The organism is Bradyrhizobium arachidis, assembly GCF_015291705.1.
GTDB classification, from domain to species: Bacteria; Pseudomonadota; Alphaproteobacteria; order Rhizobiales; family Xanthobacteraceae; genus Bradyrhizobium; species Bradyrhizobium arachidis.
This window is the reverse complement of sequence record NZ_CP030050.1, coordinates 4835830-4944284: the sequence shown is the minus strand read 5'-3', so window position 1 is coordinate 4944284 and position 108455 is coordinate 4835830. Positions and strand designations below refer to the sequence as shown.

134 protein-coding genes and 1 pseudogene (2 of these 135 only partly in view) are annotated in these 108455 nt (G+C 64.3%); 53 read left to right on the top strand and 82 right to left on the bottom strand.

Going from position 1 to position 108455, the window contains the following annotated elements; translation table 11 throughout:
• Window positions 1–305, bottom strand: the 5' end (the start) of a protein-coding gene (locus tag WN72_RS22985; RefSeq protein WP_092216362.1) for a methyltransferase domain-containing protein. The gene continues 484 nt to the left of window position 1, outside the view; the window shows 305 of its 789 coding nt (coding positions 1–305); its start codon is at window positions 303–305; the stop codon falls past the left edge of the window.
• 35 nt (window positions 306–340) lie between these two features.
• A complete protein-coding gene (locus WN72_RS22980) occupies window positions 341–1279 on the bottom strand; it encodes a GlxA family transcriptional regulator (protein ID WP_092216361.1) in 939 nt (312 codons plus the stop codon).
• Window positions 1280–1373: 94 nt separating this feature from the next.
• On the opposite strand from WN72_RS22980, the gene WN72_RS22975 reads away from it, so the two are divergent.
• Window positions 1374–2060, top strand: coding sequence for a DJ-1/PfpI family protein (locus WN72_RS22975; protein ID WP_092216193.1), 687 nt, complete (start codon window positions 1374–1376; stop codon window positions 2058–2060).
• A 157-nt stretch (window positions 2061–2217) separates the two neighbouring features.
• The gene (locus tag WN72_RS22970) at window positions 2218–2871 is read left to right on the top strand and encodes a glutathione S-transferase family protein (RefSeq protein ID WP_092216192.1); all 654 of its coding nucleotides are present in this window, start codon (window positions 2218–2220) and stop codon (window positions 2869–2871) included.
• Between the two features lie 364 nt (window positions 2872–3235).
• Here WN72_RS22970 and WN72_RS22965 read toward each other — a convergent pair whose 3' ends face one another.
• Window positions 3236–3643 (bottom strand): NADH:ubiquinone oxidoreductase subunit NDUFA12, encoded by a 408-nt coding sequence (locus WN72_RS22965; protein WP_027557785.1) that lies wholly within the window; start codon window positions 3641–3643, stop codon window positions 3236–3238.
• A 251-nt stretch (window positions 3644–3894) separates the two neighbouring features.
• On the opposite strand from WN72_RS22965, the gene WN72_RS22960 reads away from it, so the two are divergent.
• Window positions 3895–4542 (top strand): BA14K family protein, encoded by a 648-nt coding sequence (locus tag WN72_RS22960; RefSeq protein WP_092216191.1) that lies wholly within the window; start codon window positions 3895–3897, stop codon window positions 4540–4542.
• Window positions 4543–4648: 106 nt separating this feature from the next.
• On the opposite strand, the gene WN72_RS22955 is transcribed toward WN72_RS22960, so the two are convergent.
• Window positions 4649–5788 (bottom strand): helix-turn-helix transcriptional regulator, encoded by a 1140-nt coding sequence (locus WN72_RS22955; RefSeq protein ID WP_092216190.1) that lies wholly within the window; start codon window positions 5786–5788, stop codon window positions 4649–4651.
• A gap of 533 nt (window positions 5789–6321) precedes the next feature.
• Between WN72_RS22955 and WN72_RS22950 the strand changes: the two genes are divergently transcribed.
• Window positions 6322–6735, top strand: coding sequence for a response regulator (locus WN72_RS22950; RefSeq protein ID WP_027557782.1), 414 nt, complete (start codon window positions 6322–6324; stop codon window positions 6733–6735).
• Complete coding sequence (locus tag WN72_RS22945) at window positions 6732–8972, top strand: CHASE3 domain-containing protein (RefSeq protein ID WP_092216189.1); 2241 nt, start codon at window positions 6732–6734, stop codon at window positions 8970–8972. The genes WN72_RS22950 and WN72_RS22945 overlap by 4 nt, the downstream gene beginning before the upstream one ends.
• On the opposite strand, the gene WN72_RS22940 is transcribed toward WN72_RS22945, so the two are convergent.
• A complete protein-coding gene (locus WN72_RS22940) occupies window positions 8969–9865 on the bottom strand; it encodes a DMT family transporter (RefSeq protein ID WP_092216188.1) in 897 nt (298 codons plus the stop codon). The genes WN72_RS22945 and WN72_RS22940 overlap by 4 nt on opposite strands.
• Before the next feature lie 766 nt (window positions 9866–10631).
• On the opposite strand from WN72_RS22940, the gene WN72_RS22935 reads away from it, so the two are divergent.
• The 3 genes from WN72_RS22935 to WN72_RS22925 all read left to right on the top strand — a co-directional run bounded on the left by WN72_RS22935 (window position 10632) and on the right by WN72_RS22925 (window position 16724).
• Entirely contained in the window at window positions 10632–14399 is a 3768-nt protein-coding gene (locus WN72_RS22935) for a vitamin B12-dependent ribonucleotide reductase (RefSeq protein ID WP_092216187.1), read from the top strand.
• Between the two features lie 786 nt (window positions 14400–15185).
• Window positions 15186–15974, top strand: a complete 789-nt coding sequence (locus tag WN72_RS22930) for a transglycosylase SLT domain-containing protein (RefSeq protein WP_092216185.1) — start codon at window positions 15186–15188, stop codon at window positions 15972–15974.
• Between the two features lie 234 nt (window positions 15975–16208).
• Window positions 16209–16724 carry a ParB N-terminal domain-containing protein gene (locus tag WN72_RS22925; RefSeq protein WP_092216184.1) on the top strand — a complete coding sequence of 172 codons (516 nt, stop codon included), beginning with the start codon at window positions 16209–16211 and terminating at the stop codon, window positions 16722–16724.
• A gap of 118 nt (window positions 16725–16842) precedes the next feature.
• Here the strand turns inward: WN72_RS22925 and WN72_RS22920 are convergent, their stop codons facing one another.
• Entirely contained in the window at window positions 16843–17841 is a 999-nt protein-coding gene (locus WN72_RS22920; protein WP_092216183.1) for an acyl-CoA desaturase, read from the bottom strand.
• A gap of 193 nt (window positions 17842–18034) precedes the next feature.
• Between WN72_RS22920 and WN72_RS22915 the strand changes: the two genes are divergently transcribed.
• On the top strand, window positions 18035–18730 hold the full coding sequence (locus tag WN72_RS22915) for a phasin family protein (protein WP_092216182.1): 696 nt from the start codon (window positions 18035–18037) through the stop codon (window positions 18728–18730).
• Between the two features lie 374 nt (window positions 18731–19104).
• Window positions 19105–20193, top strand: a complete 1089-nt coding sequence (locus WN72_RS22910) for a hypothetical protein (RefSeq protein ID WP_092216181.1) — start codon at window positions 19105–19107, stop codon at window positions 20191–20193.
• A 254-nt stretch (window positions 20194–20447) separates the two neighbouring features.
• Here the strand turns inward: WN72_RS22910 and WN72_RS22905 are convergent, their stop codons facing one another.
• Window positions 20448–20729 (bottom strand): hypothetical protein, encoded by a 282-nt coding sequence (locus WN72_RS22905; protein ID WP_028146306.1) that lies wholly within the window; start codon window positions 20727–20729, stop codon window positions 20448–20450.
• Window positions 20730–20984: 255 nt separating this feature from the next.
• On the opposite strand from WN72_RS22905, the gene WN72_RS22900 reads away from it, so the two are divergent.
• Entirely contained in the window at window positions 20985–21242 is a 258-nt protein-coding gene (locus tag WN72_RS22900) for a hypothetical protein (protein ID WP_244553744.1), read from the top strand.
• Between the two features lie 28 nt (window positions 21243–21270).
• Here the strand turns inward: WN72_RS22900 and WN72_RS22895 are convergent, their stop codons facing one another.
• From WN72_RS22895 to WN72_RS22870, 6 genes are all read right to left on the bottom strand, one after another.
• Window positions 21271–21807: a helix-turn-helix domain-containing protein gene (locus WN72_RS22895; RefSeq protein WP_092216180.1), complete on the bottom strand. Its 537-nt coding sequence runs from the start codon at window positions 21805–21807 to the stop codon at window positions 21271–21273.
• 382 nt (window positions 21808–22189) lie between these two features.
• The gene (locus WN72_RS22890; protein ID WP_092216179.1) at window positions 22190–22855 is read right to left on the bottom strand and encodes a cell envelope biogenesis protein TolA; all 666 of its coding nucleotides are present in this window, start codon (window positions 22853–22855) and stop codon (window positions 22190–22192) included.
• Window positions 22856–23155: 300 nt separating this feature from the next.
• The gene (locus WN72_RS22885; RefSeq protein ID WP_051377908.1) at window positions 23156–23563 is read right to left on the bottom strand and encodes a VOC family protein; all 408 of its coding nucleotides are present in this window, start codon (window positions 23561–23563) and stop codon (window positions 23156–23158) included.
• A gap of 66 nt (window positions 23564–23629) precedes the next feature.
• Window positions 23630–25036, bottom strand: a complete 1407-nt coding sequence (locus WN72_RS22880) for an adenylate/guanylate cyclase domain-containing protein (protein WP_027557769.1) — start codon at window positions 25034–25036, stop codon at window positions 23630–23632.
• 132 nt (window positions 25037–25168) lie between these two features.
• Window positions 25169–26089, bottom strand: coding sequence for a DMT family transporter (locus WN72_RS22875; protein ID WP_092216178.1), 921 nt, complete (start codon window positions 26087–26089; stop codon window positions 25169–25171).
• Between the two features lie 74 nt (window positions 26090–26163).
• Window positions 26164–26580, bottom strand: a complete 417-nt coding sequence (locus tag WN72_RS22870; RefSeq protein ID WP_092216177.1) for a nuclear transport factor 2 family protein — start codon at window positions 26578–26580, stop codon at window positions 26164–26166.
• A gap of 108 nt (window positions 26581–26688) precedes the next feature.
• Between WN72_RS22870 and WN72_RS22865 the strand changes: the two genes are divergently transcribed.
• Complete coding sequence (locus WN72_RS22865) at window positions 26689–27270, top strand: bifunctional transcriptional activator/DNA repair enzyme AdaA (RefSeq protein WP_208617496.1); 582 nt, start codon at window positions 26689–26691, stop codon at window positions 27268–27270.
• 6 nt (window positions 27271–27276) lie between these two features.
• Here WN72_RS22865 and WN72_RS22860 read toward each other — a convergent pair whose 3' ends face one another.
• The 4 genes from WN72_RS22860 to WN72_RS22845 form a co-directional block, all read right to left on the bottom strand.
• Window positions 27277–27423, bottom strand: a complete 147-nt coding sequence (locus WN72_RS22860; RefSeq protein ID WP_167336511.1) for a hypothetical protein — start codon at window positions 27421–27423, stop codon at window positions 27277–27279.
• Between the two features lie 304 nt (window positions 27424–27727).
• On the bottom strand, window positions 27728–27982 hold the full coding sequence (locus tag WN72_RS22855; RefSeq protein ID WP_027557765.1) for a hypothetical protein: 255 nt from the start codon (window positions 27980–27982) through the stop codon (window positions 27728–27730).
• A gap of 148 nt (window positions 27983–28130) precedes the next feature.
• Complete coding sequence (locus WN72_RS22850; protein ID WP_027557764.1) at window positions 28131–28334, bottom strand: hypothetical protein; 204 nt, start codon at window positions 28332–28334, stop codon at window positions 28131–28133.
• A gap of 111 nt (window positions 28335–28445) precedes the next feature.
• On the bottom strand, window positions 28446–28616 hold the full coding sequence (locus WN72_RS22845; protein ID WP_084334171.1) for a Flp family type IVb pilin: 171 nt from the start codon (window positions 28614–28616) through the stop codon (window positions 28446–28448).
• A gap of 338 nt (window positions 28617–28954) precedes the next feature.
• Here WN72_RS22845 and WN72_RS22840 point away from each other — a divergent pair, with 338 nt between their 5' ends.
• Window positions 28955–30262, top strand: coding sequence for a hypothetical protein (locus WN72_RS22840; protein WP_027557762.1), 1308 nt, complete (start codon window positions 28955–28957; stop codon window positions 30260–30262).
• Window positions 30263–30266: 4 nt separating this feature from the next.
• Here WN72_RS22840 and pdxY read toward each other — a convergent pair whose 3' ends face one another.
• From pdxY to WN72_RS22825, 3 genes are all read right to left on the bottom strand, one after another.
• On the bottom strand, window positions 30267–31085 hold the full coding sequence (gene pdxY, locus WN72_RS22835; RefSeq protein WP_027557761.1) for a pyridoxal kinase: 819 nt from the start codon (window positions 31083–31085) through the stop codon (window positions 30267–30269).
• A 37-nt stretch (window positions 31086–31122) separates the two neighbouring features.
• Window positions 31123–31764, bottom strand: a complete 642-nt coding sequence (locus WN72_RS22830) for an FMN-binding negative transcriptional regulator (protein ID WP_092216176.1) — start codon at window positions 31762–31764, stop codon at window positions 31123–31125.
• 87 nt (window positions 31765–31851) lie between these two features.
• Window positions 31852–32496 carry a TetR/AcrR family transcriptional regulator gene (locus WN72_RS22825; RefSeq protein ID WP_092216175.1) on the bottom strand — a complete coding sequence of 215 codons (645 nt, stop codon included), beginning with the start codon at window positions 32494–32496 and terminating at the stop codon, window positions 31852–31854.
• A gap of 97 nt (window positions 32497–32593) precedes the next feature.
• Here WN72_RS22825 and WN72_RS22820 point away from each other — a divergent pair, with 97 nt between their 5' ends.
• The 3 genes from WN72_RS22820 (at window position 32594) to WN72_RS22810 (ending at window position 34361) form a co-directional block, all read left to right on the top strand.
• Complete coding sequence (locus WN72_RS22820) at window positions 32594–33259, top strand: O-methyltransferase (protein WP_092216174.1); 666 nt, start codon at window positions 32594–32596, stop codon at window positions 33257–33259.
• A gap of 188 nt (window positions 33260–33447) precedes the next feature.
• Window positions 33448–33792: a DMT family transporter gene (locus tag WN72_RS22815; RefSeq protein WP_092216173.1), complete on the top strand. Its 345-nt coding sequence runs from the start codon at window positions 33448–33450 to the stop codon at window positions 33790–33792.
• Window positions 33792–34361, top strand: a complete 570-nt coding sequence (locus tag WN72_RS22810; RefSeq protein WP_092216172.1) for a TetR/AcrR family transcriptional regulator — start codon at window positions 33792–33794, stop codon at window positions 34359–34361. Before WN72_RS22815 ends, WN72_RS22810 begins: the two co-directional genes overlap by 1 nt.
• Window positions 34362–34376: 15 nt before the next feature.
• On the opposite strand, the gene WN72_RS22805 is transcribed toward WN72_RS22810, so the two are convergent.
• Window positions 34377–34700, bottom strand: coding sequence for a hypothetical protein (locus WN72_RS22805; protein WP_027557755.1), 324 nt, complete (start codon window positions 34698–34700; stop codon window positions 34377–34379).
• A 75-nt stretch (window positions 34701–34775) separates the two neighbouring features.
• On the bottom strand, window positions 34776–34955 hold the full coding sequence (locus WN72_RS22800) for a hypothetical protein (protein ID WP_027557754.1): 180 nt from the start codon (window positions 34953–34955) through the stop codon (window positions 34776–34778).
• Window positions 34956–35095: 140 nt separating this feature from the next.
• Here WN72_RS22800 and WN72_RS22795 point away from each other — a divergent pair, with 140 nt between their 5' ends.
• A complete protein-coding gene (locus WN72_RS22795; protein WP_092216171.1) occupies window positions 35096–35389 on the top strand; it encodes a DUF3551 domain-containing protein in 294 nt (97 codons plus the stop codon).
• Window positions 35390–35404: 15 nt separating this feature from the next.
• Here the strand turns inward: WN72_RS22795 and WN72_RS22790 are convergent, their stop codons facing one another.
• The 3 genes from WN72_RS22790 to WN72_RS22780 form a co-directional block, all read right to left on the bottom strand.
• Window positions 35405–35683 (bottom strand): hypothetical protein, encoded by a 279-nt coding sequence (locus tag WN72_RS22790; protein WP_027557752.1) that lies wholly within the window; start codon window positions 35681–35683, stop codon window positions 35405–35407.
• Between the two features lie 169 nt (window positions 35684–35852).
• Complete coding sequence (locus WN72_RS22785; RefSeq protein WP_092216169.1) at window positions 35853–36869, bottom strand: SH3 domain-containing protein; 1017 nt, start codon at window positions 36867–36869, stop codon at window positions 35853–35855.
• A gap of 152 nt (window positions 36870–37021) precedes the next feature.
• On the bottom strand, window positions 37022–38947 hold the full coding sequence (locus WN72_RS22780) for an FAD-binding monooxygenase (RefSeq protein ID WP_167380819.1): 1926 nt from the start codon (window positions 38945–38947) through the stop codon (window positions 37022–37024).
• A gap of 103 nt (window positions 38948–39050) precedes the next feature.
• Between WN72_RS22780 and WN72_RS22775 the strand changes: the two genes are divergently transcribed.
• Together WN72_RS22775 and WN72_RS22770 are read left to right on the top strand one after the other, a co-directional pair.
• Entirely contained in the window at window positions 39051–39515 is a 465-nt protein-coding gene (locus WN72_RS22775) for a MarR family winged helix-turn-helix transcriptional regulator (RefSeq protein ID WP_092216167.1), read from the top strand.
• A gap of 132 nt (window positions 39516–39647) precedes the next feature.
• A complete protein-coding gene (locus tag WN72_RS22770; RefSeq protein ID WP_027557748.1) occupies window positions 39648–40079 on the top strand; it encodes a COG4315 family predicted lipoprotein in 432 nt (143 codons plus the stop codon).
• Window positions 40080–40097: 18 nt separating this feature from the next.
• Here WN72_RS22770 and WN72_RS22765 read toward each other — a convergent pair whose 3' ends face one another.
• Both WN72_RS22765 and WN72_RS22760 read right to left on the bottom strand, forming a co-directional pair.
• A complete protein-coding gene (locus tag WN72_RS22765; RefSeq protein ID WP_027557747.1) occupies window positions 40098–40295 on the bottom strand; it encodes a hypothetical protein in 198 nt (65 codons plus the stop codon).
• Between the two features lie 146 nt (window positions 40296–40441).
• The gene (locus WN72_RS22760) at window positions 40442–41038 is read right to left on the bottom strand and encodes a L,D-transpeptidase (protein ID WP_051395241.1); all 597 of its coding nucleotides are present in this window, start codon (window positions 41036–41038) and stop codon (window positions 40442–40444) included.
• 334 nt (window positions 41039–41372) lie between these two features.
• Here WN72_RS22760 and WN72_RS22755 point away from each other — a divergent pair, with 334 nt between their 5' ends.
• Window positions 41373–42386: a hypothetical protein gene (locus tag WN72_RS22755; protein WP_167380818.1), complete on the top strand. Its 1014-nt coding sequence runs from the start codon at window positions 41373–41375 to the stop codon at window positions 42384–42386.
• Between the two features lie 413 nt (window positions 42387–42799).
• On the top strand, window positions 42800–43030 hold the full coding sequence (locus tag WN72_RS22750; RefSeq protein WP_027557744.1) for a DUF6894 family protein: 231 nt from the start codon (window positions 42800–42802) through the stop codon (window positions 43028–43030).
• Here WN72_RS22750 and WN72_RS22745 read toward each other — a convergent pair.
• On the bottom strand, window positions 43027–43812 hold the full coding sequence (locus WN72_RS22745; RefSeq protein ID WP_027557743.1) for an SDR family NAD(P)-dependent oxidoreductase: 786 nt from the start codon (window positions 43810–43812) through the stop codon (window positions 43027–43029). The two genes, WN72_RS22750 and WN72_RS22745, sit on opposite strands and share 4 nt — an antisense overlap.
• Before the next feature lie 131 nt (window positions 43813–43943).
• Here WN72_RS22745 and WN72_RS22740 point away from each other — a divergent pair, with 131 nt between their 5' ends.
• From WN72_RS22740 to WN72_RS22725, 4 genes are all read left to right on the top strand, one after another.
• Window positions 43944–44336: a hypothetical protein gene (locus WN72_RS22740; RefSeq protein WP_027557742.1), complete on the top strand. Its 393-nt coding sequence runs from the start codon at window positions 43944–43946 to the stop codon at window positions 44334–44336.
• Window positions 44337–44422: 86 nt separating this feature from the next.
• A complete protein-coding gene (locus WN72_RS22735; protein WP_092216165.1) occupies window positions 44423–45553 on the top strand; it encodes a hypothetical protein in 1131 nt (376 codons plus the stop codon).
• Between the two features lie 97 nt (window positions 45554–45650).
• Entirely contained in the window at window positions 45651–45902 is a 252-nt protein-coding gene (locus tag WN72_RS22730) for a hypothetical protein (protein WP_092216359.1), read from the top strand.
• A 135-nt stretch (window positions 45903–46037) separates the two neighbouring features.
• A complete protein-coding gene (locus WN72_RS22725) occupies window positions 46038–48149 on the top strand; it encodes an ATP-binding protein (protein ID WP_092216164.1) in 2112 nt (703 codons plus the stop codon).
• On the opposite strand, the gene WN72_RS22720 is transcribed toward WN72_RS22725, so the two are convergent.
• The 4 genes from WN72_RS22720 to minC all read right to left on the bottom strand — a co-directional run bounded on the left by WN72_RS22720 (window position 48150) and on the right by minC (window position 50346).
• Entirely contained in the window at window positions 48150–48335 is a 186-nt protein-coding gene (locus tag WN72_RS22720; RefSeq protein WP_027557738.1) for a hypothetical protein, read from the bottom strand. It abuts the gene before it with no gap.
• 200 nt (window positions 48336–48535) lie between these two features.
• On the bottom strand, window positions 48536–48817 hold the full coding sequence (gene minE, locus WN72_RS22715) for a cell division topological specificity factor MinE (RefSeq protein WP_092216163.1): 282 nt from the start codon (window positions 48815–48817) through the stop codon (window positions 48536–48538).
• Complete coding sequence (minD, locus tag WN72_RS22710) at window positions 48814–49629, bottom strand: septum site-determining protein MinD (RefSeq protein ID WP_027557736.1); 816 nt, start codon at window positions 49627–49629, stop codon at window positions 48814–48816. The genes minE and minD overlap by 4 nt, the downstream gene beginning before the upstream one ends.
• Window positions 49630–49650: 21 nt before the next feature.
• Window positions 49651–50346 carry a septum site-determining protein MinC gene (minC, locus tag WN72_RS22705; RefSeq protein WP_027557735.1) on the bottom strand — a complete coding sequence of 232 codons (696 nt, stop codon included), beginning with the start codon at window positions 50344–50346 and terminating at the stop codon, window positions 49651–49653.
• 420 nt (window positions 50347–50766) lie between these two features.
• Between minC and panB the strand changes: the two are divergent.
• Window positions 50767–51587: pseudogene (gene panB, locus WN72_RS22700) on the top strand (3-methyl-2-oxobutanoate hydroxymethyltransferase).
• A gap of 31 nt (window positions 51588–51618) precedes the next feature.
• Here the strand turns inward: panB and WN72_RS22695 are convergent.
• Window positions 51619–52623: an ABC transporter substrate-binding protein gene (locus WN72_RS22695; RefSeq protein ID WP_167381172.1), complete on the bottom strand. Its 1005-nt coding sequence runs from the start codon at window positions 52621–52623 to the stop codon at window positions 51619–51621.
• Between the two features lie 100 nt (window positions 52624–52723).
• Between WN72_RS22695 and WN72_RS22690 the strand changes: the two genes are divergently transcribed.
• From WN72_RS22690 to WN72_RS22665, 6 genes are all read left to right on the top strand, one after another.
• Window positions 52724–53371, top strand: a complete 648-nt coding sequence (locus tag WN72_RS22690; RefSeq protein WP_092220303.1) for a TetR/AcrR family transcriptional regulator — start codon at window positions 52724–52726, stop codon at window positions 53369–53371.
• 84 nt (window positions 53372–53455) lie between these two features.
• On the top strand, window positions 53456–54226 hold the full coding sequence (locus WN72_RS22685; protein ID WP_027557731.1) for an ABC transporter permease: 771 nt from the start codon (window positions 53456–53458) through the stop codon (window positions 54224–54226).
• A 15-nt stretch (window positions 54227–54241) separates the two neighbouring features.
• The gene (locus tag WN72_RS22680; protein WP_092220300.1) at window positions 54242–55279 is read left to right on the top strand and encodes an NAD-dependent epimerase/dehydratase family protein; all 1038 of its coding nucleotides are present in this window, start codon (window positions 54242–54244) and stop codon (window positions 55277–55279) included.
• Window positions 55266–56087, top strand: coding sequence for a GNAT family N-acetyltransferase (locus WN72_RS22675; RefSeq protein WP_092220298.1), 822 nt, complete (start codon window positions 55266–55268; stop codon window positions 56085–56087). Before WN72_RS22680 ends, WN72_RS22675 begins: the two co-directional genes overlap by 14 nt.
• A 5-nt stretch (window positions 56088–56092) precedes the next feature.
• Window positions 56093–57148 (top strand): dihydrodipicolinate synthase family protein, encoded by a 1056-nt coding sequence (locus WN72_RS22670; protein ID WP_092220296.1) that lies wholly within the window; start codon window positions 56093–56095, stop codon window positions 57146–57148.
• Entirely contained in the window at window positions 57136–57915 is a 780-nt protein-coding gene (locus WN72_RS22665; RefSeq protein ID WP_092220294.1) for an ABC transporter ATP-binding protein, read from the top strand. The genes WN72_RS22670 and WN72_RS22665 overlap by 13 nt, the downstream gene beginning before the upstream one ends.
• 148 nt (window positions 57916–58063) lie before the next feature.
• Here the strand turns inward: WN72_RS22665 and WN72_RS22660 are convergent, their stop codons facing one another.
• Entirely contained in the window at window positions 58064–59155 is a 1092-nt protein-coding gene (locus WN72_RS22660) for a TRAP transporter substrate-binding protein (protein ID WP_092220292.1), read from the bottom strand.
• Between the two features lie 192 nt (window positions 59156–59347).
• Window positions 59348–59896 carry a MarR family winged helix-turn-helix transcriptional regulator gene (locus tag WN72_RS22655; protein WP_027557725.1) on the bottom strand — a complete coding sequence of 183 codons (549 nt, stop codon included), beginning with the start codon at window positions 59894–59896 and terminating at the stop codon, window positions 59348–59350.
• A gap of 433 nt (window positions 59897–60329) precedes the next feature.
• Between WN72_RS22655 and WN72_RS22650 the strand changes: the two genes are divergently transcribed.
• Entirely contained in the window at window positions 60330–62186 is a 1857-nt protein-coding gene (locus WN72_RS22650) for a tannase/feruloyl esterase family alpha/beta hydrolase (protein ID WP_167381171.1), read from the top strand.
• Window positions 62187–62313: 127 nt separating this feature from the next.
• On the opposite strand, the gene WN72_RS22645 is transcribed toward WN72_RS22650, so the two are convergent.
• Both WN72_RS22645 and WN72_RS22640 read right to left on the bottom strand, forming a co-directional pair.
• The gene (locus WN72_RS22645; protein WP_092220290.1) at window positions 62314–62571 is read right to left on the bottom strand and encodes a hypothetical protein; all 258 of its coding nucleotides are present in this window, start codon (window positions 62569–62571) and stop codon (window positions 62314–62316) included.
• A 64-nt stretch (window positions 62572–62635) separates the two neighbouring features.
• Window positions 62636–63586, bottom strand: coding sequence for a DUF2778 domain-containing protein (locus tag WN72_RS22640; protein WP_092220311.1), 951 nt, complete (start codon window positions 63584–63586; stop codon window positions 62636–62638).
• 309 nt (window positions 63587–63895) lie between these two features.
• On the opposite strand from WN72_RS22640, the gene WN72_RS22635 reads away from it, so the two are divergent.
• Window positions 63896–65308, top strand: coding sequence for a tyrosine-type recombinase/integrase (locus WN72_RS22635; protein WP_092220289.1), 1413 nt, complete (start codon window positions 63896–63898; stop codon window positions 65306–65308).
• 841 nt (window positions 65309–66149) lie between these two features.
• Here WN72_RS22635 and WN72_RS22630 read toward each other — a convergent pair.
• Window positions 66150–66593, bottom strand: coding sequence for a hypothetical protein (locus tag WN72_RS22630; protein ID WP_092220288.1), 444 nt, complete (start codon window positions 66591–66593; stop codon window positions 66150–66152).
• A gap of 319 nt (window positions 66594–66912) precedes the next feature.
• Between WN72_RS22630 and WN72_RS22625 the strand changes: the two genes are divergently transcribed.
• The 4 genes from WN72_RS22625 to WN72_RS22610 all read left to right on the top strand — a co-directional run bounded on the left by WN72_RS22625 (window position 66913) and on the right by WN72_RS22610 (window position 68741).
• Entirely contained in the window at window positions 66913–67308 is a 396-nt protein-coding gene (locus tag WN72_RS22625; RefSeq protein ID WP_092220286.1) for a helix-turn-helix domain-containing protein, read from the top strand.
• 102 nt (window positions 67309–67410) lie between these two features.
• Entirely contained in the window at window positions 67411–67659 is a 249-nt protein-coding gene (locus tag WN72_RS22620; RefSeq protein WP_092220285.1) for a hypothetical protein, read from the top strand.
• Window positions 67660–67669: 10 nt separating this feature from the next.
• Complete coding sequence (locus WN72_RS22615; RefSeq protein ID WP_092220283.1) at window positions 67670–67936, top strand: hypothetical protein; 267 nt, start codon at window positions 67670–67672, stop codon at window positions 67934–67936.
• Between the two features lie 28 nt (window positions 67937–67964).
• The gene (locus WN72_RS22610; protein ID WP_092220282.1) at window positions 67965–68741 is read left to right on the top strand and encodes a hypothetical protein; all 777 of its coding nucleotides are present in this window, start codon (window positions 67965–67967) and stop codon (window positions 68739–68741) included.
• Between the two features lie 535 nt (window positions 68742–69276).
• On the opposite strand, the gene WN72_RS22605 is transcribed toward WN72_RS22610, so the two are convergent.
• Window positions 69277–69627: a hypothetical protein gene (locus tag WN72_RS22605; protein WP_092220280.1), complete on the bottom strand. Its 351-nt coding sequence runs from the start codon at window positions 69625–69627 to the stop codon at window positions 69277–69279.
• On the opposite strand from WN72_RS22605, the gene WN72_RS47525 reads away from it, so the two are divergent.
• The 4 genes from WN72_RS47525 (at window position 69614) to WN72_RS22590 (ending at window position 71219) form a co-directional block, all read left to right on the top strand.
• Window positions 69614–69742 (top strand): hypothetical protein, encoded by a 129-nt coding sequence (locus WN72_RS47525; protein ID WP_283807169.1) that lies wholly within the window; start codon window positions 69614–69616, stop codon window positions 69740–69742. The two genes, WN72_RS22605 and WN72_RS47525, sit on opposite strands and share 14 nt — an antisense overlap.
• Before the next feature lie 189 nt (window positions 69743–69931).
• Entirely contained in the window at window positions 69932–70345 is a 414-nt protein-coding gene (locus tag WN72_RS22600; RefSeq protein WP_092220278.1) for a hypothetical protein, read from the top strand.
• Window positions 70346–70347: 2 nt separating this feature from the next.
• Window positions 70348–70626, top strand: a complete 279-nt coding sequence (locus tag WN72_RS22595) for a hypothetical protein (RefSeq protein ID WP_092220309.1) — start codon at window positions 70348–70350, stop codon at window positions 70624–70626.
• A gap of 356 nt (window positions 70627–70982) precedes the next feature.
• Window positions 70983–71219, top strand: coding sequence for a hypothetical protein (locus WN72_RS22590; RefSeq protein WP_143130844.1), 237 nt, complete (start codon window positions 70983–70985; stop codon window positions 71217–71219).
• Window positions 71220–71432: 213 nt separating this feature from the next.
• Here WN72_RS22590 and WN72_RS22585 read toward each other — a convergent pair whose 3' ends face one another.
• Complete coding sequence (locus WN72_RS22585; RefSeq protein ID WP_092220274.1) at window positions 71433–71612, bottom strand: hypothetical protein; 180 nt, start codon at window positions 71610–71612, stop codon at window positions 71433–71435.
• A gap of 499 nt (window positions 71613–72111) precedes the next feature.
• On the opposite strand from WN72_RS22585, the gene WN72_RS22580 reads away from it, so the two are divergent.
• Window positions 72112–72471 (top strand): hypothetical protein, encoded by a 360-nt coding sequence (locus tag WN72_RS22580; RefSeq protein ID WP_194483033.1) that lies wholly within the window; start codon window positions 72112–72114, stop codon window positions 72469–72471.
• Between the two features lie 75 nt (window positions 72472–72546).
• Here the strand turns inward: WN72_RS22580 and WN72_RS22575 are convergent, their stop codons facing one another.
• Window positions 72547–72828 (bottom strand): hypothetical protein, encoded by a 282-nt coding sequence (locus WN72_RS22575; RefSeq protein ID WP_167381170.1) that lies wholly within the window; start codon window positions 72826–72828, stop codon window positions 72547–72549.
• A 93-nt stretch (window positions 72829–72921) separates the two neighbouring features.
• On the opposite strand from WN72_RS22575, the gene WN72_RS22570 reads away from it, so the two are divergent.
• Window positions 72922–73530 (top strand): ATP-dependent DNA ligase, encoded by a 609-nt coding sequence (locus WN72_RS22570; RefSeq protein WP_347337502.1) that lies wholly within the window; start codon window positions 72922–72924, stop codon window positions 73528–73530.
• Between the two features lie 514 nt (window positions 73531–74044).
• Entirely contained in the window at window positions 74045–74719 is a 675-nt protein-coding gene (locus WN72_RS22565; protein WP_092220271.1) for a helix-turn-helix domain-containing protein, read from the top strand.
• Between the two features lie 103 nt (window positions 74720–74822).
• On the opposite strand, the gene WN72_RS22560 is transcribed toward WN72_RS22565, so the two are convergent.
• From WN72_RS22560 to WN72_RS22440, 26 genes are all read right to left on the bottom strand, one after another.
• Complete coding sequence (locus WN72_RS22560) at window positions 74823–74984, bottom strand: hypothetical protein (RefSeq protein ID WP_167381169.1); 162 nt, start codon at window positions 74982–74984, stop codon at window positions 74823–74825.
• Window positions 74985–75088: 104 nt separating this feature from the next.
• Window positions 75089–75496 carry a hypothetical protein gene (locus tag WN72_RS22555; RefSeq protein WP_092220267.1) on the bottom strand — a complete coding sequence of 136 codons (408 nt, stop codon included), beginning with the start codon at window positions 75494–75496 and terminating at the stop codon, window positions 75089–75091.
• A gap of 476 nt (window positions 75497–75972) precedes the next feature.
• Complete coding sequence (locus tag WN72_RS22550) at window positions 75973–76179, bottom strand: hypothetical protein (RefSeq protein WP_092220265.1); 207 nt, start codon at window positions 76177–76179, stop codon at window positions 75973–75975.
• Window positions 76179–77588 (bottom strand): hypothetical protein, encoded by a 1410-nt coding sequence (locus WN72_RS22545; RefSeq protein WP_092220263.1) that lies wholly within the window; start codon window positions 77586–77588, stop codon window positions 76179–76181. The genes WN72_RS22550 and WN72_RS22545 overlap by 1 nt, the downstream gene beginning before the upstream one ends.
• Window positions 77588–78478, bottom strand: coding sequence for a complement C1q domain-containing protein (locus WN72_RS22540; protein ID WP_092220261.1), 891 nt, complete (start codon window positions 78476–78478; stop codon window positions 77588–77590). Before WN72_RS22540 ends, WN72_RS22545 begins: the two co-directional genes overlap by 1 nt.
• The gene (locus tag WN72_RS22535; protein WP_092220259.1) at window positions 78475–78816 is read right to left on the bottom strand and encodes a hypothetical protein; all 342 of its coding nucleotides are present in this window, start codon (window positions 78814–78816) and stop codon (window positions 78475–78477) included. The genes WN72_RS22540 and WN72_RS22535 overlap by 4 nt, the downstream gene beginning before the upstream one ends.
• 6 nt (window positions 78817–78822) lie before the next feature.
• Window positions 78823–79797: a hypothetical protein gene (locus WN72_RS22530; RefSeq protein ID WP_092220257.1), complete on the bottom strand. Its 975-nt coding sequence runs from the start codon at window positions 79795–79797 to the stop codon at window positions 78823–78825.
• A gap of 62 nt (window positions 79798–79859) precedes the next feature.
• Entirely contained in the window at window positions 79860–81872 is a 2013-nt protein-coding gene (locus WN72_RS22525) for a hypothetical protein (RefSeq protein ID WP_092220255.1), read from the bottom strand.
• A complete protein-coding gene (locus WN72_RS22520) occupies window positions 81862–83031 on the bottom strand; it encodes a hypothetical protein (protein WP_143130842.1) in 1170 nt (389 codons plus the stop codon). The genes WN72_RS22525 and WN72_RS22520 overlap by 11 nt, the downstream gene beginning before the upstream one ends.
• Before the next feature lie 6 nt (window positions 83032–83037).
• Window positions 83038–83856, bottom strand: coding sequence for a hypothetical protein (locus tag WN72_RS22515; protein WP_092220251.1), 819 nt, complete (start codon window positions 83854–83856; stop codon window positions 83038–83040).
• 1 nt (window position 83857) lies between these two features.
• A complete protein-coding gene (locus WN72_RS22510) occupies window positions 83858–84100 on the bottom strand; it encodes a hypothetical protein (protein ID WP_092220249.1) in 243 nt (80 codons plus the stop codon).
• Window positions 84097–85515: a packaged DNA stabilization protein gene (locus tag WN72_RS22505; RefSeq protein WP_092220247.1), complete on the bottom strand. Its 1419-nt coding sequence runs from the start codon at window positions 85513–85515 to the stop codon at window positions 84097–84099. The genes WN72_RS22510 and WN72_RS22505 overlap by 4 nt, the downstream gene beginning before the upstream one ends.
• A complete protein-coding gene (locus tag WN72_RS22500) occupies window positions 85516–85857 on the bottom strand; it encodes a hypothetical protein (protein ID WP_092220245.1) in 342 nt (113 codons plus the stop codon). It lies immediately after the preceding gene.
• Window positions 85858–85961: 104 nt separating this feature from the next.
• Window positions 85962–86195, bottom strand: a complete 234-nt coding sequence (locus WN72_RS22495) for a hypothetical protein (RefSeq protein ID WP_092220243.1) — start codon at window positions 86193–86195, stop codon at window positions 85962–85964.
• 63 nt (window positions 86196–86258) lie between these two features.
• Window positions 86259–86678 (bottom strand): hypothetical protein, encoded by a 420-nt coding sequence (locus WN72_RS22490; protein WP_143130841.1) that lies wholly within the window; start codon window positions 86676–86678, stop codon window positions 86259–86261.
• Between the two features lie 87 nt (window positions 86679–86765).
• Window positions 86766–87959: a phage capsid family protein gene (locus tag WN72_RS22485; RefSeq protein WP_092220240.1), complete on the bottom strand. Its 1194-nt coding sequence runs from the start codon at window positions 87957–87959 to the stop codon at window positions 86766–86768.
• Window positions 87960–88014: 55 nt separating this feature from the next.
• Window positions 88015–88863 (bottom strand): hypothetical protein, encoded by an 849-nt coding sequence (locus WN72_RS22480; RefSeq protein ID WP_092220238.1) that lies wholly within the window; start codon window positions 88861–88863, stop codon window positions 88015–88017.
• Window positions 88864–89087: 224 nt separating this feature from the next.
• Window positions 89088–91193, bottom strand: a complete 2106-nt coding sequence (locus WN72_RS22475) for a portal protein (RefSeq protein ID WP_092220236.1) — start codon at window positions 91191–91193, stop codon at window positions 89088–89090.
• Complete coding sequence (gene terL / locus WN72_RS22470; RefSeq protein ID WP_167381168.1) at window positions 91190–92464, bottom strand: phage terminase large subunit; 1275 nt, start codon at window positions 92462–92464, stop codon at window positions 91190–91192. The genes WN72_RS22475 and terL overlap by 4 nt, the downstream gene beginning before the upstream one ends.
• 103 nt (window positions 92465–92567) lie before the next feature.
• Window positions 92568–92789, bottom strand: coding sequence for a hypothetical protein (locus tag WN72_RS22465; RefSeq protein WP_143130840.1), 222 nt, complete (start codon window positions 92787–92789; stop codon window positions 92568–92570).
• Window positions 92749–93852 (bottom strand): DUF7178 family protein, encoded by a 1104-nt coding sequence (locus tag WN72_RS47890; RefSeq protein ID WP_430644636.1) that lies wholly within the window; start codon window positions 93850–93852, stop codon window positions 92749–92751. The genes WN72_RS22465 and WN72_RS47890 overlap by 41 nt, the downstream gene beginning before the upstream one ends.
• Window positions 93853–94304: 452 nt before the next feature.
• Window positions 94305–94763 (bottom strand): SLOG family protein, encoded by a 459-nt coding sequence (locus WN72_RS22460; RefSeq protein ID WP_092220230.1) that lies wholly within the window; start codon window positions 94761–94763, stop codon window positions 94305–94307.
• 570 nt (window positions 94764–95333) lie between these two features.
• A complete protein-coding gene (locus WN72_RS22455) occupies window positions 95334–96398 on the bottom strand; it encodes an IS110 family RNA-guided transposase (protein ID WP_194482925.1) in 1065 nt (354 codons plus the stop codon).
• A 161-nt stretch (window positions 96399–96559) separates the two neighbouring features.
• Complete coding sequence (locus tag WN72_RS22450) at window positions 96560–97798, bottom strand: DUF418 domain-containing protein (RefSeq protein WP_194483031.1); 1239 nt, start codon at window positions 97796–97798, stop codon at window positions 96560–96562.
• 225 nt (window positions 97799–98023) lie between these two features.
• Window positions 98024–98335 (bottom strand): hypothetical protein, encoded by a 312-nt coding sequence (locus WN72_RS22445; protein WP_092219999.1) that lies wholly within the window; start codon window positions 98333–98335, stop codon window positions 98024–98026.
• Between the two features lie 69 nt (window positions 98336–98404).
• Entirely contained in the window at window positions 98405–98683 is a 279-nt protein-coding gene (locus WN72_RS22440; protein WP_092220001.1) for a hypothetical protein, read from the bottom strand.
• Between the two features lie 118 nt (window positions 98684–98801).
• On the opposite strand from WN72_RS22440, the gene WN72_RS22435 reads away from it, so the two are divergent.
• Together WN72_RS22435 and WN72_RS22430 are read left to right on the top strand one after the other, a co-directional pair.
• Window positions 98802–98981 carry a hypothetical protein gene (locus WN72_RS22435; protein WP_092220003.1) on the top strand — a complete coding sequence of 60 codons (180 nt, stop codon included), beginning with the start codon at window positions 98802–98804 and terminating at the stop codon, window positions 98979–98981.
• Between the two features lie 94 nt (window positions 98982–99075).
• Window positions 99076–99330: a hypothetical protein gene (locus WN72_RS22430; protein WP_092220005.1), complete on the top strand. Its 255-nt coding sequence runs from the start codon at window positions 99076–99078 to the stop codon at window positions 99328–99330.
• Window positions 99331–99369: 39 nt separating this feature from the next.
• On the opposite strand, the gene WN72_RS22425 is transcribed toward WN72_RS22430, so the two are convergent.
• Both WN72_RS22425 and WN72_RS22420 read right to left on the bottom strand, forming a co-directional pair.
• On the bottom strand, window positions 99370–99558 hold the full coding sequence (locus WN72_RS22425; protein WP_092220008.1) for a hypothetical protein: 189 nt from the start codon (window positions 99556–99558) through the stop codon (window positions 99370–99372).
• A 446-nt stretch (window positions 99559–100004) separates the two neighbouring features.
• Window positions 100005–100487, bottom strand: a complete 483-nt coding sequence (locus tag WN72_RS22420) for a hypothetical protein (RefSeq protein WP_092220010.1) — start codon at window positions 100485–100487, stop codon at window positions 100005–100007.
• Between the two features lie 517 nt (window positions 100488–101004).
• Between WN72_RS22420 and WN72_RS22415 the strand changes: the two genes are divergently transcribed.
• Genes WN72_RS22415 through WN72_RS22405 form a run of 4 tightly spaced genes read left to right on the top strand, consistent with a single transcriptional unit; the run spans window position 101005 to window position 102098 of the window.
• Window positions 101005–101565, top strand: a complete 561-nt coding sequence (locus tag WN72_RS22415; protein WP_347337499.1) for a recombinase family protein — start codon at window positions 101005–101007, stop codon at window positions 101563–101565.
• Window positions 101505–101672: a recombinase family protein gene (locus WN72_RS47630; RefSeq protein WP_347341972.1), complete on the top strand. Its 168-nt coding sequence runs from the start codon at window positions 101505–101507 to the stop codon at window positions 101670–101672. Before WN72_RS22415 ends, WN72_RS47630 begins: the two co-directional genes overlap by 61 nt.
• Complete coding sequence (locus tag WN72_RS22410; protein ID WP_092220012.1) at window positions 101653–101892, top strand: hypothetical protein; 240 nt, start codon at window positions 101653–101655, stop codon at window positions 101890–101892. Before WN72_RS47630 ends, WN72_RS22410 begins: the two co-directional genes overlap by 20 nt.
• On the top strand, window positions 101889–102098 hold the full coding sequence (locus tag WN72_RS22405) for a hypothetical protein (RefSeq protein WP_092220014.1): 210 nt from the start codon (window positions 101889–101891) through the stop codon (window positions 102096–102098). The genes WN72_RS22410 and WN72_RS22405 overlap by 4 nt, the downstream gene beginning before the upstream one ends.
• A 271-nt stretch (window positions 102099–102369) precedes the next feature.
• Here the strand turns inward: WN72_RS22405 and WN72_RS22400 are convergent, their stop codons facing one another.
• The 12 genes from WN72_RS22400 to WN72_RS22345 form a co-directional block, all read right to left on the bottom strand.
• Window positions 102370–102714, bottom strand: coding sequence for a nuclear transport factor 2 family protein (locus WN72_RS22400; protein WP_092220115.1), 345 nt, complete (start codon window positions 102712–102714; stop codon window positions 102370–102372).
• Window positions 102715–102801: 87 nt separating this feature from the next.
• Entirely contained in the window at window positions 102802–103314 is a 513-nt protein-coding gene (locus WN72_RS22395) for a hypothetical protein (protein WP_092220017.1), read from the bottom strand.
• A 172-nt stretch (window positions 103315–103486) separates the two neighbouring features.
• Window positions 103487–103840, bottom strand: coding sequence for a YdaU family protein (locus WN72_RS22390; protein WP_092220019.1), 354 nt, complete (start codon window positions 103838–103840; stop codon window positions 103487–103489).
• Window positions 103840–104085, bottom strand: coding sequence for a hypothetical protein (locus WN72_RS22385; RefSeq protein WP_143130826.1), 246 nt, complete (start codon window positions 104083–104085; stop codon window positions 103840–103842). The genes WN72_RS22390 and WN72_RS22385 overlap by 1 nt, the downstream gene beginning before the upstream one ends.
• A complete protein-coding gene (locus WN72_RS22380) occupies window positions 104057–104476 on the bottom strand; it encodes a hypothetical protein (RefSeq protein WP_092220023.1) in 420 nt (139 codons plus the stop codon). Before WN72_RS22380 ends, WN72_RS22385 begins: the two co-directional genes overlap by 29 nt.
• Window positions 104477–104496: 20 nt before the next feature.
• Window positions 104497–104967: a hypothetical protein gene (locus WN72_RS22375; RefSeq protein ID WP_092220025.1), complete on the bottom strand. Its 471-nt coding sequence runs from the start codon at window positions 104965–104967 to the stop codon at window positions 104497–104499.
• Window positions 104967–105272: a hypothetical protein gene (locus tag WN72_RS22370; protein ID WP_092220027.1), complete on the bottom strand. Its 306-nt coding sequence runs from the start codon at window positions 105270–105272 to the stop codon at window positions 104967–104969. Before WN72_RS22370 ends, WN72_RS22375 begins: the two co-directional genes overlap by 1 nt.
• A complete protein-coding gene (locus tag WN72_RS22365) occupies window positions 105265–105924 on the bottom strand; it encodes an RAD52 family DNA repair protein (protein WP_092220029.1) in 660 nt (219 codons plus the stop codon). The genes WN72_RS22370 and WN72_RS22365 overlap by 8 nt, the downstream gene beginning before the upstream one ends.
• On the bottom strand, window positions 105924–106424 hold the full coding sequence (locus WN72_RS22360; RefSeq protein WP_092220031.1) for a siphovirus Gp157 family protein: 501 nt from the start codon (window positions 106422–106424) through the stop codon (window positions 105924–105926). The genes WN72_RS22365 and WN72_RS22360 overlap by 1 nt, the downstream gene beginning before the upstream one ends.
• A complete protein-coding gene (locus WN72_RS22355) occupies window positions 106424–106609 on the bottom strand; it encodes a hypothetical protein (protein ID WP_092220033.1) in 186 nt (61 codons plus the stop codon). Before WN72_RS22355 ends, WN72_RS22360 begins: the two co-directional genes overlap by 1 nt.
• Window positions 106602–106961 (bottom strand): hypothetical protein, encoded by a 360-nt coding sequence (locus WN72_RS22350; protein ID WP_092220035.1) that lies wholly within the window; start codon window positions 106959–106961, stop codon window positions 106602–106604. The genes WN72_RS22355 and WN72_RS22350 overlap by 8 nt, the downstream gene beginning before the upstream one ends.
• Window positions 106962–106974: 13 nt before the next feature.
• On the bottom strand, window positions 106975–107187 hold the full coding sequence (locus WN72_RS22345) for a hypothetical protein (protein WP_092220037.1): 213 nt from the start codon (window positions 107185–107187) through the stop codon (window positions 106975–106977).
• A 258-nt stretch (window positions 107188–107445) separates the two neighbouring features.
• On the opposite strand from WN72_RS22345, the gene WN72_RS22340 reads away from it, so the two are divergent.
• Complete coding sequence (locus tag WN72_RS22340; RefSeq protein ID WP_143130827.1) at window positions 107446–107790, top strand: hypothetical protein; 345 nt, start codon at window positions 107446–107448, stop codon at window positions 107788–107790.
• On the opposite strand, the gene WN72_RS22335 is transcribed toward WN72_RS22340, so the two are convergent.
• Window positions 107787–107969 (bottom strand): hypothetical protein, encoded by a 183-nt coding sequence (locus WN72_RS22335; protein ID WP_092220042.1) that lies wholly within the window; start codon window positions 107967–107969, stop codon window positions 107787–107789. The two genes, WN72_RS22340 and WN72_RS22335, sit on opposite strands and share 4 nt — an antisense overlap.
• A gap of 241 nt (window positions 107970–108210) precedes the next feature.
• Here WN72_RS22335 and WN72_RS22330 point away from each other — a divergent pair, with 241 nt between their 5' ends.
• Window positions 108211–108455 carry the 5' portion of a hypothetical protein gene (locus WN72_RS22330; protein WP_092220044.1) on the top strand. It continues 121 nt past the right edge of the window, so only the first 245 of its 366 coding nucleotides appear in the window; the start codon lies at window positions 108211–108213; the stop codon falls past the right edge of the window.

Genomic DNA, 108455 nt, shown 5'->3' with positions numbered 1-108455 from the left:
TCGGCTTGATCCAATGCCGTCGCGTTGCCGATGGCATATGAGATCCAGGCGTACGCCTTCTGCCGGTTGCAGGCCGCGATCAGGTCGGTGGACACATCGATACCGACGACGGCACCATCAGCCCCGACGATCTGCGCCATGCTTTCGCAGAGATAGCCGGGACCGCATCCGATATCTAGAACGCGCTCGCCGGCAGTCAGAGCGAGCTGCCGCATCGTCTCCGCGCGCTGGGCGATCACATCACGCTTGAGATAGATTCTCTGCAGCCGTTTCGCATTTTCGTTGCTGTACTCCATCCCGCTCATCGTCGCCTCCACGCTCGAGTACCAGACGAAGTTCGCTACCCCGCCCGCGCCGCACGGCGCAGCGCCTGCGGCGGCTGGCCGAAGGCGCGGATGAAGGCGCGCCGCATGCGCTCGGGATCGCGGAAGCCGGTGACTTCCGCGACGAGCTCGATCGCCTCGCGCGAGGACTGCACGCGCTCGCGCGCGACCTCGAGCCGCAGCCGCTCGATCGCTTTCGACGGCGTCGTGCCGGTCTCGGCGGCAAAGGCGCGGGCGAAATGCCGCGCGCTCATGCCGGCGCGATCGGCGAGGTCTTCCACCGTCAGCGGCGCGTCGAGGTTTTCACGCGCCCAGGACAACAGCGCGCCGAAGCGGCCGTTCGGCGTCTTCAATTCCAGCAGCGATGAGAACTGCGACTGGCCGCCGCTGCGGCGATGGTAGAGCACGAGCTGGCGGGCGGCCTGTTGCGCGATCTCCTCGCCATGGTCCTCGGTGACCATCGCGAGCGCGAGGTCAATGCCGGCGCTGATGCCCGCTGAGGTCCAGACATCGCCGTCGCGGGTGAAGATCTGGTCGGGCTCGAACTTGATCTTCGGATAGCGCGCGACGAAATCGCGGGTGCGGCCCCAATGCGTGGTGGCGCGGCGGCCATCGAGCAGGCCGGCCTCCGCAAGCACATAGGCGCCGGAGCAGACACTGGCGATCCGCACGCCGCGCTTGGCCAGCCGCTGGATGAAGGCGAGCGTAACGGGACAGCGCGCCGGCGCCGACACGCCGGCGCCGCCCGCCACGACCAGCGTCGTGATCGCATTCGCCGATTTGAAATCGCGCGCCATCATCTCGACGCCCGACGAGCTGCGCACCGGCCCGGCATTCAGCGCCAGCACCCGAAGCGCGAGCGGCTTGCCGGTGGCACGTGCCGCGATCTCGAACACCGAGATCGGGCCGGCCGCATCGAGCAGTTGGAAGTCGGGGAAGATCAGGATGCCGATCATGGTCATGTCCGAAAGCGAGGGAAATATGCCATTTTGGACAGAAGGGCATCATGAGAGGCTGCCGCCGTCAAGCTCATCTTTGGAGGACCTGCCCATGTCGTCACCGCTCCAGATCGGTCTTTTGGTGTTTCCGCGCGTCACCCAGCTCGACTTCACCGGTCCGCTGCAGGTGTTTTCGTCCGTCCCCGGCGCGACCGTGCACCTGATCTGGAAGACGCTGGCCCCGGTGCCGAGCGATTCCGTGCTGATGCTGACGCCGACCATCACGTTCGCCGACTGCCCGCAACTGGACGTGATCTGCATTCCCGGCGGCTTCGGCACCGACGCGCTCCTCAATGATGAGGAGACTCTCGACTTCGTGCGCAAGCAGGCATCCGGCGCCCAATTCGTCACGTCGGTCTGCACGGGATCGCTGGTGCTGGGCGCGGCCGGGCTATTGAAGGGCTACAATGCCGCCACCCATTGGAGCGCGATGGAGATGCTGGCGCTGTTCGGTGCGACGCCCACCAAAACACGCGTCTGCATCGATCGCAATCGTGTGACCGGCGGCGGCGTTACCGCAGGAATCGATTTCGCCTTGAAGCTGGTGTCGCTGCTGGTGGATCGCACCACCGCGGAAGCCGTGCAGCTCCGCCTCGAATACAATCCCGCGCCGCCCTTCAACGCCGGCTCGCCGGATACTGCGCCGGCCGAGGTGCTCGCGCTGATGAAGGAGCGGGTCGCACCATCGCAGGCGCGGCGGCTCGAAGCCGCCAAGCGCGCAGCCGAAAGGGTGATGTAGCCCTTCCGTCCCAGACATGGTACGGCACGTTCCGGCGATGCGAAGCATCGCCCGGAGCGACGCTGCTGACACGACGCTGTCAGGAGCCTGTCGTGACACTCCGGCTCCGGCCGCCCCGTTGGCAGTTTCCGGTCGGTGCGCACAGGAGGACCTGACCATGGCGCGATACCGGCTGCACTGCGTCGGAGCTTCGGGCAATTCGTTCAAGGTCGCCCTCTTTCTCAACTGCGCCGGGCTCGACTGGGAACCGGTCGGCGTCGACTTTGCCGGCGGTGAAACCCGCAAGCCTGACTGGCGGGCCGCGACCAACGTCATGGGCGAGGTCCCCGTCCTCGAGGCTGATGGTCGGCTTCTGAGCCAGTCGGGCGCGATCCTGCTGTGGCTCGTCGAGACTCATGGCGTGTTCGCTCCGACACGCGAGGAAGCATTCGAGGCGATGCGCTGGCTGCTGTTCGACAACCACAAATTCACCTCGAGCTTTGCCCAACACCGGTTTCAGCGTTGTTTCATGCCGGAGCCTGCGCATCCCGCCGTGCTGGCGTACTTGCGGGCGCGGACCGAGAGCGCCTTCTCGATCGTCGAGCGACACCTCGCCGACCGTGACTTCATGCTGGGCGACCGGCCGACAATCGTGGATTTCTCGCTGCTCGGCTATTTGTACTATCCAACCGAGGAGACGGGCTTCGATCTTGCGGCGGCCTTCCCGGCCATCAACGCCTGGCGCCGGCGCATTGCCGAATTGCCCGGCTGGAAGCCGCCCTATGAGATGATGCCGGTCGGCAACTCACCCCCGCTCCATCTGCATCTTTGAGGGCTGGGACAAACCCAAAGCAGCGGATCAAAGAAAAAGGCCGCCCGGTTTCCCAGGCGGCCTTTCCTGTCTTACGGCGGCGCACATTCACATCGGGCGATTTCGGAACTTCCAGACCGGGGGCCTATCTCCCGATCGAGTCCTTACTCGGCGGCCGCTGCATCTCGGGACAGTCGCGAACTGTTGCCCGAACCGAACGCGATGGTTTCCCATCTCCGTAAGATGGGATCATTGAGCCGCATCGCTCGCGCCGGTGCAACGCCGGCGCTAGCGCCATCCCCGCTGTTCCCGTTGTCCACAGCGGCGTGAGGCGGATGCTCATGCATCCACCCTCGATGATGAGGATTCGCGCTTGGGCCGACGGTTAGCCGGGCGTCCAGGGCTGGTAGTCGCCGGTCGCCTTCGGCCGGCGGCCGCTGGCCAACGTCGAGCCCGAGGGCCGGTAGGCCTTGGCCGTGCCGGTGAGATTCGGCTGGTGCGGCTTTTCCCACTCGCGCGGCTGGTAGTTGGTCGCGGTCGGCGGGGTGTCGACGACGTGATGGATCCAGCCGTGCCAGGACGGCGGGATGCGGCTCGCCTCGGCATAGCCGTTATAGATCACCCAGCGCCGCTCGAAGCCCAGCGTCGGATCGATTGCTCCGCCGCGGGTGCGATAGTAGCGGTTGCCCTGCTCGTCCTCACCGACCAGTTCGCCGTACCGGCTGGTCCAGAGCTGGGTGCCAAAGGTCTGGCCATTCCACCAGGTGAAGAACTTCAGAAGGAATTGTTTCATGCGGCAAGGGCCCTGCTTCGTGGGGCCCTGATGCCATCCGGACGCCGAAATGTCCAGTTCGGCCCGCGGGGGCCGTCTCCTTCACAAATGCGGGTGCCGCGGACCGCCGGCGCCGCCGCAAATCGGTCGTGATCCGTTCGTGCCGGGTACAGCGGCGAGGTGAGAGGCTCGCTGCACACACGCAAACCAGCGTGATCCCTGGAACCAGCGCTGTTTCATCGGGTTGGCTTTTCCGGGAAAGGAGTTTGATCATGAACAGTCTGAAGGTTTTGAGTGCCGCTGCGGCAGTGGCGTTGATGCTTCCGTTGGCGAGCCCGGGCTTCGCGCAGAGCCGTCCCGCCGCTGGCGGCGGAGGAGCGCATGTCGGCGGTGGCGGCGGCGGCGCCCATTTTGGTGGCGGCGGCGGCGGTGCTCACTTCGGTGGTGGCGGTGGCCCCCGTATGGGCGGCGGCGGCTTTGCCGCTGGCCCGCGGCCAGGCGGCGGTGGCAGTTTCGCAAGTGGCGCAGCCATGCGCCCGAGCGCCGGCGTTGCCATGCGTCCGAGCGCAGGACCCACGTTTAGCGGCGGCCGTCCGGTCGCAGCGGCCGGCGGCAACTGGCAGGGCGGCGGCGGCAATTGGGGCGGTCACCGCTGGCATCACCGTGGCGGCGGCTTCTGGCCCGGCGTCGCGGCCGGCGCCGCGATCGGCGGCCTCGGCTCCTACGCCTATTACGGCGGCGGCTATTACGATGATCCCTACTACTACGGCGACGACTCCTATTACGATGAGCCGTCAGTCGCGGTCGTGCCGGACACCGGCGGCGACTCCTCCGCGTATTGCGCACAGCGCTACAAGTCTTACGACCCGGCCTCCGGCACGTATCTTGGCTATGATGGCCAGCGCCATCCCTGCCCGTAAGGCGGCCTGAACAACGCGATGAGTGGGCGGTGCCGGTAGACTACCGGCGCCGCTCACGGCTTTCCGAGCCGGTCGAACTCCGCAAGCTCATACGACGCCAAAGGCGTCACTGTCCCTGGTCCGCTTCCCCGATCCGCACGCTGCCGATTGCCGCGATCAAGCCGGCAAGCTCAGCCTGGCGGCCGGTCCCAGTCTTGGCGAAGACGCGGCGCAGATGCGTCTTGATGGTGTTGGGCGACAGCTTCAGCGATTGCGCGGTCTCCAGGACCGTATTCCCCGACGAGGCCGCAAGGGCCACCCGCGCCTCGGCATGCGTCAGGCCGTAGGCGTCCATGATCTGTCCGAGCGGGATCGATCGCCGGTTGGCGGGATCGATGATGAACAGCAGCACCGCAGCATCCTTCACACCGGCATCCGACAGCCGCCCGAGATCCTTGCTCCGGATCGCGGCGACCAGAACGGTCAGAAGCCGGCCGTCGCTATTGCGCGGCAGGCTCATGGCACCGCCAGCACCGCCCTGCAACGCGACGCGGATCAGCTCGCTCAGCCGCTGCGAATGTGCGGGCGAATACGTCCCGACTGATTGATGCAGCCGCAGCACGCCCTCCTCCGCCATGCGGCGGGCTGCGCCGTTGGCGAACAGCACCCGCGCCTTGCGGTCGAGCACGGCGACGCCGTCGGCAAGCCGGTCGAGGACATTGAAGGCAGCCTGCTGCATGGCGAGGTAGCCGTCGATCCGGAATCCGAGCGTCACCGACCGGCAGAGATGCGGAGCCAACCATTCCAACAGCTGCTGCTCGTCGGGATCGAACGGCCCCAGCCGCGCGCTGCGACACATGTTGAAGGCGGCACGAAAATCATCGCGCGCCGCGAGCGCCATCATTCCGTTGTGGCCGATCTCCTGCGGCCGCAGCACCTCGTCGTAGAACGCAGACGTTTGAAGCTCCCCCAGCGAGATCGCTTCGTCGGACAGCACCAGCCGGCCGACCGGCTGGTTCTCCATGTATTGCGACCAGGGATTCTGCATATGCCGCTGCTGATAGACGCGGTTGCACTCCTCGTTGAGACGGCCGTTGAAATCGAAATAGACCCGCTCCGCGGTGAGGGACTGACCGAACAGGATGCCGCCCTCGCTGCGCGTCAGATCGGCGATCGCCGTGAGCACATGTGGCCAAAGAACGTTCTCGGCCGCGGCGTCGTAAATGAGGTCGAGGACCTTCTCGATCTTATCACTGGAGAAATTCACCGTACTCCCCCGCCCGAGGGCCGCCGGACACCAATAACTGTTCGTGCAATCTAAGGAAGCAATATGATGATATGGCGACTCGCGGCAGGATGCCTCACCCAATGAGGTGAGAGGCGCTCGACGTCGGTCAAATCTCCGTTTTCAATCTAACATCGATGTCGCTGCCTACGATTCAGGCGAAGAGCTGCTCCATGGGTACAAGCCCAACCAAAGTTGCTTGCGCCTCCTCTGCAAATTCTCATCGCGAGCGGATCATTCGCCGACATTGAGCGCGGATGTCGCGCAGGCGGCGCCGGAGCGCGTATCGAGGCGGGCCTGGCCGTTTGCGCCCAGCGTGACAGCTCCCTACACCTTGCTTCAAGCTTTCGCGAACCTTGTCACAATTCGCGTGCCGAATTGCGCCCCGATGGAACCCGCATGCCCCTATGCACCACGCCGTGCATATCTACATCGCTCCAATCCAAAATTGACCCGACCCACGATTCGCGGATATCACAAATCCCGATGGGGACTTGGATTTGCTGGGAAGTGTCATGCCGCGTATCCTCGTGGTAGATGACGATCCGATGGTCGGCGCGACCATCGAGGTCCTCCTCCAACGTCAGGGCTTCGACGTCACGCTGGCCGACGGCGGCGAAACGGGACTGGCCGCGCTGGAAGCGCAGGCCTATGACGTGATGCTGGTCGACATCTTCATGCCGCATATGCGCGGCTTCGAGTCCATCCGCATCTTTCACGAGCGCGCGCCGTCCGTGCCGCTGATCGCGATGTCCGGCTACGCCTTCGCATCGTCCGCCTCGCCCTCGCCCGATTTCCTCCGCATGGCGCTCGAGCTCGGTGCGATGCGCTGCCTGCGCAAGCCGTTCACGCCCGATGCGCTGCTGACCACGATCCGGGAATGCCTCGGCGCGGCCGCCTTGCCGAAGGATCAGAAAGAAGCACCTTGATCCCAACGCAACGCGTCATTCTCGGTGCTGGACTCGCCATCCTCCTGATCATCACCGCCGCCTCGATCGCCCTCGACGTCAAGTCGCGGTCCGATACCACCTGGGTCAGCCACACCGTCCAGGTGCTGAAGAAGATCTCCGATCTGCGCGTGCTGCTGCGCCGCGCCGAGAGCGCCGCGCGCGGCTACGAAATCTACCGCAACCAGGCCTTCAGCGATGAATTCGAGGCCGCCCACGCCCAGATCGCGCCGGCGCTCGCGAGCCTCAAGCGCGACGTGCGCGACAATCCCGACCAGGTCGCGTTGCTGGAGGGCACCGAGCCGCTGGCGCTGCGCCGGATGGAGGTCGCCGCCGCGGCGATGCGCCTGCGCGCCGCAAACGACGACGCCGGCATTGCCGCGCTCCAGGGCAAGGCCGAGGGCCGCGGCCTCATGGACACGGTGATGGGCAATCTCGACCAGCTGAGCACGGAAGAGGAACGACTGCTGACCGCGCGCTCCCAGGATTCGCGCCGCACCGGCATCGTGCTGCTCGGCATCGACGTTGCCGGCGCGCTGGTGATCCTGCTGCTCGTGCTGATGGTGATGCGCGAGAGCCATCGCGCCCAGAGCGCGCTCAAGAGCACGCTCGAGGAAGCTACCGCCGCCAACGAACAGCTCGAGGCCGCGGTTGCCGAGCGCACCGAGCATCTGGTCACCGCGCATGACGAGCTGCGCCTGTCGGTCAACGTGCTCCAGAGCACCTTTCGCAGCATGGCGGAGGCGGTGCTGGTCATCGACATCGAGGGCAATGTCCTGTTGTCCAATCCGGCGGCCGAGCGCATGCTGCTGCACCGGGCCGGCATGAACCTGCGCAATCTGCGGGCGCTGTCGGATGTGTTTCACGGCGACGGCGTCACGCCGCTGAGGGCCGACGAGCTGCCGTCGACGCGCGTGCTGCGCGGCGAGCATTTCGAAGCCATCGAGATGATCGTCCGCCCGCACAGCGGCAATGACCCGCGCCACCTGATGATCAGCGGCCGGCCGATGCTGGACGGGCAAGGCGACATTTCCGGCGCGGTGCTGGTCTATCACGACGCGACCACCTCGCGCGACACCGAGCGGCAGTTGCACCAGTCGCAGAAGCTGGACGCCATCGGCAAGCTGACCGGCGGCGTCGCGCACGACTTCAACAACATGCTGACCGTGATCTCCGGCAACACCGAGACGCTGGTGGCGAGCCTGAAGCAGCAGCCCGAGCTGCAGCGCGTGGCGCGCCTGATCGACGATGCAGCCGAGCGCTGCGCCGAGCTGATCCAGCACCTGCTCGCCTTCGCGCGCAAGCAGCCGCTCCAGCCGCGCAACGTCGAGATCAACACGGCGATCACCGACATCGCAAAGCTCTTGCGCCCGACCCTCGGCGAGCAGATCCAGATCGAGACCGTGCTCGAACAGGGTCCGATGACGGCGCATATCGATCCGTCCCGGCTCACCAACGCCGTGCTCAACATGGCGATCAATGCCCGCGACGCCATGCCGAACGGCGGCAAGCTGCTGCTGGAGACCCACCGCGTCGCGCTCGACGAGGCCTATGCGCAGGCCAATGCCGAGGTGGTGCCAGGTCCCTACGTGATGCTCGCGGTCAGCGACACCGGCACCGGCATGTCGACCGACATCCAGCAGAAGGCGTTCGAGCCGTTCTTCACCACCAAGGAGGTCGGCAAGGGCTCGGGCCTCGGCCTCTCCATGGTCTACGGCTTCGTCAAGCAGTCCGGCGGCCATATCAAGATCTACAGCGAGCCAGGCCACGGCACCACGATCAAGCTCTATCTGCCGCCGGGCGAAGGCGCGAGCGACGCGGCCGCCGCCACGCCGCCGCAAGCCGAGGGCGGCGCCGAGACCATTTTCGTGGTCGAGGACGATCCGCTGGTGCGCAACTTCGTCACCGCGCAATTGCAGGGTCTCGGCTACAAGACCGTCGCCGCTGCGGACAGCAAGGCCGCGCTGGAATTGATCGAGGCCGGCCAGGCCTTCGACCTCCTCTTCACCGACGTCGTCATCCCCGGCGGCATGAGCGGGCGCGAGCTCGCCGACAAGGTGGCAGCGCTCCGCCCGGGGCTGAAGGTGCTCTACACCTCCGGCTACACCGACAACGCCATCGTCCATCACGGCAAGTTAGATGACGGCGTGCTGCTGCTGACAAAACCCTATCGGCGCAACCAGCTCGCCGAGATGATCCGGAAGGCGCTGGGCGACTAACGCGTCGCCAGCACCACGGCCGCCAGCGTGAACACCAGCGCCGCGATCTGGCCCGCTCCGAGCGGCTCGTGCAGCGCGATCGCGGACGCGACGACGCCGATCACCGGCACCGCCATCGTCCCGATCGCGGCCACCGACGCCGGCAATCGCGCCAGCGCGGCGAACCAGCTGACATAGGCGATGCAGAACTGCACGACGGTCGAATAGAGCAGCAGCCACCATCCGACCGGCGTCACCTTGTCCAGATGCGAGGTCTCGACCAGGAGGCCGACGATCGAGATCGGCAGGCAGCCGATCCCGATCTGCCAGGCCGCGGCCGTGATCGGCGGCAGATGGATCGGGTATTTCTTGGAGAAGACCGTGCCGACGGCAAAGCCGAGCGCCCCGGTGAGCGCCATGATGATCCCCGGCAGCTTCTCCGCGCTCGCGGCAATGCCGTTGCCGCCCATGATCGAGGCAAGCCCCGCAAAGGCCATCACCAGCCCGAGCGTGCGCAGCAATGTCGGCCGCTCGCCCAGTACCGGCCAGGCGATGATCGAGGCCCACACCGGCATGGTGTAGGCGATCAGTGCCGCTTCGCTCGCCGGCAGCCAGAGCAGCGCGAGCCCCATCAGCACCATCCAGCCGGTGACGTTGAGGACGGCGGCGGTGAGCAGGCGCGGCCAGATCGCAGGGTCCACCTTCAGGCTCTGCCGGCGGATGATCGCCAGCGCCGCCAGCAACAGCGCGCCGAGCACGCCGGTCACCCCGCGCAGGGTCAGCGGCGGCAGCTCGGCGAGGAGGAATTTCGTCACCGGCCAATTGAAACCCCAGCCGATCGAGGTGATCGCGAGGAACATCAGGCCGGCCGGGGCGATACGCGGACGCGTATCCCGGCGAGTCGAATCAAGCATGTGGGCAGTCCGGCAAAATCGAGGTCAGCTTGGCCCGGATTCGCCCCCTTCACCACCACCTCGGCGGGCATGCCTGCCCTCATCTTCCGTAAGGGTACGTGAGTCCTGCTGACGCAATCCCGGTCCCGAAAAATATACCTGCCCTGTGAACAGCGGGATGAAGGCTCCGTATCGTCACGGAAGACAAATTTTTTCGGTTGGGAATCCCTGAGGACTCACTGATACTTGGCTCAACAACAGGTGAGGGCTTGCCCCCTGTTATCCCCCGCAATCCACCATATTTAGTATTTGATTCAGGAACTCGCACTAGTTCTTGACGGGCGCAACGGAGAGTCCTAGCTTTCGGTCCGTTCGGCGCGAGTGAGTTTGCGTCCCGCCGGCACTCCCCCAAAGGGTCTCGCAAATCTTAGCTCCGCCAGCCGGCCAAAGGCTGCGGATGAGGGCTTGTCTGCCCTCAAGAAGCGGGCTTTTCGGGCGCCAGAACGGGCCGGCAAAAGGCTCGGATGGCATCGGTTGAAGAAGTGACGTTGTGGGGCGTTGAACGCATGTCGCGCACATCCCGTTGGGGCGGATGGGTGTGGACATGCCGGCGGGATGATCGATGCACGCATCGAGCCATCGCACCGGGAGAAACTGGGCCGGAATCCACCGGCTGAACTGCGAAGCCTTAAGGCTACGGCCCGGGAGGACTCGCGAAGCGAAATGACGACCCGGCCCGCTTCCAACGAGGAGCGGATCCGGTCAAAGATAAGGACGGGGCAAGACAATGCGGATTGAGCGGCGCCACACCACTTCGGGACAGTCACCTTACGCCGGGATCGAGTTCCGGCTGACCACGTCGGAGATTCGCAATCCCGACGGCTCGGTCGTGTTCAAGCTGGATAACGTCGAGGTCCCGACCGAGTGGTCGCAGGTCGCCTCCGACGTGCTTGCCCAGAAATATTTCCGCAAAGCCGGCGTCGCCGCGCGCCTGAAGAAGGTCGAGGAGGAATCCGTTCCCTCCTTCCTGTGGCGTTCCGTGCCCGACACCGAGGCGCTTAGCCAGCTCCCCGAGAAAGAGCGCTATGTCAGCGAGCTCAGCGCAAAACAGGTGTTCGACCGCCTCGCCGGCTGCTGGACCTATTGGGGCTGGAAGGGCGGCTACTTCACCAATGACGAAGACGCCCAGGCCTTCTATGACGAGCTCCGCTACATGCTCGCCATGCAGATGGTCGCGCCGAACTCGCCGCAATGGTTCAACACCGGTCTGCACTGGGCCTATGGCATCGACGGCCCCGGCCAGGGCCATTATTACGTCGACCCCTTCACCGGCAAGCTGACCAAGTCCAAGTCCGCCTACGAGCACCCGCAGCCGCACGCCTGCTTCATCCAGGGCGTCGGTGACGACCTCGTCAACGAGGGCGGCATCATGGACCTCTGGGTCCGCGAAGCCCGCCTGTTCAAGTACGGCTCCGGCACCGGCTCCAACTTCTCGCGCCTGCGCGGCGAAGGCGAGAAGCTGTCGGGTGGCGGCCGCTCGTCCGGCCTGATGAGCTTCCTCAAGATCGGCGACCGCGCCGCCGGCGCGATCAAGTCGGGCGGCACCACGCGCCGCGCGGCCAAGATGGTCGTCGTCGACGTCGATCACCCCGACATCGAGACCTACATCGACTGGAAGGTGAAGGAGGAGCAGAAGGTTGCTGCGCTGGTCACCGGCTCCAAGATCAACCAGAAGCACCTCAAGGCGGTGCTGAAGGCCTGCGTGAACTGCGAGGGCTCGGGCGACGATTGCTTCGACCCCGAGAAGAACCCGGCGCTCCGCCGCGAGATCAAGCTCGCCCGCCGCAGCCTCGTGCCTGACAACTACATCAAGCGCGTGATCCAGTTTGCGAAGCAAGGCTACAAGGACATCCAGTTCGACACCTACGACACCGACTGGGATAGCGAAGCCTACCTCACAGTCTCCGGCCAGAACTCCAACAACTCGGTCTCGCTGAAGGACGATTTTCTGCGCGCAGTCGAGACCGACGGCGACTGGAACCTGAACGCCCGCACCTCCAAGAAGGTGACGAAGACGCTGAAGGCGCGCGACCTCTGGGAGAAGATCGGCTACGCCGCCTGGGCGTCGGCCGACCCGGGCCTGCACTTCAACACCACGATGAACGACTGGCACACCTGCAAGGCGTCCGGCGACATCCGCGCGTCCAATCCGTGCTCGGAATACATGTTCCTGGACGACACCGCCTGTAACCTGGCGTCCGCGAACCTGCTCACCTTCTACAACACCACGACCAAGCAGTTCGACGTCGCCGGCTACGAGCACCTCTGCCAGCTCTGGACCATCGTGCTCGAAATCTCGGTGATGATGGCGCAGTTCCCCTCGCGCGCGATCGCCGAGCTCTCCTACGAGTTCCGCACACTCGGCCTCGGCTACGCCAATATCGGCGGCCTGTTGATGACCATGGGTCTGTCCTATGACTCCAAGGAAGGCCGTGCGCTCTGCGGCGCGCTGACCGCGGTGATGACCGGCATCACCTACAAGACCTCGGCCGAGATCGCGGCCGAGCTCGGCACGTTCCCCGGCTACAAGAAGAACGCCGCGCACATGCTGCGCGTCATCCGCAACCACCGCCGCGCCGCGCATGGCGAGGCCTCCGGCTACGAGGCGCTCAGCGTCAACCCGGTGCCGCTCGACCACGCCTCCTGCCCGCAGGCCGACATTGTCGAGCGTGCCAAGGCGGCCTGGGATGCGGCGCTCGAGCTCGGCGAGAAGCACGGCTATCGCAACGCCCAGACCACGGTGATCGCGCCGACCGGCACGATCGGCCTCGTCATGGATTGCGACACCACCGGCATCGAACCGGACTTCGCGCTGGTAAAATTCAAGAAACTCGCCGGCGGCGGCTACTTCAAGATCATCAACCGTGCGGTCCCCTCCGCGCTGCGCGCGCTCGGCTATCGCGAGAGCGAGATCGCGGAGATCGAGGCCTACGCCGTCGGCCACGGCTCGCTGTCCAACGCGCCCGGGATCAACGCCTCGACCCTCAAGGCAAAAGGCTTCACCGATGAAGCCATCGCCAAGGTCGAGAAGGCCCTGCCGACCGCCTTCGACATCAAGTTCGCCTTCAACAAGTGGACCTTTGGCGAGGATTTCATCCGCGACCAGCTCGGCATCGGTGCCGAGGCGATCGCGGCCCCCGGCTTCGACCTGCTCCAGGCCGTCGGCTTCACCAAGCGCGAGATCGAGGCGGCCAACGTCCACATCTGCGGCGCGATGACGGTGGAAGGTGCCCCGCACCTGAAGGCCGAGCATTATCCGGTGTTCGACTGCGCCAATCCCTGCGGCAAGATCGGCAAGCGCTATCTGTCGGTCGAGAGCCACATCCGCATGATGGCGGCGGCGCAGCCCTTCATCTCGGGTGCGATCTCCAAGACCATCAACATGCCGAACGACGCCACGGTGGAGGACTGCAAGTCCGCCTACATGCTGTCGTGGAAGCTCGCCTTGAAAGCCAACGCGCTCTATCGCGACGGCTCGAAGCTCAGCCAGCCGCTCAACTCGCAGCTCATCAGCGACGATGAGGACGAGGATGATGCGGTCGAGACGCTCTACGAGAAGCCGATGGCGGCGCGTGCCGCCCAGGTCTCGGAAAAGATCGTCGAGAAGCTGGTCGAGCGCATCATCGTGATGCGCGAGCGCGAGAAGATGCCTGACCGACGCAAGGGCTACACCCAGAAGGCGGTCGTCGGCGGCCACAAGGTCTATCTCCGGACCGGTGAGTATGACGACGGCCGTCTCGGCGAGATCTTCATCGACATGCACAAGGAAGGCGCCGCACTGCGCTCCTTCATCAACAATTTTGCGATCGCGGTCTCCCTCGGTCTGCAATACGGCGTGCCGCTGGACGAGTATGTCGACGCCTTCACCTTCACCCGCTTCGAGCCGGCGGGCCCCGTGCAGGGCAACGACAGCATCAAGTACGCGACCTCGATCCTCGACTACGTCTTCCGCGAGCTGGCGGTGAGCTACATGTCGCGCTTCGATCTCGCCCATGTTGATCCGACCGAGTCGAACTTCGACGCGCTCGGCAAGGGCGTCGAGGAAGGCAAGGAGCCGGACGAGACCCAGCACGCGACCAAGCTGGTCTCGCGCGGCCTCACCCGCTCCCGGACCGACAACCTCGTCGTGATGCGCGGCGGCAGCGCCGCGGTCGCCCAGGGCAACGACAGCGCGCCGACCGGCGGCAGCAAGGTCACCGCCCTCGCCGCGCACGGCGCAAGCGCCCGCGCCGGCGATGCCATCGAGGGCGCCGTTGCCCTGAAGCAGGAAGCCAGCCACGACCTCTCGCCAACCGAGAAGCTCGAGGCGCTCCAGTGGAGCAAGGCCGGCAGCGCCGCAACGGTCGCGGCTCCCTCAAAGGCCGAGCGCCGCGCGGAAGCCAAGGCCAAGGGCTACGAGGGCGAGATGTGCTCGGAGTGCGGCAACTTCACGCTGGTGCGGAATGGCACCTGCATGAAGTGCGACACTTGCGGGTCCACGACGGGGTGTTCGTGAGGCCGTAGAACGTCTCGAGGATCGTTAGATCCGGACATATGCAAAGGGCGGCCGAAAGGCCGCCCTTTTTATTTCAGCAACTTTATCCGCTTAATGCGTCGGGCCACCAGCTCCTCACCGCTCATCATTCGCCACCGCATTTCGACGTGCCCGTCTCGCAGCTCGCCTCGCCGCTTTCCTCGCGACCCAGCGCGCGCGAAACTGCTTCGCGGCACGAAAGGTGCGTGGTGCCACGACCTGGAATGCCATTGAGGCTATTCCGGCGACCACCCCTTTGACCACGTCGAAAGCGAAATCGGGTCCAAAATACTCCCACACGACCCTGCCTCCTTCTCGCGAAGGCTCCGCCGGGCGGAATGGGTAGCTTGCGAACATGAAAAAGCCCCGTCCGTCACCGGCGGGGCCTCGGGAAAATCTCTGTGCGCCTTGTTCAGCGCACACGAAATCTCTCGGTACACCCGCTCATGGTGGACTCGATGAACCAGCTGCAAAGCATGGCGGTGCGATGAAAAACGCCCATAGCGATCACCCAGAAATTTCGAAATGCGAAGGCGCCAGATGCGCAATGCCAAACGCGCGCACGAGAGGCCGGTTGGCGGCAGATAAACAGACTGAACGGCCGCCGTCTGTGGACCAATTCACAATTGCGGTATGACTTTTTTTGGGCGCACGGCGATTAGCCTGGCGCTGCGCCAACCAAACCCCGCACGGTCAGCCAGAATGTCCGCGTCCAGTCGTCTAAATTGTTGATCGCCAGCATCGTTCTCGCAGCCCCAATCGCCGACCATGCCCGGAACAAACCGAAACCTCCTCCCTCGCCTGCGCAGCGTTAGGCGGTGGGCACGAAAGACGTTCTCGCGCGCACCACGGATGGTTCGGATCGCGGCCGGCCTGGCTATCCTGCTCGCGTCTCTCGCCCTCCTGAGCATCGCCTACCACGTCATCCGCAAGCCCACCGAACTCTTCGTCTTCGTCGGCAATTCCCTCGACAAGGATCCATCCGAGACCTGGCGTCACTACGGCCCCCTCTTCCGCACCTACTCCACGGCAACGATCACGCCCGAATTGCTGGCCGCGCTGGCGCAAGTCGAGAGCTCCGGCAATCCGGTGGCGCGCACCTACTGGCGCTGGCGGTGGAGTTTCAATCCGCTGGCGATCTACCGGCCCGCCTCCAGCGCGGTCGGCCTCTTCCAGATGACCGATCCGGCCTACGCCGAGGTCTCGCGTTTCTGCATCCGCGGCAACGCGGTCACGGAGACGGGCTGTGGCTTCACGCGCCTCTACACCCGCGCGATCCCGAGCCACGCCATCGAGCTGGCGTCGGTGTATCTGGACCGCAATGTCGCGCTGGTTCTCGCCCTCGCGGGCGATGTGAAGGCAAGCGCCCAGCAGAAGCAGGATCTGGCCGCCTTCATTCATCTCTGCGGCGCAGGACCCGCCACGGCCTATGCGCGCCGCAAGTTTCAGATTCTGCCCGGCGAGCGGTGCGGCGATCACCTCGCCGCAAGCTATGTCGCCAGGGTCAGCGCGATGAAGCGGCAGTTTTTGCGGCTTGCGGCGGATGACGGCGGTTAGTGCCGTAGGATGGGTCGAGCGAAGCGAAACCCATCAGTCCACGGACGGCTATTGATGGGTTTCGCTGCGCTCTACCCATCCTACGTGCTTCGGCTAACTTTCACATGCGACCGTGATTAAGTGCGTGGCACAACCGTAATCCTCCGAATTGCCTTTGCGGTCGACCACTTCACCCCTAAACTCTTCGTCTCACCGATACGGTTCCGACGGGCCCGGTAGACGCGGAGTCAGATTATGCCCAAACCGGAAAGCTTCCCGATCGAGAAGATCTTCGTTCCCACGAAGCAGAAAAAAGCCATCAAGTCCGAGACCGTCGCGGAGATCGCGGAAAGTATTCTGGACATCGGACAACAGGAGCCCATTTCCGTTCGGCTCGACGGAGACCGCCTCGTTCTGGTCCAGGGACTGCATCGGCTCGAAGCCTGCAAGGCGCTCGGCGAGACGACCATACTCGGTGTCCTGGTCCCGGCCGAGCTTGCTCAATCCAAGCCGCAGCTCGCCGAACGACCTGAAGTCGAGGCAGAGCGCATCAAGATGGCGCGATTGAAGCAGTTGCGCCTGGAGAAGGAGGCCGCAGAGGCATCCACGGCTGCCTTGAGGGGCGTCAGCGCAACGGAATCTTCGCGCACCCGGTCGGCGAAAGGCGTCCGCGACAATCCGAAGGCATCACCGGGCAGGACTGCGAAAGCGGCGCCGAAAACATTGTCGGCCTGGATCACGCAGCAAAAGGGCAGCGGCGGCCGCTATTGATTGCCGGCTTAAGAATGACGGTGACCGGTCCGTAGGATGGGTTGAGCCCTTGCGAAACCCATCAGTCCAGGGACGGCTATCGATGGGTTTCGCTTCCGCTCTACCCATCCTACTTGCTTCAGACCGTCGCTTCCGTATCCGGTATCGAATTCTTTCCGCCGTCCGAACCTCGCGTCTTGCTGCCGGCCGAAAAAATATCCTGCACCAACCCAAGCTTCCCCAACCCCAAAATGATCAGCCCATTGATGTCCACCTCGTACCAGGCGTGCGACAGGTACGCGTCGCGCGGGAAGCGGTGGTGGTTGTTGTGCAGGCCTTCGCCGAAGGTGAGGATCGTGGTGACGAGCTCGTTGGTGGTGCCGTCATTGGTGTCGAAGCGGCGGTAGCCCCAGCGGCCGTCGCTGTGGCAGACCGAGTTGACCAGCGAGGTGGCCATGGTCATGACGTAGCTGCGGAACAGGCCGGAGAAGAGCACGCAGCCGATCATCGCATGCACGCCACTGAGCGCGTAGCCGAGGGCGGCGGGGATGATCAGCGCCGACAGCGCGTACCAGTACCAGCGCGTCCTGGTGAAGAACATCGCGATCGGGTCGGCCAGGATGTCCTTGGCGTAGTATTCGGCATCGGTGGTCTCCTTGTCCCACACCCAGCCGCCTTGCGCGTGGCCCATGCCCTTGGCGAAGCCCTCGATGCGGTTGCCGGAGCCGTCATAATAGGGGCTGTGGACATCGCCGGGCCGGTCGGAATGAAGATGGTGCCGGCGATGGTTGCTCACCCATTTCAGGATCGAGCCCTGCACCGCCATCGTGGCGATCGCAGCCAGGATCGTCCGCATCACCGGACCGCAGCGGTAGCTGCGGTGGACGAAGTAGCGATGCATGAAGCCGATGCCAACAGTGGTCAGCACGAACATGCCGGCGAAGACCGAGATCTCCGCCCAGCCGATGCCATATGTGAAGGCCCAGACCAGCGCCCCGATCGTGCCTCCGATCATCAGGGCGAACGAGATGTAGGAATCGCGAAATTTGGCGTCGACCACCGGGCCTTCGAACAGCACGCCCGGCGGCATTTTCGCCTCCGCGCCCTGCTCCGGCGCCACGCTCTCAACTACGGTCATTTCAGGCAGTCCATTTCCAAAACACTTCTGCAACGTAGGGTACAGACGCAGATTATTTCTAGCAACAACCCGATCGGCCGCGCGACTACGGAGCGAGCCTGTAGGGTGGGTTACGCCAAGCGGTCTGCGCTGCGCGCAGTCCGCAGGGCCAACCCACCCCACGCTCTACCAGCATCCGGCAAAATCTCATCACATGGCCGCCACGCAAGTGACAACCCACAATCGCGATTTCAGCGCAAACGGGACGGAGGCTTGCGGCTTCAGCGATATTCGGGAGCCATTTGCAATGTTGAGTTCGGTAGAAAATAAGCCAACGGGAAAATCCGGCCGGCGCGGCGGCAAGAAGAAGGCCGGGCAACGGACCGGGGCCGGCGAGCACCACGCAACTGCGGCGCATCAAGTGCCGGATGCCTCGGCGGAGATCAGCCAAGAGAACAGGCAGGAGAACAGCCAAGAAAACAGCCAAGAAAACAAGCAAGAGAACAGGCAAGAGACCGAGGTAGAGACGAGCCGACTGATCGGCGCGCAGGTTCCCTCGGCTGCAACCTTGCCGTCCGGGATAGAGATCGTTGCAACCGCGCCCGTCGCACCAAGGGAACCCTTCCAGGCCGGCGCGCAGGCGATTGCCGATGCCTATGGCGACTACATCAGGACGTCGCTCCAGCACGCCTGGACCTTCCTGGGACAGCTCGCGACGGCGCGCTCACCCGTCGAGGCCGTTGAGCTTCAGATGGCGTACGCGAAACAGGCGTGCGAATCCTTCGTCGCCAAATCCCAAGAGATCGCCGAGCTGCATGAACAAATGACCAGACAAAGGGTCATGCATTTTGAGGGGTTCGTGGCCAGGCTCACCCAGACGACGCTCGAAATCCGCGCAACACATCACTAAAGCGCGATGAGATTGGGATGAATCGTCCTCGCGCTTTAGGTTGTTGTTTGCGCATGATCTTTTCGGAAAACCGCTTCGCACTTTTCGGGATCATGCTTTAGCGGCGGCTGCGTATTCCGAGCCGCGTGGCCGGAAGCCCTTAGGGGTAGAACCCTTGCGAAGCCCATCATACGATCATCGACGTTGATGGGCTTCGCTCCGCTCGGCCCATCCTGCGAACTGCGCTTGAGCAGTCGCGGAGCCAATCCACCCTACGCTCACTCCGCCCAGCTCCCGGGCCCGCCATAATTTTACCTTTGCACACACGTTGTGTCGGACAGCGGCGAGACCTATCCTTCCAGCGATCGGACTGCCTCCCATTGACGCCCGACCGGATGGAGAGCGCATCGGTGCCTGAGACGAACGACCCCAAACCCGAGACCGACAGGCCTGATAACGCCAAGCCTGATGACACGAAGCCTGATGCCGCCAAGCTTGATGCCGCCAAGCCTGATGACACCAAGCCTGATGCCGCCAAGCCGGACGAGGCGCGCGTCGACGGCGGGCTGGCGCGGGCCTATGACCGGATCAAGAGCGCCGAGGAAGACCTTGCTCGGCTGGACCGGCTGGTTTCCGGAATGGAACGCACCAGCGAAAGCCCGCCCGTCTCGCACGCAAGCGCCGCTGCGACGGCGGCCGCTGGTCCCGCAAACAAGGCGCCGACGCCGGATGCCAGGGTTCCGAATGACAAGCCTCGCGATCAAGGCCTGAAGGGAGACCGAACCATGATGCGCGCCTTGGTCGGCCTCGTGCTGGCGATCGGCCTTCTCGGCGCGGCCTTCGCTTCGCAATATCGCGATGAGGCCAAGTTGATCAGCAAGTCGATCATGGCCCGATTGGGTCCGCCGGCCACGAGCACACAATCGCAAGCCTCCGCTGTGGAAAGTCCGGCGCAGCCGCAGGCCGTGCTGCTGGCTGCGGCGGATGAGGCGAGCCCGGTGCCCGCGCCGCCGGTCGCCAAGGACACCCAAGCAAAGGACACGCAAGCCAAGGACACGGAAAGCGCCCCAAAGCCTGGCGCCGCGGCGCCTGAGACGTCATCGTCCGATCTCGCGCAATCGCTCAAGGCCATCACGAGCGAGCTTGCGAGCATCAACGGCAAGCTCGAGCAACTGAAAAGCCGCAGCGAGCAGACCCTGCGCGAGCAGGCCGACACCATTCAACAGCTCAAGGCGGCGCAGGAGAAGGATGCGGCGGAGACCGCCCGCCTCGCCGCGCAGGTCCAGGCGCTGCAAACGCAGCCGACCGCGTCATCGACGCCCGCAGCCGCAAAGCCCGTCGTGCGCAGTGTGAACAACGAGGCGGCTGCGCGTGCCCGGCCGCACGTACCAGACGCTGCGCCCCGGCGGCCCCGGCCGCCGCCGCGAGGCCCCTGGATGCCTCCGCCCTACATGGATCCCTATTACGGCGATCCGGATTGGTGAGCTCGCAAGGCAGGTTCGCCCGTAGGATGGGTAGAGCGAAGCGAAACCCATCATTCCACGACGACGACTATTGATGGGTTTCGCTTCGCTCTACCCATCCTACGAACTCCGCACCGGGGAATATCCGTAGGGTGGGCAAAGGCGCACTTGCGCCGTGCCCACGAGCCAGTTCTACGGATGGGAATGGTGGGCGCGCCTTCGCTCTTCGAGCTACGGCGGACAAGTTGCTTTGCCCACCCGACGAGAGCGGGGCGCTACCACCAATACGGCCAGCGCCATCCCTCATAACGAACATATGACGGCACCAGCGGCGGGCCGTAGGGATCGACGCGGTCGTCTTCAGGCCGATAACGATAGCGCGGAACGACATTGTAATCCCACGGCGTCGGCCGGAGCACGGGCGCCGTCACGATAAGCCTCTCCTGTGGTGCGCGAACGACGACAGCCTTCCGCGTCCGGGCTTCAGCACCTGTCGTTGCCAGGCTGCACAGCGCCACGGCGGCTCCGAGCGCACAGGCGAGGGTCATTTTCTTCATGCGTTGATCTCCTTCGCGGGAAGAGTGCTCAAGGATGCAAGGCAAGGCAAGCCAATTCGCTGTCAACTTGCTTGAATGAACGCTGTCGGTTCTCGCTCGCCGCCCGCCCCGATCAGCTCTCCGGGCCGCAACCTCGTGGGGTCGGCGGTCCCACGTCCAGGCTCAACCGGCGCACCCCCTTGGATTGCAGTGGCCAATTGGACACGCTAGACGTTTGGTCATTATTCAAATCGATTCGTATCTTTTGGGGGATTGATGAACAAATTGATGACGGTTTTTGTCGTAACGGTCTTGTCGGTGGGCATCTCGGCGGCCGAGGCTGCTCCCCTTTACGAGTGCGGCGGCAACCCCGCCTGCCAGGCCAAGCGCGATCGCATGTCCCGCGAGACCTATGAGCGCAACATCAATCGCTGCCTCGCCGCTGCCGGCGCCACGCGCGAGCAGTGGCGCGCCCATGCCGTCCCACGCCCGCAGGCGGACAAGGTCCGCGCCTGCCTGGAGGCGCACGGCTGATTGACGAAGTGGTGCGGCGGGCGAAGCGCTACGCCGCGTCGGCGTCCTCGGGCGCAGGCCCTGCCACGAGCCCGTCGAGACTGACCATCAGCAAATCGGCGATGTGCATCAGCTGGTAGAGCGGAATGTCCGCCTCGCCGGTCTCGGCTAGTGCCACGAAGGCGGGCGTAACACCGATGCGCTCGGCGACCTGGGCTTCGGTGTAGCCGCGGCTCTCGCGCGCGGCTTTGACACGCGCGCCGATGCCGAGCCGGTGCCGGGACTGCTCGTCCGCGGTCATCATGGCGGCCTGCTCCTCCGGGCTCGCATAGCCGTCCGCGAATGCGGTGCCGATCAGCCGCTCCTTGCGCCAGGCGAGCCGGCAGGCTTTGCGCAGTCCGCTCGAGAAGATCACTGAAAACTGCTCCGGCACCCAGGCCGAGCTGTTGAGCTGCAGGCGCGCGCCGGTGCCGGAGACATCGCGGATCGTGCAGGGCACGCTGATGACGCTGCCGGCGCCGTTGTCGAACTCGACAATGCCGGTCCGCAGCGTGTGATGCCTGACGGCGGCGCGATGATCGCTCATGAAAGCTCCCGTACGCTCGCGGCAGCCGGACGAGGTATCCGACGCAGCCGCAAATTCCGGATGGGAAGCTAGCGCAGAGTTTTTCGCAAAACTCCTAATGTTCCACCGCCGCGTCCGCGACCGGCCGCCATGGTAAAGGATTTGCTCCCATCCGCGGCGGGGCGGTCGCATGTGGGCATTTCGCACGGCCTGAGCGAGCGCCTCGTCCTTCGAGACGACCGCTCCGCGGTCTCCTCAGGATGAGGCTAAGCAGCACTGCGCCGTTGAAACTGCTGCCGCACACTCCGTCGTCATCCTGAGGAGCCCGCCCAAGGCGGGCGTCTCGAAGGATGGCCGCAGGGAAGCCGCCTCCATACACGCCCCCCAAGCAACCCGCGCCCGCCTACTCCCGCGCGCGGCGCAGCGCGTCCTCCAGCTTCCGCCGTTGCTTGTCCCAGCGGGTCTGCTCGGCCTCAGCGCGTTCGTCGAGCGCGGCCCGCTCGGCCTCGATCGCCGCGGCGCGCGCCTCGCGCTCCCGCCTCGCCTCGTCCAGCGCGGCTTCGGCCGTGGCGACAGCCTTGTCCCGTCGCGCGCGCGCCTTGGCGCGGGCGTCCTCCTCCTTGCGGCGCTCGGCTTCGCGCCGCCGCTCCGCCTTCTCGAAAGCCGCGGCGGCCTTGCGCGCGGCCTGATCGTCGGCCTTGCGCGATGTCTTGGGTGCGGCCTTGACGGGACGCTTCTTCGCTTCCGCCCTGGGCTTGCGTTTGGGCCTGGACTTGGGACTGGCCTCGCCGTCGCCGAGATCGGTCGGCAACTGGGCGTTCTCGGTGAACGGATCGTTCGAGCCGACCGGGCGCCTCAGCACGACGCCGGGGCTTGCCATCGTCGCCGCGACGACATCAGGGTCCTCGGTCTCCTTCGCAACGCCCTGATGAAAGAGATTGGAGCTCGCGCCCCACGCCTCCAGCGCCGCCTTCATCGAGGGTGCGGCGACCGCCTGGTCGTAGAAGCCGAGCGAGGTCTGGTACGTCCTCAGTTTTCTCTGCGGTTTTTTCTTCGGCTTGCCTGGCATGTCGCTCCGCGGCCCCAGCGCGGCACAAGCTTCCGTCGCACCGGCGCCACCCTGGCATCATGCCCCTGTTTTGCCCGACGGGTCAAACGATATTTCGGTATCGCCGAAGTCGATCCGCGCTCACCGCCGCGACCCAGTCAATCGCATATGGCATCGGAGCTTTGGGCAGCCTGGCCCCCACGCCGTCATGGCCAAGCTCGTCCCGGCCATCCACGCCCTGCCCGGCGTTGAAATCCCGCTTGTTTTCTACTGTGCATGGGGTTGTTTTCGAACTTTTGCCGGACTCGCATCGCCACGACGCTACGCTTCCGCATCAAGCAGCGCGTCGTACCCCTTCGCGCTGAACGCCAAGAGACAAAACCCGTGCCCGAACGGATCGGCCAGCATCGCGATCCGCCCATAGGGCGCATCGCATGCGGGCACCTCAAGCACCGCGCCGGCGGCGAGCGCGCGCGCAACGGCGGCATCAACATCGTCAACGACGACGTCGATATGCAGCGGCGACCAATGCCGCTCGTAGCGACGGCGGTCACCGCCCGCGCCGATCGTGCCGGCCGCTTTGGTGAGCAGATACACCGGCGCCGGCCAGCCCAGCAGTTCGACGAAGTCGGAACCGAAGCGGCGTCCGACCGTCAGGCCGAACGCGGCGGTGTAGAAGGTCGTGGCAGCGGCGACATCAGGGACGTCGATGTTGAGGAGGATGCTCATGGCGGGCAGCGTAGCCCGGATAGCGCAACGCGCAATCCGGGATGGTGCCGCACCCGCAATTCGGACTTAGGGGATCTCGTACACCGACACCCGTTCCGCGATCCCGCTCAGCGCAACGCTGCGGCGGGTTGGAACGAGGCCGCCGGCCTCGAGCAGGTTGCGCGTCTCGGCATTCTCCACAACCTGCTCCGTCACCACGATCGAGCGCGAGGCGGCGAGGCCCTGGACGCGCGAGGCGATGTTGACGGTCTGGCCGAAATAGTCCTGCTGGCCATTGAGCGTGACCGCAAGGCACGATCCCTCGTGGATGCCCATCTTCAGCAGCAGCCCCTGCTGCTGGCGCTGCGCCCCGAGCTCGCTCATGGCCTCGCGCATACGGATCGCGGCGGCGATCGCCCGGTCCGGGGTCTCGAACGTCGCCATCACGGCATCGCCGATGGTCTTGACCACGGCGCCGCGCTCGGCGGCGATGATCTCCTGCAGCAGCCGGAAATGCTCGTTGACGAGATCGAAGGCGACGAGGTCGCCGACATGCTCGTAGAGGCCGGTGGAATCCTTCAGATCAGAGAACAGGAAGGTCAGGCTCAGGATCTTCAGGCGCTGGCCGATGGCGAGCGTCTCGGTGCGGTAGAGATCGCGGAAGGTCTGGTTGGTGAGCAGCCGCTTTGCGGTGAGGCTGGGCCTCCGCCGCGTCAGGACGGCATCGAGCCGCCCGTCCGCGACCCACACCGCCGGCAGCACGCGCGTATCGGTGCGGTTCTCCAGCGTGAGCCTGAGCGCGCCTGGCCGAAGCGTGACCGCATCGACCGGCACGTCGGCCTTGTTGAAGATCAGCGCCAGGTTCTGGCGCTCGCTGGTCTCCTCGCCCTTGACCTCGATGAACTGCGCCGTGTGCGTCACGGGATCGAACAGGATCAGCATGCCCGCTCGAATCTGAAGCGACAGGATCGCCCGCTCGCCCGGCGGCAGGTCGACGGCCTCGAGCGTGAGCTCGCGCATGAGCGCATCCACATCGGTGGGGAGGTCGATCGCCGAGCTCCAGAACACCTGGCGATAATATTCGGCGAGCGACAGCTCGTCGGCATTGTGGGCGGCGATCTTGCGCACGCGCGGGCTGACCGTGAAGGTCACCTCGACCAGATTGTCCAGCGTCGTCTCATAGCCCGCCGCGCAGAACGCGCAATGATACTGCGCGCTGTTGACGGTCTTCAGACTCTTGTTGGCGGAGAGCACGCCGGCGCAGCTCGGGCACATCACGCTCCAGGTCATCTCGAGGATGCCGAGCCCGACCGCGCGCAAGAGGGCGCCGATCACCTCTTCCTCATCGAGGCTGGCCTCGCCGGCCAGATGCAGCGGGTTGATCTTGGAGAGCGCATGGTCCGGCGCCTCCCGCACCATGCGCTCGATGAGGTCGACGACGTCCTCGTCGACCGACTGGCGCAGCACACCGAACAGCGTTTCGATCTCGCTCATGCAATGATTTTACCTGAAAGGGGGCGGCGCGGAAATCCGCGTCTCCCATAGCTATGCCGGCGACGGCGGGGCACAAGCACTAGCAGGCAATTGCCGCCTCACGATGACGGGAGGTTGATCGCTCGACGGGAATCAGCGCTGCCGCTGCGCCAGGTAAAATCCGCACAGCACCGTGCCAAGTCCCGCCAGCTGCAGCGTGGTCGGGGCCTCGCCGAGCAGCAGCCAGCCGACCAGCAGCGTCAGAGCCGGCACGATCGCCGGGAACACGGCGGCGCGGGCAACGCCGAGGCGCTGGACCGAGACGGCGTAGAGATAAAGCGCACCGGGACCTGCGAGCACGCCCTGCGCCAGCGCCTGGATGGCGTTCTCGCTGATGCCAATTGCTGCCAGTCGAGCGAGGCCGCCGGTGGCGAGGTAGACCGGCAATAGCAGCAGCGACAGCACGTTGATGACCAGCGCGGCCGAGACCGCGGAGACGCGCCAATGCCGCAGCAGCGCGCCGAAGCCGGCGAACATCAATCCGGTCAGCACGAAGATCAGGTCGCCCTGCACCCCGTCGGCCCCGATATGGCCGATCGATTCGGCACCGATCACGCCGAGCCCGCCGACGATGACCAAGGCGCCGATAAGACGCGAGGCTGAGATCTTCTCTTTCAGGAACACAGCCGCCAGCAGCAGTCCGCCGAGCGTGGCGCAAGAGGGCTGGATCACGCTGCCATGGCCGAGCGGCACGAACATGAAACCGGCATAGGAGATCAGCGCCATCACGGGGCCGCCGAGCACCATCAGCACGAGGCCCCTGCCCCAGCCGATGCCGCAGAGATCGGAGATGCCCGCGCGCAACACCAGCGGCAGGAACGCGATGCCCGACCAGACATAGCGATGCACGAGGAGATCGACCGGCGTGAAGCCGACCTTCAGCCCATGCCGCGTGCCGGCAAAGCCGAGCGCCCAGAACAGCGCCGCCGACAGGCCGCAGACGACGCCGAGCAGCGCCGGCGTCGCATCAGTCTTGTGAGTGAGAGCGTCAGCGCCGCTCGTCCGCTGATCCATGGGGAAGCCTTATGTCAGTGCGTGGTGAGGCTCAACCCACGCCGGTGCAGGGCTGGCACGCATCGCGAATGCCATCACCCCTCCTCGCCGAACACCATCCGCCATCCCTTGCGCGTATCCATGTATTCCCGGACCTCGCGGATCTTGTCGCCAGCCACCGTGAACACGAAGCAATAGTCGTTCTCGTAATGCCTGCCACTGGAGAGCGTCGCGCGCATCCGCTCCTCCACGATCACGATATCGCTGTCGGCATAGACGCCGCGAAAGGCGATATCGATCTCCGAGAACATCCTGTGCATCTCCTGCGCGATGAAGCGCGCGATCTGCTCCGCGCCGACCATGTGGTCGGTATGGTCGAGCGCAACCGCGGTGGCGTTGCCCTTCGGGGCGATCCATTCGGCGTCGTCGGTGAAGAGCGCGGCGATGCGATCCTTGTCGCGCGATGAAAAAGTCTTCCAGGCGTTGAGGACGACGTCTTTCGAACTGGTCACGATGCGATACCCCGGCTTGCGTTGAGGGCCGCGTTCTAAGCCGGTGCCCGCGCCGCGGCTCGCCACAATCGGACTCGGTCATCCCGCGGCTCTTCCCAGAGCGCCGGCATGCGCTATCATCGGGCCATGCTGAGTTTTGAAGACTGCAACACCGCGCGCCTGCGCCGGGATCCGCGCTATGACGGCCGCTTCTTTACGGCGGTGAAGACGACGGGCATCTATTGCCGCCCGGTGTGTCCGGCCAAGCAACCGCTGACGCGCAACGTCGTCTATTATCCGACGGCCGCCGCAGCCGAGGCCGCAGGCTTCCGGCCTTGCCTGCGCTGCCGTCCCGAGACCGCACCGTTCTGCCCGGCCTGGAACGGCACGCGCTCGACGGTGGCGCGCGCGGTGAAGCTGATCAATGAAGGTGCGCTGGACGAGAATTCGGTGGTGACGCTCGCAATGCGGCTCGGCATCTCCTCGCGGCATCTGGCGCGATTGTTCGAGCGCCATGTCGGCGCGACGCCGCAGCAGCTTGCGAAGACGCTACGCGTCCAGCGCGCCAAACGCCTGCTCGATGCCGGCGATCACACCATGACGGACATTGCGTTCCAGGCCGGCTTCGGCAGCCTGCGCCGCTTCAACGCCGCCTTCGCCGAGCTCTACGGGAGATCGCCATCGAGCCTGCGTTCATCGAAGAATGCGTAGCCGGCTTTAGAAAAATCCGGGGCTGAGATCGAGCCCGTAGGTCAGGCTCAGCACGAACACGAACAGCGCGGCGGCTGCGAACAAGGCGAGATGCTTGACGATGAATTCACGCGGCGAAGTACTTGCAACAACGGCTTTCTGCGCAACAGGCATGACGGCTCCGGTATGATTCCAGAATTGGCCGCTCAATATGCGGCGTGCGCATCAGGCGCCGCGATCTGCAAAACAAGTATTAAGAAGATCACACGCGTCTTGAACGGCCGTACACAATGACGGCATCGCACTTCCCTTTTCATCTCCGGATTCTCGATCCGCGCACGCAACACGAAAATTCGCTGTCGAGCGCCGCAAAGAAAAACCGCGCTCCAAATGGGAGCGCGGTTCCGGAGTGTCGCGCATCGAAGGCCGCGAATTCAACATCGCGACAGCGGCACGATGCGCGCGTGTCGCGTCAAGCTCAGCGCGCCGAGCCCGTGGTCACGGTCGCCGTCTTCACCTTGCGCGGGGTCAGGACGCTGACCTGGAGCGCCGTCACGCTGGTGGCGGGTGCCGTCACCTGCTGCTCGACATTCTTGGCGCCGAGCACGCGGACCTGCAGGGGCGAAGCCGGAATGCCATTGGCCTCGTAGGCCGGCAATTCGCCGGCGAAGGTGGCAGTCGAGCCCGCGATGGCGAGGGCGGCAACTGCGATCGACAAAGTCTTCTTGTTCATGGTGATGCTCCTGGAAGAAGTGCGGAGCACATGTAAGCCTGATTTGCTGCATTGCGATATGCATTGCTGCAACGCAATATCGCGCAACATGCATGGCGATATGCCTAACGCGCCCAATTCCCTAAGCGCGTTCCCTCCCAGCCCGAGGCTAACCACCCATCACGTTGCCCCAGCCGTCGAAAACATAGGCCTTCCAGACCACTGTTCCATCGCCCCGCAACCGGCTGGCCCGCCGGTAATCGTCGGCCTGATCGGCGGTCCAGGTGATAATCGTGCCCGAGACGCGATCATGCAGGATGGCGGGCTCGGAGGGATCGAAGGCGTCCATGGGACGAAGCGAGGAATGCGTCATGGCCGATCAACGCACACACGTCAGCAAGGTTGCCGCGACGTACCGGGCAAAACGCCGCGCTCCTCCACTCGTCATTGCGAACGCAATGACGAGAGAGCCTCGCGCAACGTTCTATTTCAACGCCGTTGCCAGCGCCTGCAGCTTTGCGACGAGATTGGTCCCGAGTGCGTAAATCACTTCGATGATGGCCAGCGCGATGCCCGCTGCGATCAAGCCGTATTCGATTGCGGTGGCGCCGGACTCATCGGCGGCGAAAGCGGCCAGCGTGGATTTCAATTTCACTATCGTGTCCTTCCCAACTCTACCGGACGTTGCCGGCACGGGAGAGATGCACCTGATCAATCCAAGATTGAGTAAATCCATCCGCTTCAATTTGTCGACAAAGAACCTTGAATTTGCGGGCCTTTTCCGGTGCTTCCCCACCCGAACTGCGATGGAACTCGCGTTGCTCTTGCGCAACACCCAGGCGAAAAGCCCAATGTAAGCCATTTGCGCCATTGCGCCGCCACATCGTCCCCCGAACAATCGACGCCGCTACATGCCTTTCCGTGCAAGACTGTTTGCATCAAGACTGTTCGGACAAGACGGGTTTTGAACAGAACCGTTTGGAGGCAGGGATCATGAACGATCGGCGGTCTCTTCTTGTGGCTGTCGCGTGCCCTTCGGCCGTGATGGCCGGCTGGCTGGCGCTCTCCCTCTCCGCCTACGCTCCAGCGCTCATCGAGAACAGCGGCGCCAATGCGGCCTCGGTGTCCCGTGCGAAAGATCTCATCCGTCTCGAGCTCGCCGATGTTCCGCACGCTGCGACCCTCGAGGACGGTATCGCGCTGACGGCCGACATCGCGGCGGCCGCTGCGGTCGCCCCACCAATCGCGGAACCAGCGGCGTCCGAGGAGCCCGCCCCGGCCGTCAAGCTCGCTTCGGCTGATCCGGCGCTGATCGTGCCGGCGGAACCGCCGCCCGCACCGCAGATTTCGCCGGAACCGGAGCCCGTCGTCAGCGAGGCTCCGCCTGCACCGGCGCCCGAGCCGGTCAAGATTGCCTCCGCCGATCCCACCGAGATCGTGACCACCGACGAACCGTCGCCCGCGGCAATTACGGGCGGACCCACCCCAGCCCCAAGCAAGGCATCGCCGCCGGCCGACACCGTCGCCGTGCTCGACGAATGCTTCGTCATCGACGCCTGCATCGACCGCTATCTCTGGGCGCTCTACCAGCGCACGCCCAAGGAAGACTCCATCAAGGTGCAGGAGCGCCGCGCCGTCTCCATCAAGCGCAGGGGCAAGACGGTCACCGTGATGCGCAGCTTCACCAAGCTGGTCGACGAGGATTTCGGCTGGAAGGACCCGAAGGCGGCCGAGCACGCCGGCATGTCGATGATGGACTATGTCATCGGCGGCATGGACAAGAGCTTTAAGCGAAAACTGTTCCGCACGCTGCTCGCCGCCGAAGCCGCCGGCCTTTCGCCCGGTATCACCAGCGCGTTCCGCGACGACTATCGCCAGTCAATCGCGAGCGGCCTGAAAGCCGCCTCCGATCGCTCCTATCACGGCGGCAGCACGCGCGGCGGCTACGGCCACGGCATGGCGGCCGACATCGTCAGCACCCAGGGCAACAATCGCGCGCAGCGCTGGGTCTCGACCGAAATCCTGTGGAAATGGGTCGACGCCAACGGCAAGGCGCTCGGCGTCGGCCGGCCCTATCTCGACCGCGATCCGCCGCATGTCGGCCCGATCGACGGCAAGGAATACATTTCGAAGCGCGGCGGCGCGAGCGACCGCAAGGAAGCCGCGAACACCAAGTCCAAGAAGGCGCGGGCTGTGGCCAGCACCAGGCCATCGAAGGCGAAGGCGCATGCTGCGCGCGAGCAGAAGAGCTCGGCCAAGCCGCAGAAGTCGGCGCAATCCGCCAGTAAGCGCGCGACCTGACTCGTTACGATTTGGGCTCCGGTATCGGCAGCGGCACGAGCCGCATCTCGGCGGTGCCGGCATCCTGTGTGCGTACCAGCACCGCAAAAATAGTGTCGACGGCGAGCCGTACTGCCGCGTCCATGGCCAAGCCCTTCGCCAGATGCGCCGCAATCAGGCCGGTGAGGAGATCGCCAGTGCCGTAGGGACGGATCGGCAGACGCGGCGTCGCAAAGCGCGACAACTGACCATCCGCGCAGAGGATCGTCTCCACCTGCCCGGCTGGCGTATCGGCGAGCGTGCAGCCGGTAGCGACGACATCGATGCGGCTGGTCCCCGCGAGAGCCGCGCACGCTGCGCGCAGACCCTGCGCGTCCCCAATCTTGATGCCCGACAGCAGCTCGAGCTCGAACTGGTTCGGCGTGGTGGTCTTCGCGGCCGGCAGCAGCCGGTGCCGCACCACGTCCAGAATGCCGTCGGCGACATAGACGCGGCCATCGTCGCCGATCACGGGGTCGCAGAGATAGACCAGCTTGGAATTGCGCGTGAGCGCCCGTTCGACGAAATCGGCGATCACGGCGGCGTTGCCGACCGAGCCGAGATAGCCGGTGACGAGCACGGCGGCCTCCTCGACGAGACCGCGCTCCTCGACACCCCTCAGCAGATCAGCGACGAGCTCGGTCTCCAGCACGCGTCCGCGCAGGGTTGGATAGCGCGGATGGTTTGACAGCAGCGTCGTCGGTACCGCCGCGACGTTCACGCCCTCCGCCTGCATGGCATAGGCGGCCGCGCTGTTGCCGACATGGCCGTGGACCACCTGGCTTTGAATGGAGATGACGAGCATGCGGAGGTCCGTACGGTCAAATGCTGAATGTGGCAAGCTATCGGAGCTCATACCCGAGCTCCGGCCGTAGCGCCTTCATCTTGCGTGCCAGCCGCCGGTGTCCGCTCTCCTGCGAGCGCGCCAGCTGGTTTGCCACGGCGACATGGTCCGCATCGGGCTTGTGCTGGTTGAGCTTGGCTTGCCCCTCGATCTGGTCCACCACGATATCGACGACGCAGATCGCAGCCAGCATGCTCTCGCGCTTGCCGCCCTCCATCTGCGCGAGATCCCAGGGCTGTTTCGGAAGCCGCGCCTCAGAGGCCGCCAGCAACGCATCGCCATGTCCGCGGTTCTGATCCAGCCCGCGCAGATGCGCCACGCCCGAAAGATGCACGGCCTCGTAAAGCCAGGTCGAGACGTTGTCGCGTGAGGAATACCAGTCGTTCGAAATGTAGGCATCATCGCCGGCGACGATCAGCAGGAAGCGCCTGTTGCCGTCCGCAAGCGACACAAGCGGATTCTTCGCAGTGAAATGGGCCTGCACGATCGCGCATCCGTCACGCTCGCACAGCACGAACGGCACGTGCGAGGCGCGCGGGCCGCGCTCATCCGCCGCCACGATCACGCCGAAGCCGCGCCTTGCGGCAAATTCCAGCGCGCGCTGCTCCTCGATGCGGAATTGGGGACGGAGGACATGCATGGCGGCGCTCGGGCTGGACGAAGGACGATGCGAGGCTAACCCAATATCCCCCCGAGTCCGAACGATATTGGGCCGCAAATGCGGATGTCAGGAATGATCGCGGCCTCGCGCGAGCTCCGCGAGATAGGCGCAGAACATGTCGGCCAGCCCGTCGGCATGACGCGCGATCTCGGTCTCGCTGCGCGGCGTCTCCGAGAACCGCTTGCCGACCTCGCTCAATGTCGTCGTGATCAGCTCGCCGGCGAGCTCGCGCGTCGCATCCGAGACCTTGGGCAATGCCTCCCGCATGAAGGCCGCGACAATGCCCTCGCCCGCGGCCCGCGCGTCCTGCGCCTCGGGCGCGTCGCGATAGAGCGGCTCGGCGTCGCTGAGCGCCGTGCGGATCGCCGCCTCCTCGCATTCGGAGCGGATGAAGGCATGGACCAGCGCGCGCAGCCGAGCCAGGGGCGGCGTCGCGCGGTCTTCGAGAATGCCGCGCAACATCTCACTCGTACGCCGCCACTCGTCGCTCTGGAGGCGAAACAGGATCGCGGCCTTGTTCGGAAAATATTGGTAGAGCGACCCGACGCTCACCCCGGCCCGCTCCGCCACCCGCGCCGTGGTGAAACGTTGCGCGCCCTCCTTCGCCAGGACCTGAACAGCGGCATCCAGAATGGCCGCCACCAGCTCGGTGGAGCGGGCCTGTTGCGGCTGTTTTCGTGAGGAAACTGAACGGCTTCGACGGTCGGCCATAGCACACCCTGGCAATGCGAATAGGAAATGCGACGAATTAGTCGTATTTCAGACTCCGCGCAAGCACGCGCTTTCCCACCGATCCCGGAGACCTCGAATGACCACCCCGACCATCACATCGCTTGCGCCGCTGCTGGACCGCCTGTTTCTCGAGGCCGAAGCCGCAAGCGATGCAACGCAAGCCGCCGTCGCCGACCTGTCCGATGCCGACCGGGCACGTATGATGCGGAGCAAGACCGATTATGCCGAGCTCTATGGCCGGCTGAAGGACGCACCGCTCGCGGTGTCGCGCGAGACCGGCATGCTGCTCTACATGCTGACGCGCAGCTCCCGCGCCGAGGCGATCGTCGAGTTCGGCACCTCGTTCGGGCTGTCGACCCTGCACCTTGCCGCGGGCCTGCGCGACAATGGCGGCGGCCGTCTCATCACCAGCGAGTTCGAGCCGTCCAAGGCCGTGCGGGCGCGGGAGAACCTGTCGGCCGGCGGCCTGATCGATCTCGTCGAAATCCGCGAGGGCGATGCGCTGAAGACGCTTCGCACGGATCTGCCCGAGACGATCGCTCTCGTGCTGCTCGACGGCGCCAAGGCGCTCTACCCGGAGATCCTGGATCTGGTCGAAGGCCATCTCAGGCCGGGCGCGATCGTCGTCGCCGACAATGCCGATTTCAGCCCCGACTACCTCGCACGCGTGCGCAGGCCCGGCAGCGGCTACATGTCCACGGCCTTTGCCGACGACGTCGAGCTCTCCGTGCGGATCAACTGACGCGCGCCGGAGCCGCTGCGACCATTCGAAGCCGCCGCACGATCATCGTGCGGCGGCTTCGTGCCGTGTTCCCCGCCTGTCGCAGGCGCGTCACTCACTCGTGATAGCTGGTCCAGCCAAAAGCCATGTTCCGCGTGCTAAACATACCTACCGCGCGGTATCTTTCGAGCAAAAACACCTGATTGACCATGACCTCCGCCTTCAACGCCTATGCTGCCCTTGCCCTCGCCATCGTGTTCGAGGTCACGGCGTCCGCCCTCCTCCAGCAGTCCGCGCAGTTCACGCGGCCGTGGCCGACGTTGGCCATGGTGCTGTTCTACGTCGCCTCGTTCTACGCGCTGTCGGTGGCGATCCGGGTCATTCCCCTGAGCATCGCCTATGCGATCTGGGGCGGCGTCGGCATCATCCTGACCGCCACCGTCTCCTTCGTGCTGTTCCGCCAGATGCTGGACGCCGCGGCCTTTGTCGGCATCGCGCTGATCGTATCGGGGGTCGTGGTCATCAACCTGTTCTCGGAGACCACGGTGCATTGATGGCGGAAAGCGCCTACACCCGCGCCAAGCAGCCCGAGCAGGTGCGGCGCGCCCTGCTCGATTGCGCCGCGGCGATCGCCATGGACCATGGCGTGTCGGGCGTCACAGTACAGGCGGTGGCGGCGGCCGCCGGCGTCACCAAGGGCGGGCTGTTTCATCATTTCGGCAGCAAGCAGGCGCTGATCGAGGGGCTGTTCGCCGACCTCCTTGCCCGCGTCGATGCCGAGATCGACGCCGCCATCGAGACTGATCCCAAGCCGCGCGGCAGCTTTACACGCGCCTATGTCAATGCGGTGTTCACCGGCAAGGCATTCGGATTCGCAACGCCCTGGGCGGCGCTGAGCATGGTCGTCGTCACCGATCCGTCATTGCGCCGGCTCTGGAACGACTGGATGAAGGCGCGCCTGAAGCGCCATCGCGCGACTGACGCAACGCCCGAGCTCCATGTCGTCCGCCTCGCCGCCGACGGCGCCTGGCTGTCCTATGTCACGACGGGACAAACACGGATGAACGCCGACCTTCGCGCCGTGCACGATCGCCTGATCGCGCAGACCTATCGGCGCACGTAGCGCATTCGATCCGGGCTACGGGCTCTGAACCGGCTTTGGCGGACGCGACGCCGACTTGGAAGGCTTTGCGCGAGGCTTCTTGCCCGCGGCGTTTGGCGGCGGTTCATCGACGGATTGCAAATAGGCAGCGAGCGCCTTGGCGGAGTCCGGGCTGGTCGCGTAATGGTCCTTCAGGAACCAGGCGAGAGTTACACTGAAGCGCCCTTTCGCCAATCCCCGCGGGCTGCGGTGACAGGTGGCGCAGCCGTCAGCGAAGAGTTTTGCGGGCGGTTTGCCGGCGTCGAGATTTTGCGCGGACGCGACCGTCGCCGTCAGTGCCGCAGCGGCTGCGAGAGTCATCAAGGGCGCGATTATCTCGCGCCCCGTTCGAAATACCGTCGTCAAATCCAGTCGTCCCCTAGCCGCGTTGCGCAGTCACGCCGCCAACAACTGATCGAATTCGGGCGGAGTATACGACTTGCCGTCCTGGTCGGTGATGACAACCTGCCATCCCTCGCTCGCCCACACCCTCGCCTTCGCCACAATCAGCAACCGGCTCTCGCGGGCAAAACTGCACTTCTCGTTGTCGCGTTCTGCGACCATCTTATAGGCCAATGCGCATCCCCTTGCGTTGCCCTGCCACCCGTCCCCGTCGTGGCAGCGGGCTTTGGCGGCAATTCGCCAGGAGCGTGGCAATTTGGTGCCATCCACGGCAGCATTGTGCCAGGATCCTGCCTGAACGAAGAAGGTTGATCATGTCACGCGTCAAAAACGCGATTCTGCTTGTCGTGAGCTTGCTTGTCGTAAGCCTGTTTGGCGCGGGCTTGCCCGGCTCCGTGCCGGCCGAGGCGCAGACCTACGATCCGCGTTATCCCGTCTGCATCGAGGTCTATACCCTCGACGGCAGCTCCATCGCTTGCAGTTTCATGTCGATGGCGCAATGCGCGGCGACCGCATCCGGGCAGTCCGCCCAGTGCTACGCCAATCCCTATGCTATGCAAAATCGCCAGCCGGGCCCGGGCCCATCGCCGCCGCGACGGAACCGCTAAGCGCCTGCAATCCGCTCAGTGCACGCGGATCACGTGAGGGCGGCCAAGATCGATCAGCCCCTGCACCGCCGAGAGGCGATCGTCCAGGGCTGCGATGGTGAGCAGCAGGTTGTTGCGGCGTTCGTCGAGCATTCCCATCTCGGCGCCAGTGAGCTTGGAGCTCGCCCGCTCCTTGTGAATCCCGTCGAGGGATTTGCGCAGTCCGGCGATCAGGCCGGCCAGCTGCTTGGCCTCCTTGGTCATCGAACGCTTCGCGACATTTTGGCGGCGCGTTTCCGCCTGACTCTGTCTCATCGTCATCCTCCCGTGCCCCGCTGCCCCGAGTGGATGCCGACATCTTTGGGTAGACATCTTACGATCGATGAAATCTGCCCGCGAAGAACCTTTTTAAATTGTACGCGCAGGGAACTCGCCCGCATCGAAACGGAAAGCCCGGCGCGAAGGCCGGGCTTTCGTCGCAACGTTAGTGCTTCTGATGACCGCCGCCGGGGCCGCCGGCCGGCGCGCCACCGCCATGCGGAGCAGGAGCAGCATTCATGTGCGGAGCACCGCCGCCGCCACCATGCGGCATCGCAGGCGCCGCCGCGCGCGGCGCCGGCATCTGCGCATGGGCGTTCATCGGCGCGCCATGGCTCACATTGGGCTGAGCGATGTGCGGCGCTGCGGGGCGCGCTGCAGGTGCGGCCGACACGCGCGGCGCTTCATGCGCACGCGCCATCGGCTGCGCACGCACCGCGGCGCGGCCCGCCGCCTGCTCATGCATCATGCGCGCTTGCGCATCGCGCGGATTGCGGCCCTGGACATTGGCCCGCTCCTGGACCCGCTCATGCGCGAAGCGCTCGCTTTGCCCGACGCGAGCCCGGTCCGTCGTCACCGCGGCGTTGCGTCTGCCAATGGCGGCGTCGTGGCGTGCAGTCGCGGCGTCGCGCCCGGAGACCGCAGCATCGCTCCTGACATTGCCATTCACATTGCCTCTGGCGTGCACACCCTCACGCCCCAACGCAACCGCGGCATCGCGCGTCGCCGCGCGGCCGATACGAGCGGCACGCGGATCGATCGTCATCTGTGTCGCGAGGCGCTGGTGCGAGGTCCAGTAATTATTCCAGTAGGTGTGGCGGCGATACCAAGGCCGCCCCTCATAATAGCTCGACCAGTACGAGGCCAGCGCGAAGGGAACGACAGGCACGTCGATCTCGTCGACATAATCGGGGAGATAGACGTAGTGGTTGCGATAGAGATATTCGAGATATTGCGATGACACCCAGCCGCGATCATCCGAGAAGCTCACGTCGCACCAGGCATTGCCGCGCAGGCAGCCGTGGATGTTGACGCGGGCGCCCTCGGGGATGCGATCGACCAGCGGAAAGCCCGAACCCGGACCGGCGCGCAGGCCGGTCGAGACGGTGACGATGCCCGGCGCGGCCAGCGCGGCCGTCGGGGCGAGCAGCAATGCTGCAACCAAAACGCTTTTCAGTCTCATGGCGTGTTCCTCCTCTCAAGGCCGAACGCGCCATTGAACCGAGCGTTCCGCGGGCGGTCGTCGCATCCGTCGAAAGATCAAGATGCGCGCCGCACGCGGTTCAATATTCATTCGCCGTTCATCGGCACAGCACTGGAAGCGCTGTTTTGCCCTCAGCTCGCTTGCAGCATGAAGCCGTCGAAGTACGACGCAAGCGCAGCAAAATCATCGAGCGGCAGCACCGTCGCGACATACTGGTCCGGCCGCACCACGACCATGCAGCCCGCCTTCCGGTCGATGCCGCGCATGGCGAACACGTCCTGGCCGCTCTTGAGGTCCGGACAGAACATCTTCTCGTAGTCGTACAAGCCGTAACGGCCTTTGCTCGGGAGCAACATCGGCGGCATCGCCTCGATGGCGAGTTCGCGATGATCCTGCTGAAACACCGCGCGCAGATCGATCACGCTGTCGATATCGCCGCTTCTAGGCGTATATCGCCGGATTGGAGATTTCTGGGATTCAGCGAGGAAATTGCACAGCGCGCGAATGGCCGAACCCGCGGCCGCCGGATCTCCCGCAGGCGAAAACGCGTAGATGCGGAAGCGGCCGTCCGCCTGCGCGGCATGGCCGAGATGCACCGGCTTGGCATCGCCGAGCCGGATCACCGGCGCGGAGTGAAAGCGCTTGCCGATGACGAGGCCTTCGGCGAGATGCTGATGCGACGCCGCGCCGGTGAGGATCGATGGCTTGTAGTGCGTTGCGGTGCCTGCGGTGTAGCGGCCGTGCCGGACAAAATAGTCCTGCGTCTTGGCCGCATCGGCGCCGCCGGCCTTGGCAGCGGACGCCAAGATCCCCGCCCATTCGCGGTCGAAATCGATCAGCTCCTTGGCGACCGCCTGCCGTTCCGCAGAATAGGAATGCAGCAGGCGTGGCGCACACTGCTTGCGCAGCACGGCCGCGAGCTTCCAGCCGAGATTGAAGGCGTCCTGCATTGAGACGTTCATGCCCTGCCCGGCCTTCGGGCTGTGGGTATGGCAGGCATCGCCGGCGATGAAGATACGCGGCAATTGCGCATTGATCTCGGCCTCCGGCACGTCGTCGAACTTGTCGGTGAGGCGCTGGCCGATCTCGTAGACCGACCACCAGGCGATCTCCTTCACATCGAGCGTATGCGGCTTCAGGATCCGCTGCGCTTTCGCGATCACGTCATCGGCGGTGATGTTGCGGTTGGCGACGCGTTCGCCGACGTCGAGCTTGGCGAGCTCGACATAGAGGCGGGCCATGTAGCCGCCCTCGCGCGGAATGATCAGCAGGCTGCCGTCCTTCGCCGACTGGATCAGCGCCTTGAAGCGGATGTCGGGAAAATCGGTCACCGCCAGCACATCCATCACGCCCCAGGCGTGGTTGGCGGAATCTCCGTGCAACTCGCGGCCGATCGACTTGCGCACCGTGCTGCGCGCGCCGTCGCAGCCGACGACGTAGCGCGCCTTGATGGTCTCGATCTTCCCTTCGTTTCCGACATCGACGCGCTCCAGTCGCACGGTCACGGCGTGATCGCTGAGCCCTGCGGCCGGATCGACCTCGAGATCCAGCAGGCGGCGGCTGTAATGCGGTTCGAGCTTGGCGGGCGACTTGCGCATGACGTCGAGAAAGCCGTCATGGATACGCGCCTGGTTCAAGATGACATGCGGGAATTCGGACAGGCCATCCTCGACATCCTGCACCCGGCCGCTGCGCACGATCTTTTCCGGCGCCTGCTCGTCGGGCTTCCAGAACGTGGTCTCGTTGACCCAATAGGCCTCCTTCAGCACGCGCTCGCTGAAGCCATAGGCGTGGAACATCTCCATGGTGCGGCAGGCGATGCCGTCGGCCTGCCCGACCAGCAACCGGCCCGGCTTCTGCTCGACGATGCAGGTCTTGATGTCAGGGAATTGCGCGAGCTGCGCGGCGAGCGTCAGGCCCGCCGGGCCGCAGCCGACGATGAGCACATCGACCTCGTCAGGCACGGCGCCGCCTGGCGCACGCAAAGCCTGAATGCGCTCGGCGGGATCGGCGATCTCGGGATCACCAGGCTGGAATCCATTGAGATGGAATTGCATGAGCACCTCTCCCGGAAACGTTCTGTTTGGATATTGATCAGTATGCTGACTATCAGTATACTTGTCAATAATCACGCCCCTCCCTGCTCTCAAGGAGAATTCGGTGAGCGATCCTAGCGACATGCCCGGGCATCTGGCGCGCCGGTTCCAGCAGATCGCGGTGGCGGTATTCCTGGCGGAGGTCGGCGATGCCGGCTTCGACCTCACGCCGGTGCAATACGCCGCGCTCGCGACCATCAAGGCCAATCCGGGGCTCGACCAGGTGACGCTCGCCGGCCTCATCGCCTATGACCGCACCACCATTACCGGCGTGATCGATCGCCTGGTCCAGAAGGGTCTTACCGAGCGCCGCGCCAGTCCGCGCGACCGCCGCGCCCGCGAGCTCCAGATCACCGACGAGGGGCGGCGCACGCTGCGCAAGATCACGCCGGCGGTCGAGTCCGCCCAGCGCATCATGCTGCGCGGCCTCACCGCGAAGGAAGGCGATGAGCTGATGCGGCTGCTGCGCAAGGCCATTGCCGCCGGCAACGAGCTCAGCCGCGCCCCGCTGCGCGAGGTGCAAGTGTAGTCCGGGATTTGGTCCCGCAGTTTTGTCCGTAATTGCCGCAGGCCTGCGAAACCTGGAACTAACCTTCGGCTGCTACCGTCGGAAACATTCGGCGCTTAACGCGCGATTAACTTTGCCGGTTTGGAGCTTGGAATGCGCAGATTGGTCATTTTTGCCGCGACGGTCGCGCTCTCGACCGTTCCTGCGCTCGCGAACGGCCATGGCGGCGATGCCCCTCCTCCGCCGAAGCCCGAGGCGACGAGCGCACCGGCGAAGGTGGTCCTGACCAAGCAGGGTCCCAAGCTGGTCGATCTCAAGGGCATGACGCTCTATTATTACGAGCGCGACACCACCGGGAAGACCTCGAACTGCAACGGCAAGTGCACCGAGAGCTGGGTGCCGCTGTCGGCGACGGCCGACGCCAAGGCCGTCGGCGACTTCACCGTGATCAGCCGCAACGACGGCAGCAAGATGTGGGCCTACCGCTACCGCCCGCTGTACACGTCACCCGCCGACAAGGCGCCGGGCGATGCCAATGGCAACGCCACGACGCTGCAATGGCGCATCGCGCGACCCGACGAATAAGGCACGGTGGCAGAGAGGTCAGCGTGCCCGCGTGCTGACGACTTTCGCGTGCGCGCTGGAATCGACCGAGGCGTAATTGACCTCCGCATTCCAATGCATCACCACATAGAGCGCCATGCCGGCCAGGAGCGATCCGTAAAAGCCGAGTGTCACGATCCGCCACTTGCGGACGACGCGGCGGTCAGTCTCATTCAATGGATAAAAAAATTTCTGCATGATGCCTCCAATGGCAACGAGCCATGGAGGCATAGCGCAACCGCAGCAAAACCGCTGTGAAGCATTTCACTCTCGACGAAGCGCCGATCGCGCCCGCCTTCACGCTTGAGTGAGCGCCGCGACCGCCACGCGCAGAATCCCGCGCCTTACCCGCGCCAGCTGGGCCCCGCCTGGACGCGCGCGTTCTGCCCGGGCGGCAGCACCACCACGGTCGAATTGAGCTTCACGCGGTCGTAGAGATCGATCACGTCCTCATTGCGCATCCGGATGCAGCCGGACGAGATCGCCTGCCCGATATATTCGGGCTGGTTGGTGCCGTGGATGCGATAGAGCGTGTCCTTGTTGCCGGCATAGAGATAGATGCCGCGCGCGCCCAGCGGATTGGCGGGCCCGCCGCGAACGCGCGCCGGATACGGCCCGAGGCGCGCCTGGATCTCTGCGGTCGGGACCCAGTCCGGCCATTCCGCCAGACGCCCGACGCGCGCGACGCCGGAGAAGGCCATGGCTTCCTCGCCGACCGCGACGCCGTAGCGGATCGCCTTGCCGTCGGGCAGCACGTAATAGAGATAGCGCGCGTCGGTATCGACCAGGATCGTGCCCGGCTGCTCCTTGCGCGGATAATCGACGACGTGACGCAGATATTGCTCAGGCACGCTCGCCTGGGCGTAAGGCGTATGTGCGAGCAACTGCCTGTCGCGCGGCGTCATGCTTGCGTCGGTCGACGGCGACAACGTTGCCTGCATGCAGCCGCCGAGCGGCAGCAAGGCAACCACAAACGGAATAATCAGAGATTTTGGCACCACCGGCCCCCCGATAGCAGATAGCAGCAGCGCCCCCAGCAACCCTAGATGCTGCCCAAATCGTGCTGAAAACAAGGCAGACCGGGAACAATTGCCCGTGTTCAATCGAGCGGGTTCCATCACCACAAACGGCGGAAGAGCGCCGCATGATCTCCACCCCCTCGCCTTGCTTTGGTCAAACCCGGCTGGACTCGTGCGTCATGGGACTTGGGAATGGGCTCACCTCAACGAATCGGCTCGCGCCAATGCGGACCAAGAGCGCTTCAAAGGAGCTGCGATGCTCGCGACGCTGAACAGCAAGCAAATCGTCGATGAGATCGTGAAGGACACGATCAAGGACAACGATCCGCACGACGCGGTTCAGATCTCGCCGGATATTCAGATCTCGCCGGATATGGTGCAGGCTTCGCGCCCCATCAGCGTTTCTCCGACGCTGGCGCCCGATATCGCGCTCCGCCCGGAGCCGAAGTTCGCGCCGGAGCAAAACATCAGCATCGTCTACGGCGCACAAGCCGCGGCTCCATCGGTCGACAGCGCGGTGCGCGTCGAGGCCAGCGATGGTCGCGGCCGGCGGAAGCGATCCGCGGTCAGCACGTGGCTGCGCGGCGCATCTGTCGCATTTCTGTTTGCGGGCGGCAGCGCGGCGGCCGCGATCGCCTGGGAGCAGCATGGCGACACCGCAAGACAGATGCTCGCGCAATGGACACCGGCATTGGCCTCGCTGACATCGCAGCTGCTGCCTGCGACACCGCAGACGGCGCCGGTCGCCGCTGCACAGGCCGCCCCGCCCGCGGCAGCTGAGGCCCCGCCTGCGGCGACCGATCAAATCGCCGATCAACCGGCCTCGCCACCTCAGCCTGCCACCGCCACCGCAGCAGCGCCGCCCGATGCCACCCAATCGATGGAGTCGATGACGCGCGACATGGCCGCGATGGCGCAGCAGATCGAGCAGCTCAAGACGACGATCGCCGAGCTGAAGGCCGGCCAGGAGCAGCTGGCCCGTGAGATGACCAAGCCGCCCGTGCCGAAGCCCGTAGCCGAGGCCAAGCCGGTCGATCCGCGCGCACGCGTGTCAGCGATTCAGCCGCGACCCGCACCGCCGCCAGTTCGCAAACCGAAGCCGGCCGTGTCACACACCTACATGCCGGCCTACTCGCCCGCGCCGCTCGCGCCACCGCCGCCGCCATCACAGGCAGCCGCAGCACCGCCGCCGGTCGCGCCCGTGACGACGACGCAGGCTGTTGCCGATGACGACGGACCTGTCGTGCGTCCGCCGATGCCGGTGCACTAGACGAACACCAGCGTCGCTACACGCTGTCCGAGTCGAGATGATGCGTTGAGTCCGGGTGATTACGGGAAGCGATGCTGACTCGTCTTCGCCAAGGAAGCTTTCGTGAAGCAAGTTTGCGCGACGAAAGCTTCAAGAGAAAAGGCCGTCGGGATCTATGCCGCCGGCCTTCTCTTGCAGCTGCCGGTTCCCGGAGCCCGGTTCTGCTGCAATTCCATGCCTCATGATCGCGTGGACATGTTTAATAAAATCTTAACGTCACCGTTCATTGCTCATCATTTCTGCGCCTTAGGCACAGAGATTGTGCGGCTTGTTCATCCGATAGATATCGACTCAGTGGTACGATCCAGCATGTTTTGAAGACTTCCGTCGAAGGCTTCGTTTGGGAATTTGGGTCGTCACACCGGAGAATTCGGATGCCATACTACTCCTTCGATCTCGTGGTTGGTGAAGAGTTCAAGAACCAGGGCGGAATCATCCTCGAAGACATCGAGGTCGCTTCGGATCGCGCCGTTCAGCTCGCATGCGAGCTGTCGCAGGTGAAGCCGGAGCTGCAGCAGAAGGGCTGCGCGGTGCGCGTCACCGATCGCGATCACAAAGAGGTCTATCGCACGCCGCTCGATCCTGTGCCGGCCTGGCAGCGCTAATCTTCAAGCACCGGCGCTTCGAACCAGTTCGTCAGCGACAATCCACCGTCGACGACGAACGCTGCGCCGGTGACATAAGCCGACAGCTTGTTCGACAGCACCGCGAGCGCCATCGGCACGAGGTCGTTTGCTTCGCCGAGGCGCCCGAGCGGAATGTGTTTCGCCAGCGAGGCATCGGCAACGAATCCACCTGCCGCGATCGCACCGGGCACCAGCGCGTTGACGCGGATATTGCGACGACCAAAGGTCTTCGCGAGCTCCTTCACCAGCATCGCCATCCCCGCCTTCGCCGTCGAATAATGCGGCAGGTTGCGCGGCGTGCCCGCATGCAGCGAGGTGAGGAACAGGAACGAGCCAGGCCGCTTCGCCGCGATCAGTCGTGTTGCGATTCCGCGCGCCAGATGAAAGCCGGCGTCGAGATTGACGGCATGCATCTCCTGCCAGGTCCTGCGGTCGACAGCGAGCGCGTGATCGGCCTCGCGCCGCGGCGGCGAGGCGCTGTGCACGAAATGCGTGACGTCGCCCAGCACCGCATGTGCCGAGGCCAGCAGCTCGTCGCAAGCCTCGAGCTTGGCGAGATCGCCGACCCACGGCACCGCCAGCTCAGGCGTCTTGCTCGCGCCGATCGCGGCAGTCACCCGCTCCGCGCTCACGTCGGCGAACATGGTCCGGACGCCCTCGCCGACCAGGCCCAGCGCGATCGCGCGGCCGATGCCGTTACCGGCGCCGGTGACGAGCGCGGTGTCGTGAGCGGGATCGAACGGCGTGCTGAACAGGCTCATGTCGCTCTCCGTGGCCGGGATATCCGCTACGATAGCGCACCGCATCGAGGCGCCACAATTGCGCCCCGGCACCATTGCGGAGCGGCGCGCCGGACGCTAGCCTCCCAAAAAAACGAGGAGGTACCCCAAGAATGCGCACCGGTTTTCTGATCGCAGGCCTGTTGTTGATCGCCGCGCCGGCCCAGGCGGGCGATGCGCCGGTCCGTTCGACCTATGTGACGATGGTCCTGCAGGCCTTCGCCGCCAAGGTCGAGTGCCCGGGCACGGATCTCGTCTACCAGGACCTCGTGCAGAAGGCGCAGCAAATGCAGCTGCCCGACGGCACCACCGAGAAGGTGCGCAAGGCGATCGCCTGGATGCACACCGGCGGCAAGATGGGCGAGAAGCAGGACGACGATCTGATGGCCGAGGTCGCGGTGGCGACGCAGGCAACCGACATGGATCAGCGCCGGCTCGGCATGCCCGGCTGGTGCGAGGCGCAAAAGACCAATCTCGCCGGCCTGATCCGCAGCAAGGGCGGCTAGCCGCCCTTGGCGGCCCGGCTTTGCCGGTGAACCTCGGCGCACCCCTCCGAGTCCAATGCTTCGAGCTGAGGACAATGCGAGGGGCCATGCCTGCCGATATGCTTTGGACGCGCCGGATGGCGGCGCTTGCGATGATCGTCGCCGCCAATTTGGCGCTGCCCGCTTTTGCCGCGACGGCGGACAATCCGGTCGCCGGCAAGCAAGTGCGCTTTCCGCAGGGGGTATGGAGCGCCCTGCCCCAGGTCGGCCCTGACGGCAAGGTGAGGCAATGCGTGCTGATTGCGCCGAGGCAACGCAGCAAGGCGGGCGGCAAGGTCGACACCGCCTTCGCCCTCAACATCAGCCGCGGCTCGGGCCTGTCCATCATGTTGATGGATGACGGCATGCCGAGCGAACACGTGCTGGACGACCAGGCCGAGATCGTCATCGACGGCCGCAGCTTCCCCGCGGTCGGCTTCCCGGTCGGCAACGCCTTCGCGCTGCATCCGGGCGATGCCGAGGGCATGCTTGCGGCGCTCGGCAAGGCGCGGAACGTCACGTTGCGCTCGGACGGTGCCGGCGTCGATTCCGGGCCGATCGCACTCGATCTGCCGGCGGATGCACTGAGCTGGCTGAAGCAATGCGGCAAGACCTTCGACATCGCGGTCGACAGGCCGACCGATCCCAACGCGCCGGAGATGCCGGCGCCGCGGCCGCGCTCGCCGAAGATCGCGGTGATGCAGCCGACGCCGGCTGGCCCGCCCGGGATCGAGGACAAGCAGAAGATCGAAGGCTGGGATGCATCCGAGCTACGCAACGGCGACGGGGCGATCGTCGCCTGCTTCATCCGCCGGCGCTATCTCATCGGCACGGACGCGCCCGCGCCGCAGCGCCGTCTCGCCATCTTCCTGATCGTCAGCCGCGCGAAGGGGCTGACCATGATGCTGAAGGATTCCAAGCTCAACCGGCCGGAAGGTCAGGCCATCGAGGCGACGCTGAGAATCGGCAATGTGCCGTTCGAGGCGTTCTCCGCGCAGGTCGAGGGCCCCGACGAAATCGGTCTGTTCCCGCAGCATGGGGCCGCGTTGGCCGAAGCGATCGAGACGGGTTCGGTCCTGGCGATGAAGGCCAAGACGATCGAGGACAATTACGAGTTCTCGGTGCAGCCGGGCGTGATCGGCTGGCTGCGCGCCTGCGCTCGGCGCAACGCGATTGCCATCGGACCCGCCGGGCGATGAAGGCGCCGTTAAGCATCGCGCGGCGGAACCGCCGCGCTGGCAAATAATCGTCACAATCATCGACAGCATGAGGCCTTGCTTCGAACAGGAGAACCCCATGCGGATTGTCTATCTCGTTTTCGCCGGAGCTCTCGTGGCCGGCTCCGTGCTGACTGCCCCGGCGCTGGCGAAGAATTCCGATGCCCAGAAAGGCGAGGACAAATCGGCCTCGTCGTCATCGTGCAGCGCCTATCAGCAGGCGCCGGATGGATCGTGGGAGCCGCTGCCCTGCAAGGAGACCGGCGAACGCGCCCAGCCGCAAACGCAACACAAGTCCGGCGCGCAAGGCGGCGATCAGGGCGAGCGCTGAGCTATCCGGCCCCCCGGGGAACTCACCGGTTCGGACTGCGTTGAGGCAGCGGCTTGCCGCGGTGCGTTCGCCCGCTAGCATACCGTAGGCAGAGTCAAGGAGCGGCTCCTGGAAACGCCAACCCCGCGCGCGCTCGTGGATGCGATCGAGTTGGAAGACCTTCGACGCCGTCTCAAGGCGATCGAGGAGGAAAACGTACGCCTGAAGGCGCTCGGGATGGCCGACCAGACCGGGCGCCGCGCAGCGGAATCGGCGCTGGCGGAAAGCGAGGAGCGTTACCGGACGCTGTTCAACTCGATCGACGAAGGCTTCTGCATCATCGAATTCTTCGACGGCCCGCACGGCCCGCTCAGCGATTACATCCACATCGAGGCCAATCCCGCCTACACCCAGCATGCCGGCATTCCCAACGTGGTCGGCCAGAAGGTCCGCGAGATGGTCCCTGATGAGGCCGACGGCTGGGTCGAGCTCTATGGCGGCGTGCTCGGGACCGGGCAGCCGATCCGCTTCGAGCGCGAGCTGGTCGCGACCGGCCGCCAACTCGAGCTCGCCGCCTTCCGTGTCGAGCCAGCCAGCCGCAAGCAGGTCGCCGTGCTGTTCCAAGACATCACGGCGCGCAAGCGGGCTGAGCGGGAGTTGCAGCAGCTCAACGAGACGCTGGAAGCGCGCGTGGTCGCCGCATTGGCCGAGCGCAAGCTGATGGCCGACCTCGTCGAAGGCACCGATGCCTTCGTGCAGGTCGTCGATCCCGGCTTCCGCTGGCTCGCCATCAACGGCGCCTCGGCTCGGGAATTCCATCGCATCTACGGCGTCTTGCCGAAGGTCGGTGACAACATGCTGGAGCTGCTTGACGATCAACCCGAGCATCGCGACGCCGTCCGCGCCGTCTGGTCGCGGGCGCTCGCCGGCGAAGCCTTCGTCGAGGTCGCCGAGTTCGGCGAGCCCGGGCGGGACCGCCGCTTCTACGAGATGCGCTTCAACTGCCTGCGCGAAAGCGAGGGCCGGCTGCTCGGTGCCTACCAGTTCTCCTACGACGTCACCGACCGGCTGAAGGAGCAGCAGCGGCTGCGCGTAGCCGAGGAGGCGCTGCGTCAGTCACAGAAGATGGAAGCTGTCGGGCAACTCACCGGCGGCATCGCGCACGACTTCAACAATCTGCTCACCGGGATCATCGGTTCGCTGGAGTTGTTGCAGACGCGGCTCGGCCAGGGCCGCGTCAATGAAATCGACCGTTACGTCACCGCGGCGCAAGGCGCCGCCAGGCGCGCCGCCGCCCTGACGCATCGGCTGCTCGCTTTCTCGCGGCGGCAGACGCTCGATCCCAAGCCGACCGACCTCAACCGCCTCGTCATGGGGATGGAGGAGCTGGTCCGCCGCACCGTCGGCCCGGAGATCGCGGTGGAAGTCGTCACCGCAGGCGGGCTGTGGCCGACGCTGATCGATGCGTCACAGCTCGAGAGCGCCCTGCTCAACCTCTGCATCAACGCCCGCGATGCGATGCCCGGCGGCGGACGGCTCACGATCGAGACCGCCAACCGCTGGCTCGACGAGCATGGCGCCGGCGAGCGCGATCTTGCGCCCGGCCAGTATGTGTCGCTCTGCGTCACCGACACCGGCACCGGCATGACACCCGACATCGTCGAGCGCGCGTTCGAGCCGTTCTTCACGACCAAGCCGATGGGCCAGGGCACCGGGCTCGGCCTCTCCATGGTCTACGGCTTCGTGCGCCAGTCCGGCGGCCAGGTCCGGATCTACTCCGAAGTCGGCCAGGGCACGACCATGTGCCTCTATTTGCCACGCCATTATGGCAACGAGGCTGACAGGCCGTCCACCTTGGCGGCCAAGAGTGCTGTGCGGCCGAAAGCTGGTCACACCATCCTGATTGTCGACGACGAGCCGTCGATCCGCATGCTGCTGGCCGATGCGCTGGAAGAGATCGGCTTCAGCGTCCTGGAGGCTCATGACGGCCCGAGCGGGCTGAAGATCCTGCAATCGGAGGCGACGATCGATTTGCTCGTAACCGATGTCGGCCTTCCCGGCGGCATGAACGGCCGCCAGCTTGCGGATGCTGCGCGCACAACCCGTCCGGCCCTCAAGGTGCTGTTCATCACGGGCTATGCGGAGAATGCCATCATCGGCAACGGCCAGCTCGCGCCCGACATGCAGGTGCTGACAAAGCCCTTCGTGGTCGAGACGCTGGCCAGCCGCGTCCTCGATATGATCAAGGATGGAACGGTGCGGAGCTGATCAGCTCTGGGCCGGACCGCGCATGATCTTCATGGCGTCCTCGATGTGACGCCATTCCTTGGCCTCTTCGGCTTCGCCGCGGCCCTCGCAGGCCTGGGCCTGTTCGGCGGCTTTCGCAATCGCAGCGAAACCATGTCGTTCCAGCATCTGCCGCGCGACGGTGTGGACCTGGACCTCGGACATCATGGGCGCTCTCCCGTTTGCAGAAGCCACGGGACATCGCTCGGCTGTCCCGCGGGGCCCATGACAACGATCGAGCCTCGGCCCTCGTTCCGCACCGGACCACGCCCACGCAACAACAAAGGCGGCCCGCCATGCCCGGCGGACCGCCTTCTCACCCACCCCAAGAAACCTACGCCAAGATTGGCAGCCTTCGGTCAGGCCCCCTACCCGACCGCGGCCCTCTTGCGCTCGACATCGTTGGGCACCTCGATATCGACCTCCAGGGTCGAGACCTCATCGCCGCGCTCGAGCCGGACGATGACCTTGGTCGGATCCAGCGTGACATGCCTGGACACGACGGCGAGGATCTCCTCACGCAGCACACCGAGCAGGTCGGGCTGGCCGCGCAATCCGCGTTCATGCGCAAGCAGGATCTGCAACCGTTCGCGGGCGACCGGTGCGGAGGCCTTGTTGCCGCGGAGAAGTCGAAGCAGTCCCATGCTCATGCAGCCCTCCGTCGCAGCAGGCGGTCCATCAGCCCCCTCCGCTCGGCGGGAACGTGCATCGTGATGCTTTCACCGCAGAGGCGCTTGGCCGCGTCCATGTAGGCCCGCGCCGGTGCTCCATCCGCGTTCGAGAGCGTCACCGGCGTGCCGACGTTGGAGGCCTTCAACACGTCCTGGCTCTCGGGGATGATGCCGAGCAAGGGCGTTGCGAGGATTTCCAGGATGTCGTCGATGGTCAGCATCTCGCCGCGCGCGGCGCGGGAGGGATCGTAGCGGGTGATGAGAATGTGCTTCTCGACGCGCTCGCCCTTCTCGGCCCGCACGGTCTTGGAATCGAGCATGCCGATGATGCGGTCGGAATCGCGCACCGAGGAGACTTCCGGGTTGGTCACGATGACGGCCTCGTCCGCAAAGCGCATCGCCATGGAGGCGCCGCGCTCGATGCCGGCCGGGCTGTCGCAGATCACCCAGTCGAAGCGGCTGCGCAGCTCGGCGATGACCTTGCCGACGCCCTCTTCGGTCAGCGCGTCCTTGTCGCGGGTTTGCGAGGCCGGCAGCAGCCAGAGGTTATCGAGCCGCTTGTCCTTGATCAGCGCCTGCGGCAGCTTTGCGACGCCCTGCACCACGTTGATGAGGTCGAACACCACGCGGCGTTCGGCGCCCATCACAAGGTCGAGGTTGCGCAGGCCGACGTCGAAATCGACGACGACGACCTTGTCGCCACGTTGCGCGAGCGCAGCCCCTAGCGCGGCGGTCGTCGTAGTCTTGCCGACCCCGCCCTTGCCTGACGTCACGACCAGTACCTTACTCATCTGAAATGTCTCCTTTGCTGGTCAGTTCAGTGCTGTAATTCGCATGGTATTCCCCTGCAGCCAGGCCTGCGCCGGCTTGCCGCGCAAGGCGGCGTCGATGTCGTCCGCAGTCTGGTAAAACCCATCAATTGCAAGCAGTTCGGCCTCGATCTTCTGACAATAAATCCGCGCGCTCTTGTGCCCGTTGACGCCCGCCATGGCGCGGCCGCGCAGCGCGCCATAGATGTGAATGGAGCCACCGGCCACGACTTCGGCACCGGAACCGACCGAGCCGAGAATGGTGATGTCGCCCTCGGGGAAGATCACGGTCTGGCCGGAGCGCACGGGCGTCTCGAGCAACAGCGAGGTCGGCTTGGCCTCGGCCTTCTCAGCCTTCTTCGGCGCGCTCGGCTCGACCACGCAGCTGCGCCCGCCCGACAGCAGCGGCGGCATTGCCGGCGTCAGCCGCGATTCGTCCACGCCCTCGATGCCGAGCACGCGAATGTTGCGGTCCTGGAGGCTGGTGAGCAGATGGCTGATGCCGGACTGGCTGAGATCGACCGAGGACAGGTCAACCACCACCGGCCGGCCGACGAAGAAGCCCGGCGAGCGGGCGATGGTGGCGTCGATTTCCTGGAGCCACTCCAGGATCGGAACCGTCGGCACGAACACGAAGGCCACATAGGACCGCCCGCGCAGGCGCACCATCTGACGTTGGACTTTTGCTGCAGCCTCCATGACGGCCGACTCGTTCCCCGTTATTGAATAGTTAACGATGCGGCGGATTTGGTTAACGGCCGGTTAATTCTTTCGTGGGGATGGGCGGGATAGGGCCGTAGGCTTCAAATCCTAACCCGTCATCCTGAGGTGCGAGGCATGGGACGCAATGCGTCCCATGGGGAGCCTCGAAGGATGCGCGGCCCCGATGCAGCCACGCGGAGAGAGCCGGGCCGTCGCCCTTCGAGGGCCGCCGAAGGAGCGGCTACCTCAGGGTGACGGTGAAGGATGAGTGCTCGCTGCTTCCCACATCGGCAATGACGACGTTGGGGCAGAAGGCCTCCCAGCCCCTCACCTCACGCCGTCCATTGTGATCGGAGGCCAGATTGACACCGTTGCATCATCTGGCTTCGATCCGCCTCCCCGCAGCCGGAGCTGATCATGTCAATCCAGTCGTCCACCAGACGCAAGACTGCGCCGGACATTCGGGCCCGCAAGCGCGGCGAGCCGATCGTCATGCTGACGTCCTACCACGCGCATACGGCAGCGCTGGTGGACCGGCATTGCGACGTCATTCTGGTCGGCGACTCCCTTGGCAACGTCATGCATGGCTTCGAGACCACGGTACCTGTTACGCTCGACATGATGATCCTCCAGGCGCAGCCGTGATGCGCGGGTCCAGGCAGGCGCTGGTCGTGGTCGATATGCCGTTCGGATCGTATGAGGCCTCCAAAGAGCAGGCGTTCAACGCCGCGGTCCGGATCATGAAGGAAACGCAGTGCGGCGCGGTGAAGCTCGAAGGCGGCGTCCGCATGGCCGAGACGATCGCATTCCTGTCCGGGCGCGGCATCCCGGTGATGGGTCATATCGGCTTGACCCCGCAATCCATCAACACCCTCGGCTCGTTTCGCGCCCAGGGCCGCAGCGAAACGGATTGGGGGCCGATCGAGGACGACGCGAAGGCGGTCGCCGATGCCGGTGCGTTCTCGGTCGTCGTCGAAGCCGTCGCCGAACCGCTGGCGCGCAAGATCACCGAGACAATCGCGATCCCGACTATCGGCATCGGCGCAAGCGCGGCGTGCGACGGCCAGGTGCTCGTGCTTGAGGACATGCTGGGACTATCACCGCGAACGCCGAAATTCGTCCGGCGCTACGGCAATCTGGGTCCGGCCATCGAAGCCGCGATCGAAGCGTATGCCGCCGATGTGCGGTCGCGCGCCTTTCCCGGGCCCGAACACGTCTACGACATGAAGAAGAGCTGACCAGGCCGTCAGGCGCCGCTCGCGGCGCACCCTACTTCTTCACCTTGCTCGCATCCATCTTGATGGCGGGATCCAGCATCTTGGTCGAGAACGCCGTGGTCACGTCGAACGGCTTCTCCATGCCGAGATACGTCTGGACCAGCTCGTAGTCCTTCTTCATCCGCTCACCGTCGATCCAGCCGAGACCCTTGGTGGTGGTGAACTCGTCGGTCATCAGGAACTTGATGCGCTCCCACTGGCGCTCCTGGTTCTCCTTGTCGAGGCCGGAGACCTGGTCGAGCAGCGCCTTCAGGCACGGTGCCACATCCGCAACGCAGGCCGCGAAGGCCTTCTGCGAGATGCGCACGAACTCTTCGACGAGCTTGGGATTCTTCTGAAGATAGGCGCCGTTCACGATGAGCGAATTGCCGTACGGGTTGAGCCCGATGTCCTTCCAGTTGACGTAGCCGAGGTCCTGTCCGAACTCGATCACCTTCAGATCGTGCTCGTTGTAGAAGTCGCTGATGATGTCGACGGTGTGGCTCTTGAGCCCCGCGATCTTCGCGGTCGGGCCGATGTTCACGAAGCTCACGGAGTCAGGCGCGATGCCCGCGGCCTTCGCGAACGCCGGCCACATCACGCGCGAGGCATCGCCGGGCGGATTGCCGATCTTGTGGTTCGGAAAGTCCTTCACACCGTTCACGCCGTAGCTCTTCAGCCAGTAGAAGGTCTGCCCGGTGTTGGCGTAGATGCTCATCAGCGCGACGTCGTCGGCGCCCTTGCTCTTGGCGACCAGCATGGTGGCGAGATCGGCGATGCCGAAGGGCGAGCCGCCGGAGCCGACCTTGGCGGCGGAGACGCCGGAGCCCTTGCCGACCTCGATGGTGAGGTCGATGCCGGCCTTCTCGTACCATCCCTGCGCCTTGGCGTAATAGAACGGCGAATGGTCGGCCGTCGGCGTCCAGTTCAGGATCAGATTGACCGCCTCGCCCGCGCTGGCCGGCGCCGCCGGCAGACCAAGCACCAGCGCCACAACAGCCGCCTGCAAACGCTTCATCGCATCTCTCCCTGTGCCGGCGACCCGGCTTGTCGCTCTCCCCATGTGAGGATACCAATGCAACAAGGCCGCCCTCAACTTGTCAACTGTTTGGTTGGAAATGCCCGCAAAACGTTCAGGCGACACCGTGCCGCAGCGGCGCGACCCCGTCGCCACCCGCAACAAGCTGCTCACGGCGGCGCGCCTGGAGTTCGCCAAGCACGGCTTTGCCGGCGCCCGCGTCGACGAGATCGCCGAGCGCGCCGGCGTCAACAAGCAGCTGGTCTACCACTATTTCGGCGACAAGGACGCGCTCTATCTCGCCGTGCTTGAATGGGTTTACGCTGATATCCGCGAGCAGGAGCGCCAGCTCAATCTCGAAGGCCTGCCGCCGGAAAAGGCGATCCGGAAGCTGATCGAGGCCTCGTTCGATTACCTCGCCACCAACCCTGATTTCATCGTGCTGCTGAACGACGAGAACCGCGGCGGCGCCCGCCACGTCCGCGGCTCGACCCGGCTGGAGGCGATGCATTCGCCCCTCGTCGTCAGCGTCTCCCATATCCTCAACGAAGGCGTCCGCGCCGGCATGTTCCGCAAGGGGATCGATCCTGTCCAGCTCTACATCTCGATCGCAGCACTAGGCTATTTCTACCTGTCCAACACGCCGACGCTCTCGGCGATCTTCGGCAAGGATCTTTCGACCCGGACGGCGCGGCGCAACCGCCGCCGGCATGTGGTCGACCTCGTGCTGCATTCGCTCCGGCCATAATCAACCAACTGGTTGAAACTTCCTGCAAGGCCGGTTAGGCTTGAGATCAGCGGCGTCGTCGCTGCTAGCAACAGGGAGCAAATGGTGGCAGGAGACGCAGCCCGCACCTCGCGCAGCTTTGCGGTCATCCTGATCGTGCACCTCGCCGTGCTCGTGCTGTGGCAGGTCGCGGTCGATGCCTTCCACGTGCCGAAATTCATCCTGCCCTCCCCGCTCGCGACGATTCAGACGCTGGGCACCGCGAGCTATTCCTGGGGCGCCAACACGCTGGTCACCGCGATCGAGATCCTCGGCGGCTTCGCGCTCGGCGCTTTCGTCGGCGTCGCGCTCGCGGTGATCTTCAGCTGGGCGCCGCTCGTCAGCCTCGTGCTGCTGCCGCTGTTTGTGACCTTGAACATGATCCCGAAGGTCGCGCTCGGGCCGCTCTTCATCGTCTGGTTCTCCTACGGCATCGTGCCGAACATCCTGATCGCCTTCAGCATCTGCTTCTTTCCGATCCTGCTCACCACGGCGCGCGGCCTGCGCGAGGTCGAGCCTGACCTGCTCGACCTCGTCAAATCGCTGCGCGGCTCGCGCTGGACGCTATTCCGCAAGATCCAGCTGCCGGGATCGCTGCCTTACGTGTTCTCCGGCATGAAGGTCGGCGCCATCCTCGCGGTCGCCGGCGCCATCGTCGGCGAGTTCATCGCCTCCGAGCGCGGGCTCGGCTACCTCATGATCCAGGTGCAGTCCTCGCTCGACACGCCCGCGATGGTGATGGCCGTCGTGCTGCTGACCCTGCTCGGCGTCGCTCTCTACGGCCTGGTGCTCGCCCTCGAACGCATGTTCGTGGTCAGCGATGCCAGGCAAGCCTAACTGAAGGACCGCCCCATGCTTCTCACCCGCGAGAACCTGCCGAAGACCATTCCCGATATCGCGGCGCTCGACGACCTCCTGTGCCGGCCGACGCAGGCGCTGATCGACGATCTCAGGAAGGTCGAGGGCGACATCATGGTCCTCGGCGTCGGCGGCAAGATGGGCCCGACGCTGGCGGGGCTCGCCAAGGCCGCGGCCCCGGATCGGCGCGTCATCGGCGTCGCCCGCTTCAGCGAAGCCGGTGTGAAGGAGTGGCTGCACGCGCGCGGCGTCGAGACCATCAATTGCGATCTGATGGACGAGAAGGCCATTCAGGCCCTCCCCAAGGCGCCCAACATCATCTTCATGGCCGGCCGCAAGTTCGGCGCCGAGGGCGACCTGTCGCTGACCTGGGCGATGAACGCGCATGTGCCGGCGCTGGTCGCGCAGGCCTTCCCGTCGTCGCGGATCGTCGCGTTCTCGACCGGCTGCATCTATCCTTTCGTCCCTGTCGAGGGCAAAGGCTCGACCGAGGACATGGCGCCGAACCCGCCCGGCGAATACGCCCAATCCTGCGTCGGCCGCGAGCGCATGTTCGAATATTTTTCGCGCAAGTTTTCGACGCCCGGCCGGCTGTTCCGCCTCAACTACGCGATCGACATGCGCTACGGCGTGCTGCACGACATCGCCACCAAGGTGCTCAACGGCACCCCGATCGACGTCAGCCTCGGCCATGTCAATTTCATCTGGCAGGGCGATGCCTCCGCGCAGGCGCTGCGATGCCTTGCGCATTGCACGGCCCCGACCTCGCCGATCAATGTCAGCGGCCACGAGATCCTTGCCGTGCGCGATCTCGCCCAAAAGTTCGGCGCGCGCTTCGGCCGCACGCCGGTGCTGACGGGCAAGGAGGAGCCGACGGCGTGGCTCACCGACACGTCCAGGGCGGTCGAGCTGTTCGGCCTGCCCGTCGTCGACACCGAGCAGCTGATCGCCTGGACCGCGGACTGGGTGTCGCGCGCCATGCCGAGCCTCGGCAAGCCCACCAAATACGAGGTGCGCGATGGACGCTACTGACGCTCCGCCCATCCTCATGCTCGGCGTCGCCGACGCGATCGCCGGGCTCGCGCTGTCGACGGAGGCGCACTGGAACCAGACCGAAGAGGACTGGCGCATCTTCCTGCGCGACGGCATCGTGTTCGGCATTCGCGACGGCATGCGGCTGATCGCAACAGCGGCACTGCTGCCCTACTCCGGCAACAATGCCTGGATCAGCATGGTGCTGGTGTCGGCCACGCATCGCCGCCGCGGTCTCGCAACGCGCCTCGTCGATGCCTGCCTCCAGACGGCGCGCAAGAACGGCCTGACCAGCTGGCTCGACGCCACCCCCGACGGCGCCGCCGTCTACGGCCCGCTCGGCTTCACCCCGACACTGCAATTGCGCCGGCTGAAGTTGGTGAAGCCGGCGCAGGCCTCCGCGCCGGCGCCGTCAGCCGCCACGCTCGAGGCGCTTCGCGCGCGCGACCAGCGGGCCACCGGGTTCGACCGGACCGCGCTCCTCACCGCCTTTGCCCGACGCTCCGGCTCGCGCATCGTCACAGCGAATGGATGCATCGCGCTGGTCCGCGATGGCCGGACCGCGCGCCACATCGGCCCATTATTCGCTGACAATGCCGCGGACGCGCTGGCCCTTGTCCACGCGATCGCCCGCTCCGAGCCCCGCCCCCTCCTGATCGACGCCGTCGCCTCGCAAGCTGCGTTCCTGGAAGGACTGGCCGCATCTAGCTGGACCATCGAACGGCCGTTCCAGCGCATGCGCTTCGGCCCTGCCACATCAGCGGGCGACGAAATGCCATTCGCCGTCGCCGGCCCAGAATTCGGATAGACATCATGCACCACAGCCAGATCAACGCAGACGTCCGCAAGCTGATCGCCGAGGGCACCGTGCTGCCGGCGCATCCGCTCGCGCTCACCGCCGAGCGCCAGCTCGACAAGCAGCATCAGCGCGCGCTGACTCGCTATTACATCGACGCCGGCTCCGGAGGCCTCGCGGTCGGCGTGCACACGACGCAATTCGCGATTCGCGATGTCGGCCTGTACCGGCCGGTGCTGGAGCTTGCCGCCGAGACTGCCGCCAGCTGGACCAAGCGCCCGCTGGCGATGGTCGCGGGCCTTGCCGGCCCGACCACGCAGGCCGTCACGGAGGCCCGCACCGCCCTCGACATCGGCTATCACGCCGGCCTGCTCAGCCTCGCCGCGATGAAGGGCGCTTCCGAGGACGAGATCATCGCGCACTGCACGACGGTCGCAGCGGAAATCCCGCTGGTCGGCTTCTACCTCCAGCCCGCCGTCGGCGGCGTCATCCTGTCGAGCCGGTTCTGGCAGCGCTTTGCCGCGATCGACAATGTCATTGCGATCAAGATCGCGCCGTTCAACCGCTATCGCACGCTCGACGTGCTGCGCGGCGTCGCCGCCGCCGGCGCGCTCGATCGCGTCGCGCTCTACACCGGCAATGACGACCACATCCTGCTCGACCTGATGCTGCCGTTCGACCTGCGCGACAACGGCGTCACCACGCGCACCTATTTCAAAGGCGGCCTGCTCGGCCATTGGTCGGTCTGGACCGCGAGCGCGATCAAACAGTTCGAGCGCTGCAAGGCGGCGCGGCACAAGGACAGCGTGCCGGCCGACCTGCTCGCGCTCGATGCCCGCGTCACCGACTGCAACAGCGCCTTCTTCGATGTCGCCAACAATTTTCACGGCTGCATCGCCGGCTGCCACGAGATCCTGCGGCGCCAGGGCCTGATGCGGGGATTGTGGTGCCTCGATCCGAACGAGGGTCTCAGCCCCGGCCAGAAGGAGGAGATCGACCGCGTCACGCGCGAACACGCCGACCTCAGCGACGATGCTTTCGTTGCGGCAAACTTGAGCAAATGGCTGGCATGAGCTCCGAGGCCTTCATCAGCCTGCAAGGCGTCCGGAAAGTCTATCGGACCGGCGGCTCCGAGTTTTTGGCCGTGTCGGACGTCACCATGGACGTGCAGGAAGGTGAGCTGGTCTCGCTGGTCGGCCCCTCCGGCTGCGGCAAGACCACGGTGATGAAGATTCTGGCGGGCCTGCACAGCGCCGACGGCGGCACGGTGAAGATCGGCAATGCCAAAAGCCCGTTCGATCCGACCTGCGACATCGGCATGGTGTTCCAGCAGGCGCTGCTCCTCAAATGGCGCACGATCCTGGACAACGTGCTCCTGCCGGCCGAGATCGTGGGACTGCCGATGAAGGCCGCGCGCGAGCGGGCGCGCGATCTGCTCAACCTCGTCGGTCTTGCCGGCTATGAAGACAAATATCCGCAGCAGCTCTCCGGCGGCATGCAGCAGCGCACCGCGATTGCACGCGCGTTCATCCACGATCCCAAGCTGATCCTGATGGACGAGCCGTTCGGCGCGCTGGATGCGCTGACGCGCGAGCAGATGAACCTGGAGATGCTACGGATCTGGCGCGAGAGCGGCAAGACCATCATCTTCGTCACGCACTCGATCCAGGAAGCGGTGTTCCTGTCCTCGCACTGTGCGGTGCTGACCGCGGGCCCGGCGAAGATGGCTGATTACTTCCCGATCGACCTGCCCTTCCCGCGCGACCTGCCGCTGAAGACCACGGACGCCTTCGGCGCCTATGCGCGGCGCATCTACGCGAAGCTGGGATTGGGGGCGTAAGACGCCACACGATCAGTCCCGTAGGGTGGGCAAAGCGGAGCGTGCCCACCATTGTCAATGAAGCGAAAGAACGTGGGCACGGCGCAGTCGCGCCTTTGCCCACCCTACGAGAGCCGGGCGCGGCGTAAACGCCGCGCCCTCCTCACCATCAGCTCTTGTTACGCATCTTGCTGAGCAGATAGTTGTCGTAAAAATTCTCGGCGATCTGCGTGTAGAACAAGAGCTCCTTCATATACGCGTCGTGGCTCTCCTTGGTGCGCTTGAACAGGTCGCTCTTGGCGGCGAGCTCGTTCAGGTGCTCCTGGGTCGCGTTGTAGCAGGCTTCCAGCACCGGCTGCGGGAACGCCTTCAGCTCGGCGCCGTTGGCGATCAGCCGCTTCAAGGCCGCCGGATTCACGCTGTCGTACTTTTCGAGCATCCAGGCGCCCGCCGCCGAGGCGGCCTGGTTGACGATCGCCTGATAGTGCTTCGGCAGGCTCGCCCATTTCTCGTCGTTGACGATCATGTGCAGCATGGCGCCGCCTTCCCACCAGCCGGGGAAGTAATAGTACTTCGCGACCTTCTGGAAGCCGAGCTTCTCGTCGTCATAGGGGCCGACGAATTCGGCCGCATCGATCGAGCCCTTCTCCAGCGCCGCATAGACGTCGCCGCCGGCGAGCTGCTGCGGCACGATGCCGAGCCGCGCCAGCACATGGCCACCCATGCCGGCGATGCGGAATTTGAGGCCCTTCAGGTCGTCGACGGTCTTGATCTCCTTACGGAACCAGCCGCCCATCTGGGTGCCGGAATTGCCGCAGAGGATGGCGTGAGCCTTGAAGGGCTTGAGCGCCTCGTTGGTGAGATCGGCGCCGCCGCCGAAATACCACCAGGACTCCTGGTGGCGATGGTTCATGCCGAACGGCGCACCGGTGGCATAAGCCAGCGCCGGCTCCTTGCCGATGTAGAAATAGAGCGGCGTCTGCGCCATCTCGACCGAGGCGACGCTGACGGCGTCGAGCGCCTGCAGGCCCGGAACGAGCTCGCCGGCCGCAAAGGTCTGGATCTGGAATTTGTTGTCGGTGGCGTCGGCCACGTATTTCGCAAAGGTCTGCGCTGTGCCGTAGATGGTGTCGAGCGACTTCGGGAAGCTCGAGGTCAGGCGCCATTTGATCTCGGGCGAGCTCTGCGCAATCGCAGGTGCAGCAACCAGCGTCGTCGCACCGGCGACCGCGCCGCCCTTGAGAAATGTACGGCGTTTCATGATGAGCACTCTCCCTGAATCAAGGTTTGAAATGGATTGCCCTGGTCAGCCCAGGGCTACGGTCTTGGCGGACCGTTTGCCTGTTCCTGAGGCAGAGTTCAAGCCGCGAGAACGCATGGCGCGGTGGCCATCGGCTGCCAAAACAGCGCACCGAACCAAGGGCTTGCCGAGAACACCTCTGGCGTCCCTGGATCAGGTCTCCTGGAGGAAGACCGATAGCGCTCGCTGCAGTTCCTTGAACGCGCGCGGCCCGATCTTGGCGGCAAGGGCCCTCTCGCTTTCGGCGATCGCAGGCCGCAGGCGGCCCAAAAGCGCGGTCCCGGCCTGCGTCAGATACAGCACGTAATAGCGGCGGTTGATCGCCGAGGCCGAACGCTGCACGAGGCCCCGCCGCTCCAGATGATCCACGAGACGCCCGAGCCCGGCCCGCTCGATCGACAGCGATTGCGCGATGGCGAGCTGATTGACGCCCGGATTGGCCTCGATCACCGACAGCACGGAGAACTGCGCCGCGCTGATGTCGAACGCGGCGAGCCGCCGGCTGACATCCTTGAATACCCAGAGTTGGGCCCGCCGGATGCGATAGCCGAGCGAACGGGACAGATCGTCGGAGGCGAGCAGCCTCTGCCGGGCAGGCTTTGCGGCCGCTCCGGCGCGCGGCGCGGATCGCTTCGCAACAGGCGCCGGGCGTGGCGCGGCCTTGGAGGATCGCTTTCTGATGCCCGCCTTCTTCGGCTCCATCGACAATGATCTTTCGCAAGCCGGCGCAGCGGCTATCCGGGATTCGCCCGCCGAGTCTATCGCAGCCGGGCCAGATCGAGAAGCCGAGCGGGATCGCACTGCGTGAGCACAGCTTCTACGACAGGTTGCGCTGCGCACTCGCGCGCCGCGTCATGTTGACACGGCAACATCGCACGCCCTAGGATCGAAAAAGCCCGCCGTGACACGAGCGGGACCAAGGGGGATGACGTCCGTGCTTCCATCAGAGATGGGCGGCGAGCCGCGTGCGATCACGCATAGCGGCGCGATCGGCGCGCGCCTGCGCGTTGCTTGCAAATGCCGCCGCGTCACCTCTGCTTTGGCAACGACATCGTCAACGACACTGCCTGAACGAACGCGCCCGCATGGGGCGCGTCCGCTCGACCATCATTGTTGAAAACTGGGAGGGATTGACATGAAACGACGACTTCTCGCATCGACCATCATGGCCGGCTGCGCGGCGCTCGGCACGCAGGCCATTGCGCACGGATTCCCGCCGAGCGGCGTTGCGCCGCGCGCGTCCTGCACCGCCCTCACCGGCCTCACTTTGCCGAACACGCAGATCCTGAGCGCGACCCAGAAGACGGGTTATTGCAACGTGATCGGCATCATCAACAAGCGCGTCTCGACGCAGGATCCTGACCATTTCACCTACGGCATCGGCTTCGCACTCAACCTGCCCAACACCTGGCACGGGCGTTTCGAGATGATGGGCGGCGGCGGCACCGACGGCAGCCTCAATGGCGACCCGCAAGGCGCCGCCGGCGTCGAGGTCGGCCAGGGCTGGGCCGTCGCGGCCAATGACGGCGGCCACGAAGACAACGCCAATAATCCGGTCGGCGGCCATCAGGACGACGATGCCAATGCCGGCGGCTCCGCGCATTTCGCCATCGACGCGCAGGCGCGCCGAGACTACGGCTACAACGGCATCGAGAAGACCGCGACGATCTCCAAGCAGATCATCTCCTATTTCTACGGCCTCGATACCGCCTACTCCTACATCATGGGCTGCTCGAACGGCGGCCGTGACGCCATGATGGCCTCGCAGCGCTTCCCGTGGCTGTTCGACGGCGTGATCTCGCAAAATCCCGGCTTCAACCTGCCGCAGGCGGGCCTTGCCGAAGCCTGGAACGAGCAGGTGCTCGGCACGCTTTCAACCAGCAAGGACGTCAACGGCCAGCCGTTTATTCCCGACACCTTTCCCGCGCAGGATCTCCAGGTCGCCTCGGCTGCGATCCTGAGCGCCTGCGACGCGCTCGACGGATTGGTCGACGGCATCATCGACAATTATCACGCCTGCACAGCGAAGAAGGTGTACCCGGCGCTCGCCAGCTACACCTGCGGCTCGGGCTCGCACGGCAGCACGCCACATGGCGGCACCTGCCTCACCGGCGCGCAGGTCGACGCGCTGAAGAGGATCTACGCCGGACCGGTCAACTCGAGAGGACAGCGGCTCTATTCGAACTGGTTCTGGGATGCCGGCATCTGGACGCCGCCCAGCGCGCCCGGCGCGGGCTGGCAGCTCTGGAACGTCGTCACCGCACCGGTGCCGAACGTCAACACGGCGATCAACCTGACGCTCGGCGCCGGCGCGATCCCGATGATCTTCCAGACCCCGCCGGTCGTCACGCCCGTGAACGGGCCGAACGGCCAGGAAGCCTTCGTGTTCAAGTTCAACTTCGACACCGACGCGCCGAAGATCTTCACCAAGACGGCGGCCTACCCCGAGAGCAGCATGGACTTCATGGCCGCGACCTCGACCGACCTGCGTCCGTTCAGGGCACGCGGCGGCAAGCTGATCATCTCCTCCTCCGTCAATGACGGCATCTTCTCGGGTGCTGCGATCGCGCGCTGGTACCGCAACATGGACCGGCACATGAGCGGCCGTGCGACCGATTTCGCCCGGCTGTTCATGGTGCCGAACATGGCCCATTGCGGCGGCGGCGCCGCCACCGCGAGCTTCGCCACGAACCAGCTCAAGGCCCTCACCGACTGGGTCGAGAAGGACATCACGCCGGACCGCATCGTGGCGACCAACACCAACGCCACCTCGCCCTATCCGGCGGGCGGACTGTTCGATCCGCGCGTTGCCACGAACTTTCCGACCGGCGGCACCAGGCCGCTCTGCGTCTACCCGAAGATTGCGTCCTACAAGGGCAGCGGCATGACCAACGACGCCGGCAATTTTGCCTGTATCGACCCCGGCTTCGGGCACGGCGGCGACCACGACTTCCACGATGACGACGACGGACGCGGCGACGAGCGGCATTGAGGCGCCGTCTGTCCCCTCGTCCCTGGACGCAGCGCAGCGCTTCTTCAGCGGTGCGCTGCAGAGCCGGGACACGAGAGGGACGAATGCCCTCAACTCCACACTCGCAATGACGAAAGAGACGACCTGCTCAGAGCAGCTTCGCGCTCACGAACAGCGCGCGCACGGCGTTGGTCGCCTGCACCGCGAGCATGGCGTTGTCCGCGGCACCTTCGAGCGCCGCGACCGCGTCCTCGTGCAGCGCGCGGAATTCCATCCACTCGACGGATTTGAAGTTGGTGAGGAACTGATAGGCCTGGCCGACGGTCGCGATCGCCAGCGGGTCACCGTTCAGGCGGATCTTGAACGTCGTGCGCAGCGGGGTTTCGGACTTGGATGGATCACTCATGGGCTGCTTCTGGACGATGACGGCTTAACGAAGGGAAAACGGCAGCCCCGCCGTCCGGCGAATATCAGGAATCGGTGCTGGCGCGTTGTGAAGCCGTCGCCGATCCGCCCAGGCTCGGCACTACGACGAGGCGGTTGAACTCGCCATTGTCCCAGGCCTTGAGGAAGCGGTCATAGTCCTTGATCGAGACGCAGCCGTTGGAATCGCCGCGCGGTCCGAGCATGTAGCTGTGGGTGAGCAGGCCGACGCGCCCGAGCGCGCTGGTGCCGTCCGTCGGCGTCAGGCGCAGCGCACGGATGCCGTGGAACAGTTTTTCGCGCGGCTTCAGATCGTAGGTCGCCGGCGGGGTCGCGCCCACCATGCGCTGGTCGACATGGTCGGGGTCGTCCATCAGCGCGCCCATGCCCGAATGCGCTTCCAGCGCGACGCCGCTCGGCAGGTAGAGCGCCTTGGCCTTGATGTCGTAGACCGCGGTGCGCGAATCGTAGCCGAGGGCGGCGAGATCAGGCCCCTTGGCGAACAGTCCGTCGCCGGGCGTCAGCGAGGCCAGCTTGATCTTGGCGGTGAATTTTTCGAAGAAGCTGCGGTTATCGACCTTGGGACTGGTGTCGGCATAGGCCTGGCTGGAGGCGACCTGGGAGGCGAAATCGGCCTGCACCGGACGCGAGCGCGGCATCGGGACGGCGTCGGCGCGCTGCGCGGATCTCGGCTCCTCGACCGCATGCCGGTCGTCATCGGTCAGTGTCGAGCGCCACTCGTCGCCCTGGAGCTTCTCCGCGAGCATCGCCTTGGCATCGCGGAGCTTGAGCTGGACTGCATTCAGGGCGGACCGCTCGATCGTCCGCAAGCCGAGGTCGCGCGCCTGCGGATTGCCCGAGAGCGATGCGAAGCGGTCGTCAAACGAAGGGGTGTTGGCGGGCGGCAAGGAGGCGGTGACCAGCGGGGTCGAGTCGCCGATATCCGCAACCCAGGCGGCGGCACCGAGCGCCAGCGCGACGGCGGCCAGAGACAGCAGTATCGTCTCGGTCCGCCCAATACGGCGGCGCGACGTCAACAGCCTCTCGGCGCGTACGCGGTCGGAAACCATCAGATCCCCAAATCGACCCCCGGGGGACCCACCCCCACCCGGAGATTCTCTATACCAGCTACCACATTGGGAGCCACGCGTATGATGAAATTGTGGCTCGGTAAAGAAAAGATGGAAGCCCTTATAAACAAAGGGGTTTTCGGAAATACTCCGGTCCACATTTTCACCGCCTAGCCCCTCATTTCCGGTCATCCGGTTAGCCGGGGCTTCGCTCCAGCTACCGAATCTGAGGGGCAGATGCCGTACATCACCGACCTCCACCTCAAGGCTTCCGAGACCCGCCAGAACATCAGCGACTGCGCCACCAGGGGTCAGAAGGGCTTCGTGCTCCGCACCACCCCTAATGGCGTTTTCAGCTTCTACTACCAGTACCTGAACAAGAAGCGCCTGCATCCAGAGACCGGCAAGCCGGTTCGCGAGTGGCACCTGATCGGTGAATATCCGGCGTGGACGATCCCGCGCGCCCGCGCCGAAGCCACTACCCTCGCCGGGCTGGTCGCCAGCGGCAAAAGCATCACCGCTGAGCGCAGGCAGGCCTCGGTGCTGGCCCGCGCCACCGGCCGCACCTTCCAGCAGATGCATGACGCCTATCTGGCCTATTGCGAGGAGCCGGTGCTGCGGCGCTGGGGGACGGTGCCGCGCAAGGAGAGCCACGACAACATCCGCTCGATGCTGAGCCGCCCGCTGGCATGGTGGGGTAACCGCGTCGCCAGCGAGATTACTGGTCAGGAGATCATGGAGCTGTACCGCAGCTACCTCAAGGAGCGGCACCCGGCCCAAGCCAATGGCGTCCTGCAAACCCTGCGCACCATGTTCATCTGGGCCATGCATCCCGACCGCGCCTATGTGACGGTCAGCCCGGTCCCGACCCTGAAGGGCGACGACCGGGCGACGGAGGTTGCTGAGATCGAGGACGGCCTCGTCCTCACCGCCGACCAATTGCGCCGGTTCTGGTTCGGTCTCGATGACCCCAAGTGCCCCGGCCAGCCGCTCACCAAGCTGGTGCTGAAGTTGTCGCTGGTGACCCTGCTGCGCACTGGCGAATGCTGTGCGATCCCGCGCACCGGGATCGGACCCGACACCGTGACGATCCCGCTGGCTGTCACCAAGGGGCGCCGCTCGCCCAAGGCGCGTGACCTCGTGCAGCCGCTGAACAGTCTGGCGCGCGAAATCCTCGGTCAGGCATTTTCGATTGGCGACCCGATGCGGGACTATGCGTTTCCGAAGGCGCTCGGCGGCCGGAAGTCGAAGAAGCCTGCCGTGGCCAGCAAGCGCTACATGCCGCAAAGATCGCTCAACATCATGACGCGCCGCGCAGACGACACGCGCACCCAGATGGGGATCAATCAGTATCTCGGCCTGCCCGCAGAATTGACACCGCACGATCTGCGCCGCACCGGGGCCTGCATCCTTGAGCAGTTGGGTTACACAGACGCCGAGATCGGCAGGGTGATGACGCACAAGACGAAGGACAAGGACGCCGCCCCCGTCACGCGCAAGCACTATCTCGTCCCGGTCAAGATCATTGAGCGCGAGATTGTCGATCCACGCGTCAAGGCGCTCGATGACCTCGACGACGCGCTGCGCGAAATCCTCGGTCTGCCGCGCGAGAAAATGCTGCCAGCGCCACTCAAGCAAGTTGCCGCCTGAAACGAAAGCGGCCCGACACCGAGCTGGACCTCAGCGCCGGTGACAACGCGATCCGCTACATGCAGGAGATCGAAGCGCAGAACTGACAAAGGGCCCGCTCACAAAGGCGGGCCCTGTTTTCATCTCGACGACGGCCCCGGCCAACGCAGGGACAATGCTGCTGAAGGAGGGTGCCGGGGCCGCGACGCGAGGTGCTTGGGTTGCAGCCAAGCAAGATCACGCTACTCCCAGATCGAAGAGCCGCTCTGTTCACTTGTGCACTGTCCCCCGAAGGAACGCGCGACGCGATTCACCTAGGTTAGAACCGGGACAGCAAAGCGTCGGGAGTTCGGTGCGGCCTTCGACATTGAAGTGCGCTCGCGTTCTCCCGCATCAGGCTTCATGCTGGACATCGCAAGGCACTGGAACGGCCCCGGCCGTGCTCGCGGTTGAGGGTTTGAGGCCAGGGCCGCCAACTTGGCCGCAATGCCGATGAGCCAAGTAGCTCGAAGCCTACTGGACCTGCGCGCCGTTCCTCTGTTCGGTTGAGCACCTTGTCGAAGGAAAATCACCAACCGAACCGCGACCACAAGCTCACGAACAGCACGAACAAGGCGAGCCAGAACAGGATGCCGACCGTGCGGCGGGCTCGGTAGGCGGCCCCGGCGGTTGGTGCACATGTTGCATGGCTGTCATGCGGCGTGCTGCATCCGAGCGGCGACGACTTCGCGGTGCTGCGTCTCGTCCTGCTGTCGCTGCTGCCGCAGCTCGGCGGCATCCTGCTGATGGTGAGCCGACGCTGATTGCATGGATGCGATCCATACAATCCCGAAACAGAAAGCCCGCCGGTTCGGCGGGCTTTTCATTTCGTCTTCGGCCTCCACTTCTTTAGTAGCTGCTGCCGCAACTCCTCGGGCAGCACCAGCTGCAGCGCTTCCGCCGCCACGAGGATCGCGCCCGGCACCTTGTCTGCGCTGTTGGGCGCAAGCTCGCGCAGCCAGTCCATATTCGCGGTGAAGCCGCCATCCTCGCTCTCCTTGATGGAGCCGAAGCTGACCAACTCTTGAACTGCGCGCCGCACGCTGGAGCGCGGCATATTGAGACGGCGCGAGAGGCCGATAAGCGTGGAGCGCTCGCCGTCCGCATCGTTGGTGCGGATCGCGGCTCCCACCAGAAACATGTTGGCAGATGCACCGAGATGCTTGCGGCCATAGACCTCTTGCATCGTGCAGAAGCAGTCCAGCAGCATGCGCGCGGCAATTTCGGAAACCTCGCGTCGCTGCTGCAGCGGCAGTGGCTGGATCATTTTCAACCAATCCTTTCAGTGTCTTTTCAGGCGCATTTATTTCTCCCTCCCCTGGCCGTTTTGGCCATGTCCGTTTTGGACATGGTCTTTGGTGCAACCTTCGGGTCATGCAGCGATTTTGTGCGCTTGCCTGTGCAACAGCAGCACACGTTCCACAATTCGGGCGTAATTTGTTCGCCTTCTTGCATCCGTAAAAACTACTCGCCGGACTAACGTAAGTTAAGAACGGCGAGCAATTTAAAAAACGGCAATCAACGAAACGTCAGCGCCCCGCGCTGCGCTCCGCGAGGGCCGGAAAGACTGCGCCTACAAGAAGAAAATGAAATTTGGAGTGATTGACGTGGCGAAGAAGACAATGAAGCGGCAAGCACGCGCCGCCAATGACATGGACGGCGAGATCGGTCGGCGCATTCGATTGATTCGGGTCCAGCGCAGCCTCTCCCAGGAAGCGCTCGGCGAGGTTCTCGGCGTCAGCTTCCAGCAGGTGCAGAAATACGAGAAGGGCGTGAACCGCGTCTCCGCGAGCCGCCTCGCCGACATCGCAGGCCGCCTCTCCACGTCGCCGCATCATTTGATGGGCTGGCAGGACAAGCAGAGCTTCGATGGGATCGACATCGACACCTACAAGCTCGCCAAAGAATTCCAGCAGCTGAGCTTTGCTCATGTCCGTGTGGTTCGCCACCTGATTGCCGGGCTGATTGCTGCCGGAAACTAGAGCAACCAGCTCCATCGTGAACAGCGTGCATAAGCCGAAACACCGCGCGACCTGCCGCTGTCGGTGCGCCACCCTCGTGCATCGTTACACTGGAGTGCCATCGTGCCTGACATCGATATCAAAGCGCTCGACAAGGCGATCATCGAGAGCCTGCTGCGCATGGGTATGAAACATTGCCATTTCACCGTCGTGATCGAGGATCACGACGGCCGCACCACCGCCATCGGCACCAACAACACGCAGCCGGGCGGCCCGGAAAACATGCTCGTGCATGCCCTGATCGTGATGGCGACGCACGACAGCATGCGCCCCGACATCGACGAGATCGGACCCGTCAAAGGATCAGCCTGAAGGAAAATCAATGAGCGATCACACCCTGGGCGATGCGCCCATCCAGCCCAAATATCGCGAGCAGATGAACCACCTCGCACGTCTGCTCGATGGTTACTTCAATGGCGACGCGAAGGGCCACGCCCGCGAGGTCGGGTTCGTCATGATGATTTTCGATTTCAATGAACAGGGGCGCTGCAACTACATCTCCAACGCCAACCGCGGCGACGTCGTCACGCTGCTGAAGGAGCAGCTCAAGCGGTTCGAAGGTCAGCCCGAGCAGCAGGGCAACTCATAAAAACAATCGACGGGACCGAGGAAACAACATGGCCTACCACAACGAGTTGACCGAGATCGCGCTGAACGAGCTGAAAGCGCACGGCATCAAGGGGCACTTACGCGATACCAACGGCGGCCACATCGAGATCACATGGCAGGTGGTGCCGGAAAAGCAGGTCCGAACCATCATCGTCGCCAAGACGACGAGCGACTGGCGCTCACGCATGAACACGCGCGCCGATGTGCGCAGGCTGCTCCGCGCCGACAACGTCACGCTGAAGATGCAGCATGAGAAGAAGCCGCAGAAAGTCCAGCAGTTCGACAAGGCGCTGGCGCTGCCGCAGCCGGAGACCCTGTCGGTCCCAGACCAACTCAAGGCTCTGCGCGCCGAGGTCGGCGACCTCACCGCGCTTGTGCTGCGGCTCACCAAGATTTCCGCCACCGTACGCGACACCGTCGCGGTTCACGTCCCCAGGCCGGAGGCGATAGTGCCGCCGCCGCCATCGTCGCGCAGCGTCAAGCTGGTGGAGTACCTGTCGGAGGATCGATGGGTGACGATAGACACACTGCCGCGCGACACCGGGCTGAAGCCGGAGCAGATCAAGCTCAAGCTGCAGTATCTAAAGCAACATGATCTGGTCGAGGTCTACCGTGGACAGGTGCGGTTGAAGCCGCCGAAGCCAAAGCCCGAGAAGAAGATCCATTGGAAGACCGCGCAAAAGGCCGCCAGGGTGGCTGCAGAGGAGGCCGCGGCCAAGAAGGACGCAGCACCACGCCGCCGCGGGCGGCCGCCCCTCGTGCGAAGCGCGAGCCAAGCGGCGTAGAGATTGCTCCGCGTCGTAATCGATGCGGAGTGATCGGCCGGGACCACGCCCCCCCAAGCCTCCCGTGGTCCCGGTTAGTCTACTAGCTTGAGAAACAATCAGCAGAGCGCAGTTGGCAGCAATCACGACCACCTTGGTGGCGCCGAGACAGGGCAGCGCCTGACACACCCAGAGCGAGCCGCGGTCTTAGCGGCAGCAACACGCAAACCGGGAAGCGAACATGCACACGAAGGATAAGCTGGCCAGCGCACTGCGCGAGCGACACAAGGCGGCGATTCGCAGTAGCTTGCCGCGTTCCGGCCTCTTCACTCTTGTTGTTCCACTCCGCTCTCTCGGACCAGACGAGCAACTCGGCGCGGGCCGTCCCACACCTCAACGGTAGGGTGGGCTTCTAAGAATTTCTCGCATCGAGCTTGGGCGTCTTTGTCCGTTGGGCAATCGATTTCATAGACTGCACGGACAACGTCTCCTGCATCGACCGCGTACGCAACATATCGCATCGCAGTTCTCAGATTAACGAGAACTGCTATACGATTCATTCGCCGCTTGATCGTTCCTGCGGCTGCGTCTGAGTGTGCTCGTCCTCGACGGCGCGAAGCAGAGCGGCAAGGCTGGAATATTCCACGCCATCGCGGGTGTAGCGGTTGACGCGCTCGACATAGCGGGCCGTTCCGGCCGGCCTGCCGCGCCAGCTGAACAGCAACACGGCGCTATTATGTTGGCGCAGAACGTGGCCGGCGCCATTACCGAAATACTTGCTCATGGCATGGCGCTTCATGGCCGCGCCTCCAGCTTCGCCTAACTCGTCCATTCCCGGATGAGCGTTCCAGAGGGGAACGTTGCTATTGTAGGCGAGGAGAAATCCGGCGAGGGTGAACAGCTTCACACTTCTCGGTTTTCAGGCAATCGGCTACTACCACGACTTCCTGTCGCCGCTCGATCCAAATATTTCGTTTGCCATTTGCCATATCGCCAGCGACCCGGCGCCGGATGCATGGTGAGCTTGGGCTGGTGGACGACGGCCTCAACTTAGCCTGCCAGCGAGTTGGGGCCGCCCTTTTGCCGGGCGCCGTGTCCATCATTCCTCGATCAAGAATTTCGACTTTGATGCGCTTCTTGGGCTCGCCAGGGGTCTCAAACCCAATAGCTAGTGGCTTGCCTCCGCGTCGTTCCGGCGGAATCAATCCGCCATGAGCACCAAGTCGCGCGAATACCTGTTCGGGACCACGATCCGCGTTCTGGCCGAACGCGCGCGCGACGCCCGCAAGGACGCCGACATCCTCGCCTGCCAGGCCTGGAATGCCCGCATGCTCGGTTTTCGCGGCCCTGCTCAGCCATCCCCGACGCTCGGTGATGCCCTCAACGCCGGCTATCGCTATCTTGAGGTGAAGTGCCTCGGCTGCGACACCCACCAAACGGTCGCGCTGGACATTGTCAGGCGCGCCAAGACCACCCCCATCCACGAGCTGGAGCGTTACATGCGTTGCCGGCAGTGCTCCGAGCGCCAAGGACGGCCGTTCAAGCGCAGCCATTTGGTGGCCTTGCGGACCACCAAAATCTCAGCCACTAACCCGCCATCTATCTGGTGGCCGGGGGAGCGCTGACGCTGAAACTGACCGATGAGCGTGCCTTCACCGACCCGGAAAGCGCGGCGCGCAAGCTGATCGAGATCGCTAGGGGTATCGAGGCCGTCCAGGACGGCCGCATCCACATTGAAAAGATCAATGCGCCGTTTCTCTACACACTAAAGGCTAGCGGGCCCGAGTTCGGCGCCGCCATCGAGTTCGCCATCGAAAAGGGCTGGCTCGAATTGCACGAGAGCGGAACCTATGTGCGCCTGAGGGTGGAGAGCCAAGATGATCTGCGCCTGCAAAGCAGCGACTGACCGATTAAGCTGCGAAACGGGTCGCCTACATGCTCATCGAAATAATGGCTATGAGGCCGGCGGCAGCCGAGCCCCACACAAGGGCATGCAACATCCATGGTCGCATTTCCGCCTCCCATCGGTACGGGAGAATGCGGACTGATGGCGTGCGCTGCTTGAGATAGATCAAAGGCTGAAGAGTAGCGCCGTTGAGACGACAACGGTGAATACCCCCGCGCCAATAGCAAGCACACGTATAAGTAGCTCATTGGTCATTCCTCAGATTACCACGACCGAATTAAACCGCATGTGCAGTCTGTGCCTGCGGCGCAAGTTCGACGCATGGAACCTATCCTAACCTATGTTAGTTATTGGGCATGGCCGATGCTCTCGATGCCGATGAAAAGCTGTTCGCCCGAGCTGCCGCAGCCATCGCCGCAGCTGAGCGGCTCTGCGCGCAAAATCTAGTGTGGCGAACCGAAATCAGCGTCCGATTGAAACGGATGCATGCCAGAGCATCGTTTCAGCCGAAGAGCCAGAAGCTTCTTTCGCCGCTGGATTTTCCTGAAAAGCCTCGGTCCTATCGCCCATTCCCGGGCAAGTACGACGATTAGATTCCATCCGAACCATCTGGACCGCCGCCTGGACCCTGGCGGCAGTGATCTTGGCTTCCAGCAGGCTTTTGCGCACTTGGGTCCTGGTCACCAAGTTCTCGTAAATGGCCCGCTCGGCCCGGCGAATTAGGGGATCTTCGTCCATGAGAAGCGGAACGCCGACGCTACGACTTCGTTCCTAGCCAAGACGTGGATGGGGCAAAGGCACGACTTCTAATCGCGTGTCGCTTCCATCGGAAATGGCTCTTGCGTCTTGCGGCCGAGAAACGTGTCCGGCATCGGCAGCTTGAGCACTTCAGCGGCGTCGGCCAGCAGTTCGCGCATACGGGCGTTCTGCTCTGCAATCTCGGAAGACAAATCGCGCGCGTGCGAAATGTTGGGATGTTGGGCCATGTTGGCGCTCCCTCGCTGTGCAGGCGGGAGCACTCTCGGTCTCTCAGCCACCGACGCCTACGGGCAGAGCCTCGGCCGGTGATGCAGGCCCTATAGCCGCCAGCGGATTTGGTTCCAATAACGAAACTAGAATGCGGGCGGCGGAATGGACAGCACCCCATCCGCATCATCACGGTTGGGGCCTCTTTCGTGATCGGCCGCAGGCGCTGCTCTGGTTCAGCTCCTGCGGCCGGTGCCGTGCCTTTCCGCACGATCGGCACGGCCCCCTTCCCTAGCACGAGACTCTTCGGGCGAGGAAATCAGCGCGAGGAACAGCGCATTTCAGGCGGAGTTGCAGTCGGCCGGCTCGCCGCCGAGCCGGCGGAGCGGCCCCGGCCATACCCCCCGTCCCTGCCGAGCCGGGGCCGTCTCTCTGCCCTTCCTCCAGTGCATGCGGGTCCGATTCGCCTTCTGCCAAGGCGGTGCCTATCTGAGACTCAGGTCTCTGGAGTTCTTGCGTATGGCCTCGCCGTCAATCTTCCCGAATGATCGACTCGACAAAGATTTCTATTTGGTCCTGGAGGAGTTCCGGGACGGCGCAGCGTTTCGCGAGACTGACGAAGGCGTCACCTACTCCACGTTGATCGGAGACATGCTCACCGGGCAATACGATCAGGTCCTTCGCATCGTCGCGTTCAATCCGGTCGAGGGGTGGTCGCGGGACGTTTCAGAGGATATTGCGCGCGAACTCAACCGCCGCATCGCCGCCGAAGGCCACGAGATCTCCGATGCCTTGAGAGACTTCGTCGAGAGCCAGCTCGGCCGCGGGATTGGCATCCAGTTGGCGCTCCCGCTGCGGATGGCGAGCTATGCCTCGTGAAGGCAAGCCGCAAGGCAGCTGGGGCCGCAACGCGAGAGCGATCACTTTATCCGCTGCATGATCTGCGGCGAGTTGTTAGACATGCGGGACCTTGGCGAGGTGTTTGAACATCTGCGTGGGCAGCCGGTCGAGGAAGCGCCGACACAGCATTGAAGGGAAGTCCGAGATGACTTGCGCGCGCTGCGACGGCACGCATTGGGTCTGCGAAAACCACCCCGAGCGCCCGTGGGAAGGGCCGAAGGCCTGCGGCTGCGGCGGTGCGGGTGCCCCCTGCCCCGTCTGCAACAGGGTCGGCCCCGACGAGATGCCATTGCTGCCAGACGGGTTCGAGACCAGCTTCACGACCACCGACGCCATACGTCCATTTCTTCGCAAGCCAACTAAACACTAGCCGCCTCTGAGCTATCGAGATCGATTTTTTTGACGATGCGTAAAACGTTTGAGTTTTGCTTGCCGACGGCCGCCAAAGCCGTCCCTGACGGCCCCGACTGGATTCACGAAGTCAAATACGACGGCTACCGCCTGATGGTGGTGCGGGAGAACGACCGCGTGCGCCTGCTCACCCGGAACGGTCACGACTGGACCAAACGCTACCCGCTGATCGTCGAGGCGGCGCTGAAGAACCGGCAAAAGCGTTTTGTGATCGACGGCGAAGCGGTGGTGCTGACCATGACCGGCATCCCCGACTGGGACGCGCTGCACTCGCGCAAGCACGATGACGAGGTTCAGCTCTACGCCTTCGATATTCTCGCCGGGGATGGCGACGACTATCGCCGCCTGCCGCTGAAATTGCGCAAGCCGCACCTCGCGCGGCTGCTGGCGCGCCGCCCCGAGGGCATCTTCGCTGCACCGTACGAGCAGGGCGAGATTGGCGCCGACCTGTTCCGGCATGCCTGCCTTCATGGATTGGAGGGCTTGGTGTCCAAGCACAGTGACCGCGTGTATCGCCGCGGTCGCTGCGACCATTGGATCAAGGTGAAGAACCGCAAGCACCCGGCCTTCGGTCGCGTGCTGGACACGTTCGGGGACACCAAAGAGTCGCGCTCCAAAAGCCGTTGACCGCAGTCCGTCTCTGTTCATCTTGCGTCGCGGCTTGTCGAGGAGACTCCGGTTGCTGCTCAGCATACTCCTTGGCGACGCGAAGAGCTTCCTCCGTGCGCCTTGTCTCCCGCTCTTCACCTTCTGATGTCGGAGACTTGACCATCCCCGAAATACCGACCAGGCAGGTCCCAGGGATCGACAACACAAGTTAATCTAGAGTGTCCGCATTTTGGTAACGAGAGGAGCAAGCTCAGGTCCGCGATGCCTGATCGTGCCCCATACGTGGGGGCGCATTGTCGTCGGAAGTATCCCCAACTCTCCGCATTGGCACAGAATGGCGACCTGGCAGCTGTGGTCAAAAGTGAGCACTTGCATCTTACGCCAACGGCTCTGGGGCGTGACAACCTGACACTGTCCATTGGTACAATGATCTCAATGACAGTCCTTGATTACCCTGCTTCTTCATCGATCGACCCGGGAATGGAGGTCTCATTCCGCGTACGGCTGTTCGATATCGACGGGAGCTTTACTCATGCTGGTGCGCATCTCGGATCGACGAAAGCCCAATACAATTGATGATTTCGGCTTCGGCAGCGCGTCGCATAAAACTATCAGCTTGATGGAATTTAGGTATCGCAAGGGCACCGAAATCTACGGCGAAAAGGAGCCTGCGGACCATGTCTACCAAGTAAAGCGTGGCGCGGTCCGAAGCTACAAGCTCCTCTCTGACGGCAGGCGACAAATCGGGGCTTTCCATCTAACGGGCGATATCTTCGGGCTCGAAACCGGCGACCAACATCGATTTACGGCAGAAGCTGTCGTGGAGACCACCGTCCACCTAATCAAACGAGAAAGCCTCCAAGTCATCGCCGCAACGGACGCGGTGGTCGCGCGCAACCTGCTCAGCATGACCACCAGAAACCTTGAGCACGCGGAAAATCACTTGGTGCTTTTGGGTCGCAAAACGGCAGTAGAACGGGTCGCCGCCTTCTTAGCCGAAATGGATAGACGAACCGAAGCGCACACGATGTCGCTTCCAATGTCTCGGCGCGACATTGCCGATTATCTCGGCCTAACCATAGAAACGGTTTCGCGAGCGGTATCGCGACTTCGTTGCGAAGGCGTTCTTAATTTCGTGGGCAACACGCAGCGAGAGATCGTTATTCTGGACAGGCAACTGCTCCAGAGCTTTGATCCGCAAAATTAGACCCGTTTCGCGCGGCGTCTCGTTCAGTCGCCCAGGACATGATCGTGCAGCGATGATGTCCCTGGTGATCATAAGCCAGCCACTGGATGCCGCGCGACACCAGTCAACGGCTTGCGCATTTCTCGACAAGGCTCATCATCACCTGATCGCGCCGCTGCGCCGAGGCGCTGATCTCGCGCAGCATCAGCATGAAGCCGGCGAGGAACAGCACGTTGAGGAGCACCAGCGCCAGCGGCAGCGGCTGCGCCTGCGAGCTGCCAATCATTGCCCGCGCCGTCCGCAGCATCAGAGCGGTCGCGTCCTCGACAGTTCGACGGCTCCGGCGCGGATGGCGCGTCGCGCGCGCCATCCGCACCGAAGAAATGAGCCTTAAGCCTTCAGGTCCGTGATCCGCATAATCGCAACCACACTCCCATCGTTGTACGCCTGTTCTTTCGTGTCCTTGTTGCAGGTCCAGACAAAATTCTTCTTGCCTGTAAACGTCTTTCCCTCCTGATCAAGCCGAAGCTCCCCCTCGGTGATATGGCAGACCATGGCATTCATCATCGGGGGGCCCATGGTCTTCGATCCCGGCTGCATAATGACATCGCGCATTGAGACGGTCTTGAAACCTGGGATCAGGGATGGTGTCTCGCCCTCATATTCACGCACCACGACACCTGGCCAAGGCGTCGTATCCTTGTAGGCTGTGGTTTGCGCGGAGGCTGGCTTAATCATGGCAGCCGAAGCCGCTGCCAACCCGATTCCCAGTGCAGACCTTCGATCGACCTTGCTCATCGCTTTTCTCCCGACATTACCGAACGAGCCGTTGCATAAGCAGCGCGCAAAGTTCGTGGTGAACGGTGGAGCGAAACCGAAAAAGGGACGGTCTCAAAGAGAGCGTGCCTGCCGATAGCACCAGTGCTACTCATTTATTACCCGGACGGTGATTTCGGCACGTCCCGCCGCAAGGGCAGTGACATTCTACGTCACCTAACGCATCCGGGGAACAGGCGGCGACGCACGAAGAGCGCTGCGCCCAAGAAAAGCTTGGGGCGCTTATGAGTACACGCCCCAGACCCCCGCGCCCGAAGGCACGGACGCGGTCGCAGTTCTTGGCGGCATCCTATCTCCAGAAGAACAGCAGGGCTACTATGATCATGGGAACAATCACAATGCAGGCAATCGCCAGCCGATAAGCGAGTTCGTTCATAGCGCCGTCTTAGCTGAACGGAAACGGGCGCGGCGGATCAAATGATCTTTGCTGGGGGCGCTCAATGTGACGTTTTCCTTCCCTCGTCCTTCGCGGCGCATCTCTCCGCAAGCCGCATCATGACCTCATCGCGCCGCTGCGCCGACGCACTGATCTCGCGCAGCATCAGCATGAAGCCCGCCAGGAACAGCACATTGAGGAGCACCAGCGCGAGCGCGAGCGGCTGCGCCTGCAGGCTGGCAACGATGGCGCGTGTTGTCCGCAGCATCAGGCATGTCTCCCGCGCCGGTCGATCCAGCCATAGGTGCCGAAGCCCCAATTCGCATTGATCGTTCCGCCCGCCGAGACCACCCGCAATTGCGCCGACGTATTGGTTCGGCACTGGACGAAATTCACCGCCTGGGAAAGCGACGCGCTGACGGTGCCATTCTGAATATAGGCTGACGCCGCTTGGCTGCTTTCATCCGGCGACGTGAGCAGGATGGATGTTGCGCCGCCAGTGTAGTCCATCCGCACATAGCCGAGAACGGATACCTGCACACCCGTGGGGACAGAAAATGCAAACAGCGCCGGGGTTGTCGAGCACACGACGTTGGTGAAATCAGTAACGCGCACGTCCCACAAAAACTCATCGCCGAGCTGGGAAAACTTGATCCACTGGAAGCTGCCATTGGTCTTCAGTGCGCCGATACGGCGGAACAGCGTGTAGCCGGACGGCAGTGTCGGCGCGGTCGCCGAGCGCGAGGTCAGCACTTCCACCACGTTGGTGTCGGTGCGCTTGATCAGATGGACGTGGTACCAATCTGCCGTCGCGCTTGGCGCGGCTCCGGTGCCATCGAACGAGCCTGCGCCGCTTCCCACCGCCCACGCTGCGGTCGTCTTGCTGATCGCTGCCGCGAGCGCCATCATGTTGGCGTTGGTGCTGTCGGTCGCAACGCCCGCCGCCACAGAGAACGTGATCGATGCGCCCGCCGTCGAGAGCGTCAGACCGGCGAGATAGGACCGCGCAACGCCGCCGCCGCCCGCATTGGCATCGACATATTGCTTCGTTGCGATGCCGAGCGCGGCGGTCGGGTTGCCTGCGACCTCCAAGAGCCCGGTGGCACGGGTGCCCTTGAGCGCCATCGTCCCGGCCCAGGCGCCCGTGTCGGTGTAGGGCAGCAGATAGAAATTCGAGCCTGTATTGCCGCCGCTCTCGGGATCGCCGCCGCCAAGCTGCAAGGCCCAGCGGGTAAGACCGGCGTTCTTTCCATTGATATTGCGCACGCCACCGGGCGGCGTATCGAGGTTGAACGACGGATTGATCTTGTTGATCGTGAGATCACCCGTCATCGCGTCGCCAGCCGCCGCAACCGCGCGCGCCCATGCACCCGTGCCCGCCGTGTTGGCCCGGCCATAGACCGCGCTGTCAGCGGGCGGTTCGGGAATGTTGGCACCGAGCAGCGAGATCGGGGCCTGCGCATATTTGCCGGTCGCGGGGTCGTAGATCAGCGCATAGGTGGCGGCGGGCGGCAGCGCGCCGATCACCGGGAAGTCGGTATAGTCGAGATCAAAGATGAAGTTGCCGCCATCCTTGGTCACGTCGATGCCGTTGCGGCCGATCACGTTGGCAGGAAAGCGCGGTAGTACCTTGAGCTTGATCGCGCGCGGCTTGACCGACAGAAACGGGACAGACATCACAAATCCCCTACGCGATAGCCCGTGAGGAACGTCTGCGTGACGGGACCGAGAATGCTCGTCACGCCGGTCGGCAGGAATGCCCAGCCCTCGATGTAGTCGGTCGTCCCGTTCATGGGGATCGAGCAGGCGAGGTTCGAATTGTTGTTGGAGCCCGTCGCGGAATAGTTGCCAGCCCGCGCCAGAGAGCCGTTCTTGTAGATCGCAGCTTGAACCGACGTGCCGCCCGAGCCGTTATTGCCGTTGACGCTCATCTGGAAAGCATAGTAGCCAGCGAGCTGCGGCGTGAAGCGCGCGGTCGCCGGGTCGTACCAACCGTTGGCATCCTTGGTCTCGTTGTTGAAGGTGATCTTGTTGTAGCTGTTGGCGGTCAGGCCGGTCTGATCGACGCCGTTGCGATCTGCGTAGAAGAAACCATTGTCAACGCCAATGTTCTGCCGCGCCTGCTTCTGCTGCGCGGTCGATAGCGCCTGCGCAGCGTCATATCGCACGGCCTTGGCGGCGATTGCGGTGTCGGCATCAGGGACGAGAGACCACGCGAGATTTTTCCGGCCGTACAGCTGGCCGTCGTTCGGCGCGTCGGTGATGTACGCACCGAGCGGCGTCCACGTCGCATTTCTGCGTCCGTACACTACGCTATCGACCGGCGCTTCGGGAATGCCACCGCCGCCGCCCAGCAACGTGATCGGTATTTGCAAATAGCTCTTGGTCGAAGGATCATAGATCAGCACATAGGTCGCGCCCGCAGGCATGCTGCCGATGACCGGAAAATCGCTGTAGTCGAGATCGAGGAGGAATTCGCCGTTCTGCTTGGTGACATCGACGCCAGCGCGCCCGGTCAGCTTCGCCGGAAATTGCGGGAGCACCTTGAGCTTGATCGCCTCACTCATTGCGCGTCGATGCCTTCCATGACGTTGACGTTGCCGATCAGCAATTGCACGACGCGGTCATTCTGCGAGATACGCACGCCCACGGCATAGGCGCCGGGGCAGAGTCCTGACATCTGCGTGGTGTCGAAATCCCATTGGAAGGTACCGACATCGGGCAGCGTGATTGTTCCGTCGTCGGTTGACGCCCGCAGCACAGGCGAACGGTTTTCGTTCCAAACCGTCAGGGTGATGCGGCATCCGCCGATATCGATGCTGTCGCCGCTGTCATTATCGACAAGCGTAATCGCTTCGCTCCAATTGGCGCGGTTCGATGCGGGCGCGAGATAGCCGGTATACATGCGGCCTCACAATTTGATGTAGAGCGTGCAGAGCTTGCGCGGTGACACAATCGAATGTGGCCCGTTTCCAAGGGCTGCGCTGCCGTCAGTGTTGCCGCTGAAAGAGTGCTGGTGCCGCGCGTTCGCGCCGCCCGTTACCGCGCCCACGACTGACGAATTGAAATAATTTGGTGTCGAGCCCGTGCCTGCACCTACTGCGGGCGAGTTATAACCATGCGCGTGATCGGGAAAATCCGTTCCGGTTGTCCCGCTGAAACCATGCGCATGCTGCGGAATTTCAGCCACAGTCAGCGTGTGATATTCCGAGCCTCCGCGCGATCCGAGCACGAGCGGATTTGCCCCGAAATAGGTTGCCGACAGCCGCCCGGCCGCGCTGTTGCCCATGTCGTCAAGGCCGCTGATCGCACAGCCACGAAAATCTGGCGTGCCAATCGTCTTGTTCGCCGCCCAATCGGCCGCCGACGAGGCGCCGCGCGATGGAGTAACCGGCAAGTTGCCGTCAGCATTCCAGAGGAAGTTGAACAGCGCCTGACAATCCGCATTTGCGCGCTCCGAGGCACCTGACGTGGCCGAGCCAATCGTGCGCCCGTTGAGCCGGACGAAGCCCGCGAGCACGCCAACGCCGTAGAATGGCACGATGGCGCCGGTCTGGATCAGCGTAGTCGGATCGACGCCGCCGCCTCCGCCGCCGCCCGCGCTGGGGCCGATCACCAGGACGCCGTCGCGCGCGAGCTGGGTGACGCCGAATTTGTCGTCGAGCCGCACCTTGATGTAGCCGTCGGCGAGGAAGAATTGCGGGATGCGCCCAGCGGCGTCGAGCTGGATCGGGTTCGGCATCGTGATGGTGAGCGCCGCGTCCTGATAAGGCTGCTGCGGCGTCGAGACGGTGCCCGCCTGTATGATGTAGAGCAGCGCACCCGACAGCGGTTTGCCGAACTCGTCGAACTGCTGCGTCAACGAAAGCGGGATGGTGCCTGCCATTGGGTGCCCCAAAACGACAAACCCGCCGAAGCGGGTTGGCGATCTCTGATTTGCGCGTGGATTTATCGGTTGGCGTGTTGGTCCCTGACCGCCTGCGCAAAGGCGTCAGGGTCCACCTGTGTGCCCGTTGCCTTGCTGACGGTATGACCCAGGTTGCGTGAGGCAATGTTGAACGCCGACACGGCAGCCGCCGAAGGCCGCCGGATCAGGTTCTCGTAAGCCATCGACCACCGCGCCATCGAGGCCGCGCTGCCCCTGTTGGTCAGCAGCGCAGCAATGGGGACCGCTACACCTCCAATCAGCAGTCCTTTCTGCGCCGTGTCGATGGGATCGTTGTAGGCCGCAGCCAAAGCGGTGACACCGCCCGCGCCGAGCAGGCCTGCCCGAGCGGTGTTCGAGCTGTTGGCGAAGCGTGAGGTGTCCCGCATGCGCTGCGACACCGCCGCGATGTCATCGATGTACCGGCGGGTCTGTGTTCCCGTCGCGCCGAACAGCATGTCCCGCGAGGCTTGTGTCATGTTCTGATATTTGTTGATGAAGAACGCTGGCGAGAAATCGCCAGCGTTGTTTAGCCCCATCCGCTGCACGACATTGGCTGCGACGCTATTCCATTCCTGCGGCTGCATCGAGCGCCGCAGCAGGTTCAGCCGGGCGATGTCACCGGAGCCCGCCTTGTTGGAAGCAAACGACATGATCCGGTCAACGATCCGCTCGTCGGAGCCCTGGCTGAGAAACCGCTGCAGCGTGCGGCCCTCGCCGGTCACGTTCGCCCAGGTCGCGTTGGCACGGTCCAGCGCCCTCACCGCGTCGTCGGCATTGCCGCGCGCGCTGGTCCTGACCGCCTCCTCCATCGCGTCCGACAGCGCGCCATAGGCTCGCTTGAGATCGGCCGCCATGAAGCCGCCGTTGCGCTCATCCCAGCTGATCGCCTTGCCCATCTCGGTGCGAGCGCGCTGCAGGCCGTTGAAGGACGCCCCACCAGGCCGCGTCAGCAGCTCCAGGGCGCTCTCTATTTTCTGGATCGGGATGCCGGTGTCACCGGCCGCCACGCGCTCGCGCACGATGTTCTCGAACGTGCCCAGCAGATCGTTCGAGAGCTGGACCGGCGCGTCGGCGTCGATGTGCCGAGTGCGGAGCTGGGCAAAGGCGTCGTTGGCCCGGTCGTAAATGCGCTCAATGCCCGCCTCTACTGCGGTGCGCGTCTGCGCGCCGACATCCGCCCGCGAGCCTCCAGGCACACCGAACCGGCCCGCGGCCTCCCCGACGACGTCCTCCAGCCCCTGATTGGCACCGGCAACGGCGCGCTCGGCCCGGCCGCCGATGATCGGCAGCTGCCGCGCCGCCTGCGTCGTCGCCTGGGTCGCCACACTGTCAGACAGCAAACCGCGGGGGACCGCAACCCCGAGCCGGTCGGCAGCTTCCGCGACCTCGCGCCCGGTCGTGGCCGGTGCCGGGCGCGCACCAAAGGCGCCGCCTAGAGTGCCGCCCAGGACGCCGCCAAGGCCCGCGCCAAAGGCCCCGCCGCGCAGGCGGCTCTCGGTGTCCTTGCCCGCGCCGACTCCTGAGAGGCCGCCGTAGCCCGCCCCAGCAGCCGCCCCGCGCAGAATGCGCTGGCCGGTGGTCGCGCCACGGAGCAGAGACCCGCCCGGCAGGACCGCACCGCCCACGACATTACCAGCGATGGATGCCGCCGGCTGGTCCTCGAACGCCTGCCGGGACAGCTCGCGCTCGCGCCTGACCGCCTCGTCGTAGCGCTTGCGTGCCTCCTCATCGCCCGAGAAGTATTTCACGACCCCCTTGAGCAGCGGATAGAGCGAACCGGCTTCCTTCTCGCCGACGCCGCCCGCCTCCATCAGGCCGCGCAGCTCGTCATAGAAATTGAGCGTGACACCCTCGGCCGCGCCGCGAGCGCCCGCCTCCACGGCGCTGGTGCGGGGCCGCTTCTCCTTGTTGAGCTGATCGAGCGTTTCCTGATCGGTGACGCGCGAATTGAGCTGGGCCAGGACCGCGGGATCGGTGACGGGTGCGTTGAGCTGGGCCAGCAGTGCGGGATCAGTGACGCAATCATTGGGCATTGGTCACAAACCAGTCTTTGCCGCGGCGGCCATAGGTCACACCGTTCAGCGTTCGGGTCTCCTCGAACGGCTGCTCCTGCTGGCCGGGCCTGGATGCGCTGAACCGCTGCTCGAAACCAGGCTTGAAATATTGCCCGCTGCGCAGCCCCTTGGTTCGCTCCATCTCGAACTCGACACGCTGCTGCGCCAGCTGCTTGGCGCGCCGGAAAATTTCATCGCGCACCGCGGGCGGCTGGTTCACCGAGCCTTGCAGATCGAGCAGCACCTTGCGCTCGCCTTCTGTCGGGTTGCCGCCGAAGATCGTGCGCAGCTGACCGAGGGCCGTTTGCGTGACCTCGTTGTTCAGGAGCTGCGTGGCGATGCCATACTTGCCCTGGTCGGAGCTCGGACCAAGGAGGCTCGTATATTCGGAGCGCTTCAGCGCGGTCGGCCCATAGTAGGCATCCTTCGACAAGGTGAGCGCGCGGTTCAGCGAGGCATCGACCATCTTGCCCGCGTTGATCTTCTCGTCGGCTGCCGCGATCAGTTCGCGGTCGCCACCCGTGGGCTCCTTCACCGGCACATAGCCGGGCGGCAGCTCGACGGGCTTCGTCTCGCCGGTCGGGCTCACCAAAAATTGGCCCTGCTCGCCGGTCGTCGGGTTCACACCCTGAATTAGCGTGGTGGTGTACGTCGTCGGCGCGTAGGTGCCGCCGGTGAAACTCGCCAGGAACTGCGTCCGCTTCTCCCCGGAGAGGCCGAGTTTGTCGGCCGCCGCCACGGCTTCGGCCAGTTTCTCGTCGGGCGTCATGTTGGCGCGCTTGCCAGCCTCGGCCGCGCGCGCGTCGGCATTGGTGGCGCGCGTGTCTGCATTCTTGTTCAGGCTGAACGTATCGCGCCACTGCTGGTCGGCGACGAGGTCGCGCGCCGCCTGCCGCGTCTCGCCGCGCAGCAGCGCCTGCTGCGCGATCCCGAGCCGCACCAGATCGCTGTTGCCCGACTGGACGAGCAGCGCTGCATTCTGCGCTGGGTCGCTGCCGAGGCTGGCCAGCGTCTGCTGCTCGCGCGCCTTATCCTGCGCCTGACGGTAGACGTTGCCGAGGTTCGCCAGCAACGACCAGTCGACGTCTCCAACGAAGGATCGCTGCGGTGTGGTCAGGATGGGTTGGATCGCCATCACACGCTCCTAAGCGACCGGGCCGTAGTAAGAACTCCCCCACCGACCGGCGTTGTTCTGTTGCCACTGGTTGCCCATCACGCTGCCGAACAAATTTGATCCAGCCGACGACAGTCCCGAGCCCAAACTGCTCAGACCCATGCCGCCCCCGGCACCACCGAACGCCAGGGACGCGAGCGACAGGCCCGCGCCGAGCAGGTTCTTCGCACCCTGTGCTTCGCCCGCGGCCTGCAAATTGTTTGCGTTGACGTCCTGGCCCAGGACGTTGCCGGACACGCCGACCTGATTGCCTGCAAGACGCTCTGCGAGCGATGCCAGCGAGCCGTAGCCGCCCGCCTGCCCGGCCGCGACCGTTCCTGACGTCGCGAGCCCGGTCTGGCCCGCGCTCTGCAAGCCCTGCAGCCAGGGCTGATATTGCGTGCCGTAGATGTTCTTGGTGACGTAGTCGATGGTGTCTTGATCGGCATTGCCGCTCGCGTACATGCCACCGATGGCGCGCCGCCGATCAATTGCCTCCATCGCGGCCTTGTTGATCAGATCGTAGCCAGTGTTCGATGTGAACGCGCCTTGAACACGAGCTGCCGCCTCGGGGCCATTGACGCCCATCGCATCGAGATGGAGGTCGCCCGCCTTGTTGTAGTTGTTGGCCAGCGAAGAGAGCGGATCATAGGCGGAGATCGCCTTGTTGTAGTTTTCGACGCCCGTGTTGTAGCCGGTCGTCAAGTAGCCCTGCGCATCAGTGCCGTATTGGGCCGCGAGTGCGCGGTTCTTCTCCGCAGCCTCGCGCTCGGCGCCGCCGCCGAACAGCGTGTCGAAAACTCCGGCCATGTCAGTTTGCTCCGGGCTTAAACTGCCCCTGCGTTGCGTCCCAGATCAGCACCTGATTGTTCGCAATCGCGGTGACGGCGGGCGGCGCAGCAGGCGGCGTCGTCGGCCTCTGGAAGTCGATGTAGCCAAACAGATTGATGAAGGCCTCGATGATCTTCAGCTTCTCGTACCAAGTCGGGTTGACCGTGCCGTCGGGCATCATCACCGGCACGTTGGCGGCGGGCAGCGTGAACTTCGTCCTCACCGCAGCACGTCCTGCTGCTGATCCGCGCCCATGAACGCGAAGTCGACGCCTGCGCTCTCCTCGAACCGCCAGCGCACGCCCTGCACTTCCGCTTGACCCCAGATCGAGGAGCGCACCCGGCCGTTGGTGATCGCCTGCCGCCCGATCTTGACGTTGCGCGGGTTGCTCCAGTTCTGGCCGCCATTGCGCGAGATCGAGATCGCGATCTCCGCGTTGGTCTCATCGGGATCGTGCCCGGTCGCATCGCTGGCGCCCTTGGTCAGGAACATCTCGATGGCGTTGATCCGCACCGCATTGGGGAACGAGCCGAACGGGCCGGTCTCGATCCGCATCCTGATCGGCTCACCCAGCTCCTTGCGCACATTGGCGCTGATCTCGCAGAGGTTGGCGGCGTCGCTGTCGCCGCACAGCCACTTGCCGAAGGCCTGCACCGGATAGAGGCCGCGCCAGTAGTTCTTCAGGTAGGAATTGCGCTCATGCCATGTTCTCAGCGTGGTGTCGAAAATGAAGCACCACGTCGTGCCCTGCACCACGACGAAGCCGTGACCGCGCGAGTTGAACACGCCGACGCGAATTTTGGTCTTGTCCGGCTCGCGCTCGATCAGCGTGTCGAGGTCGGAGTTGGAGATCGGCACGCACTCGTAGCCATCGAGGCGCGAGACGCGGAAATCGTCGCCGACCAGAAACGTCCCCTTGCCGAAGCCGTCCTCGGCCCCGGCAATCGCCGCCGGCCCGACGATGCCGCGCGCAATCGTCGCGATGTAGGAGAACGGATAGCCCGCGTCGTTCTGGCCACCCCAGACCTCAAGCGACGACGAGCCGCACAACAGCAACTGGCCGTTGCCGAGCGGGATCGGCCGATAGAGAGTGTCCGGCTTGCTCTCCGCGGTCGCCACGTTCAGCGTGTTGATGGTGGTGACGTTGATGTTCGAGGTGCGCGTGGTGCCGTTGCCGTAAGTGAAGACGAAGAAGCCTTTGTGGAACACCACGGCATTGGGCTGGCCGACATTGGCGTCGGGATAAGCAACGACCTGCCCTGAGCCGTTGATCCAGAATGCGCCGTTGCCCGGCGAGACGAACACGACATCAGGGTTGGCGGCGTTGTTGCGCACCGCGAACACGATCTCGCTGCCGGGGATCGGGCCCGGCTGCAGCGTGCCCACGCCGCCCGCCGACGTCCACGAATAGACCGAGGAGCCGAACACGCCGTAGAACAGATTGTTGACGAGCACGCCGCCACGGAAACGGCCGCTCGGTGTCGTGCCGAACGCCCCGAGCCCCGGCACCCTGAACCAGCCGTAAGGCTTGCCCGCGGTCGCGGGCAGCTTCTCGGGATAGCAGTTGAGCACGCGCCCGCCCGCGGTCTGCGGCTTCAGTCCCGGTGCTGTCAGGAGCGGAAACGGAACGTCGGTCATCTAGAAATGGTTCGTCGCCAGGATTTCGTAGGTCGGCGTCTGCGCCACGAGATAGCGCAGACGCATCTCATGCTGCTGCACGGCGGCGAGATCGAGCGGCTGGTTGGAGAATTCGGCCGCCGCATAGATCGCGACGAGACGCGCCACCGTCTCGAACACCACGTTCGGGATTTCGTCGCGGTCGCCGATGGCGACGATCTTGGCGATCTCGGCGAGCACGTCGTCGATGCACTTGTCGATGGTGGCGTGCTCGACATCGCCCAGCGCCTCGCCCGGCACATATTTGCCAAGGATCGCGGCGGCCTTGTTGATCAGCTCTTCGGCGGTGTGGGTCTCAGCCATCACGGCACCAGCTTGATCGGAATGGCAGCCTGGGTGAGTGCGCTGCCGCTAGCGAGCGTCACAGTGAGTGGCATGACGATCCCTCTAAAGAAAAAGGCCGCTGCTTAGGCGGCCTTCCCCTTGTGCTTGTCGTCGTGGGGCGGTTTCGGCGCATCCTGCTCCGGGTCGTAGTCGCTCACGCCGCTGACCTTGAAGTAGCGATTGCCCTGGAGGCGCGTCATGTTGGCGTCCTCGCACACGACCTCCTGCGACTGGCCGTCGTAGAAGGTATGGCCGAGCATTTCGACCATCTTGCTGTCGCCCTTGGGCGCGGTGTAGGTGACGGTTGCCTTCTTCATTTCGTTCTCCCGTAAGTGTACGTTCCACATGAAACAAGCGGGCGGCTTTCGCCGCCCGCTGCATCACTTCATGTAGCCTTCCATCAGGATCGTTGAGGTCGCACCGGCCGCCGGGAACGCCGTCGCCGCAGCCGCCGCCGTGAGCAGGATGTCGGTGTCATCCGTGAACTCATAGAGCAGACCGGTGGCCGCCAGCGCCGGGACCGCACCACCGGCCTGACCAATGGTCGAGGCCGAGAAGAAGCGGTTGTTCGAGCCAGCGTCGCCGAGCGAGAGCGTCAGCGTGGTGCCGGTGTCGAGGTCGCCGATGCTGCCCAGCAGGCCCGTTAGAATGAAGCCCCTGGGGACGCGCAGGACGGCCGTCTGTGCGTTCAGCACGACATCCGCGGCCTGATGGGTGATGGTGTTGCCGAACACCTTTTTGGTGCGCGCAAAACCCTGTCCGCCAACCTGCGGCTGGCGGTAACCAACACGAAGAGCCATGATCATGATCTCCGTTAGAGGAAAATCAGGGAGCCGGGTCCGGCTCCCTGTCGTCGTCGCGTCTTCAATCCGGGAGGGATTGAACCCTTAGGCCGCAGGCGGCGCGGCGACGAAGCCCGTCACCATGCCCCAATCGACCAGATCACCCGGGGTGGCACCCGCAACGCTCTGCGGGGCCTTGGCGATCTTGCCGACGCCGTACTGGGCTTCGATGCCGAGGCCAGTGACGAAGTCGTAGTCGCCGTCCTCCAGCTGGGTCGGACGCGGCAGCTGGCCGGTCGCATAGGCCAGCGCCGCCTGACCGCACAGGAAGAACGGCTCGACGTCCACCGAGCCGCCGCCTGCGCCCTTGAGGAGCAGGCGCTGCGTGATCTCGGGGATGTTCTTGTAGAGGATGCCGTCGTACTTCAGCGCACCACCCGTGAAGATCGGGTTGGTCGCGGTGGGGTTGCCCTCGCGGGCGCGCGCATCGCGGTTGGCCTGATACATCGGCGGGTCTTGCTGGAGTTGAGCGAACGCACGGTCGCCCAGGAAGCAGACGTACATCTCCTCGTCCAGCTCCTCGATCTCCCAAGGGGTGATCTTGGGGCGGCCATTGTAGACGCCGGGGTTGTTCGGATCGACACCAGACTGCTTTGCGAGCTGCTTGGCGAGCGAGCCGATGGCCGCCGTCATCTTGTCCTGCGCGCTGTCGACGTTGGCAATCGCGGTCGCGAAGGTCGAGGAGTAGTTCGAGAGCAGCGCGCCGAACAGCACGCGGTCCCAGTTTGCCGCCGTCCACGAATTCTTGTTCGCGGCGGTCGCAGCTGACCAGCGGATGCCGTTGACGCGGTTGCCCGGCTCCTGAAGACGGCCCGCCTGGATGGACGCGGTCGGGATCGAGAGCAGGCTGTCGACAATGTCGTCACGCACGATGCGCCGCGCCCAGCCGCGCAACAGGTCGCGCGCGGTGGAGCGGACATTGAACGATGACTCCTTGTTGGAGGCACGGTTGTTGGCGACCGCGTTGCGGCCCCAGTCGGCCCAGATGGGGAAGCCGTAGCTGTCCACCTGCTCCTCTTTGCCGCGCAGCGTACCAGCGCCGACGCCGTCACCCTGGAGCTGGTTGACGAGCGGGACGTTGATCTGCTTGCCGTCGCTTTCGAGGTCGGCGAGGCGCACGATGACGTTGGTTGAGCTGTCGCCCATGAAGGGGTCGAAGCGAGAGCGCCGGAGGAAGTCGGAGATCACCTGCCGACGAAACTTGATGACCTCGTTATTGACGTGGTTGGTCGTAAGCATAGCCGCTCACCTGATGATGAGGCGGCGCGTGGTTCGCTTCTTGCGATGTGTGGGGTTAGCGCCGCCGTGCTGAGGTGGCTTGGCGGAACAGGTCTGCGTCGGAGGGTTCGGCGATTTGCGCCTCACCACCCCCGGCACCGATGTTGCCAAGCGATGGACTGGAGGCGACCGTGACTGGGCGAGCGACAGAATTGCCGTTCGTTTGTGCCTGACCTTTCGCAGCGTCGATGACCCGCTTGCGGTAATCCGGGTCACTCAATGCTTCTTCGAGAATGCGCTTCTTGTAGCCGTCGAGATCACCGCCAATCGTGCGCAGCGTCTCGCCGTCATTGTGCCAACGAACGATCACCCCGTAGGGATCGTGAGACGACATTGCGCGATTATAGGTGGACCACGCCGCCGCATCGCCGCGCGCCATGCCCTGCTCCAGAGCCTGCCGCGCCGAACCGACCAACTGGTCGCCATGCCGCTGCAGGGCGAAGTCGAGGGACATCGCTTCACGCTGCATCTGCAGGTCGTTGCGCATCTGGTCCAGATACGGGCGCAGCTCCTGCTGCACGAACCCCGCGGGGTTGTCGAACAGGTCGATCTTCTGCGGGTCGTTGCTGCGCTGCTGCTGCGGCTGCTGCCGCGCCAGCAGGGCCATCTGCGCCCTGAGATCGTCGCGCTCGCGCTCGGCCCTGCGCCGCGCCTCACTCTCCTCGCGCAGACGTCCTGGCGGGATCGGCGGGTCGTTGGCTTCGGGCTTGGGTGGCTCGTTGGTCCCTGCCGGTGGCGTGGGCGCCGGTTTCGGCTCCGTCGCGACGGGCGGGTTCTCGAACTTGTCCAGCGTGTCGGAGGTCACCGCATCGTTGAACAAGGCATTCTCGTCAGGCGCGTCAGCGCCTTGCGTCACGTCAGTCATGTCATGGTCTCCCCGGAATGTCGTTTCCGGCGAACGTGGCCCGGCTGTCGCGACGGGCGGCGTGGCGAGACAGCCCTCTCGCAGGGCGATGCGATTTCGCTCGCATCGAGGCGTGTGCGTGATCTCGTTCACGCGGACGAATGGTTGCGGGCGCGCGGGTCAGGCGCGCCCGCCCGTCACCGGGCGCGGGGGACAGAGGACCGCGATGGGTCGGTGGCGGTTTTCTAGGGCTGTGGCCGGGGCCGGTTCGCGGCAGCGAAGCGCGCGACGCGCTCACGGCTGGCGCGGTCCTGGCCGCGGTGGAAATCATCCACGGCGCGATCCGCCATGCGGTGGAAAGTGTCGACGCTGCGATTGGCGAGCTGCTCGATGCTCGCGCCGAACCGATCCGCGTTGCGCTGGCTGTGATCGGCCAAGAGCTGCAGCGGCGTCACCAGGGCCTTGTGGTCGAGCGAGCGCGCGGAGGCGCGCTTGTGCTCGGCGGTGGCGTTGGTCTCGTTGATCTCGGCCACCTGCTGCGCGTAGTCGAGCGGCGTCCGCGGCTCGGGTCCGCCGTCGGGCATGCCTTCGGTGTGCGCCTTGGCGATGTTGAGGAGCCCGGCGGTCTGTGCCTTGCCTGCGTCGGCCTGCGCCTTGCCCGCCTGGGCGTTGGCGAGATTGGCCTCCGCAACGGTCTTCTGAATGATCGCCGCCTGCGCCTGCTGCTTCACCGGATCGGGCTGCGCCAGCATGCCCTGCAGCTTCTTCTTCTCGCTCATCGGCAGCGCCGAGGCCTCGATGATCAGCTGCGGCGGCACCGGCACGTTGTTCTGCGACAGGCCCATCAGGAGGTCGAAGACATCGCCCATCACCGTCTCGGTGTCGGGGCCCTCGTCGACCTTGATCTCGACGTCGATGTTGCCGAGCATGTTGACCAGCATCGGCAGGCCGTACTGGTCCAGCTCGACCGAGTTGATCGCCATGAACTGCGCGACGCCCGCATCGCCCGTCACGCGCAGGAACCGCTCGCCAGTCCAATAGCGCTGCGCCGCGCACCAGCAGGCACGGTAGCGCTCCAGCTTCCACATGCGGAAGTTTTTCAGGAACGGACCCAGCTCGGCGAGCCCGGCCTGCTGCAGCAGATTGGCGGCGCGGCCCGAGACGTTCTGGCCGAATTGCTGGATCAGCTGCTGGTTCGGCCCGAACGTGTCGATCTCGGCCTTGGCGTCCTGATAATACTGCGTCTGCTGCAGGAACTCGCTTTCGGGCTGGACGATCTCAAGGTTCTTGCTGTCGCCGCGATAGACCAGGGTGCCGTCCGGCCGCGCCGCCTCGCGCCGGGTCACCTCGATGTCGTCGACCGCGCCCTCCTGGATTTTGATCTGGCGCGTGTTCATGATGTGGATCGCCTTGGAGCGATGCTGGTTCATCGCGTCCTGGGGTCCACGCAGGCGGCGAATGAAGCCGTAGTGGTCGCCATCGATGTCGATCATGTTGGCGAAGGCGGAGTATTTCGAGATCGACATGCCGCGTTCGTTGAAGAACGGGCTGTCGCCGCTCATCAGCTCAACCGAGCCCGTGTGCAGGCACCAGCGCCACATCCCGCCCCGCTTGTACCAATGATCGACCAGCCGCACGCGATTGCGGCTGTCGACCCAGAGGTTCTCGCGGTCGGTGTCAAACGCGGTCCAGAAGCCGCCGTCGCTGTTGAGATGGTCGCGCACGAGGTCGGAACCGCCCTCGGCGATCATGTCCAGCTCGTCGATATCGGCCCATTTGTAGACGCCGTGGAAACGGGTGTCGGAGAAGTTGGTGCGCAGTGAGCGCGGGTCGTAGAAGAACGTGCGCGGGTCGACATAGGCGAAGCGCAGATCGGGATCGCCGTGGTCGCCCTGGGTGAGCATCAGCTCATCGACGCCGACGCCATGCACCAGCGCGTCGCGGCAGCACTCGACCTCCAAATCCTCCGCGAAGGACGCATCGTTGATGCTGCGGATGACCTGGGTGGCGACCTCCGCGCCCTGCTCGCCCCGCGGCGCGTTGGGATAAGCCTTCGGATCGGTGCGGAGCCGGCGGATCGTTCCCGACAGACTGTCGATCTTGCGCCCCGTCCTGTCGAACGTCATCGGCGGCTGCGACCGCCTGCGCAGGATCTTCAGTTGGTCGGCGGTCCACTGATCGACGTGGTAATAACGCCAGGACTGACGCTGCTCCTCGATCTCGCGCCCCTTGGCAGAACAGTAATCCTCGAACTCACGGCGCCGGACCAAGAGCTTCCTGTCGTCGGCATCCTCCGGTCCCATCACGCCTTGCGCATTGTAGTTGGCGTTGAGGGTGTCGAGGTTGATCATAGCGTCATGGGGTCCACGGACTTGATGCGAGAATGTGCGCGATAGCCGTCAAGCGGCTCCGCGACCGAGCGGCCAGGAGCCAGCCTGCCGACGACCATGCGGTCGAGCAGCTGGCCGACGAGGCCGAGAGCGTCGACTTGGTCGTCATGTTTCGACGCCGGAAAATTCATCAGCTCCGCGAACAGGTCCGCGGCCCAGGGTGCATTCCTGGCGTAGTAGATGCCGTCGAGCGCGAGGCGACCCTGGATCGCGCGCGCCCGCACCGCCTTGTCGCCGCGCGTCGGAAACTGCTCGCGGTTCACATAGACGCGGCGCTCGCGCATGCGTTTCTCGAGGAACGGCCCGACCGCAGACTTGATCTGGCCGGTCTCTTCCGCCCAGGCGAGCGGCCGATATTTCGCGACGAGGTCGCAGAACGCCTCGATCCAGACGTCCGAGGTCTTCTGCCCGCGCCAGACGTCGAGCAAATACAGATTGCCGATGTGGTCGACGCCGACGACGACATGCACCGCATAGTCGCCGCCGTCGGCGGTGACCGCGTAGTCGCTGCCGCCGTAGCAGCGCATCAGTTCGTGGACCGGCTGGATGTGCAGCGGCTTGAACCACTGCTCCTCGAAGTAGTCGCCCTCTTCAGGCGCGGGCGCCTGCTGATAAAGCGCGCTCCACACCCGCGGCGGCGTCGTCTCCTTCAGGTCGCGGAGCTGTTCGCCATAGCCGTATTCGCCATCGCTCCACAGAAACTCGCCGACGGCGCGCCCGAGCTGGTCGTACGCCTTGGCTTCGGCCGGGAGCGAAATCACTTCCCATGGCTGGTGATTGAGCGCGCGCCCGGCGAGGTCATCCTCGTGCCACCGCGTCTGGATCAGCAGCTGCCGCGCGCCGGGGATCAGGCGCGTGCGGAAATCGTACAGATACCATTCCCAGAGCCGGTCCCGGACGGTCTGGCTCTCGGCGTCCTCCCTGCTGCGCAGCGGATCGTCGATCACGCCAAACAGCGCGCGGAAGCCCGCGATGCCGATGCGCGCGCCGGCCGCGAGATATTCGCCGCCCTCCTTGATCGCCCAGCGCCCGGCCGCTTGGTTGTTGTCGTCGGGGTGGATGCCGAGGATCGAGGTCTGCTCGGCAATCAGGTTGCGAACCCGCCTGCCCCAGCGTTCGGCCAGCTCAGTGGTGTGCGAGGCGGCGAGAAACTGCGCCTTGGGGTGCTGCGCCATGCACCAGGGCGGAAACAGCACCGAGGCATAGGTGCTCTTGGCGCTGCCGGGCGGCATAAAAATTGCGAGCCGGGGAATGTCGCCCCGGCTCAGCGCCTCAAGTTTTTCGATCAGCAGAAGATGGTGACGGGCAGGCAGATAGCCTTGAGATTTGCACCACTCAGTGAGGTTTGAGCGGATCAGCTTGCGCCGGAGTATCTCCGACGCAGCCTTCTCTGCCGTTATCATGCTTCAGTGCGGCGTCGTACTCATTGAGCAGATCAATGATGTGCTGCTCCTCGGGCTCGATCACCTCTGGGGTCTCGCCCCACCAGTTGATCTGGACGTAGCGTTCGGCGAGCCTACCGATATGTTGATCCAAGTTGCGGAGCACGAGTGTCAATGCCGCCTCGTAGCCACTCAGGCGTACCAATTCCGCCCGCAACGTCGAAGATCGCTCGCCGTGCTTGATCGACTGAGAGTTCACCACGGTCCACCGCTTTCCAAATGTCATCGACAGCTGTCGCATTTTTAGCGGTTTTCCAGTCGGCTGGGAAGAGTTCACGGATCGGCTCCCAGGTCGCACTTTGTGCGGCGCGCGGGAGCATTCCGTACTCCTTAGCAAATTGTCGAGTCGCATCAGCCACTAAGCCGTAGGTGCCCTGGACGCCAGTCACGGCGCTCGACTTGGCGTTAACTGAGCCCGCAGGCCCGCCGGAGGCCAGATGCTGGATCACCGCCTCCGAGGAACCCGACAACGGGCGCATCTGGGCGGCGGCGACCTGATGGGTGTCGCCCGTGATGTCACCGAAGCGCGGATCGTTCGGCACCTCGATGTTGTTGTAAAAACTGCGCACCTTGTGCTTGGCGCCGAGCAACGGCGAAAGCGTGTCCATGTCGCCGCCCGACTGGATTGCGCGCACCGCCTTGTTGATGTCGGCGAAGGTGCCCCAGGCGACCTTGGCCGGATCGCCGCTCGCGGTCCTGACGAAGTCCCCATAGTCGCCTTCCGGCAGCACCGAGCGATAATTGCGCGGATTATGCGCCTCGTCATAGGCGCGCACGAACAGCGCAGCCTGATCGGGATCGACCTGATCGAGCCGCTTGCCCTCGATGGCGCGGATCGCCTCCATCGCCTTGGGGTCCGCAGCGAGCTTCGGGTTGGCTGCAGCCCACGCCGCCATGTCGGCGGTCGCGCGCGGGTTGCCGGTGACGATGTCGCCGACGCGCTCGCCGAGCGAGGCATTCATGAACCAGTCTTTCTGCGGCGACAGCGACGCCAGGGCGGCCGAGGCGCTCTGCCGGGGCACGCCCCAGCGCTGCGCCAGCGCATCCGAAATCCGGTTTGCGCCCTCGTACCAGAGCGGCGCGCGGCGCTGGAGGTCGGCGGGCGAGTTTTCGTACAGGAACCGTATGTTGCCTGCGGCCTGATTGATATAGGCCTTCGCCGCCTCCTCGGGCGACATGCCTTGGAGGTGTGCAAAGCCCGGATAACGCGCCAGGATCGCGGTGTTGTGCGCAAACTGCTCTGGGTCCATCCGCATCTCCTCGGTGCCGATGGACAGGTGCTGCGTCAGCGGATTTTCCGCACTCTTCACGCCGGTCGGGAAGCGCGTCGAGACGCGCGTGTCGCCCTTGGCAATCGCCTGTGGCAGCTCGGACAGCGGCCGGATCGCGCCCGCGCCGAGCACTGCCTCGCCTGCCCGCACCGGCACGCCAGCGATGGCGCCTGTGCCCATCGGCAGCGTCGCGGCCTCCAGCACGGGCGCCGGATCGTATTCGCCCGTTTGCGAATAGCGGTCCATCGCTTCGCGCAGGCGGATCGGCAGCGTGCCGAGACTGCCCGCGACGTCCATGACCATTTTCGCGGGCACCTTGGCCGCGGCGAGCGCCTTGTCGCCGAAGCTCAGCGGCGCGCTCAGCGTTCCGAGCGGCCGGAAGTCTCCATAGCGGTCGCGGATGCGGTCGGCTGCGCTCCTGCTGTCGTTATTTTCGGGGAGGCCGAGCTGGGCGCGGCTTGAGATAAAGCGCCCGTTCTCGTCGCGATCCGCCATTGCTCTGTTACTGCTATCCTGTTCCGCTCTTTCGAGAGATCGATGACGCGCACGCCCGCCTCGCGCGCCTGCTTCATCATGTCGGCGGTGCCGCTGCCGCCGGGGAACGCGATCACCAGCCCCGGCTTGGCCTCATCGAGCATCTGCCGATTGCGGATCGGCCCAGCTCCGTTGTGATGGAGCTTCCAGTGCGCGGGAAATCGCTCGATGGGGAGGCGATTTTTGGTGGCCCAGCGGTCGGCGCACCAGTCTGCGCCCTTTGCATCGCCATGGATCACCAGAGTGAAGCCGTGGACGGCGTGCAGCATGTCGAGGAAGCGCATCACTGCGTCGAGGTTGTTGAAGTTACGATTCCGCAGATGATGACGTGCATCAGCTTTTCCGGTTTTTCTCGTCGGCTTTCGGGGTCTAAGCAGAAAGTTTCTGCTCAATCAGAGCATTGCCGGTTTTGACCCGTATGTATGGTCCGGCCGTGGGGTGCAAGAAGATTTCGACGATCCGGTAGATGCGGTCTTGCATCAATGTATCCGGCCTCTGTTTGGAGCGCAGTGCTCCGGGCCATCATGGATATCAGCGCGCATGTGATCTGGTTAGCGGACAGGCCTCGACCGGGCCATTTGGGTCACCAGGGTTCACATGTGCCGGGAAGACCGATTCTCCATCGTCGTCTCATCCTCTCGCAGACCTCGGCGGGTAAGGGTTGTTACGTCATCGATAGCTCCTCACTTCGCGCTGTTCCTTCGTTCGTGCCTGGCGGCCGTTCCTTCGTCCCGGCCTGCGCGCGCAGACGCGCCGCGCGCAAGGGGCCGTCAAAGCCGGCCGTCGTGCTGTCCTGACGTCTTGCTCTCCTGCTGCCAGGCTGCGCCTTGACGGCCCCGCGCACGGCGCGAGGATCAAGCAGGTCGGGACACCGTCTCCTCCATCTTGACGCACGCGAAGGCGCGTCCCTTGTTGAGGACCGCCCAGGCGATCCGGGCGAGCTTGTTGGCGAGCGCAATCGCCAGCACGTTGTGGTGCAATCGCTTCTTGGCGGCTTCGATCCAAGAGTTGAGGCCATAGCGCTCCCAGCACTTGACCTTTACCAGAACAACCCACGCGGCTTGCACGAACAGCGCGCGCAGGTAGCGATTACCGCGCCTTGATATACTGCCGAGGATCGTGCGGTCGCCGGTCGATATCTGCTTCGGAACAAGTCCAAGCCAGGCGCCGAAGTCGCGGCCTTTCGAGAACACGTCTCCGGTGCCGATCGCAGCCACCATTGCGCTCGAGATGATTGGGCCAATGCCAGGCACCGTCATCAGTCGCTGGCAGGCCCTATCTTGACGGGCTAGTGTTTCGATCTCGCCAGATAGACCCTCGATACGCTCATCCAGCCGGCGCCAGTCTTCCGCCAGACCCTCGATGATGGGCAACATGCGAGGCGAGAGCACATCAGTGCGTGTTGCCAAGATACCTGGCAACTCGAACCGCAGGGAATGCGGGCCTTGCCGCACGGCGATGCCCCGTTCCAGCAGGAACGCACGGATCTGATTGATCGCGCCGGTACGCTGACCGACCAATCGATCGCGGACGCGGTGCAGTGCCTGAAGGTCGAGCTGATCGGCGGTCTTGGTCGCGACGAACTTCATGGTCGGGCGTTGGACAGCCTCGGCGATGGCTTCCGCATCTCGGAAGTCATTCTTCTGTCCCTTCGAATACGGGCGCACGTATTTCGCTGGCATCAGGCGGGCGTCGTGGCCAAGTACTTGGAGTTTGCGGCTGAGATGATGGGCGCCTACGCAGGCCTCCATACCGATCAAGCACGGCGGCAGGTTGGCGAGCCGCGTTTCCACCTGGCCGCGCGACCACTTCTGCCGCAGCACGATGGCACCGCGGTGATCCTGACCCACGATGTGGAACGAGTTTTTGCCGATGTCGATGCCGATCACGGCGATCGCCGCGTTGAGTTTCTGAGACATGGCGTGCTCCTTGTCTTGAGCGCCCCTTGCCAGCTTCTCGTGCTGGCAGGGCCGGAGCACGGCCGGACCATCCCATTAGCGGACATTTACAAATCCCATAATATGGACGGCACATCTTGCAATTTTCCGCAGGATGGGAGTCGCCGCCCGGCCTGAAGCGGTCATCCTAGATATCGCGTTCTGGAGCCTGAAACCTTACATCCCCGTCTCACAGCGGATGTAGATCCTTTCAAAGCCATCGGCTGCTGCGTGCCGTACATGAGCCTTCGCCACAACCATTCGACCGGGCCATATCGAAAATGCCTTAGCCACCAAGCGCTGAAGAATACCTGGCCGACGTACACGGCAATTCCGATTGCCAGCGCCTCGGCCGCGCCGAGGCGCCCGAATTGGCCCAGGCCATATCCGTAGAAAATCCAACCGAAGATCACGGACTGAGCGAGGTAGTTCGTGAATGCCATCCGGCCCAACGGCACAGCCCAACCCAGCAGCGTTTTTCCGCTCGTTAGTTCGGCTACGGCGACGATTGTTGCACCATAGCCGAGAGCGAGCAGGATCGTGCCGGCGGGTGTGGCCACCGCGTCCAGACTGCGGCTCGCTAAAACGCCGTTGACTTTCAGAAAGATCAAAGCTGCGCCCAGACCAACGCATGCGACCGCTGTTGAGAATAGGAGCGCCCGGTCTGGCTTTCGTACAACGTCACTCCGCCAGATGAACGCAGCAAGGAAGAACAGCCCTATGGTGCGTGGGAAGACGTAGATGTGCAGAGGAACGATCAGAGGGATTTCGCGAAGCCGGAATGTCATCACCTCCCAGAAGCTGCCGAACGCATAGACGAGATTGGCTTCCTGCACATCGCGTTGGATTGCAGCAAAACTCGGAAATAATCCAGGCGGTGACCACACCTGCAGCGCCAGATACAGTCCCAGGAACGTCGCCGCGCCGCTGGCCAAGAGCCAGCGGGGACCAAACAGGAATGGCAGAAAAATTAGGCCCGCGATTGCATATTCAGTGAGAATGTCACCGTTCCAAATGAGGCATAGGTGAATGAATCCGAGCGCCAACAACACGATCAGACGACGAAACAAGAGAAGTGCGCGATGCGGATTCGTCGAAAGATGCTCGAACTGAATTGCAAGGCCTAATCCGAACAGCAACGAGAAGAGCGCAAAAGCCTTCATGTCGACCGCCAGCATCAAGACGGTCTCGACAGCCCGGTCCAGCGGAGCTGCAGGCCGTGCAGCGGGCAGGAACTGCTCGAAAATGGAAACACGAAATTCGGTGACAAGATTGATAGCCAGGACGCCGAGCAACGCCACGCCACGAAGCGCATCGATGCTTCCGATTCTTTCGGATGGATTGACGGGACTGGAACGGCTCTCATCGATTGCAGCGGTCATGCGCCACGACTATAGATCGTGGAAGACCTTCAGTCACTTCAATTCCGCAAGTGGCCCCAAGCAGCGGTTGGAGGATGTCTGCTATTCCGCCGCTGTTGGGGGAGAAGCAGACATCGCGGATTTATGATGCCTCCGGTCGCCGGACATGGCGACCCGGCAGACGAGATCGCGCGGATGACCGCATGCGGTCGCGCGCGGGCACTCCTTGCGAACAGTGGAGTGTGTTCACCGCAGCCTCCGTCGCGCTTCGATGATGTTGAAATTTTGCGCGAGCAGCGCAAACACCATGGGGTGGCCATGGCGGATCACCAGATCGCGCCAATCGACCGGCAGACGCTCGCGCAGGAACGTCACCGCAGGCGGCGACAGCGCGTCATAGTCCTTGACGTTGCGAAGGTAGGTGCGGACGGCCTCGATGGTGTCGAACACGTCCTCCTTGTCGGAGGGATTGAGGCGGAAGACGATCTCTTCCAGGGACCGGATGCGGGTGAGAGCCCGATCCAGATCGGCGCGAAGTGAAGCCAGCGTTTCCGCCATGGAGCCGTCCCTCTCACATGGGTACCGAGTTGACCAGAAAGCTGCACTAAAACGCCCCTGACGTAAAGATTACGTGGTCAGGTTTGCGGAACTTTTTTTGAGACGCCGGTACCATGTGCGCCTGGAGACGCCGTCCGCCTTCCAGGGCTGGAGCGTGGCCTTCGAGGTCGGCGAGCAGCGCCGAACCCGCTTTTTCTTCGGCGGTGGCGGGGGTGGAGGTGGCGGCGGTTCACCGCGGGCGTTCAGCGCGATCAGCTGACGGGCGAGCAGCTGGACGGTGATGTCGGTGATGTCGCCCATGTTGGCGCGCCGGAGATCCCGCAGGCCCTTGATGTGGTCGCCAGACATCTCGCCGCGCGTCTCCTGTGACGTGGCTTGTCGGCCACACGTCCGACTAAACCGACACGGTTTGTCGGGATTCCGACAGACGCGTCAGCGCCAACTATTCAGGCTGTCAGCCATTGGAATGGTGTTGATCGGCGGATCAGCCGGTGGTTTTTCTCCAAAAGCCACCGGCTTTACCCCGGTCTGCCAGTGGCGAGGGCTGACGGCGCTGTCGGATAATGATCTTCATTTCAAAATTGCTGTCATAGCCCTTGGCGCGTTTTCGGCCGTCTTGGCGATCAGGCTGATATTTTCCTTCTGAGGCGTCAGAACGTGGAACGGCCTCGCAACTTTCTTGTTTTGTGGCCAGACGCTACGCCTTGATCCGCTGAATTGACTCTTCAGCGAGGACTGCAATGTTCAACTCGAACACGGTCGTGCACCTGATCGGCGACCCCTGCTTGAAGCTGCATCGGGCCAAAGGTAAAGGTTGTTGGTATTTCGAATTCAACGACTACCCGCTAACCGGTACTAAGATGGTGCAGGTGGCAACGCTCAACGACTGGCCGCTCGATAGATGGGTGAGTGAGGGTAGAAAATTCGCGGCCGAGATGCGGCTACGGGCGTCGGAAAACGGGCCCGGCGTGGAGGGGTCGAGCCTTGGACCTTAACACACTCATGCTGTTCGAAGAGGGCATCGGCGCACTGAGCTAGGACGGGCGAATATCCTGCGCTCCGGTGGTGCGCATCATGTCCACGAGATCGCCGAACGCAGCCTGCGCCTCATCGAGGCTCTCGAATGGCCCAATCGGCTCAGCAGGCACCCCCTCCACCGCCACATCGATCCAGAACTCATCATCCGCACCGCGAAGCGTGTAGACGACGAGTTGATCGACCATGTTGGTGCTCCCTTGCTGATAAACTAACAGCGATCTGCGTGATCACACCATAATGCCTGTTACGATCTACCACCGGTTCGTAGACAGGTTTTCAGCACAACGCACTATGGGGGACAGGGGGGAGCGCTGGAAAAGAATGCTTCCGCATCTCGCTGCGCTTGAGGCTCCAGCCGACCGACGAAGATTTGAAACTTGCCGGTGATGTCGAGGGGGCGACACCCCGAACTTCCTGAACTAGCCGCTAACGCCGAGGGGGAAGTCAGGAAAAGCATGCTTCCTGGCCTGAATTTTCCCACCCCCCGGTACCCCTGCCAGAGGGGTACAGGCCCACCCCACTGATGCGACTCAACAATTTCGATGCGAGCGCATTTGTTACGCCTGATGCGTACCGACATAGATGTTGTCGATCTCGCTCGCTGTCCCACGTTGACGTGCGTCAGCGTGTGTCAGTCCAGCTCGGTTTCCGAGCGTTCGATGATCTCGCCCTCGATCACCGTGCCATGTGCGCCGGCCTTCTGGCTCGCAATCGCGTAGAGCTGGGCGTCGGTGAGCTGTTCGGCCTTCAGGCTATGCTGATGGTCGACTGAGCGGACGTCGCGCCACTCCTCGGGATCGGCGTTCTTCAGCGCGAACACCGCGGCCGAGGTCTCGGCGCCCTTCCTGGCGCGCAGCAGCTTGGCCTCCAGCGCCGCGATCCGCGCAGCCCGCGCGCGAGACACCGCGTGGCTGAAGTCCGCGTGCGCCCTGATCCAATCATACACCGCGTCCTTGCTCTGCCTGATATGGCCCGCAAACGCCGTTAGGCTGTAGCCCTGTCCCATGAACTCAATCACCACCTCACAATATTCCGGCTTGTACTGGCTGGGCCGACCGAAGGTCTGACCGTTCCGGTAATGGGCCGGGATCGTGGTCTGCTTAAACGGGGCCATTGGTCCTCTGGTGCGATGATGGATGGCGTGTCGAGCAACGCTCCCCGCATCCACAGTGATCAACGACGAAGGCCGCAGCGAACTCAATCGCTGCGGCCTCTGTCATACCAAGAAAGACCCGGGTGAAAACGATCTACGTGAACTATGCGCCAGCCCCGGTTTGCCGAGTTTTCCCGATATTTGCAGTTCCGGCTATAACAAAGGTGAATCGGGCCACGGCGGTCCGGAATTCCTGCCGGGAACAGTGCTAAAGCGAACAGAGCGGCCCTTCGGCATGGGAGTAGCCTCGCACTCGCTTGGTCCGACCGACCAAGCACCTCCGGTCGCGGCCCCGGTCAACAGCTGCCCTCTGCATGGCCGGGGTCGTCGAGGGCGCGTGGCCGCGCGGTGCGGACCTGGATCGCTGAACAATAGTCGTTCGCCCCTGGTCCGCCTGACGATCAAGCACACAAGGTCCATCTGTTGACGTGTAGGTCTTAAAGGCCTATATGGTGGTTCGCCGCAAGGGGGGACCGCCATGACGAAGCAGATCATTTCCTACATCCGCGTGTCGCGTGAGAGCCAGGGCCGCTCCGGCCTCGGCTTGGAGGCTCAGCGCGCCGCCAACGAGCGGTTCGCCGCGGCCGAGGGCTACGAGATTGTCGCCGAATATCTGGAGGTCGAGACCGCCAAGGGGTTTGATGCCCTGGAGCGTCGGCCGCAGCTCGCCGCGGCGCTGAAGCAGGCGAAGAAGCTCAAGTGCGCCGTGCTGGTTGCCAAGCTCGACCGCTTGTCGCGCGATGTCGCTTTCATTTCCGCGCTAATGGCGCAGCGCGTGCCGTTCGTCGTCGCCGCCCTCGGCCCGAACGTCGACCCGTTCATGCTGCACATCTACGCCGCCATCGCCGAGAAGGAGCGCAACGACATCGCGCGCGCACCTCGGCCGCGCTCCAGGCCGCCAAGGCCCGCGGTCAGGTGCTGGGCAACGCCGCCCTGGCCAAAGCCAACGCCGATGCGGCGCAGGCCTTTGCCGAGAACCTGCGCGACATCGTCGAGCCGCTGCTCGGCCTGTCGTCGCGCAAAATCGCCGCCGAGCTGAACGCGCGCGGCATCAAGTCCGTCACCGGCGGCGAGTGGCGCAGCTCCACCGTCGTCCGCCTCGTCAATCGCCTCCAGGGAGAGGTCAATGTCGCCGAAGCCGCCTAAAGCCATGGACGGCGCGCAGCTCGATGCTGCCCTCAGCCAGCTCTACGACAACCCCGCCAGCGTGCGCGCCCGCTCGCTCGCCTTCTCCGAGACCATCGGCTGCGGCGACCGGCAGGTGCGTAAATGGATTTCAGGCGAGGCCGAGGTGCCGCGCCACATCGCCATGCTGGTCAATCTGATGCTCGACACCGGCACCAAGCCCGAGGAGCTGCGCCCATGAGCATGATCATCGCCACGGCCATCACCATCATGGTGCTGTTGATTGAATACTGGCCAGTCACGCTGTTTGCGCTTTGCTTTGCGGTCTATCTGTGGGTCGAGGCGCCTGACAGACGAGCTGCGCGCGAGGGGCACAAACGAAATCTGGAAGCATCAGCGCGGGTAAAGCGCGAAGAGGCCGAACACAGGGCGCGATTGAGCTGCTGAGCGGGCACTCAAATGTCAAACCCCCGGCGGGCGGCGCCGGGGGCTCTTCAATCCATCTGCCGAGCGGCCCGGAGCGCAAGGGAAACTTGAGCAGAGACGTACGGCGGATCGATAGCAGATTGATCGCGCAAAACGTCCCATCGGTCAACGCTTCAGCGTGTCAAAGAACGCCGCCAGCTCCCGCCCCTGCGCTCGCCAGATACTGTTCTTCGGGCTCCTCAGCCGCGAATGAAGCTCAATTGAGCAAGCGGAGCGCGCTAGGCCGGAGGTCTTAGCAGGAGCCGAACGAAGCCCGCTGTGTTGGACGGCAGCTCAGTGTCCTGATTTTACCGGCATCATTAAAGTCCAAGACCGCCTGCAGTATGTTTTCCCCGCTGACGTACGAGATCATTGCGACACCGTGCGAGAGCCGAAGATTGTCCAGTTCGGCAGCTGGGTGTTCCTGCAGATGGTTGGTCCAATAGACACGCAGGTTTTCTCTGCCGGAGATCGCCAATTGGTCACAATCGCAGTAGACCAGGGCATCTTTGGCGTACATTTCGAGTAGCGTTTCGATATCGCCCGCGCGGTAGGCATCGAGCCAGTCGAGGGCGGCGGCCATCGGGTCAAAAGACATACACACCTCCTGCGCCGCCGCCCTACGTCGAATTAAGAGGCGCATGTAGGATAGATAACGAAAAGATCGCGCAGATCGCCCCTTTGGTCAACCGCGCAGCGTCTCGAAAAACTTCGAAAGCCCCGCCCCCGCACTCGACAGATATTCCGCGGCGCGCTCCCTGGCGCGATAGGGCGACCTAAACCCCATCGACATCCCCGTCTCCTGCAGACCGCGGCCGAAGCACGCCACCTGATCGGCGACGAATGACGGGTTGAAGCCGATGGCCTGCTTGGCGGCGTAGTAGGTCCGCTTGTGATCGAGCTGCGCCTCGCTCCTGGCCAGCCCGGTCATGCTGCTGGGGTCGAAGGCGTAGATGCGATTGAGGTCGACACTCCCGAGTGGCCCCTGCAGCCCGCCAGCGACCCAGTGCAGCGCGTAACGGCGCAGCGCCGAGTATTCCTGGGCCGAGATGATCTGGCGCAGCCACGCCTTGCCCAGCGCGTCGTCGAGCATGGTCACCTTGCGGCTGGATCGCGCGCGCCCGGCGACGGTGAAAAATTGTCCGGCCTTGTGCAGGCGTTCGGGCGTTGGTCCTGCGTCGTCGAGCATCGTGTCCATCAGCGATCTCCGGCGAGAATGCGTGGCACGCTATATCCACAGTTTCCACACCGGCAAGCCCTTCGCGCGCGCAGCTACAGAGAAGGTAGTAGTTATTAAAAGTGTAGGTGTAGGTGGTTGAGCCGAGCTGCAGCAAAACGAAAGCCGGGCTATAGCCGGGCTGCAGCATTGCTTACTTTTTGAGGAGCCGGTTCATCGCGGACTTCGTTCCGCCCTTCGATCCGGCCAGGGAACGGCGCTGGGACGTCTCCTGAGCGCGCTGCCGCTCGTGCTCCAGGCGCGCGCTGCGCCAGCCCTCATTGCAGTCCTTGTGGAAGAAGCGCAACAGCGTCGCGCGGTTTGCGCGCCACTCGTCAGCCGTCATGCGCGTGATGTTGGCGAGCTGCTCGTCGTCATCGGCCAGCGCGCCGGTCTTCCACGAATGAAGCAACAGCAGCATGTAGGCGCCGTGCTGCGCGGGAGAGAGATGCCCAGTGTCGGCCAGATAGTCGCCAACATGGATTGGAAACCATGGAAGCTTCACCATCACTCGCCTGCACTGTTGTCGACCACGCGCACGAAGGTGTAGCGCGGAATCTTGCTTCTGCGTTTGCCCGGCTCAAATAGGCTCTTCTGGATCGTGATCGACTTGGCGTGCAGCCCCTTCACCACGGGCGCAGGGTCGCCGTCGAGCTGCATCAGCTCGACGTCGTGGTCGCTGCCGTATTCGCGGACCCAGATCGACCATCGCTTCTTCATGTCGTCACGCGCGCGGGGCTGGCGGCTTGTCATTGGTCGGCACCTTGAGGTGCCGCACGCTGACGCTATGCGGCGGCAGCACCAGCGTGTCGATCAGCTTGTTGTAGCGCGGCAGTATTTCGACGACCGCTTGGCGCAGCTCCGAAAGCTCGCGGCGCAAGGCGGCGACCTCGTCCCGCAGCGCCCCGATGACGGTGCCGCCGGGCGGCGTGTCGCCGCGCTCAAAGAACGTGCCGAACCGCTTGGTGCGAATGCTGGTGACGGACTGCACGCCGACCCCCAGCTTGGCTGCGACGGTGGCGTCGGTGTTGCCGTTGAGGTACTCGCACGTCTTCTCCCCGGTCCTCTTGAGGACAAGCTTCAGCTCCTCATAAATCTCGATGACCTGATCCTGCGTCGCTACCTGCTTCGTCTGCTTCGTCATGGGCCTGTCCTCCCGCTGGGTTATGCATTCTCGGCGATGCGCCACGCCTCGAATTGATTGTCGAGCCGGTGCCAGCGCTTGCGCTCTTCGGATCGGCCCGGCTTGCCGAGATCGCTGCGGCTGGCGATGCCGCAGTGATGACGCACGCAATCGGCGGCGTGCTGCTCGCACGTCACGTCCCTGTAGCGGTGCTCCTCCTCAAGGAAGCGCCAGAACACCGGCTCCTTGCAGCGGATGCCCGCCTGCTTTGTCGGGCCGAGCGCAGCCCATTTGTCGCGCTCCTGGGCGGTGTCGGCATCGCGGCTGCCGCCGAAGATGTCTTCCTGCTCCGGCTCCTGGCGCACGCCACGCTTGCGCGCCGTGATCTCGGCGCGCACCTCACTGGCCTTCCAGCCCGCGATCTCGTATTCGGTGCCTGCGATCACCAGAAAGCCGGTGACGTGCGGCGGCTGATCAGAGAAGAACAGCGCACCCTTCAGCTCTTTGCTCATCACACTTTCCGATGCAGGTTGGTGCGCCGCCCGTGCGACCTACTCGCCGTCATCGCCACCCTGATCGGCAGCTCGACGAGCTGGCCGCGCTTCTTGGCCGCGTTCCAGCAGGCGCCCCAGGCATTGCGGTGTGGCACGATGCCGATCCAGTCCCTGCGAATGTCCTCGCAGGTGCCGGTCCAGCCGCGCGGCAAATAATCGATGAAGCGCTCGAACTGCGTTTTGAAGGTCTGATTGTGGTCCATCACCAGCGCCATCCCCGCGTCGCGCAGCATCTGCGACTTCTCCAGATCGAACTCAGGCATCGAGCGCCTCCGCTTTCTGGCGCACGCGCGCCTTCAACATTTCAACGTCGTCGTAGCTCAGCTCGTAATTGCGCCGCGCCGCCTTCTGCGCATCGCTGTTCCACCATGTCAGCAGCTTGGTCTTGTCGGTGTAGTCGTCGATGGACGACTTGTAGTGTTCGAGGAACGAGGTCCGCTTCGCCGCCATCTCGACCTGCCGCCGCAGCTCGGCCTCGTCGACGACGTTGCTCTGCGTCTTGTCGTAGAGCGCGAGACCGAACACGTTGCCGAACGTCATGAAGGCGCGCTTCATCGCGTCGGTCTCGGCCTCCTTCAGCGCGCTCTCATGCGCGAGGCCGAGGTCACGGTCGATGCCGTGGCCGGAGCCGCTGCCCTCGCGCACCACGCGGCCGACCGTGACGCGGACCCTGGCGTTGTAGGTCACCCCGAAGCCCGGCACCTTGTCGCGGCCGATCTCGCGCGCGTTCTCCGCAACGCATTTGAGATCGATGGTCTCGCGGGTCCAGCCATCAAATCCGAAAATGCGATTGGCTTCGGCGATGGCGACCCAGCCCTCGATGTAGGAGAGCTTTCGCCCGCCCTGCTCGCGCTCCTTGACATGGGCGCGGTTGAGTGGCGCGTCGAGCGCGGCCTTGATCTCGTCGTCGAACATCACTTCACCATCACCATGATCGAGGGCGACGCATTGGAGAGCTGCAGGCCGGGCAATTCGCGCCCGGCCTGCAACGCCGCCTTGATCGCCGCGCGATCCGCCGTCCGTTTGATTTTCACGAATTCGTCCGGCAGCGCGTCTGCATCGGGCTCGCCGATCAGCTGCTGCGGGTTGTTGCGCAAATAGACGGTCGCCTCCGGCAGCTCGACCTTGCGCAAGGCGGCGGCGTTGAGGATGGACAGCATCAGCGCGCGGGTGAATTCCAAGCGGCGGCCGAACCGGTCGGCCCGCGCCTTCAAGTTCTCCTGCTGCTGCTTGGTGCCGTCGCGCAGCGTGCGGGCATCCTCGCCCAGGCGGATCAGCGCGGTGAGCACGTCCACGAGCGAGGTATCGGCGTCGAGCATGTCCGCGCGCAACACCTCGTCCTCGGCGATCTCGGGATAGTCGCGGGCCAGCTTCTCGATCTCCAGGCGCAGCGCGTCGACTTCATGCGGCTTCATCAGTATTTTCCTTCTGCACGGTCGCTCAGGCGGGAGAGGTTGTCGCGCGCGTCCTCGATGGCCATGCGGAAGGAGGCGGCCTCCTGCGCGGTCAAGTTCTCGACGAGAAACTGGGCATCCATCGCCACGCGCAGCAGGCGCTGCGTGTGGCTGATCGGCGTGAGCCTGACGACGTTGTCAGCCATGCCACCCTCCACTGCGCGCGAGCACGATGTCGGCAATCCGACGCTCGATGACGTCGCGGTCGTCGCGGAGCTGCTCGATGACATCGAGCTTGCCGCTCATCTTGGTGCCCATGCTGGCGGCATTGCTCTCGCTGCAGCCGAGCACCGCGGCGATGGCGGGGAACGAGGCGCGCGTGTAGCGGCGCGCCAGCACCACAATGAGCCCGCGGATGTGCTTGAGCTTCAGCCCCGGATGGAGGCCGACGCGATAATAGTTGCAGGCGGCGAGCGCGATCTCGTGCAGCTCCGGCGGCCTGCGGTCGAGCACGCGGAAGGCGGGCACGTCATCGGGAAGAACGGATGGGTCGCCCATGAGCCGCCCTCCCCTAGACGCCGCGCTGGTTCCACAGATGCGCGGGCGCGCTCGCGTTGCGACGGCGCAGCGCACGCTGCATCACGACATAGGTCGAGGCCGGGAATGACTTGGCGCGGGTCGGCCAGTTATAGGCGGTCTTGCTCTTGGCCTGCGTCAGCTCGCAGACGCGCTCCAGGCCGCCGAGGTGCTCGACGACCTCGCGCGCAGTGGTCAGATGCTTCATAGGTGAGCCTACACACTGATCATCGAGAGTAATTTGTAGGGTTAGGTTATCGAACAAATTGCGGCCCGCAAGTGGCCACTGCGCGCGGGGCTTGATTTTTTTGCGCACAAGCTACAACCTGCTGAAGGCGGGCCATGGGCAGCTCGTGCAGAGGTTTTAAATTCCAATCATTGATTGCGGGAATAGCGCTTGGTCAGGAAGCTAGAAGGGCTCGACGATTTCGGCTTCGACATCGAGGCCTACAAAAAGCGTTTGCGAATGCTGCGGCAGATCGTGAGCGGGGAAAATCAGCAGGATTTTGCTGCGCGCCTCGGCCTCGATGCCAAGCGATGGAACAACTACGAGCAGGGTTATCCGGTCCCCCGTCACGTCGCCATGATGATCATGACGCAATTGGACGGCATGAGCATCGAGTGGCTCTGGTTCGGCAAGGTCGGCAATCTGTCGACGTACTATCTCGAACAGATCAGAGCCATCGAGGCGCTAGAGCGCCAGCAGCAAAAGGCCCGCCAGCACATACTGCAGCAGGCTCCGGCGAAGCCTCTTCCGAAGCGAGCGACGGCGGCTCCAAAGACCAAGAGCCGCGGGCGCAAGCGCTCCTAGCTCGCGGCCTGCCTGTCCAGCGCTTTCATCTCGTTCAGCTGAGCTTCCTTGCTTGTCAGGATGGTCGGCGCCAACTGGGTCGCCAGTGAGAGCACTGCGACGGCCTCAGTCACGTCCTTCGGCAACATGCAACAAATGTAAGTCGCCAATTCGATCCGCTTGTAGTCGGGATCAAACATGAGCATTCCACTTCCCCGCTACGCTGGGCAGCGCCACTTGCCCGATTTCCTGAACGATCCCCCCAGGGCAGGAGGCGGAGTGTAGGCCGTCGTGGGGAACTGTCACGAAGAATCTTCTCCCGTTGACCCGGCCTAATGGTTTTGCCTGGGAGTGGCTAGTCAACAGCGCAATAACTGCTTGCTGGACGTACTATGTACGCATAGGCTGCCTCTCCTTTCCTCCGGAGATGAGAGCCCGCCCATGCCCGATGCGCGCCTTGCCCAACCATTGACCGACAGCCAACGCGACCACCTTGCCGCGATCCGCGACCGGATCGATGCCGCAGCCCAGCTGAAACCGGCCGAGCCCGTGGCGCCGCCCGCTTACGGCGCGCCGCAGCGCGACGCGATCTCGTCCGTCGTCGACAACGTCGTGCAGACCGTCTGCCTGCAGATCGCCGAGCTGCGCGTCCAGCTCGACACGCTGGAGAAGCAGCTCTTGATGAG

Coding starts and splice junctions, on each gene's coding strand:
- WN72_RS22375 (WP_092220025.1), bottom strand. CDS start 104,967: ATGAGCAAAGAGCTGAAGGGTGCGCTGTTCTTCTCTGATCAGCCGCCG.
- WN72_RS22865 (WP_208617496.1), top strand. CDS start 26,689: ATGCGCTATCATCGGGCCATGCTGAGTTTTGAAGACTGCAACACCGCG.
- WN72_RS22555 (WP_092220267.1), bottom strand. CDS start 75,496: ATGAGCAAGGTCGATCGAAGGTCTGCACTGGGAATCGGGTTGGCAGCG.
- WN72_RS22940 (WP_092216188.1), bottom strand. CDS start 9,865: ATGCTTGATTCGACTCGCCGGGATACGCGTCCGCGTATCGCCCCGGCC.
- WN72_RS22335 (WP_092220042.1), bottom strand. CDS start 107,969: ATGTTTGATCCCGACTACAAGCGGATCGAATTGGCGACTTACATTTGT.
- WN72_RS22760 (WP_051395241.1), bottom strand. CDS start 41,038: ATGCAGGCAACGTTGTCGCCGTCGACCGACGCAAGCATGACGCCGCGC.
- WN72_RS22980 (WP_092216361.1), bottom strand. CDS start 1,279: ATGATCGGCATCCTGATCTTCCCCGACTTCCAACTGCTCGATGCGGCC.
- WN72_RS22445 (WP_092219999.1), bottom strand. CDS start 98,335: ATGGCGGAAACGCTGGCTTCACTTCGCGCCGATCTGGATCGGGCTCTC.
- WN72_RS22935 (WP_092216187.1), top strand. CDS start 10,632: ATGCGGATTGAGCGGCGCCACACCACTTCGGGACAGTCACCTTACGCC.
- WN72_RS22400 (WP_092220115.1), bottom strand. CDS start 102,714: ATGTCTTTTGACCCGATGGCCGCCGCCCTCGACTGGCTCGATGCCTAC.
- WN72_RS22965 (WP_027557785.1), bottom strand. CDS start 3,643: ATGAAACAATTCCTTCTGAAGTTCTTCACCTGGTGGAATGGCCAGACC.
- WN72_RS22340 (WP_143130827.1), top strand. CDS start 107,446: ATGCTGCGGCAGATCGTGAGCGGGGAAAATCAGCAGGATTTTGCTGCG.
- WN72_RS22855 (WP_027557765.1), bottom strand. CDS start 27,982: ATGAACAAGAAGACTTTGTCGATCGCAGTTGCCGCCCTCGCCATCGCG.
- WN72_RS22490 (WP_143130841.1), bottom strand. CDS start 86,678: ATGGCTCTTCGTGTTGGTTACCGCCAGCCGCAGGTTGGCGGACAGGGT.
- WN72_RS22790 (WP_027557752.1), bottom strand. CDS start 35,683: ATGAGACAGAGTCAGGCGGAAACGCGCCGCCAAAATGTCGCGAAGCGT.
- WN72_RS22860 (WP_167336511.1), bottom strand. CDS start 27,423: ATGCCTGTTGCGCAGAAAGCCGTTGTTGCAAGTACTTCGCCGCGTGAA.
- WN72_RS22960 (WP_092216191.1), top strand. CDS start 3,895: ATGAACAGTCTGAAGGTTTTGAGTGCCGCTGCGGCAGTGGCGTTGATG.
- WN72_RS22430 (WP_092220005.1), top strand. CDS start 99,076: ATGTTCAACTCGAACACGGTCGTGCACCTGATCGGCGACCCCTGCTTG.
- WN72_RS22730 (WP_092216359.1), top strand. CDS start 45,651: ATGCGGATTGTCTATCTCGTTTTCGCCGGAGCTCTCGTGGCCGGCTCC.
- WN72_RS22880 (WP_027557769.1), bottom strand. CDS start 25,036: ATGAGCGAGATCGAAACGCTGTTCGGTGTGCTGCGCCAGTCGGTCGAC.
- WN72_RS22610 (WP_092220282.1), top strand. CDS start 67,965: ATGGCCTACCACAACGAGTTGACCGAGATCGCGCTGAACGAGCTGAAA.
- WN72_RS22365 (WP_092220029.1), bottom strand. CDS start 105,924: ATGTTCGACGACGAGATCAAGGCCGCGCTCGACGCGCCACTCAACCGC.
- WN72_RS22530 (WP_092220257.1), bottom strand. CDS start 79,797: ATGGCAGGCACCATCCCGCTTTCGTTGACGCAGCAGTTCGACGAGTTC.
- WN72_RS22350 (WP_092220035.1), bottom strand. CDS start 106,961: ATGGGCGACCCATCCGTTCTTCCCGATGACGTGCCCGCCTTCCGCGTG.
- WN72_RS22750 (WP_027557744.1), top strand. CDS start 42,800: ATGCCATACTACTCCTTCGATCTCGTGGTTGGTGAAGAGTTCAAGAAC.
- WN72_RS22385 (WP_143130826.1), bottom strand. CDS start 104,085: ATGACAAGCCGCCAGCCCCGCGCGCGTGACGACATGAAGAAGCGATGG.
- WN72_RS22905 (WP_028146306.1), bottom strand. CDS start 20,729: ATGAAGAAAATGACCCTCGCCTGTGCGCTCGGAGCCGCCGTGGCGCTG.
- WN72_RS22825 (WP_092216175.1), bottom strand. CDS start 32,496: ATGGCCGACCGTCGAAGCCGTTCAGTTTCCTCACGAAAACAGCCGCAA.
- WN72_RS22540 (WP_092220261.1), bottom strand. CDS start 78,478: ATGAGTGAGGCGATCAAGCTCAAGGTGCTCCCGCAATTTCCGGCGAAG.
- WN72_RS22910 (WP_092216181.1), top strand. CDS start 19,105: ATGGAGAGCGCATCGGTGCCTGAGACGAACGACCCCAAACCCGAGACC.
- WN72_RS22550 (WP_092220265.1), bottom strand. CDS start 76,179: ATGCTGCGGACAACACGCGCCATCGTTGCCAGCCTGCAGGCGCAGCCG.
- WN72_RS22380 (WP_092220023.1), bottom strand. CDS start 104,476: ATGACGAAGCAGACGAAGCAGGTAGCGACGCAGGATCAGGTCATCGAG.
- WN72_RS22885 (WP_051377908.1), bottom strand. CDS start 23,563: ATGAGCATCCTCCTCAACATCGACGTCCCTGATGTCGCCGCTGCCACG.
- WN72_RS22915 (WP_092216182.1), top strand. CDS start 18,035: ATGGCCGCCACGCAAGTGACAACCCACAATCGCGATTTCAGCGCAAAC.
- WN72_RS47890 (WP_430644636.1), bottom strand. CDS start 93,852: ATGTCGCCCGAGGAGGCGGCGAAGGCCTATATCAATCAGGCCGCAGGC.
- WN72_RS22655 (WP_027557725.1), bottom strand. CDS start 59,896: ATGGAGCCGAAGAAGGCGGGCATCAGAAAGCGATCCTCCAAGGCCGCG.
- WN72_RS22485 (WP_092220240.1), bottom strand. CDS start 87,959: ATGCTTACGACCAACCACGTCAATAACGAGGTCATCAAGTTTCGTCGG.
- WN72_RS22875 (WP_092216178.1), bottom strand. CDS start 26,089: ATGGATCAGCGGACGAGCGGCGCTGACGCTCTCACTCACAAGACTGAT.
- terL (WP_167381168.1), bottom strand. CDS start 92,464: ATGCCGCCCGGCAGCGCCAAGAGCACCTATGCCTCGGTGCTGTTTCCG.
- WN72_RS22820 (WP_092216174.1), top strand. CDS start 32,594: ATGACCACCCCGACCATCACATCGCTTGCGCCGCTGCTGGACCGCCTG.
- WN72_RS22815 (WP_092216173.1), top strand. CDS start 33,448: ATGACCTCCGCCTTCAACGCCTATGCTGCCCTTGCCCTCGCCATCGTG.
- WN72_RS22565 (WP_092220271.1), top strand. CDS start 74,045: ATGCTGGTGCGCATCTCGGATCGACGAAAGCCCAATACAATTGATGAT.
- WN72_RS22475 (WP_092220236.1), bottom strand. CDS start 91,193: ATGATCAACCTCGACACCCTCAACGCCAACTACAATGCGCAAGGCGTG.
- WN72_RS22665 (WP_092220294.1), top strand. CDS start 57,136: ATGGCTGGCATGAGCTCCGAGGCCTTCATCAGCCTGCAAGGCGTCCGG.
- WN72_RS22410 (WP_092220012.1), top strand. CDS start 101,653: ATGTCGCCGAAGCCGCCTAAAGCCATGGACGGCGCGCAGCTCGATGCT.
- WN72_RS22585 (WP_092220274.1), bottom strand. CDS start 71,612: ATGGCCCAACATCCCAACATTTCGCACGCGCGCGATTTGTCTTCCGAG.
- WN72_RS22580 (WP_194483033.1), top strand. CDS start 72,112: ATGGCCTCGCCGTCAATCTTCCCGAATGATCGACTCGACAAAGATTTC.
- WN72_RS22830 (WP_092216176.1), bottom strand. CDS start 31,764: ATGCATGTCCTCCGTCCCCAATTCCGCATCGAGGAGCAGCGCGCGCTG.
- WN72_RS22810 (WP_092216172.1), top strand. CDS start 33,792: ATGGCGGAAAGCGCCTACACCCGCGCCAAGCAGCCCGAGCAGGTGCGG.
- WN72_RS22695 (WP_167381172.1), bottom strand. CDS start 52,623: ATGAAGCGTTTGCAGGCGGCTGTTGTGGCGCTGGTGCTTGGTCTGCCG.
- WN72_RS22850 (WP_027557764.1), bottom strand. CDS start 28,334: ATGACGCATTCCTCGCTTCGTCCCATGGACGCCTTCGATCCCTCCGAG.
- pdxY (WP_027557761.1), bottom strand. CDS start 31,085: ATGCTCGTCATCTCCATTCAAAGCCAGGTGGTCCACGGCCATGTCGGC.
- WN72_RS22590 (WP_143130844.1), top strand. CDS start 70,983: ATGGCCGATGCTCTCGATGCCGATGAAAAGCTGTTCGCCCGAGCTGCC.
- WN72_RS22675 (WP_092220298.1), top strand. CDS start 55,266: ATGGACGCTACTGACGCTCCGCCCATCCTCATGCTCGGCGTCGCCGAC.
- WN72_RS22345 (WP_092220037.1), bottom strand. CDS start 107,187: ATGAAGCATCTGACCACTGCGCGCGAGGTCGTCGAGCACCTCGGCGGC.
- WN72_RS22440 (WP_092220001.1), bottom strand. CDS start 98,683: ATGTCTGGCGACCACATCAAGGGCCTGCGGGATCTCCGGCGCGCCAAC.
- WN72_RS22515 (WP_092220251.1), bottom strand. CDS start 83,856: ATGGCCGGAGTTTTCGACACGCTGTTCGGCGGCGGCGCCGAGCGCGAG.
- WN72_RS22975 (WP_092216193.1), top strand. CDS start 1,374: ATGTCGTCACCGCTCCAGATCGGTCTTTTGGTGTTTCCGCGCGTCACC.
- WN72_RS22420 (WP_092220010.1), bottom strand. CDS start 100,487: ATGGCCCCGTTTAAGCAGACCACGATCCCGGCCCATTACCGGAACGGT.
- WN72_RS22500 (WP_092220245.1), bottom strand. CDS start 85,857: ATGGCTGAGACCCACACCGCCGAAGAGCTGATCAACAAGGCCGCCGCG.
- WN72_RS22425 (WP_092220008.1), bottom strand. CDS start 99,558: ATGGTCGATCAACTCGTCGTCTACACGCTTCGCGGTGCGGATGATGAG.
- WN72_RS22920 (WP_092216183.1), bottom strand. CDS start 17,841: ATGACCGTAGTTGAGAGCGTGGCGCCGGAGCAGGGCGCGGAGGCGAAA.
- WN72_RS22495 (WP_092220243.1), bottom strand. CDS start 86,195: ATGAAGAAGGCAACCGTCACCTACACCGCGCCCAAGGGCGACAGCAAG.
- WN72_RS22950 (WP_027557782.1), top strand. CDS start 6,322: ATGCCGCGTATCCTCGTGGTAGATGACGATCCGATGGTCGGCGCGACC.
- WN72_RS22545 (WP_092220263.1), bottom strand. CDS start 77,588: ATGTCTGTCCCGTTTCTGTCGGTCAAGCCGCGCGCGATCAAGCTCAAG.
- minC (WP_027557735.1), bottom strand. CDS start 50,346: ATGGAGGCTGCAGCAAAAGTCCAACGTCAGATGGTGCGCCTGCGCGGG.
- WN72_RS22525 (WP_092220255.1), bottom strand. CDS start 81,872: ATGCCCAATGATTGCGTCACTGATCCCGCACTGCTGGCCCAGCTCAAC.
- WN72_RS22795 (WP_092216171.1), top strand. CDS start 35,096: ATGTCACGCGTCAAAAACGCGATTCTGCTTGTCGTGAGCTTGCTTGTC.
- WN72_RS22450 (WP_194483031.1), bottom strand. CDS start 97,798: ATGACCGCTGCAATCGATGAGAGCCGTTCCAGTCCCGTCAATCCATCC.
- WN72_RS22930 (WP_092216185.1), top strand. CDS start 15,186: ATGCCCGGAACAAACCGAAACCTCCTCCCTCGCCTGCGCAGCGTTAGG.
- WN72_RS22395 (WP_092220017.1), bottom strand. CDS start 103,314: ATGGACACGATGCTCGACGACGCAGGACCAACGCCCGAACGCCTGCAC.
- WN72_RS22690 (WP_092220303.1), top strand. CDS start 52,724: ATGCCCGCAAAACGTTCAGGCGACACCGTGCCGCAGCGGCGCGACCCC.
- WN72_RS22740 (WP_027557742.1), top strand. CDS start 43,944: ATGCGCACCGGTTTTCTGATCGCAGGCCTGTTGTTGATCGCCGCGCCG.
- WN72_RS22390 (WP_092220019.1), bottom strand. CDS start 103,840: ATGGTGAAGCTTCCATGGTTTCCAATCCATGTTGGCGACTATCTGGCC.
- WN72_RS22460 (WP_092220230.1), bottom strand. CDS start 94,763: ATGCGCTTCCTCGACATGCTGCACGCCGTCCACGGCTTCACTCTGGTG.
- WN72_RS22560 (WP_167381169.1), bottom strand. CDS start 74,984: ATGATTGGCAGCTCGCAGGCGCAGCCGCTGCCGCTGGCGCTGGTGCTC.
- WN72_RS22355 (WP_092220033.1), bottom strand. CDS start 106,609: ATGGCTGACAACGTCGTCAGGCTCACGCCGATCAGCCACACGCAGCGC.
- WN72_RS22755 (WP_167380818.1), top strand. CDS start 41,373: ATGCTCGCGACGCTGAACAGCAAGCAAATCGTCGATGAGATCGTGAAG.
- WN72_RS22670 (WP_092220296.1), top strand. CDS start 56,093: ATGCACCACAGCCAGATCAACGCAGACGTCCGCAAGCTGATCGCCGAG.
- WN72_RS22535 (WP_092220259.1), bottom strand. CDS start 78,816: ATGTATACCGGCTATCTCGCGCCCGCATCGAACCGCGCCAATTGGAGC.
- WN72_RS22650 (WP_167381171.1), top strand. CDS start 60,330: ATGAAACGACGACTTCTCGCATCGACCATCATGGCCGGCTGCGCGGCG.
- WN72_RS22455 (WP_194482925.1), bottom strand. CDS start 96,398: ATGTCTCAGAAACTCAACGCGGCGATCGCCGTGATCGGCATCGACATC.
- WN72_RS22735 (WP_092216165.1), top strand. CDS start 44,423: ATGCCTGCCGATATGCTTTGGACGCGCCGGATGGCGGCGCTTGCGATG.
- WN72_RS22770 (WP_027557748.1), top strand. CDS start 39,648: ATGCGCAGATTGGTCATTTTTGCCGCGACGGTCGCGCTCTCGACCGTT.
- WN72_RS22785 (WP_092216169.1), bottom strand. CDS start 36,869: ATGAGACTGAAAAGCGTTTTGGTTGCAGCATTGCTGCTCGCCCCGACG.
- WN72_RS22890 (WP_092216179.1), bottom strand. CDS start 22,855: ATGCCAGGCAAGCCGAAGAAAAAACCGCAGAGAAAACTGAGGACGTAC.
- WN72_RS22660 (WP_092220292.1), bottom strand. CDS start 59,155: ATGAAACGCCGTACATTTCTCAAGGGCGGCGCGGTCGCCGGTGCGACG.
- WN72_RS22720 (WP_027557738.1), bottom strand. CDS start 48,335: ATGATGTCCGAGGTCCAGGTCCACACCGTCGCGCGGCAGATGCTGGAA.
- WN72_RS22615 (WP_092220283.1), top strand. CDS start 67,670: ATGAGCGATCACACCCTGGGCGATGCGCCCATCCAGCCCAAATATCGC.
- WN72_RS22360 (WP_092220031.1), bottom strand. CDS start 106,424: ATGAAGCCGCATGAAGTCGACGCGCTGCGCCTGGAGATCGAGAAGCTG.
- WN72_RS22645 (WP_092220290.1), bottom strand. CDS start 62,571: ATGAGTGATCCATCCAAGTCCGAAACCCCGCTGCGCACGACGTTCAAG.
- WN72_RS22780 (WP_167380819.1), bottom strand. CDS start 38,947: ATGCAATTCCATCTCAATGGATTCCAGCCTGGTGATCCCGAGATCGCC.
- WN72_RS22805 (WP_027557755.1), bottom strand. CDS start 34,700: ATGACTCTCGCAGCCGCTGCGGCACTGACGGCGACGGTCGCGTCCGCG.
- WN72_RS22970 (WP_092216192.1), top strand. CDS start 2,218: ATGGCGCGATACCGGCTGCACTGCGTCGGAGCTTCGGGCAATTCGTTC.
- minD (WP_027557736.1), bottom strand. CDS start 49,629: ATGAGTAAGGTACTGGTCGTGACGTCAGGCAAGGGCGGGGTCGGCAAG.
- WN72_RS22895 (WP_092216180.1), bottom strand. CDS start 21,807: ATGAGCGATCATCGCGCCGCCGTCAGGCATCACACGCTGCGGACCGGC.
- WN72_RS22745 (WP_027557743.1), bottom strand. CDS start 43,812: ATGAGCCTGTTCAGCACGCCGTTCGATCCCGCTCACGACACCGCGCTC.
- WN72_RS22405 (WP_092220014.1), top strand. CDS start 101,889: ATGAGCATGATCATCGCCACGGCCATCACCATCATGGTGCTGTTGATT.
- WN72_RS22505 (WP_092220247.1), bottom strand. CDS start 85,515: ATGACCGACGTTCCGTTTCCGCTCCTGACAGCACCGGGACTGAAGCCG.
- WN72_RS22680 (WP_092220300.1), top strand. CDS start 54,242: ATGCTTCTCACCCGCGAGAACCTGCCGAAGACCATTCCCGATATCGCG.
- WN72_RS22635 (WP_092220289.1), top strand. CDS start 63,896: ATGCCGTACATCACCGACCTCCACCTCAAGGCTTCCGAGACCCGCCAG.
- WN72_RS22415 (WP_347337499.1), top strand. CDS start 101,005: ATGACGAAGCAGATCATTTCCTACATCCGCGTGTCGCGTGAGAGCCAG.
- WN72_RS22900 (WP_244553744.1), top strand. CDS start 20,985: ATGAACAAATTGATGACGGTTTTTGTCGTAACGGTCTTGTCGGTGGGC.
- WN72_RS22600 (WP_092220278.1), top strand. CDS start 69,932: ATGAGCACCAAGTCGCGCGAATACCTGTTCGGGACCACGATCCGCGTT.
- WN72_RS22575 (WP_167381170.1), bottom strand. CDS start 72,828: ATGGCGTCGGTGGTCGTGAAGCTGGTCTCGAACCCGTCTGGCAGCAAT.
- WN72_RS22625 (WP_092220286.1), top strand. CDS start 66,913: ATGAAATTTGGAGTGATTGACGTGGCGAAGAAGACAATGAAGCGGCAA.
- WN72_RS22480 (WP_092220238.1), bottom strand. CDS start 88,863: ATGACTGACGTGACGCAAGGCGCTGACGCGCCTGACGAGAATGCCTTG.
- WN72_RS22435 (WP_092220003.1), top strand. CDS start 98,802: ATGGTGTTGATCGGCGGATCAGCCGGTGGTTTTTCTCCAAAAGCCACC.
- minE (WP_092216163.1), bottom strand. CDS start 48,817: ATGAGCATGGGACTGCTTCGACTTCTCCGCGGCAACAAGGCCTCCGCA.
- WN72_RS22840 (WP_027557762.1), top strand. CDS start 28,955: ATGAACGATCGGCGGTCTCTTCTTGTGGCTGTCGCGTGCCCTTCGGCC.
- WN72_RS22925 (WP_092216184.1), top strand. CDS start 16,209: ATGCCCAAACCGGAAAGCTTCCCGATCGAGAAGATCTTCGTTCCCACG.
- WN72_RS22630 (WP_092220288.1), bottom strand. CDS start 66,593: ATGATCCAGCCACTGCCGCTGCAGCAGCGACGCGAGGTTTCCGAAATT.
- WN72_RS22370 (WP_092220027.1), bottom strand. CDS start 105,272: ATGCCTGAGTTCGATCTGGAGAAGTCGCAGATGCTGCGCGACGCGGGG.
- WN72_RS22765 (WP_027557747.1), bottom strand. CDS start 40,295: ATGCAGAAATTTTTTTATCCATTGAATGAGACTGACCGCCGCGTCGTC.